Origin of the sequence: Flavobacterium sp. CFS9, from assembly GCF_041154745.1 — a bacterium.
GTDB lineage: Bacteria > Bacteroidota > Bacteroidia > Flavobacteriales > Flavobacteriaceae > Flavobacterium.
This window is the reverse complement of record NZ_AP031573.1, coordinates 2,016,503-2,131,845: the sequence shown is the minus strand read 5'-3', so window position 1 is coordinate 2,131,845 and position 115,343 is coordinate 2,016,503. Positions and strand designations below refer to the sequence as shown.

At 35.9% G+C, this 115,343-nt stretch carries 90 protein-coding genes, 3 tRNA genes and 1 pseudogene (2 of these 94 running past the window's edge); 61 read left to right on the top strand and 33 right to left on the bottom strand.

The window, feature by feature from the left end; all coding sequences use genetic code 11:
- Positions 1-3,893: the 3' portion of a T9SS type A sorting domain-containing protein gene (locus ACAM30_RS09365; protein ID WP_369618245.1), read on the top strand. Its footprint begins 1,303 nt before the window's first position; 3,893 of the gene's 5,196 nt are visible here — the last part of the coding sequence; its start codon lies off the left edge, out of view; its stop codon occupies positions 3,891-3,893.
- A 91-nt stretch (positions 3,894-3,984) separates the two neighbouring features.
- Here ACAM30_RS09365 and ACAM30_RS09360 read toward each other — a convergent pair whose 3' ends face one another.
- On the bottom strand, positions 3,985-4,953 hold the full coding sequence (locus tag ACAM30_RS09360; protein ID WP_369618244.1) for a C1 family peptidase: 969 nt from the start codon (positions 4,951-4,953) through the stop codon (positions 3,985-3,987).
- A 199-nt stretch (positions 4,954-5,152) separates the two neighbouring features.
- Here ACAM30_RS09360 and ACAM30_RS09355 point away from each other — a divergent pair, with 199 nt between their 5' ends.
- Positions 5,153-5,989, top strand: coding sequence for a hypothetical protein (locus ACAM30_RS09355; RefSeq protein WP_369618243.1), 837 nt, complete (start codon positions 5,153-5,155; stop codon positions 5,987-5,989).
- Between the two features lie 349 nt (positions 5,990-6,338).
- Here ACAM30_RS09355 and ACAM30_RS09350 read toward each other — a convergent pair whose 3' ends face one another.
- From ACAM30_RS09350 to ACAM30_RS09330, 5 genes are all read right to left on the bottom strand, one after another.
- Complete coding sequence (locus ACAM30_RS09350) at positions 6,339-9,515, bottom strand: efflux RND transporter permease subunit (protein ID WP_369618242.1); 3,177 nt, start codon at positions 9,513-9,515, stop codon at positions 6,339-6,341.
- 92 nt (positions 9,516-9,607) lie between these two features.
- The gene (locus ACAM30_RS09345) at positions 9,608-10,675 is read right to left on the bottom strand and encodes an efflux RND transporter periplasmic adaptor subunit (protein ID WP_369618241.1); all 1,068 of its coding nucleotides are present in this window, start codon (positions 10,673-10,675) and stop codon (positions 9,608-9,610) included.
- Positions 10,676-10,686: 11 nt separating this feature from the next.
- On the bottom strand, positions 10,687-12,021 hold the full coding sequence (locus ACAM30_RS09340) for a TolC family protein (RefSeq protein ID WP_369618240.1): 1,335 nt from the start codon (positions 12,019-12,021) through the stop codon (positions 10,687-10,689).
- Positions 12,022-12,082: 61 nt separating this feature from the next.
- Positions 12,083-12,682 (bottom strand): TetR/AcrR family transcriptional regulator, encoded by a 600-nt coding sequence (locus ACAM30_RS09335; protein WP_369618239.1) that lies wholly within the window; start codon positions 12,680-12,682, stop codon positions 12,083-12,085.
- Positions 12,683-12,790: 108 nt separating this feature from the next.
- Entirely contained in the window at positions 12,791-13,312 is a 522-nt protein-coding gene (locus ACAM30_RS09330; protein ID WP_017494629.1) for a YceI family protein, read from the bottom strand.
- 374 nt (positions 13,313-13,686) lie between these two features.
- Here ACAM30_RS09330 and ACAM30_RS09325 point away from each other — a divergent pair, with 374 nt between their 5' ends.
- Positions 13,687-14,661: a polyprenyl synthetase family protein gene (locus tag ACAM30_RS09325; protein WP_369618650.1), complete on the top strand. Its 975-nt coding sequence runs from the start codon at positions 13,687-13,689 to the stop codon at positions 14,659-14,661.
- A 226-nt stretch (positions 14,662-14,887) separates the two neighbouring features.
- Here ACAM30_RS09325 and ACAM30_RS09320 read toward each other — a convergent pair whose 3' ends face one another.
- From ACAM30_RS09320 to ACAM30_RS09310, 3 genes are all read right to left on the bottom strand, one after another.
- Positions 14,888-16,753 carry a trehalase family glycosidase gene (locus ACAM30_RS09320; protein WP_369618238.1) on the bottom strand — a complete coding sequence of 622 codons (1,866 nt, stop codon included), beginning with the start codon at positions 16,751-16,753 and terminating at the stop codon, positions 14,888-14,890.
- Positions 16,743-17,963, bottom strand: a complete 1,221-nt coding sequence (locus tag ACAM30_RS09315; protein ID WP_369618237.1) for a sugar MFS transporter — start codon at positions 17,961-17,963, stop codon at positions 16,743-16,745. The genes ACAM30_RS09320 and ACAM30_RS09315 overlap by 11 nt, the downstream gene beginning before the upstream one ends.
- A 74-nt stretch (positions 17,964-18,037) precedes the next feature.
- Positions 18,038-20,677: a TonB-dependent receptor gene (locus ACAM30_RS09310; RefSeq protein WP_369618236.1), complete on the bottom strand. Its 2,640-nt coding sequence runs from the start codon at positions 20,675-20,677 to the stop codon at positions 18,038-18,040.
- A 168-nt stretch (positions 20,678-20,845) separates the two neighbouring features.
- Here ACAM30_RS09310 and ACAM30_RS09305 point away from each other — a divergent pair, with 168 nt between their 5' ends.
- Together ACAM30_RS09305 and ACAM30_RS09300 are read left to right on the top strand one after the other, a co-directional pair.
- Positions 20,846-21,871 (top strand): LacI family DNA-binding transcriptional regulator, encoded by a 1,026-nt coding sequence (locus ACAM30_RS09305; RefSeq protein WP_369618235.1) that lies wholly within the window; start codon positions 20,846-20,848, stop codon positions 21,869-21,871.
- 41 nt (positions 21,872-21,912) lie between these two features.
- On the top strand, positions 21,913-22,266 hold the full coding sequence (locus ACAM30_RS09300) for a hypothetical protein (RefSeq protein ID WP_369618234.1): 354 nt from the start codon (positions 21,913-21,915) through the stop codon (positions 22,264-22,266).
- 45 nt (positions 22,267-22,311) lie between these two features.
- Here the strand turns inward: ACAM30_RS09300 and ACAM30_RS09295 are convergent, their stop codons facing one another.
- Positions 22,312-22,707 (bottom strand): hypothetical protein, encoded by a 396-nt coding sequence (locus ACAM30_RS09295; RefSeq protein ID WP_369618233.1) that lies wholly within the window; start codon positions 22,705-22,707, stop codon positions 22,312-22,314.
- A gap of 62 nt (positions 22,708-22,769) precedes the next feature.
- Positions 22,770-23,321, bottom strand: coding sequence for a hypothetical protein (locus tag ACAM30_RS09290; RefSeq protein ID WP_369618232.1), 552 nt, complete (start codon positions 23,319-23,321; stop codon positions 22,770-22,772).
- A 116-nt stretch (positions 23,322-23,437) separates the two neighbouring features.
- Between ACAM30_RS09290 and ACAM30_RS09285 the strand changes: the two genes are divergently transcribed.
- The 7 genes from ACAM30_RS09285 (at position 23,438) to ACAM30_RS09255 (ending at position 33,650) form a co-directional block, all read left to right on the top strand.
- Positions 23,438-26,212 (top strand): 2-oxoglutarate dehydrogenase E1 component, encoded by a 2,775-nt coding sequence (locus ACAM30_RS09285; protein ID WP_369618231.1) that lies wholly within the window; start codon positions 23,438-23,440, stop codon positions 26,210-26,212.
- Positions 26,213-26,294: 82 nt separating this feature from the next.
- On the top strand, positions 26,295-27,530 hold the full coding sequence (gene odhB, locus ACAM30_RS09280) for a 2-oxoglutarate dehydrogenase complex dihydrolipoyllysine-residue succinyltransferase (protein WP_369618230.1): 1,236 nt from the start codon (positions 26,295-26,297) through the stop codon (positions 27,528-27,530).
- A 216-nt stretch (positions 27,531-27,746) separates the two neighbouring features.
- Positions 27,747-30,212 (top strand): TonB-dependent receptor, encoded by a 2,466-nt coding sequence (locus ACAM30_RS09275; protein WP_369618229.1) that lies wholly within the window; start codon positions 27,747-27,749, stop codon positions 30,210-30,212.
- A gap of 59 nt (positions 30,213-30,271) precedes the next feature.
- Positions 30,272-30,604 (top strand): hypothetical protein, encoded by a 333-nt coding sequence (locus ACAM30_RS09270; RefSeq protein WP_369618228.1) that lies wholly within the window; start codon positions 30,272-30,274, stop codon positions 30,602-30,604.
- A gap of 18 nt (positions 30,605-30,622) precedes the next feature.
- Positions 30,623-30,925: a hypothetical protein gene (locus tag ACAM30_RS09265; protein ID WP_369618227.1), complete on the top strand. Its 303-nt coding sequence runs from the start codon at positions 30,623-30,625 to the stop codon at positions 30,923-30,925.
- Between the two features lie 3 nt (positions 30,926-30,928).
- Entirely contained in the window at positions 30,929-32,488 is a 1,560-nt protein-coding gene (locus ACAM30_RS09260; protein WP_369618226.1) for a PepSY-associated TM helix domain-containing protein, read from the top strand.
- Between the two features lie 10 nt (positions 32,489-32,498).
- Complete coding sequence (locus ACAM30_RS09255; protein ID WP_369618225.1) at positions 32,499-33,650, top strand: PepSY-associated TM helix domain-containing protein; 1,152 nt, start codon at positions 32,499-32,501, stop codon at positions 33,648-33,650.
- Between the two features lie 580 nt (positions 33,651-34,230).
- Here ACAM30_RS09255 and ACAM30_RS09250 read toward each other — a convergent pair.
- Both ACAM30_RS09250 and ACAM30_RS09245 read right to left on the bottom strand, forming a co-directional pair.
- Positions 34,231-34,578 (bottom strand): toxin-antitoxin system YwqK family antitoxin, encoded by a 348-nt coding sequence (locus tag ACAM30_RS09250; protein WP_369618224.1) that lies wholly within the window; start codon positions 34,576-34,578, stop codon positions 34,231-34,233.
- 210 nt (positions 34,579-34,788) lie between these two features.
- A complete protein-coding gene (locus ACAM30_RS09245) occupies positions 34,789-35,784 on the bottom strand; it encodes a TlpA family protein disulfide reductase (RefSeq protein ID WP_369618223.1) in 996 nt (331 codons plus the stop codon).
- 157 nt (positions 35,785-35,941) lie between these two features.
- On the opposite strand from ACAM30_RS09245, the gene aspS reads away from it, so the two are divergent.
- A complete protein-coding gene (gene aspS, locus ACAM30_RS09240) occupies positions 35,942-37,693 on the top strand; it encodes an aspartate--tRNA ligase (protein ID WP_369618222.1) in 1,752 nt (583 codons plus the stop codon).
- 50 nt (positions 37,694-37,743) lie between these two features.
- Here aspS and ACAM30_RS09235 read toward each other — a convergent pair whose 3' ends face one another.
- Positions 37,744-38,064, bottom strand: a complete 321-nt coding sequence (locus ACAM30_RS09235) for a helix-turn-helix domain-containing protein (protein ID WP_369618221.1) — start codon at positions 38,062-38,064, stop codon at positions 37,744-37,746.
- Between the two features lie 208 nt (positions 38,065-38,272).
- Between ACAM30_RS09235 and ACAM30_RS09230 the strand changes: the two genes are divergently transcribed.
- The 23 genes and pseudogenes from ACAM30_RS09230 to ACAM30_RS09120 all read left to right on the top strand — a co-directional run bounded on the left by ACAM30_RS09230 (position 38,273) and on the right by ACAM30_RS09120 (position 63,052).
- Entirely contained in the window at positions 38,273-38,440 is a 168-nt protein-coding gene (locus ACAM30_RS09230) for a hypothetical protein (protein ID WP_369618220.1), read from the top strand.
- Between the two features lie 73 nt (positions 38,441-38,513).
- Positions 38,514-39,629, top strand: a complete 1,116-nt coding sequence (locus ACAM30_RS09225) for a hypothetical protein (RefSeq protein ID WP_369618219.1) — start codon at positions 38,514-38,516, stop codon at positions 39,627-39,629.
- Between the two features lie 6 nt (positions 39,630-39,635).
- Positions 39,636-40,439, top strand: coding sequence for a tetratricopeptide repeat protein (locus ACAM30_RS09220; protein ID WP_369618218.1), 804 nt, complete (start codon positions 39,636-39,638; stop codon positions 40,437-40,439).
- Positions 40,436-42,628, top strand: a complete 2,193-nt coding sequence (locus ACAM30_RS09215; RefSeq protein WP_369618217.1) for a peptidase domain-containing ABC transporter — start codon at positions 40,436-40,438, stop codon at positions 42,626-42,628. The genes ACAM30_RS09220 and ACAM30_RS09215 overlap by 4 nt, the downstream gene beginning before the upstream one ends.
- Position 42,629: 1 nt before the next feature.
- Positions 42,630-43,916: an HlyD family secretion protein gene (locus tag ACAM30_RS09210; protein ID WP_369618216.1), complete on the top strand. Its 1,287-nt coding sequence runs from the start codon at positions 42,630-42,632 to the stop codon at positions 43,914-43,916.
- A 459-nt stretch (positions 43,917-44,375) separates the two neighbouring features.
- Complete coding sequence (locus ACAM30_RS09205; protein ID WP_007137066.1) at positions 44,376-44,570, top strand: cold-shock protein; 195 nt, start codon at positions 44,376-44,378, stop codon at positions 44,568-44,570.
- Between the two features lie 241 nt (positions 44,571-44,811).
- Entirely contained in the window at positions 44,812-45,177 is a 366-nt protein-coding gene (locus ACAM30_RS09200; RefSeq protein WP_026109777.1) for an NADH-quinone oxidoreductase subunit A, read from the top strand.
- Positions 45,178-45,337: 160 nt separating this feature from the next.
- Positions 45,338-45,886, top strand: coding sequence for an NADH-quinone oxidoreductase subunit B (locus tag ACAM30_RS09195; protein WP_369618215.1), 549 nt, complete (start codon positions 45,338-45,340; stop codon positions 45,884-45,886).
- Between the two features lies 1 nt (position 45,887).
- Positions 45,888-46,409, top strand: coding sequence for an NADH-quinone oxidoreductase subunit C (locus ACAM30_RS09190; RefSeq protein WP_017494607.1), 522 nt, complete (start codon positions 45,888-45,890; stop codon positions 46,407-46,409).
- A gap of 24 nt (positions 46,410-46,433) precedes the next feature.
- Positions 46,434-47,672, top strand: coding sequence for an NADH-quinone oxidoreductase subunit D (locus ACAM30_RS09185; RefSeq protein WP_369618214.1), 1,239 nt, complete (start codon positions 46,434-46,436; stop codon positions 47,670-47,672).
- Positions 47,673-47,808: 136 nt separating this feature from the next.
- Positions 47,809-48,339 (top strand): NAD(P)H-dependent oxidoreductase subunit E, encoded by a 531-nt coding sequence (locus tag ACAM30_RS09180; protein ID WP_369618213.1) that lies wholly within the window; start codon positions 47,809-47,811, stop codon positions 48,337-48,339.
- Position 48,340: 1 nt separating this feature from the next.
- Complete coding sequence (nuoF, locus tag ACAM30_RS09175; protein ID WP_369618212.1) at positions 48,341-49,708, top strand: NADH-quinone oxidoreductase subunit NuoF; 1,368 nt, start codon at positions 48,341-48,343, stop codon at positions 49,706-49,708.
- A gap of 86 nt (positions 49,709-49,794) precedes the next feature.
- Entirely contained in the window at positions 49,795-50,826 is a 1,032-nt protein-coding gene (locus ACAM30_RS09170; RefSeq protein WP_369618211.1) for a 2Fe-2S iron-sulfur cluster-binding protein, read from the top strand.
- Between the two features lie 3 nt (positions 50,827-50,829).
- A complete protein-coding gene (gene nuoH, locus ACAM30_RS09165; protein WP_369618210.1) occupies positions 50,830-51,882 on the top strand; it encodes an NADH-quinone oxidoreductase subunit NuoH in 1,053 nt (350 codons plus the stop codon).
- Positions 51,883-52,042: 160 nt separating this feature from the next.
- Positions 52,043-52,495 (top strand): annotated as a pseudogene (locus ACAM30_RS09160) (ORF6N domain-containing protein).
- Positions 52,496-52,498: 3 nt separating this feature from the next.
- Complete coding sequence (locus ACAM30_RS09155) at positions 52,499-53,044, top strand: NADH-quinone oxidoreductase subunit I (RefSeq protein ID WP_369618209.1); 546 nt, start codon at positions 52,499-52,501, stop codon at positions 53,042-53,044.
- A complete protein-coding gene (locus ACAM30_RS09150) occupies positions 53,045-53,584 on the top strand; it encodes an NADH-quinone oxidoreductase subunit J (RefSeq protein ID WP_369618208.1) in 540 nt (179 codons plus the stop codon). It abuts the gene before it with no gap.
- A complete protein-coding gene (gene nuoK / locus ACAM30_RS09145; protein WP_017494599.1) occupies positions 53,584-53,904 on the top strand; it encodes an NADH-quinone oxidoreductase subunit NuoK in 321 nt (106 codons plus the stop codon). The genes ACAM30_RS09150 and nuoK overlap by 1 nt, the downstream gene beginning before the upstream one ends.
- 6 nt (positions 53,905-53,910) lie before the next feature.
- Positions 53,911-55,794 (top strand): NADH-quinone oxidoreductase subunit L, encoded by a 1,884-nt coding sequence (nuoL, locus tag ACAM30_RS09140; protein ID WP_369618207.1) that lies wholly within the window; start codon positions 53,911-53,913, stop codon positions 55,792-55,794.
- Between the two features lie 10 nt (positions 55,795-55,804).
- Entirely contained in the window at positions 55,805-57,244 is a 1,440-nt protein-coding gene (locus tag ACAM30_RS09135; protein WP_369618206.1) for a NuoM family protein, read from the top strand.
- 68 nt (positions 57,245-57,312) lie between these two features.
- On the top strand, positions 57,313-58,704 hold the full coding sequence (locus ACAM30_RS09130; protein WP_369618205.1) for an NADH-quinone oxidoreductase subunit N: 1,392 nt from the start codon (positions 57,313-57,315) through the stop codon (positions 58,702-58,704).
- A 167-nt stretch (positions 58,705-58,871) separates the two neighbouring features.
- The gene (locus tag ACAM30_RS09125; RefSeq protein ID WP_089076711.1) at positions 58,872-59,645 is read left to right on the top strand and encodes a Bax inhibitor-1/YccA family protein; all 774 of its coding nucleotides are present in this window, start codon (positions 58,872-58,874) and stop codon (positions 59,643-59,645) included.
- Positions 59,646-60,205: 560 nt separating this feature from the next.
- Positions 60,206-63,052 (top strand): T9SS type A sorting domain-containing protein, encoded by a 2,847-nt coding sequence (locus ACAM30_RS09120; protein WP_369618204.1) that lies wholly within the window; start codon positions 60,206-60,208, stop codon positions 63,050-63,052.
- An 80-nt stretch (positions 63,053-63,132) separates the two neighbouring features.
- On the opposite strand, the gene ACAM30_RS09115 is transcribed toward ACAM30_RS09120, so the two are convergent.
- On the bottom strand, positions 63,133-64,686 hold the full coding sequence (locus ACAM30_RS09115; protein ID WP_369618203.1) for an aldehyde dehydrogenase family protein: 1,554 nt from the start codon (positions 64,684-64,686) through the stop codon (positions 63,133-63,135).
- A 181-nt stretch (positions 64,687-64,867) separates the two neighbouring features.
- Between ACAM30_RS09115 and ACAM30_RS09110 the strand changes: the two genes are divergently transcribed.
- Positions 64,868-65,827, top strand: coding sequence for an MBL fold metallo-hydrolase (locus ACAM30_RS09110; protein WP_369618202.1), 960 nt, complete (start codon positions 64,868-64,870; stop codon positions 65,825-65,827).
- 215 nt (positions 65,828-66,042) lie between these two features.
- Here ACAM30_RS09110 and ACAM30_RS09105 read toward each other — a convergent pair whose 3' ends face one another.
- Both ACAM30_RS09105 and ACAM30_RS09100 read right to left on the bottom strand, forming a co-directional pair.
- A complete protein-coding gene (locus ACAM30_RS09105; protein ID WP_369618201.1) occupies positions 66,043-66,582 on the bottom strand; it encodes a 3-hydroxyanthranilate 3,4-dioxygenase in 540 nt (179 codons plus the stop codon).
- A gap of 171 nt (positions 66,583-66,753) precedes the next feature.
- A complete protein-coding gene (locus ACAM30_RS09100) occupies positions 66,754-67,854 on the bottom strand; it encodes an endonuclease/exonuclease/phosphatase family protein (protein WP_369618200.1) in 1,101 nt (366 codons plus the stop codon).
- Positions 67,855-68,083: 229 nt separating this feature from the next.
- Here ACAM30_RS09100 and ACAM30_RS09095 point away from each other — a divergent pair, with 229 nt between their 5' ends.
- The 3 genes from ACAM30_RS09095 to ACAM30_RS09085 all read left to right on the top strand — a co-directional run bounded on the left by ACAM30_RS09095 (position 68,084) and on the right by ACAM30_RS09085 (position 70,290).
- Positions 68,084-68,983, top strand: coding sequence for an LD-carboxypeptidase (locus ACAM30_RS09095; RefSeq protein ID WP_369618199.1), 900 nt, complete (start codon positions 68,084-68,086; stop codon positions 68,981-68,983).
- Positions 68,984-69,155: 172 nt separating this feature from the next.
- Entirely contained in the window at positions 69,156-69,515 is a 360-nt protein-coding gene (locus tag ACAM30_RS09090) for a YraN family protein (protein ID WP_369618198.1), read from the top strand.
- Positions 69,516-69,633: 118 nt separating this feature from the next.
- A complete protein-coding gene (locus tag ACAM30_RS09085; RefSeq protein ID WP_369618197.1) occupies positions 69,634-70,290 on the top strand; it encodes an aspartate kinase in 657 nt (218 codons plus the stop codon).
- A 777-nt stretch (positions 70,291-71,067) separates the two neighbouring features.
- Here ACAM30_RS09085 and mfd read toward each other — a convergent pair.
- Positions 71,068-74,433, bottom strand: a complete 3,366-nt coding sequence (gene mfd, locus ACAM30_RS09080) for a transcription-repair coupling factor (RefSeq protein ID WP_369618196.1) — start codon at positions 74,431-74,433, stop codon at positions 71,068-71,070.
- Positions 74,426-75,052: a hypothetical protein gene (locus tag ACAM30_RS09075; RefSeq protein ID WP_369618195.1), complete on the bottom strand. Its 627-nt coding sequence runs from the start codon at positions 75,050-75,052 to the stop codon at positions 74,426-74,428. Before ACAM30_RS09075 ends, mfd begins: the two co-directional genes overlap by 8 nt.
- 309 nt (positions 75,053-75,361) lie before the next feature.
- On the opposite strand from ACAM30_RS09075, the gene ACAM30_RS09070 reads away from it, so the two are divergent.
- Positions 75,362-76,300 (top strand): L-threonine 3-dehydrogenase, encoded by a 939-nt coding sequence (locus ACAM30_RS09070; protein WP_369618194.1) that lies wholly within the window; start codon positions 75,362-75,364, stop codon positions 76,298-76,300.
- A 70-nt stretch (positions 76,301-76,370) separates the two neighbouring features.
- Here the strand turns inward: ACAM30_RS09070 and ACAM30_RS09065 are convergent, their stop codons facing one another.
- The 3 genes from ACAM30_RS09065 to ACAM30_RS09055 form a co-directional block, all read right to left on the bottom strand.
- Complete coding sequence (locus ACAM30_RS09065; RefSeq protein WP_369618193.1) at positions 76,371-76,718, bottom strand: helix-turn-helix domain-containing protein; 348 nt, start codon at positions 76,716-76,718, stop codon at positions 76,371-76,373.
- A gap of 195 nt (positions 76,719-76,913) precedes the next feature.
- Positions 76,914-78,794 carry a M1 family metallopeptidase gene (locus ACAM30_RS09060; RefSeq protein WP_369618192.1) on the bottom strand — a complete coding sequence of 627 codons (1,881 nt, stop codon included), beginning with the start codon at positions 78,792-78,794 and terminating at the stop codon, positions 76,914-76,916.
- Positions 78,795-78,856: 62 nt separating this feature from the next.
- The gene (locus tag ACAM30_RS09055) at positions 78,857-80,491 is read right to left on the bottom strand and encodes a S8 family peptidase (protein ID WP_369618191.1); all 1,635 of its coding nucleotides are present in this window, start codon (positions 80,489-80,491) and stop codon (positions 78,857-78,859) included.
- A 258-nt stretch (positions 80,492-80,749) separates the two neighbouring features.
- Between ACAM30_RS09055 and ACAM30_RS09050 the strand changes: the two genes are divergently transcribed.
- Together ACAM30_RS09050 and ACAM30_RS09045 are read left to right on the top strand one after the other, a co-directional pair.
- Positions 80,750-82,687: a T9SS type A sorting domain-containing protein gene (locus ACAM30_RS09050; protein WP_369618190.1), complete on the top strand. Its 1,938-nt coding sequence runs from the start codon at positions 80,750-80,752 to the stop codon at positions 82,685-82,687.
- 154 nt (positions 82,688-82,841) lie between these two features.
- Positions 82,842-86,636, top strand: coding sequence for a T9SS type A sorting domain-containing protein (locus ACAM30_RS09045; protein ID WP_369618189.1), 3,795 nt, complete (start codon positions 82,842-82,844; stop codon positions 86,634-86,636).
- 88 nt (positions 86,637-86,724) lie between these two features.
- On the opposite strand, the gene ACAM30_RS09040 is transcribed toward ACAM30_RS09045, so the two are convergent.
- On the bottom strand, positions 86,725-87,582 hold the full coding sequence (locus tag ACAM30_RS09040) for an MBL fold metallo-hydrolase (protein ID WP_369618188.1): 858 nt from the start codon (positions 87,580-87,582) through the stop codon (positions 86,725-86,727).
- 296 nt (positions 87,583-87,878) lie between these two features.
- Here ACAM30_RS09040 and ACAM30_RS09035 point away from each other — a divergent pair, with 296 nt between their 5' ends.
- The 5 genes from ACAM30_RS09035 (at position 87,879) to sufD (ending at position 92,388) form a co-directional block, all read left to right on the top strand.
- Positions 87,879-88,208: an iron-sulfur cluster assembly accessory protein gene (locus ACAM30_RS09035; RefSeq protein ID WP_017494570.1), complete on the top strand. Its 330-nt coding sequence runs from the start codon at positions 87,879-87,881 to the stop codon at positions 88,206-88,208.
- Between the two features lie 94 nt (positions 88,209-88,302).
- On the top strand, positions 88,303-89,751 hold the full coding sequence (gene sufB, locus ACAM30_RS09030; protein ID WP_369618187.1) for a Fe-S cluster assembly protein SufB: 1,449 nt from the start codon (positions 88,303-88,305) through the stop codon (positions 89,749-89,751).
- Positions 89,752-89,758: 7 nt separating this feature from the next.
- The gene (locus tag ACAM30_RS09025; protein WP_369618186.1) at positions 89,759-90,247 is read left to right on the top strand and encodes a flavodoxin family protein; all 489 of its coding nucleotides are present in this window, start codon (positions 89,759-89,761) and stop codon (positions 90,245-90,247) included.
- A 12-nt stretch (positions 90,248-90,259) separates the two neighbouring features.
- On the top strand, positions 90,260-91,006 hold the full coding sequence (gene sufC, locus ACAM30_RS09020) for a Fe-S cluster assembly ATPase SufC (RefSeq protein WP_369618185.1): 747 nt from the start codon (positions 90,260-90,262) through the stop codon (positions 91,004-91,006).
- Positions 91,007-91,071: 65 nt separating this feature from the next.
- On the top strand, positions 91,072-92,388 hold the full coding sequence (sufD, locus tag ACAM30_RS09015; protein WP_369618184.1) for a Fe-S cluster assembly protein SufD: 1,317 nt from the start codon (positions 91,072-91,074) through the stop codon (positions 92,386-92,388).
- A gap of 99 nt (positions 92,389-92,487) precedes the next feature.
- Here sufD and ACAM30_RS09010 read toward each other — a convergent pair whose 3' ends face one another.
- Positions 92,488-93,837 (bottom strand): serine hydrolase domain-containing protein, encoded by a 1,350-nt coding sequence (locus ACAM30_RS09010; protein ID WP_369618183.1) that lies wholly within the window; start codon positions 93,835-93,837, stop codon positions 92,488-92,490.
- A 219-nt stretch (positions 93,838-94,056) separates the two neighbouring features.
- Between ACAM30_RS09010 and ACAM30_RS09005 the strand changes: the two genes are divergently transcribed.
- The 8 genes from ACAM30_RS09005 (at position 94,057) to ACAM30_RS08970 (ending at position 100,124) form a co-directional block, all read left to right on the top strand.
- Complete coding sequence (locus ACAM30_RS09005) at positions 94,057-95,271, top strand: aminotransferase class V-fold PLP-dependent enzyme (RefSeq protein WP_369618182.1); 1,215 nt, start codon at positions 94,057-94,059, stop codon at positions 95,269-95,271.
- 82 nt (positions 95,272-95,353) lie between these two features.
- Positions 95,354-95,707, top strand: coding sequence for a hypothetical protein (locus tag ACAM30_RS09000; RefSeq protein WP_369618181.1), 354 nt, complete (start codon positions 95,354-95,356; stop codon positions 95,705-95,707).
- Between the two features lie 2 nt (positions 95,708-95,709).
- Complete coding sequence (locus ACAM30_RS08995) at positions 95,710-96,135, top strand: SufE family protein (RefSeq protein ID WP_369618180.1); 426 nt, start codon at positions 95,710-95,712, stop codon at positions 96,133-96,135.
- 74 nt (positions 96,136-96,209) lie between these two features.
- Positions 96,210-96,533: an SUF system Fe-S cluster assembly protein gene (locus ACAM30_RS08990; RefSeq protein ID WP_017494560.1), complete on the top strand. Its 324-nt coding sequence runs from the start codon at positions 96,210-96,212 to the stop codon at positions 96,531-96,533.
- 72 nt (positions 96,534-96,605) lie between these two features.
- Entirely contained in the window at positions 96,606-97,115 is a 510-nt protein-coding gene (locus ACAM30_RS08985) for a DUF2480 family protein (RefSeq protein ID WP_369618179.1), read from the top strand.
- Between the two features lie 81 nt (positions 97,116-97,196).
- Complete coding sequence (locus tag ACAM30_RS08980) at positions 97,197-98,147, top strand: DUF3078 domain-containing protein (protein WP_369618178.1); 951 nt, start codon at positions 97,197-97,199, stop codon at positions 98,145-98,147.
- A 470-nt stretch (positions 98,148-98,617) separates the two neighbouring features.
- Positions 98,618-99,730, top strand: coding sequence for a hypothetical protein (locus tag ACAM30_RS08975; protein ID WP_369618177.1), 1,113 nt, complete (start codon positions 98,618-98,620; stop codon positions 99,728-99,730).
- Positions 99,731-99,734: 4 nt separating this feature from the next.
- Entirely contained in the window at positions 99,735-100,124 is a 390-nt protein-coding gene (locus ACAM30_RS08970; protein ID WP_369618176.1) for a hypothetical protein, read from the top strand.
- A 207-nt stretch (positions 100,125-100,331) separates the two neighbouring features.
- Here the strand turns inward: ACAM30_RS08970 and hflX are convergent, their stop codons facing one another.
- The 7 genes from hflX to ACAM30_RS08935 all read right to left on the bottom strand — a co-directional run bounded on the left by hflX (position 100,332) and on the right by ACAM30_RS08935 (position 110,924).
- On the bottom strand, positions 100,332-101,561 hold the full coding sequence (gene hflX, locus ACAM30_RS08965) for a GTPase HflX (RefSeq protein ID WP_369618175.1): 1,230 nt from the start codon (positions 101,559-101,561) through the stop codon (positions 100,332-100,334).
- A gap of 187 nt (positions 101,562-101,748) precedes the next feature.
- A complete protein-coding gene (locus ACAM30_RS08960; protein ID WP_369618174.1) occupies positions 101,749-102,618 on the bottom strand; it encodes a hypothetical protein in 870 nt (289 codons plus the stop codon).
- Between the two features lie 138 nt (positions 102,619-102,756).
- Positions 102,757-104,106 carry a DUF5689 domain-containing protein gene (locus tag ACAM30_RS08955; RefSeq protein WP_369618173.1) on the bottom strand — a complete coding sequence of 450 codons (1,350 nt, stop codon included), beginning with the start codon at positions 104,104-104,106 and terminating at the stop codon, positions 102,757-102,759.
- A 20-nt stretch (positions 104,107-104,126) separates the two neighbouring features.
- On the bottom strand, positions 104,127-106,964 hold the full coding sequence (locus tag ACAM30_RS08950) for a carboxypeptidase-like regulatory domain-containing protein (RefSeq protein ID WP_369618172.1): 2,838 nt from the start codon (positions 106,962-106,964) through the stop codon (positions 104,127-104,129).
- A 238-nt stretch (positions 106,965-107,202) separates the two neighbouring features.
- Positions 107,203-108,420, bottom strand: a complete 1,218-nt coding sequence (locus ACAM30_RS08945) for an MFS transporter (RefSeq protein ID WP_369618171.1) — start codon at positions 108,418-108,420, stop codon at positions 107,203-107,205.
- Positions 108,421-108,686: 266 nt separating this feature from the next.
- Entirely contained in the window at positions 108,687-109,727 is a 1,041-nt protein-coding gene (locus tag ACAM30_RS08940) for a Gfo/Idh/MocA family oxidoreductase (protein ID WP_369618170.1), read from the bottom strand.
- Positions 109,728-109,853: 126 nt separating this feature from the next.
- Positions 109,854-110,924 carry an NADH:flavin oxidoreductase/NADH oxidase gene (locus ACAM30_RS08935; RefSeq protein WP_369618169.1) on the bottom strand — a complete coding sequence of 357 codons (1,071 nt, stop codon included), beginning with the start codon at positions 110,922-110,924 and terminating at the stop codon, positions 109,854-109,856.
- A gap of 199 nt (positions 110,925-111,123) precedes the next feature.
- Between ACAM30_RS08935 and rseP the strand changes: the two genes are divergently transcribed.
- From rseP to ACAM30_RS08920, 3 genes are all read left to right on the top strand, one after another.
- Positions 111,124-112,464: an RIP metalloprotease RseP gene (rseP, locus tag ACAM30_RS08930; RefSeq protein ID WP_369618168.1), complete on the top strand. Its 1,341-nt coding sequence runs from the start codon at positions 111,124-111,126 to the stop codon at positions 112,462-112,464.
- 86 nt (positions 112,465-112,550) lie between these two features.
- Positions 112,551-112,624, top strand: a tRNA-Asn gene (locus tag ACAM30_RS08925).
- A gap of 36 nt (positions 112,625-112,660) precedes the next feature.
- Positions 112,661-112,734 (top strand) — tRNA-Asn (locus ACAM30_RS08920).
- A gap of 73 nt (positions 112,735-112,807) precedes the next feature.
- Here ACAM30_RS08920 and ACAM30_RS08915 read toward each other — a convergent pair.
- Both ACAM30_RS08915 and ACAM30_RS08910 read right to left on the bottom strand, forming a co-directional pair.
- Positions 112,808-113,236 (bottom strand): SRPBCC domain-containing protein, encoded by a 429-nt coding sequence (locus tag ACAM30_RS08915; RefSeq protein WP_369618167.1) that lies wholly within the window; start codon positions 113,234-113,236, stop codon positions 112,808-112,810.
- 442 nt (positions 113,237-113,678) lie between these two features.
- Positions 113,679-113,758: transfer RNA gene (locus ACAM30_RS08910), tRNA-Leu, on the bottom strand.
- A 228-nt stretch (positions 113,759-113,986) separates the two neighbouring features.
- Between ACAM30_RS08910 and ACAM30_RS08905 the strand changes: the two genes are divergently transcribed.
- A complete protein-coding gene (locus tag ACAM30_RS08905) occupies positions 113,987-114,928 on the top strand; it encodes a ribose-phosphate pyrophosphokinase (protein WP_369618166.1) in 942 nt (313 codons plus the stop codon).
- Between the two features lie 123 nt (positions 114,929-115,051).
- A protein-coding gene (locus tag ACAM30_RS08900) for a 50S ribosomal protein L25/general stress protein Ctc (protein WP_369618165.1) crosses the window boundary here: on the top strand, positions 115,052-115,343 show its 5' portion. Its footprint extends 320 nt past the window's final position; the window shows 292 of its 612 coding nt (coding positions 1-292); it begins with the start codon at positions 115,052-115,054; its stop codon lies beyond the right edge, outside the window.

Here is a 115,343-nt window from a genome sequence, read left to right as displayed (position 1 = left end):
TCATTACTACCGGAACGATTACGATTACTCCAAATGGTGGAACTTTGCCTTATCAATACTCAATAGATAACGGAAATACGTATAGCAGTTCTAATGTATTCTCTAATTTAAATGCAGGAACTTACAATGTAAAAGTTCTTGATGCACAAAACGCTGTAGCTACGGCAACTGCAACTATAGATCCAATAAAAATACCCGTAATAAACACAACTTATAAAAGTATATTGTGTCACGGAGATTCTAATGGTTCCATATTAGTGGGAACCAATAACGGAAAATCGCCTATTCTTTTTTCAATAAACGGAGGGCCTTATACTTCTAATAACCTATTTGAAAATTTAGCTGCAGGGAATTACACTTTATCTGCCAAAGATGCTAACGGCTGTATTGTTTCAACAACAGTATTATTAGAGAATCCTGCTCCACTAACCGCCGATGTTAAGTATTTTGACAGATCTGTAACTATTACTGCAAGTGGGGGTTACGGAAAATATGAATATTCGCTTGATGGAGGTACTTACCGTGAATCAGGAATATATTCGAATGTAAGTTATGGCAACCACACGATTACCGTAAGAGATCCTAATAACTGTACTCTAACTGTACCTATAACAGTAGTACAGCCTACTCCGCTTGTTGCTTCTTATGTAGTCGACAAAGGTACCGTTACGATTACTACCAGTGGGGGTATCTCGCCTTACAGTTACGTCCTTGAGAAATCGACAGGGTTTCCAATAACTACAAGTCAGAGCAATATATTTACAAACCTAATCAATGGTTCGTACCAGATAATCGTAAGAGACGCAAAAGGCAGTCAGGTTTGGTTCTCTGATATCATTATTTCTGAATCGGCTCCATTTACTGCAACAGCTACTTCAACTCCTATCACCTGTACGGATCTAAAAAGTATCCTAACGGTAACAGCAACCGGAGGCTCCGCTCCTTATCAGTATTCTATGTCGAGTCCGGAGAATTTTGTAAATTCAAATGTCTTTTCTAATTTAAATGCCGGGAGTTATCTGGTAACCGTTCGGGATTCAAATAATTTTAAAACTACTGCTTCGATTACAATTTCAAACGCAAAACCGGTATTGGCTTCAGCACAGATTATCTCTGCAATAAGTTGTAATAGTTCCAGTGATGGTGTAGTAAAAGTAAATATAACTCAGGGACAGTCACCCTATACCTACGCTCTTGATAATGGTTCATTACAAACTGATGATACTTTTAGAAATGTTAGCCCGGGAACTCACACCATAAAAGTTTTAGATAAAAATGGCTGTCAAACTACTGTATCTGTCACATTATCAGAACCTGCTTTCATACAATCCACACTTGCTGTTAATGGCAACTCGATTACTGCATCTTCAACAGGCGGAACACCGCCTTACAAGTACTCTTTAGAAAGTAATAATGGAATAATTATGGACTGGCAAGATTCTAATAGATTTGATAATCTGCCTGTAGGGATTTATACTGTTCGAACGATAGATACAAAAGGATGTCTTTTTCAACCAAATTTTATAGAGATTGTTCAGCCTCCTGTTCTTCTCGTTTCAGCTGTAGTAACTCCAATTACCTGTGAGAATACTAAAGGGACCATTACGGTTACTGCAACTGGTGGAACTGCACCTTATGAGTATTCTATAGACAACGGTAATAATTATACTTCTTCAAATGTATTTCCTAACCTTGTTGCCGGAAGTTATCTGATAAAAGTTAAAGATTCACAAGCTGCTACAGCCAACACAACTGCTGTTATAATTGCTTTAAACTCTTTAACTGCTACAGCTACTGTTACCAAAACAATAGATTGCATTAGCAATGGTACTATACATGTTATTGCTTCAGGAGGTAACGGATCTTATCAATATTCAATAGACAATGGGGTTACCTATACTCCCAATCCTGTTTTTACCAATTTAATTGCAGGGACTTATTCTGTTCTGGTAAGAGATATTCTAAATTGTACTGCACTTGTACATGCTATAACGCTGGAACAGCCTGCTCTTTTAACAGCGACAGTCACTCATACCCCCATTACAAATTGCTCTTCTCCTGTGAGTGATGTCGTTATTAATGCCGTTGGTGGTACTGTTCCGTATCAGTATTCATTAAATGGTCTTCCTTTTCAATCTAGTTCTTTCTATACGGGTATAAATCCCGGAAATTATATTCTGGAAGTCAGAGATGCAAATGGATGCAGCTTCAGTACAGTATTTACTATAGAAACACCGGTTTCTTTCGTGGCAACTGTAGCCATTAATCAGGCTCAAAATTGTAACGATTTTGATGTCGCAACCATTACCGCAATCGGAGGACAGCCACCGTATACCTATTCTGTTAACGAATCTAATACATTTTCAGCAGCGAATACCTTCACTTTAGCTCCCGGAACCTATACCTTAAAGGCCAAAGACAACAATGGATGTATCACTGCCGTAATCGCTACGATAACCCCAAACACTGCACCCGAAAGTACATTGATCATTACCAATGCAACAACTGCAACCAGTAACGACGGAGCTATAATCGTAAGTGCAACCAGAGGAACAGCACCTTATACTTACACCCTTTTGAACAGCAATAACACAATTATAGTTCCGGCACAGAGCGCAAATAGCTTTTATAATCTGGCTCCCGGAACCTATGGTGTGATTGTTAAAGATGCCAGAGGCTGTTCTTCATTACAAAATCAGGTAACCATTTCGGCTCCTAATCCGCTTTTAGCAACAGCTGCTGTTGTTCAGCCAGATTGTAATAATCCAATGGGAATAATAACCGTAACGGCAATGGGAGGTATCTTTCCTTATCAATATTCAATCGATAATGGTGTAACTTATAGTCATTCCAATACTTTTACAGTTCCCCCTGGCAGCTATAGTATAAAAGTGCGTGATTTGAACAATGCCCTATATACTTTTGTTACAACGATTGTAGCTCCAAATCCGGTACATCTTACTGCGGTAGTTATTTCCTCAGTATCCTGCGTTTCAAACGGAGTAATCATGGCAAATGCTATAGGAGGACAGGCTCCGTATACTTATTCCATAAATGGAAGTCCTTATCAGGCAAGTAATACCTTCGCGAATTTAAATGCCGGTGTTTACACCATAACTGTAAGAGATACTAATAATTGTACAGAAACAACCAGTTTAATGTTGCAAGCGCCAATTCCTGTAGCTGTTTCAGCAACTGTTTACAATAAAAATATAACTGTTACAGCAACCGGTGGCACTGCTCCGTATCAATATTCATTAGATTTAAATACTTTTCAGTCAGGCAATACTTTTACAGTTTTCAACTATGGGATGTATCAGGTAGCTGCAAGAGACGCTATGGGATGTATTGCATTAACTCATGTTACTGTAGATCCTCCTGCACCTTTAATAGAAGGTAAAAATACAATAACAGTCGATTTTAAATCAGGCCAGACTTTAGGAGATCTTGTTATCGAAGGTCAGAACATAAAATGGTACAGCACTAAAGGTCTTTCAACAGGTAAAACGAGTAAAACTTCTGAAACTCCTTTGCCGTTGACCACTGTTTTAGTTGACGGAGTTACGTATTATGCCTCCCAAACAATAGACGGAATCGAAAGTACAGAACGTCTTGCCGTTACAGCAAAAGTAAACGGATCGCTGACTACACCGGATTTTGTACTGTCAAATTTCAGATTTTATCCAAATCCTGTTCAGCACAACTTATCCATACAGAACAGTTCGGCTATTGATGAGATTGAATTAATCTCGGTTTCCGGAAAGACTATTTTAACGAAGAGAATAAACCATACACAATCTGAAATTGATTTATCTAATGTTGCTACAGGGTTCTATTTCCTTAAAGTAAAAGCAGAAGGGCAAATCAAAACCATTAAAATAATCAAGAAATAGAGCCACAAAAAGCTCATAATTTTCTATAAACAAAAGGAGACTGTCTAAAAAATTAGACAGTCTCCTTTTTTTGATTGAGTTAATTGTGTGACTAAGAATTCGCTCCTGGATTTGGAATAATACATCCTGCCCAATTGAAGGCTCCGTTAGCAATATTGTTGTACGTTACATAAAAGAAACCGCTGCGTCCCCAACCTGCTCCCCAGGAATTTTGCACTTTAAAAAGCCCGGTCGCATCGTCATATCCTACGATACATACACAGTGACCTCCTTGTCTGCTGCCGTAAAGACTGGACCAAACATGGTTGTTATTACGAATATCATAAAAACTCTGATTAACATCAAAACACACTGCAACGGCATAATTTTGATTCAGATAATACTTGATATCAGCTGTACTTCTCGGATTCACATTAAACCATCCTCCCGTTTTTCTGGCGGCAGCCCATGTTTTTTGCTGTGCTGATGGTTGTGTAAAACAGCCTCCTGCAATATAAGGCATTTGAGCCTCTGAACATTCTCCCTGATTTTTGATCAGATTCATGGCATCATTCGGGTAAGAACCTGCTCCGCAATTCCCCAGTTTTATCTGATTGTAAATATACGCCGCACTTCTTGAAGCCCCGCTCCAATTACTTTGGTGTACTGAATTATTAAGATATCTGGCAATACTGTGTGCCGCGTAACCCACTCCCCAGCCTACGCAGGAACCCTCGCTTCCCTGATCTCCAACCGGTGGAGTCGGTAAGTTTTTTGCGGCCGCAACTTTAGCAGTCAATGACATTTTTTGAGTGCTTGTCACTAAATCTGGTCTTAACTCAGCAATTCTCGCACGATAATCAACGGGAGTTAAAAATTCAATACTCTTTAAATAGGCATCCGGCATCTGAGCAAGTCCGTATCTTCCTTTGTCTAAAAGATCGACATTACCGTCCATTAATTTTTCCTGGGCAACGGCTTCTGTCTGGTCATTTCCTTTTTCACAAGAGTACAAGGCAAGCAATACCAGCAGTACAAGTGCCATTTTTTTAATCGAAAATTTGGTAAATAGTTTTTTCATAATTCTTTTGGGTTTTGTTGTTAATTTTTAGTTTGTTAAATTATTTAACGAATTTATTATTAATTTTAGCAGAACATTAACACTAAAAAGATCACAACAATAACTTATCTTACACACAAATCTGTAATCGGGATTTAATTAACAGGAATTGTATTTTAATTATCGTCAAAACGAACGTCAATTATTAAAAAATTCGCCTATGGAAATCATAATAGAAAAATTAATAAAGGGCATACAATCACATCCAATCATACAAAACAGTACCCTCTCCGGTGTTACAGAATGGAAAAGAGCACACTACATTATCCTTTCGGAAATAATCTCTGATGTTTTAGAGAAATCGGAATTTATGCAGGGCTCCAAAAGAAATGAACTTGGCTGTTCTATCTCGAGCATGACCTTGCAAAGGATTTTCACCAATGACTCTACTAAAACCAAAAACTCTGATTTGCGGTTTTTAAAAAGTCTTGATAAGCTGGCTATTTTTATCGGCTATCCTTCTTTAAATCATTTTCTGAATGATGAAGCGACAGACACGTTAAAAACTTTAGAGTCTGAAAATAAAATGGAATCAGGTACCTTTTTTGAAAAACTGATTAGTGATTATTGCCGGGAAGAGTTTAATTCTTTACAAAAATTACCTGTCATTAGTATGGATGGATTATGCGATTTTGTATTCAAAGAAGGCCCTTTTGCCAAAAGGATTAAGGATCTCTTTGAGAATTACTCTACCTTAAAATATCATTTAAACTGCGAAGATAACCGGTCTAATTATGAACTTTATGATTTTAAGATTTCAAGTATCGAAGAAAATATCGCTATTCTTACGGTGAAGGAGTTTTGGAATCTGGAATGGAAAAACGAAAATGACGTCACTACGATTGTACTGAATAAGGTGAACAGACAAACTTATTTCATCAAAAAAAGAGACGATGTATGGAAAATCTGGGACAACTACAACCCCGATTATAACGAACTGTCTACTAAAATACACACGGCTATAGAAAACCAGCACATTAAAAAAGTTCTCATTTAACCCGTTGAGGGTAACTTTTTTTAAACACATAGAAACATAGTTTTTTCATTGAAAACTAGGCATTTCACTTCAAATAAAACTCATAGTTCTAGGTGAAGGAAATGTATTTCTTTTTAAATATTCTTTATCGTTTGTTAGAAATCTATGTTTCTATGTGTTGAATATTATTATTTTTTTTTACTTCCAAAAGAGTATTTATGAATGCTTTTACGAGTCAATTTCTTGTCAATAACTATCAAACTTTTAAACCACAAAAAATCCCAAATTCCAATTTAATAAAGGAATCTGGGATCTTTCGTTGAAATTCCAAGTTCGGGCTATAGAATTTCGTTATTAAAAATCAAAACTATTAATGGGTATGTTTAGGATTAAAACCATCTTCGCTTAATTCTGTTGGCGTATAATCGGCGAACATTTCTGCTTCGTAGTTGATTTTTTCTCCTTTAGAGAATTTATGAATGATTTTCTCCATGATATTATAGATAACCGGAACCACAATTAAGGTAAGGAATAAAGACGAAATCAATCCTCCGATAATTACCCATGCCAAACCGTTTTTCCACTCAGCTCCTGCTCCTGATGCTAATGCAATTGGGAACATACCGAATACCATCGCGATAGTGGTCATCAAAATTGGGCGCAAACGAGCGTGGTTGGCCTGAATTAAGGCTGTACGAATGGATTCACCTGCTGCTCTTCTCTGGTTGGTATAATCGACTAGCATGATCGCATTTTTACACACCAGACCGATCAACATGATGATCCCCAAAATCGTAAAGATATTCAATGAGTTGTTGGTCAAAGCCAAGGCTAACATCGCACCGATAAACGAAAGCGGGATAGCAAACAATACTACGAACGGGTGAACGAAACTGTCGTAAAGTCCCACCATTACCAGGTAAACCAGGATAATAGCGGCTAACAAAGCGATTCCTAAAGTACCAAATCCTTCTGATTGGTTCTCCTGGTCACCACCCCAGATGTAGTTTACACCAGCCGGTTTTTTCAGTTTGTCTAATTTGGCTTGCCATTGCTGAACGATTGTTCCAGATGGCACCCCAACGTTTTGTCCTTTTACCGTTACCGAAGCCGATTTATCTCTTCGCTCTAACTGGCTAGGCCCTGAACCTTCTGTAATGTCTGCAAACTGAGACAATTTAATTTGCTGACCTGCTGCGTTAATAAAAATCAGGTTACTAACGTCCGTAATACTTTTTCTGTCGAATGCATTGTATCTGATGTTGATATCGTATTCGTATTCACCGGCTCTGTATTTACCGTCTGTATTTCCACTAAAAGCAGTCTGCATGGTTAAACCAACGGTTTGAAGTGTTAATCCTAACGCTGCCATTTTATCACGATCTACTTTAACGTTGATCTCCGGGTTTCCGTCCTCAACCGTTAATTTGATCTCTGTCGTTCCCGGGATTGTACGTAATTCTGCTTCTGCTAATTTAGCAAATGCCATAGCACTTTCTGTTGACGGACCTGTTACGATCAATCCTAATGTAGCATCTTCGGCTGTTCCTAAGATACCAACCGGAACGGTTTTTACTTTAGCACCAACTAATACTTTTTCTAACTTACGCTTGATTTTTGCTGCGTAAACGTTAGCATCGTCAGTACGATCTTTTTGTTCGATCATTTTTACGTCGATCTCCGCCTTGTAAGCCGTTGCCTGCGATGCTCCAAAACCTTCACTGGTTTGTCCTACCGTTGTAATCTGACTGTGAACATATTCTTGTCCTTTCAAATAAGCTTCTGCTTTCTGGGTCATGAAGTTGGTTTGCTCTAACGAAGCATCTTTCGGCATTTCGATTTGAACTAAGAACTCCCCACTATCAGAAGAAGCAAAGAACTCTCCCCCAATGAAACCACCTGCCATCAAACCAATTGTTGAAGCAAAAAACAATACAATTACTACTGCAAATGTTTTGATATAATGATCCAGACACCAGGTTAATAAATGAGAAACCCAGTCTGTAAAACGTGTTAAATAACTTTCGAAACCAAGAATAATTCTCCCGAATAAATTCTTTCCTTCAATATGCTCTAATTTACCATAACGAGAAGACAACCAAGGAATAATGGTAAAAGAAGCTAAAAGCGACAACATCGTTGAAATAATTACCGTCACACAGAATTGTGTAATAATGTTAGATACTAATCCGGAGCTCATCGCAATCGGAAGGAATACCACCACAATTACTAAAGTAATCGATGTTACGGTACCTCCAATTTCTGCTGTTCCGTCATAAGAAGCACGAATTCGGCTTTTACCCATCTCCATGTGTCTGTAGATGTTTTCCAATACCACAATCGCATCATCCACCAGAATACCCACTACAAGAGATAATCCTAATAAACTCATCAAGTTCAGAGTATATCCCATTAAATAAATACCGATAAAAGTAGCAATCAAAGAGGCCGGAATCGACACCATTACAATCAGCGAGTTTCTGATACTATGAAGGAAGAACAACATTACGAAAGCTACCAGTACTACCGCAATTAATAAATCATGTACTACAGAGTCTGCCGCCTCTAAAGTAAAAACGGTACTATCCTTTGCTACTTCCAGTTTTAACTGGTTTGCTTTATAATCTTTTTCAAGAGTTGCAATTGTCTTTAATAAATGCTCACTTACCGCAACCGCATTTGCATCTGATTGCTTTACAATTTGCAAAACGATCGCACTTTTCTGATCAACACGTGATATTTTTTCAGCGATCTTTTGAGTATCCTGAACATCGGCAATATCTTTCAAACGAACCTGAATTCCGTTTTGAGAAGAAACCACTAAGTTTCTTAATTCTTCAACACTTTTATATTTACCTGCTAAACGAATCAATATCTTTTGATCACGTGTCTGGATATTACCTGTTGGGAAATCCAGATTCGAAGTCAGAATATTTTGCTGTACCTGCGGAATAGATAATCCGTAACCCTGCATTTTTAGTGCGTCAAGATTTACCTGAATTTCACGCTCTGAACCACCAATAATATTTACCTGAGCCACACCCTGCACACGGGATAAAATAGGAGCAATTTTTTTGTCGATTAAGTCATAAAATTCTGCCTCATCCATTTTTCCGTTGGCACCAAGCGTCATGATTGGTAAATCACTCAGCGAGAATTTGGTTAGTGCCGGGGTTTTTACGTCTTCCGGTAAATCACTAATAATCGCGTTTATTTTTCGCTGTGCATCATTCAGAGAGAAATCGACTTTTGCTTCAGATGTTAGTGTAATCGAAACAATAGATAAACTCTCGTACGATTTCGAGTCAATTTTCTTAACATTCTCTAAGGATGCGATCGCATCTTCAATTTTCTTGGTTACTGTATTTTCTACCTCACTTGGAGAAGCTCCCGGATATATGGTAGAAATGGTAATAACGTTTTGTTCAAATTTCGGGATCAGCTCATAACCTAACTGGCTGTAGCTGAACAGTCCACCTAATGTTAGAATTGTAAAGAGTACAATTACCAACGACGGACGTGTGATGGATATTTCGGCTAATTTCATATATGTTATTTTAGGCTGTAGGCTATACGCTGTAGGCTTTAGGCTCTTATTAAAGGCTTAAAGCTTACGGCGTAAGGCTTAAAGCGGTACAATTATTTAATAATTTCTACTGTGTTACCGTCTTGCAGGTTGATTTGCCCCGTTACAATTACAGTTTCTCCATCAGTTAATCCGTTGATGATTTCTACTTTATCACCCAAAATTCTTCCGGCAGTTACTTTTCTTAATTTTGCAATACCTTTTTCTACTACGAAAATCTGGTTACTGCTCACACTTCCTACGAATGCATTTCTAGGTACAACCATAAGATGTTGTTTTTGTTGTTTCGATGCAAAGTTTGCCGTTCCGTACATACCCGCTTTCAGGTCATTGTTTGTATTATTAGTAATTTCAATTTCAACCGGGAAATTCAAAGATTCATCTGCTTTTGCAGCAATGAAAGTAATTTTACCTGAAAAAGTCTTATCCGGATAAACACTTGCTGTTACGTTGATATGATCTCCTGTTTTTAAACTCGCTACCTGATTTTCGTTTACGGTAACTACTAATTTTAATTTAGAAACGTTTACGATATCAAACAAAGCTGTTGCAGGCATTCCGGTTAAGATAGATCCCGGCTCGATGTATTTTTTGTTGATAAAACCGCTGATTGGAGCTTTTACTCTGGTATCACCAACATTGATTTTTGCTTGTGTCAAATGCGACTGTGCATTGGTTAAAGCCAGTTTTGCCTGGTCTACCTGCTGCTTAGTAACCCCTCCGGTTTTATAAGCATTTTCATATCTCATGTAATCTGATTTTGCATTCTGATAAGCCGCTTCTGCAGTTTGAGCATCAACATTAATAACGTCTCCTCTCATTGTTAATAACGTTTGACCAACTCTTACATAGTCTCCTTCTTTAGCCAGAACACTGATTACTTTTCCTGATTTCTCAGCAGAAAATGTCAATTGCTGGGTTGGCTGGAAGTTTCCGTTTGCTACGAAATCAAGTGAAACTTCTTCTGTTTTAACCGGAGATACTTTTACGGAAACGGCAGCATTCTTTTCTGCTACGATATCTGTTTTTTCCTTGTTCTCTTTCTTATTTTTATTTAAGATATATCCAATCACGCCCAGAGATGCGATTATGATTACGATTGTTATAATAGTTTTCTTCATTGTACTTCTAGTTATTTAATAAGAGTTTTAAGTTCGCCTTTTGATTTGATTAATGCTACTTCAGCTATTTTATAATTTAAAATGGCTCTGGTATAATTATTTTGTGCTTCAAGTGATGCGTTTTCTGCATCTAATAAGTCTGTTAGAGAAGCTAACCCCTGAAGATAATTGTTTTTTGTATTGCTTAAGATTTCTGTCGCTAAGCGCATATTTTCTTTCTGATTAGTGATTGTCACAAGGTTGTTATCGATTTGTGCCATCGCATTTTTATAATCCAGATCAAGCGAAAGTTTGGTATCCTTGATATCTTCCTCAAGCGATCTTAACTCAACATCTGCCTGTCTTACTTTTGCACGAGTTCCGAATCCGGTAAAGATTGGTACGTGCAGGTTTAACGCAATTGCAGAGAAATCTGACCAGTATACTCCCTGAGAAGGTTTTGCAAACCAAGGCATCTGAGGTCCCTGACCAATGTAGTTATACCCTGCTGTTAAGGAAAGTGTTGGGTAATATCCTGCTTCAACTGCTTTTTTATTGAATACCAGAAGCTCTTGTTGTTTTTTCAAAAGCAGGTACTCTGTTCTGTTTTCCGTATTAGGCTGTTCCGTTAAGGAAGCAGGAACCACTTCAAATTCTTCTTTTGGCATGTCAATTTGAGTATCAATTGGCATTCCCATATAAAACTTCAACGCATTTTCCTGTAACGTAATCTGATTTTTAATTTGCTGACGTTCGGTATCAATGTTTGACATTTTTACGATGATACGATCTAAATCAATCTTCTTAGCCAAACCGTTATCAAACTGTCCTTTTACGATATCACGAACTTTAGTAGTATTAACATAATTACTGTCTAATAAAGTAAGCCTTTCTTTTTGTACGTAAACAGAATAGTAGTTATTAGCTACTCTTTCAATAACCTGCTCTTCTGTTAACTGATCGTTGATTTGATAGAATTCACGGGTAGATCTTGCTGCTCTTAATCCTGTAAAAACAGACTGATCAAAAATAGCCTGTGTTAAAGAAACTCCGGCAGTCGAAACCCATTTCTGACCAAATGCTGCCTGAATAGTTGTCCCCGGAGCACCAAATCCTGCACCATCAATTACCGTAGTCTGAATGATCGGATTGTGTGTTAAATTTCCGTTTGCCGAAATTTGAGGCAAAGCTCTTGAGCGTATTTCCTGTATTTTGTATTCACTGTTTTCAACCTGAAGTTTCGCCTTTTTAGCATCGGCTTTATTTTGAAGCGCATAAGTAAGCGCGTCTTTTAGGGTTAAACGTGTGACTTGTGCACTGGCCGACAGACCTATTGTACACAAAAAAATGAGAACTATTCGTTTCATATGCTGTTAGATATTTGTTTGTGTTGATGATTTAAAAAATCATACTATTATTAATTGATGATTATACTTTGATTTTCTTAAGCTGTTTTTCCAATTCTACTATTCCTTTTTCTGTCGCCATAGCTCTGGTGTGGTATTCCAGTGCCTCCAGTTCTATTTTTTGAGCTTCGCTTTCCGAAACGGTAGTTTCATTAATGTGAAAAATTAAGGTATAATAAAATTTCACATAAACGTCTACATTCAGATCTTCGCGATAAAGCCCTTCCCGAATTCCTTTTTCAATATTCTTTCTGAACCAGTGACTGCACAAATCAATTTCCTGACTCAATATGTTTTGATAAATCTCCGGATAATGTTTTTTTAGCTGATAAATGGGCGAAGTATCGGTATTGTTTTTAAACATGTCTCTGAACATTTCTCTGATTTCAAAATTTTCATGAATAGAATTGTAATTTTTCGCTACAATAGTGTCAATTATTTCGTGTACCTGTTTATGAACCAACGATGTACTTTCCTCAATCAGGACCTCTTTATTACAGAAATACTTGTAAATCGTTTTTTTCGAAATACACATTTCACCTGCAATATCATCCATTGTGACACTTTTAAATCCAAGTTTTAAAAACAGCTCACTTGCTTTTGCTATAATTTTCTCTTTCATTTTAATTTTCAAATTGCATCACAAATATACTGAGGAAACTAAACTCACGAAAATAGTTTCCGTAATATTTGTAATAATTTTACATTAATTTACTACAGTCCATAAGATTTATATGCTAAACTCTAAATTTGCAATAAGCTTAATGTCTTTCCCTAAAGCCAAACCTCCATTATGACTGAACGAGTTATAATCTAAACCAAAATCCTGACGCTTAATGTCACCTTTGATTTCAAAAGCAACTTTCTTCTCACCATTATAAGTATTAACCCCTATAAATTCAGCATCAAGTTCTACCACTTTGGTAACATCTTTAATCGTTAAGTCACCCTTGAAAAAATTAATATTGTTGTTTACTTTTTGAAACGAAGTCGATTTGAAACTAATAATCGGATGTTCGTTTACATCAAACAAATCCTGCAGTTGTAAATAAGTATCGATTTGCTGAAAATTATCAATCTTGTTGTTAATGTCAAGCGAAAACTCAACCGATGCGTCTTCTACTTCATTGTCTTCAATATTCACATAACCACCAAATTTATTTGTAGTTCCTCCCATGTAAGCAATAATCGAATGTCTCATTTTAATCAAAACATCTGATTGGCTAGAATCTAAGGTCCATGTTGTTTTCATAAATTACTGTTTTTACTGAGGTTATACATTTCTCAATTCTACAAGGAAACTATTTCAGTGTTTCAAGTTTCCTATTCAACGGTGCAAATATAGACAGGAAACTCTGAATACCAAAAAAGTTTCCAAGTTTTTTTTAAATATTTTTAAAACAAGTCCAAAACCGCCTTCGACTCCGCTCAGGCTGACAAACGCTATCATCACGTAAATGTCAGGTTGAGCAGAGTCGAAACCTTCCGCACTTACACCCAAAACCCATTATCAAATTATCAAATTACCTCTATTATCTAATTCCTCCACCATCTTTTAAAATTTTAAAAACGCAATAATTCATAATGAATCGTATCTTTGGGCCTCGCAAATCAGAATTTCATTTTATGCACGATATTAGTCAGTACCAGGATTTTTTTATTCATTACTTAAAAAACCAAAGCATACGAAAAGAACCCAAAAATCTTTACGCACCTATTGAATACATTCTGGGCCTCGGCGGAAAACGAATTCGTCCCGTACTTACTTTGATGGCCGCTGAAGTTTTTAACACTCCATATACAACAGCACTTCCGGCTGCAATGGCGGTAGAAGTTTTTCATAATTTCTCGCTTGTACATGACGATATTATGGATGATGCGCCTCTGAGAAGAGGGCAGGAAACCGTTCATGAAAAATGGGATCTCAACACCGGAATTTTGTCCGGTGATGCAATGCTTATCCTTGCGTATCAGTACTTTGAGCAATACGAACCGATTGTTTTCAGAAACCTGGCAAAACTATTCAGCAAAACAGCTCTTGAGGTTTGCGAAGGACAGCAATGGGACGTTGACTTTGAAAAAAGAAACGATGTTACAATTCCGGAATACCTGAAAATGATCGAATATAAAACAGCTGTTCTGGTTGCTGCTGCTATGAAAATGGGAGCCATCGTAGCCAAAACATCTGAAAAAGAAGGGGATTTAATCTATGATTTCGGATTGAATTTAGGTCTGGCTTTCCAGCTTCAGGATGATTATCTGGATGCTTTTGGAGATCCGGAAACTTTCGGAAAACAAGTTGGGGGAGACATTATCGAAAACAAAAAAACGTATTTATACCTCAAAGCAAGAGAATTTTCTTCTCCTGAAAAAACAGCTGAATTAGAAGAATTATTTGGTCAGCAATTAGAAGACAATACTCATAAAATTGAAACCGTTAAGGCTATTTTCAATGAATCCGGTGCTTCAAAAGCCACTCAGGACGCCATTGAAATGTATACTCTTAAAGCTTTTGAAACGCTTGACAGAATGGAGCTTACTTCCGAAAAAAGAAACATCCTGCGTACTTTCGGGGAGAATTTGATGGGAAGAAGAGTTTAGGCTTCGACTCCGCTCAGCCGGACATTCGACTCCGCTCAGTTTGACCATCGACTTTGATCAGTCTGACCATCGATTTTACTCGACTTGACAACAGACTTCGCTCAGCCTGACACAATAATTCACATGATAACATTGTGTCAGGCTGAGCGAAGTCGAAGCCCTATTAACCAAGAAATTTCATTCAAAAAACGCGACAGGTTTTAAAAACCTGTCGCGTTTGTCCGGATTAAAAAAGTTCATCCGGATCAACCAACTCTGATAATTTCTGTTTTAAATCTTCTTCTAAAATGGTTAAACCATATTGGTACGAAGCGTTCATCCATCCAAAACCTTCTTCGGGGATGAAATCAAATTCGGTTCCGACGTTTCCGTATTCTGCAAAGATTTTATGCGAACTGATCGATAAATCAAACTTTTCGGGAATGGTTCCGTTATAATCCACCGCATTTCTGGTAATCAGCCAAAGCCAGCGGTACACCATTTCCTGTGCTTCTTCATTAAAATTATAATGCAGCAGGCCTTCCCACAAAAGCATTTGATGCGGTGCCCATCCAAACGGATAATCCCATTGACGTACAGGTGCGTTTTCGTCTACCCCTGCAATCGATTCTTTGGTACTTCCTGCAATTCCGCCTTTCATTTTAAACTTCGGCAGGGTCTTTTTCACCAAAATATCTGCCTGTTCGGGTGTACTGATTTTGGCCCAAAGCGGATAAAAAGTAGTGGCAGCCTCAAAAAAATGCTGCTCTTCATTTACAAAATTATAATCCAGATAACATCCATACTCCGAATTCCAGCACAATTGATTGATTTTTTCTTTTCTCGAAGCTGCTTTCGCAAGCCAATATTCGCCTGAAAAAGACTGATCCTCAAAATATTGAAATTCGTTTTTAAAATACTTCCGAATCAAAAAAGCAATATCGGTTTCGTATTTATAAAGCAGACTATTGATCGCAACGGTATTTAAATTGGCACAAATTTCAACCAGCCTGTTGGTCGTATCATGACCGCTTTCTCGCATGCTTCGGTCGTGAATAAAATACTTATCCAGTTCAGCATCGACCACTTCTCTTTCCAGATATTTTTTTTCGAACTCGCGGGTCGACAAATTGTATTTTGGCGCATATTGTTCCAGAATATCATCAAAATGCCCTTCTTCTACTTCAAACGGAAGTCCAATTCCTTCTGCTTTATAACGATTCAATCCATTAGCGGTAAGTCTTTTGCCTTCTTCCATCCAAACCGTCTGATATTCTTTTATCGCAGTTTTTAAATGTCTTTCAATCCAAAAAATATCCGGATTCGATTTTTCCAGAACATCTCTGATCAGGGACGTATAAAGCGGAGGCTGCGTGCGGGTTAAATAATAACTCCGATTGGCATTTAGTATTTTTCCGTAATGATCTATCTGGTATTTAAAATTCTCTGCAATTCCCAAAGCCAGTTCTATTTTATCATCTATTAAAAGTCCTTTGGCAATAAAATAGCTGTCCCAGCCGTACATTTCATTAAATCTTCCGCCAGGAACCACAAAGGGAACTCCTGAAATTTCATTGTTTTTAATTTGAAGTGCCAAAGCCAGTATGCCCGGTTTTTGATTGAGCGACATGACATATTCAGGTGTAATGTGTCTTGGCATTTGTACCACTTTTAACTTTGGCGTTACGGCTTCCAGTTTTTTGAAATAATCAAAAACGATTTCATCTCCAAAAGGCACATACAAATACGAAATCGCATTTTCTATTTTATTATCTTCCAGTATTTTTTTCACCCCATTGGCATCGATCGTACGGGTCAGACCTTTCCAGTACAGGTTTTTTATTTTTCCGGAGATTCTTTTTACAGGATTCTCTACAATTTGATCGAGACTAATTTCAGCAAATTCCACATTTTCTTTTTTGGCCAAAGCCAATTCCTGCAACAAGTTTGAAAGCTGATAAGTACCTTCAATAACGGTTGAATTTCCTTCTTCGTCATTCAGTAAAAATCGCTTCGGACCATGATCATCAATCGTTATTTTTTTATCGCCGTCAGTATCTTCCTGAGCCAATAGTTTTTCGATAGTTTGGGATATATGTAGTTTAAATTTCATCTTTTGCAGTTATTTTTTTAAGAATAAAAAAGGACACTAATAATAAAGACATTGGAATTAATGTAAAATAAAATGCCTTTTCGGGCCCTTCATTTTTAAACAGCCAGCCTGTTATTCTGGAGCCTAAGGTGCCGCCAAGAGCCGAAAAAATCACAATTAATCCTGTCATCGAACTTTGCAGGTTTTTAGGCAGAGCACTTAATACAATGGAATTTAACAGCGGATAAATCGGCGCAATAAACAATCCGATTAGAGGAAATGCGAAACCAATTAAGGGTATATCTGCGAAGGTATTGATACTTTTTACTTCTAATCCGACGGTTTTTGGAAGTACAAAAACCACAATCAGCATGGCCGAAAGAATACAGAAACTCAGCACCCAGATCCAGCCCACTTTTTTAGTGACAATTCCCGCAATCATCCTTCCGGCTGCCAGTGAAATGGCCAAAATACTAGCCATCATGATGCTTATATTTTCCGGCAGATGAAGCACTTTGGTATTGAATGTAGGCAGCCACGAAAGTATTCCCTGCTCAATCATCACAAACAAAAAGACACTGATGACAAAAATAACCGTTAACAATTTCGCCATTAAACGGAACATCTGCATGAAATCGTCTCTGAGGTCTGCTCCTGCTGCTGCTTCTTTTTCTTCAAACTTCACAAACAATAAAAACATAAAGGACAAAAAAGATAATCCTGCCAATAACCAATATACATTTAACCATGAATTTGGATCGTTTTCATCATTAAAGGCAGGAAATAAAAAATAAGCCAGTGCAATTCCAACCATAAAAAAACCTTCGATACTGCTCATTAAAGCGTTGTGTTCTTTTTTGGTTTCGGTCACGGTACCAATTAAGGAGTAAACCGAAACTTTAATCAAGGCAAACGAAACTCCTACTGTTGCAAAGAGAATTTTAGCATTGTCGAATGAATTTCCAAAATACATAGAAATACAAGCCAGAGTAACCAGTCCCAAACCAATCAGCATGGATTTTCGATATCCGATTCTGGGCAAAAAAGAGGCTATAAAAAAGGAAACAATCGCAATAGGCATGTCCTTAAACGCTTCTAAAATACTCGCCTGAACTTCATCTACTCCATAATTTTTCTGCGATTTCAAAATCACAATGCCCACGCTATTCAGCAGAATAGCGAAGACAAAATAATTAAGGTAAAGTGAGATTTTGATTCCTATGTTTTTCATTTTTTTTGTTTGTCTTTTATTTGGGGAATGTTTCAAGTTTCGAACGTACTCTACATCTCACATCCCACATTCTCCTAAAAATTAATCGCCACCGAAAATCTAAAGGCACGTCCTAAAATTGGTCTAGCCATAAAAACATCACTGGCTGCAGAAGTAGTCTGTCTTGGATCACCTTCGGTTAAACCAATTTCATTGAACAGGTTAGAAGCATCAACTGCAAAACGAAGATTATTATAGGTATAATTTAATCCTGCCCCCACTTCTTTATAAGCCGGCAAAACCTGCTTGTTGTCCTGATTCGTGAATTTTTTATCGTAATAAGAGAACTGCACATAAGCATTAAGCGCTTTCGTAATATCAACTTCCGGTCTTAAGTTACAGAAAAACTTAGGAATTCTTCTGGCTGTATTTCCGTTAAAATTAAAAGTAGATCCGTCAGCATTGGTGCCAGTAAAATTATCGTACTCCGGTTTTTGAACGGTGAAAGTAAAGTTCATTTTTACCATTTTATATCTGGCATTGGTTTCTACCTCAAGACCAATATTGTTTACGTCGGCGAATTTATTCTCAGAGGATCCATCCGATAAAATATCAGTAAAGGCAACATTTTTCAAATTCATATGAAATAAGTTCGCATTCACATTGAAGAAAGAATTAGAATATTTATACCCCAGCTCAAACTGATTTACTTCTGTGTTTTCCAGCTTGCTCAAATCGGCTGCATTATCATAAAAAGACTCTTCAATAGGCGATCTGAAACCGTGGCTGTAACGCACATACGAAGCCATATTATCATTGAATTTGTAGTTTCCGGCAGCGGTATAGGACCATTCACTCACATCATATCTCCAGTAGGTGTATGGATTTCCTTTTACCGTTGTTACCTTATCATCGGCTGTATTGTTGTCTAAAACTCCTAAATTCTCTGCAAAAAATCTCGCATTGTCTCTGTAACCCGAATACTTGTCTTTGTTGTATCGTAAACCGGCATTGAAAGTCAGCTTGTCTGTCGCTTTAATTTCGGCATCAGCATAAACATCATTCAAAACTCCTTTAGTTTGCGCGTCTCTTTCCAGCCATGTAATTCTCTCTACTCCATTCCAGGTATGATTTACTCCCGTAGTATTGTCTTTTACATTTAAAAGTCTCGGATTGTCTGAAACTCCCACTAAATACGAATTCCAGTTCCAGTACTGATTCGATTTCCAGTTGGAATAATAGTAACCAGCAGTCAGTTTTACAGGGTCTAAATCAAACGCAAAAGAGAAATTATTCGCAAAATTGTTCATCTTTTTCTCGATGTGCCAAAGATCTGCTCTCATGATTAAAGCATTCGGATCAAGAGTTGCTCCGTTATCCACATAAGAATACGTCAGGTTACTGGCTGTTGTATTCTGAACTCCTGTTGCATAAGCATCTTGTGTCCACGGACCTCCATTTGGAAAAATAGCATTGTAATTCAAATTGATATTCGTCTGTTTAAAAGCATTCTTGAACGTCACCTTGTCCGATATCTTCTTCTTAAATTCAGCACCAATCGAGTTGATGATCGGATGAGATCCGTCTTCTAAATCTGCTGTAAAAGTTCCTCCTCCATATTGAGGCACATTCAAACGACTGAAATTTACTGAAGTCAATGTTCCATAATTTGGATTAAAGCCCGGAATTCCTTCGATTTTACCATTATTACTTTTTAACGGAATCGGTAAGTAGAACGCATTTCTGTCGTCCAGATGTTTGAAGTTAATTCTCAAATAATCGTTGTCATCAAATTTATAGGTAATATTTCCTTTGATCTGTCCTCCTTTATTAGCGGTAAAACCAGTATTTCTTACCCCATTATCAGCTCTGTAAAAACCTCCAACGTTAAAGAATAATTTATCCTGAATTAAAGCCCCTGATAAATTCAGATCAGTTCTGAACATTCCATAATCCGAAGTCGAGAGTTTAGCTCTTCCCTGAAAATCATTCTGCCCTGTTTTAGAAATAAAATTAATGATTCCTCCCGGAGCATTATTGGCAAAAATAGAGGCCGAACCTCCACGAACCGCTTCCATTTTACTCACCGTTTCGTCTAATCTGTAAAAAGTATCGGCATTTGCAAACTGTAAAGCTCCATCTTCAAAAACCGGCAATCCGTCTTCCTGAATCTGTACATACTCATAAGCTCCTGCAGACGGAATTCCTCTGGCAAAAAGGTTGTTCCCAATTTCCCCTCCCGAAGCTTCCACCACAAATCCCGGAATTGTCTGCAATAAAGCGGCTGTACTTGACGGCGCTCTGTCTTCAATTGCTTTAGCTCCCATTGTGGTAATGGCCACACTGGATTCTAATTTCGATCTCGGACTTGAAGACCCTGTTACTACCACTTCTTTTAAACTTTGCGATTCTCCTTCCAGAAGTAAATTAACCTCCAGAGATTCTCCTTCTTTTATGGTGATTGGCTTCCCGAAAGTTTTATATCCCACATTAGTGGCTACAATGGTATAATCTCCTGCAGGAATATCGGAAAATACAAATCTTCCGTTTTCATCTGTAATCGTATTTTTATCAGTTCCTTTAAGCGAAACATTGGCTCCCGGGATAGTTTGTCCGCTATCATCAAGCACCTTTCCGGAAACGGTATTTTTATTTTGTGCAAACAAATGGTTTGGAACAGAAATTAAGCACAATATCAGTAATAATATGCTTAAATAAGATTGTTGCTGTTTCATGTTTTTTTTGGTTTAGTTAGTAAATCTTTCATTTATGAAATGTAAACTTACTCAAGGAATTAACTCTAATTTAAGAATTCTAAATCGAAAACGTTTTCGAAATCCCCTAAAACGTTTTCGGAAGTTAATTTTTTATTAATACACTTTATTTTTTAGTACTTTTATTTCATGAATGACACCAAATTAATAGATATAGCCTCGGCATTGGGAATTTCGGTTACCACAGTTTCAAAGGCATTAAAAGGCTATACCGATATTAGTAAGTCTACACGTGCCCGCGTGATCGAAATGGCCGAGAGCATGAACTACATGCCTAACTCGGTTGCAGTAAACCTGAGAACCAACGAAACCAAAACAATAGGTGTCATCATTCCGGCTACCGTGCATCATTTTTTCTCCAGTGTTTTAAATGGTATTCTTGAAGAAGCCGAAAAAAGAGGCTATCTCGTCATTATATTACAGTCGAACGAAAAATACGAACTCGAGAAAAAACAGCTTGCTTTGCTGCTTCAAAAACGTGTTGACGGGGTTTTGATGTCGCTCTCTAACGAAACGGATGATTTTACTCATATTAATGATGCCATCCGCAAAAACACGCCGGTGGTTTTGTTTGATAAAATTGCCAAAAGAGTCGATTGTTCCAAAGTGGTTATCAATGATGCTAAAGCGGCGTTCGATGCCGTTTCCTATCTTATTAAGAAAGGATACAAAAAGATCGCACATTTTAGAGGTTCCTATGTTCCGCAAAACTCCATCGATCGGTTCTTAGGATACAAAAGGGCTTTGGAAGCGCACGGCATAGAATACGATTCAAAACTGGTTTATGTGTGTGACAACAATACCGATTTTGAAGACGGCTACGAAAATGCTCAAAAAATAATGACGGAACACCCGGACATAGACGCGATTTTTGCCATCACTGACTTAGTAGCCATCGGAATCATCAAATATTTTAATGAGGCAGGAATCAAAACACCGGAGCAGGTAGCGGTTTTTGGTTTTAGCAACTGGTTTATGAGTACGGTTATATCGCCTAAATTAACGACAATTGACCAGCCTGGCTTTGAAATGGGACATCAGGCCGTTTCGCTTTTAATCGATGAAATTGCCGATCTGAAAGAGCATCGACCGGTGACCCATCAAATTATTGAACTTCCTACAAGAATCATTGAAAGAGAATCGACTGTTAAATGATTTTTTAGTTTTAACTTTGCGCCAATTCTTAAAAAGCCTCAATGTTTCCAATTCCTGCAAATACCGATATTTTATTGGCTGATGCCGAAAGCGAAAATCTATATTTAAGTCTGATTGAGCAAATCAACAAAGACTTTAATTTAGCCAACGAAGGAATAGATTTTCCGATGAGTATTTCTCCCGAAGAACTAAAAATCCAGCTTCACGAGAAAATCTACAGAATGATTCAGTACAAATTTGCCGAATACCTCAATCTGCTTTACATTATTGATGTGCCTGAAAATGAAATCAAAAAACTCGACGGTTCTGATTTGGTAATCTTAGCCGAGCAGGTTTCTTTTTTGATTTTAAAAAGAGAATGGCAGAAGGTTTGGTTTCGGAAGCATTACAGGTAGAGTGGCTAAGGTGCTGAGCTACTAAGATTCTAAGGTTTTAAATTCTTATATCTCACCCCACACAAAAAGCTTTTTATTTTCTTTTACAGCTGACCTTTCATTTTTATCAAATGGAATATATTTATCATTTTCTAAAATAAAAACCTGTTCATTGCTTAAAATTTTATTCAGCTCTTTAGTCAATTCTTTTAATTCTTCATGCTGATTATTTCCTCCCGATGATCCTATATGGAAATGCCAATCACATTCTTTTTCAGAATTTTCAAAACCAATCGTTATTTCCAAATCATAAGTCGAGATCCACAAAAATCTGTTTCCACTCATACTTTTTACAGAACACTCAAAAGATTTATCTTCTTTAAAATCAACGTTTTCTGAAAATTCAATATGATTTTGTATCAAATATTTTAAAGTTACTTCAGAATATAAAGCTTGATCCATTTAAAAATTTTTTATTCTCAATCTAAAACTTAGTACCTCAGAATCTCAGAACCTTAGCCCCTCTAAAAATAAACTCTCACAAAAGGCATAAACCCTGATCCGTAAAGACTGGTGTTTTTATCATACAAAACATCGTAACGTGCTCCGATAGTAACACTTCCGGTTCGGTAACCCGCACCGAGGTATAAGGCGGTATTCCAATAATCATCAGAATAACTTGGTCGAGAGGCATTTGATTTATAGTCGGTATTTATACGAACCTGTTCCAATTCTGCTGACAACTGAATTTCAGGAATCGGATTCACCAGTCCAACAAGGCTTCCGCCATAAACAAAAGAGCTGTAATAATTTTTAGAAGACAAATAACCAAACTGTAATCCAACACCAACCGCCACAATTTCGTTTACATTATAAATGGCACTTGGTGCAACTGAAATGTCCGTATATCCGGAACCAATTCCTAAACCAAGACCTCCTCCAAACTGAACTTTCTCCCAAAAATGATTACTATTGTCTATGACATATTTTTGCTGTGCAAATGCAGAACCCGAAAATGAGACAGCCAAAATCACAAAAAAAGTTTTGAAAACGATTGAAATTTGATTTTTATCCATAGTTGAGTCTATTTTTAACAAATTTTTACGTAAAAGTACGTAAAAAAAAGATTTAAATAAATGTGATTGTTGTACTTTTGCGATTCTATTTAACAAAAAGTATATTCACTCATATTATGGATAGGTTTTCATTTTTAAATGCAGCGCATACAGAGTTTTTCGCACAATTATATGATCAGTATTTAGTAAACCCAGATAGCGTTGAGCCAAGCTGGAGAAGTTTTTTTCAAGGTTTCGATTTTGGACAAACGACTTATAATGACGAAAATCCGGTTCAACGAATCGTTGAATACGTAACAAACGACAACGTAGATTGTAGTTTAGTTTCTGATAAATTACAAAAAGAATTCAATGTCCTAAAATTAATCGATGCTTACCGTACTCGCGGACACTTGTTTACCAAAACAAACCCTGTTCGTGACCGCAGAACGTCGTCTCCAACTTTAGACATTGAAAATTTCGGATTAACAACTGCTGATCTTTCAACAGTTTTTGATGCTGCTCAGGCAATCGGAGTAGCTCCTTCTACACTACAGGATATTGTTACACGTCTTCAGACTATTTACTGCCAGCACATTGGTATCGAATACATGTACATCAGAAACCCTGGCGTTGTAAAATGGATTCAGGATAAACTGGCTGTAAATGTAAACCAGCCAAACTTCTCTTCTGAAGAAAAGAAAACCATCTTAAATAAATTAAACCAGGCCGTATCTTTCGAGAACTTCCTTCATACTAAATATGTAGGTCAAAAACGATTCTCATTAGAAGGTGGTGAATCTATCATCCCGGCTTTGGATGCTTTGATCGAGCAGGCTGCTGAAAAAGGAGTAGAACAATTCGTAATGGGAATGGCTCACCGTGGTCGTTTGAACGTTTTGGCTAACATCTTTGGAAAATCTACTCAGGATATTTTTGGTGAGTTTGACGGTAAAGATTACGATCAGGAGTATTTTGACGGTGACGTAAAATACCACTTAGGTCTTACTGCTGACAAAAAAACAAGAACAGGAAAAAACATCAATATCAATTTAGCACCAAACCCTTCTCACTTAGAAACGGTTGGAGCTGTAATTGAAGGAATCACAAGAGCAAAACAAGACAAATACTATCCGAACGATTTCTCTAAAGTATTACCTATTGCCGTTCACGGAGATGCTGCAATCGCAGGTCAGGGAATCTTGTACGAAATCATTCAAATGTCATTGCTTGACGGATACAAAACAGGCGGTACTATTCATATCGTAATCAACAATCAGGTTGGTTTTACTACTAACTACTTAGATGCACGTTCGTCTACTTACTGTACAGACGTTGCCAAAGTAACACTTTCACCGGTATTACACGTAAATGCTGACGATGCTGAAGCTGTTGTACACGCAGTATCTTTTGCCTTAGATTACAGAATGAAATTTGGACGTGACGTATTTATCGATTTATTAGGATACAGAAAGTACGGTCATAACGAAGGTGATGAGCCTCGTTTTACACAACCTGTTTTATACAAAATCATCGCAAAACATAAAAATCCAAGAGATATTTATGCTGAGAAATTATTGTCTGAAGGCATAATCGATGCCTCTTATGTAAATGCTTTAGAAAAAGAATACAAATCTGCTTTAGAGGAAAACTTAGAAGCTTCCCGTAAAAAAGATTTGACTATTATAACTCCATTCATGCAAAACGAATGGAACGGATTTGTTCAGGTAACAGATACGCAGATGTTAGGAAAAACAGATACTACTTTTGACAAGAAAGGACTGGATTCTATCATCAATACGATCTCAACGTTACCGGCTGACAAGAAGTTCATCAACAAAATCACTAAAATTGTTACCGACAGAAAAGTAGGATACGACAACAACACTCTTGATTGGGGAACTGCAGAGGCATTGGCTTACGGTTCGCTTTTAACAGAAGGATTTGACGTTCGTATTTCCGGTCAGGACGTAGAGCGTGGTACATTCTCTCACCGTCACGCGGTAGTTAAAGTAGAAGATTCTGAAGAAGAAGTAATTTTACTGGATGCTATTGAGAACAAAAAAGGAAAATTCGGTGTTTTCAACTCGCTTTTATCTGAATATGGTGTTCTTGGTTTTGATTACGGATATGCATTAGCCAATCCAAAAGCCTTAACCATTTGGGAAGCACAATTTGGAGACTTCTCTAACGGAGCACAAATCATGATTGACCAGTATATTTCTTGTGGAGAAGACAAATGGAACAACCAAAATGGTATTGTTTTATTATTGCCTCACGGATATGAAGGTCAGGGAGCTGAGCACTCTTCTGCAAGAATGGAACGTTACTTACAGCTTTGTGCAAGACACAATATGTATGTTGCCGATTGTACAACACCGGCTAACTTCTTCCACCTGATCAGAAGACAAATGAAAACAAACTTCCGTAAACCATTGGTAGTTTTCTCTCCAAAAAGTTTATTACGTGATCCAAGATGCGTATCGACTGTTGATGAATTAGCAAACGGAAGCTTCCAGGAAACAATCGACGATACTACAGTAAACAAAAAAGACGTAAAATCTTTAGTATTCTGTACCGGTAAATTCTACTATGACATCGTAGCTGAAAGAGAAAACAACGGAAGAAATGATGTTGCGGTTGTTCGTATCGAGCAATTATTCCCTTTCCCTGTAGAGCAAATCAAAGAAATCATCGCACAATATCCAAATGCCGACGATTACGTTTGGGCACAGGAAGAGCCTAAAAACATGGGAGCTTACAGCTTTATGTTGATGAACTTTGACCTTGTAAAATGGAGATTAGCTTCATTAAAAGCGTATTCTGCTCCGGCATCAGGAAGTTACACACGTTCAAAACGTCGTCACGCTGATGCAATCAGAATGGTATTCGATAAAAATTTATTCAGATAAAAAACAATGTTTCAGGTTTAAAGTTTCAGGTTTAGCATAAACAAGAAACTTTAAACCAATCAAACTTAAAACAAAAACAAAGATGATTTTAGAAATGAAAGTCCCTTCACCAGGGGAATCTATAAAAGAAGTTGAAATCGCAACTTGGTTAGTAAAAGACGGAGATTACGTAGAAAAAGATCAGGCTATTGCTGAAGTTGATTCAGACAAAGCTACTCTTGAACTTCCTGCTGAAATGAGCGGAGTTATTACGCTTAAAGCGGAAGAAGGCGATACTGTAGCAGTAGGTGCAGTAGTTTGTTTAATCGATACTGACGCAGCTAAACCATCAGGATCAGCTCCGGCTGCTGAAGCTCCAAAGGCAGAAGCACCAAAAGCGGAAGTAAAAGCTGAAGCACCAAAAGCTGCTCCGGTTCAGGCTCCGGCAGCTACAAGTTATGCAGCAGGAACTCCATCTCCGGCAGCAAGAAAAATATTAGACGAGAAAAACATCGCTCCGGCTTCAGTAACAGGAACTGGTAAAGGTGGAAGAATCACTAAAGATGACGCAGTAAACGCAGTACCTTCTATGGGAACTCCAACAGGAGGAAGCCGTGGAACTGAGCGTACAAAATTATCTATGTTACGTCGTAAAGTAGCAGAAAGATTAGTTTCGGCTAAAAACGAAACGGCTATGCTTACTACTTTCAACGAAGTAAACATGACGCCAATCAACCAAATTCGTAACGAATACAAAGATGCTTTCAAAGCAAAACACGGTGGTTTAAGTTTAGGATTCATGTCATTCTTTACAAAAGCCGTTACAAGAGCTTTAGAATTATACCCTGATGTTAACTCTATGATGGATGGTGATTACAAAATTGCTTACGATTTTGCTGACATCTCAATCGCAGTTTCAGGACCAAAAGGATTAATGGTACCGGTAGTTCGTAACGCTGAATTATTGACTTTCCGTGGAATCGAGGCTGAAATTAAAAGATTAGCACTTAGAGCACGTGACGGTCAAATCACTGTTGACGATATGACAGGAGGAACTTTCACTATTACTAACGGTGGAGTTTTCGGAAGTATGTTGAGTACTCCAATCATCAACCCTCCTCAGTCAGGAATTTTAGGAATGCACAACATCATCGAGCGTCCAATTGCTGTAAACGGTAAAGTGGAAATTCACCCAATGATGTACGTAGCACTTTCTTACGACCACAGAATCATCGACGGACGTGAGTCAGTTGGTTTCTTAGTGGCTGTAAAAGAAGCTTTAGAGAATCCGTTAGAGTTATTGATGAACGGAGATGCTAAACGCGCTTTAGAATTGTAATTGTAATACTTTTCAACAATCATACAAAACCTGCTCATTAACTTGAGCAGGTTTTTTTTCTTAATATTGACTTAAAATCGGCTTAAGATGTTAAAAAATTAAACAATAAAAAATTTTACCCTTTAAAAATTATTTTATTTAGAATAAATAAAAATAGTTTGTTTGGTTTGTGTTCTGCAATTAAATTTGCACTATTAAAATCAATTCTAAATAATAATGAAAACCAAATACACTAAAACATTTTTGGCTTTTCTCTTTGCACTGCTTGCAACTCCAACAATGTGGGCACAGCAAAGAGCAAGCATAAAAGGGCAAATTACACTAAGTAACAATCAGCCCGCTGATAATGTAACCATCCTACTAAAAGGAACAAAATTAGGAACCAATACAGACAGCAGAGGTTTTTACGAAATTAAAAACATCAAACCGGGAAACTATGTTATTAAAGTTTCTGCGGTTGGGCATTCTTCCAAAGAAAAAAGTGTTTCTCTTAATGGCGGAGACGAAATAATTGAAGATTTCACCATCAGTTCCAATTCTGAGCAACTGGACGAAATCGTGATCAACGGTCACGGAAAAAAGAATCCGTTAGCCCGCAAAGAAAACCAGCAGGTATCCAGATTACCTCTTAAAAATCTTGAAAACCCACAAGTTTATTCAACTATTACAGGAGAACTGCTAAAAGAACAAGTCGTAACCAATATCGACGACGCTCTTAAAAACGCACCGGGATTGACTACTCTTTGGGCTTCTACAGGACGCGGAGGAGATGGCGCAGGGTATTTCTCTCTAAGAGGTTTTGCAGTTCAGCCTACAATGATTAACGGATTACCGGGACTGACAAACGGAAGCCTTGATCCTGCCAACATCGACAGAATCGAAGTCATCAAAGGACCATCCGGAACCTTGTTTGGAAGCAGCCTTATTTCTTACGGAGGATTAATCAACATCACAACAAAAAGGCCTTACGATCATTTCGGAGGCGAGATAAGCTACACCACTGCAAGTTACGGATTAAACAGAATTACTGCCGATGTCAACACCCCATTAGACGACGAGCACAAAGTAAACCTACGTATCAATTCTGCTTATCACAATGAAAATAGTTTTCAGGATGCAGGATTTAAAAAATCATTCTTTTTTGCCCCTTCTCTTTCTTATGAAGTAAACGATAAACTTTCGTTCTTCATCAATACTGAATTCATGAACAATAAAGCGACCAATCCAACCATGTTATTTTTGGACAGAGGTGCTCCTTTAAGAGTTCACAATATGAAAGAACTAGGTTATGACAACAAACGTTCTTACACCAGCAACCAGCTTGCTATAGAAACACCATCTTACAATCTGCAAGGACAGATGATTTACAAATTTAATAGCGAATGGACTTCTCAGACTGTTATTTCAAGAGGATCATCAAGATCAGAAGGTTACTATTCTTATTTGTACGAAGGAACTAAAAGTTATCCAAAAGTCACCGAAGGCATTGTGTTAGGCCGTTTTATAAATTATCAAAATTCTACCACACTAACGACTGATATTCAACAAAATTTTATCGGTAATTTCAAAATTGGCAAACTAAGAAACCGAATTGTTGCCGGTTTCGATTACTTCAACAACTCTTCAACAGACAACGGAACAGGATATATCGCTAATGGAAGCATTTATATTGGTAACGCAAGTTTACAAATCGTAAACGAAAATATTTTCAAAATTACCGACCCTACTAAATACATCACAACCGGTGATAACGGGAATTTATCAAAAGCAGCAACTGATGATCTTTTGGCAAAAGCAAAGACCAACAATAACCAAACCAAACAGGAAGTTTACAGTGTTTATGTTTCTGACGTAATCAACTTTACGCCTGCATTGTCTGCCATGGCAAGTGTACGTGTAGACCGTTTTATGAATGCCGACAACGGAGGATACAATCAAACTGCTTTTTCTCCTAAATTCGGATTAGTGTATCAGCCAATCTTGGATAAGGTTTCTGTTTTTGCCAATTATATGGATGGATTTTCCAACGTTGCTCCTGGTGAAGACCTAAATGCCGGCGTAAGAACTCCAAGAATTTACAACCCGGAACATGCGAACCAATTTGAAGTGGGTACCAAACTGAACCTTTTCAAAGACAAACTTTACGCAACTTTCAGCTACTATGATATCAAAGTTACCGATCAGGTTTACAGCATCAGAACAGATGCTACAAACTCTACTTCTTACCAAAACGGAGGTCAGAGAAACAAAGGTTTCGAAGCTGAAATCGTTTCTAACCCGGTTGCCGGTTTAAACATTGTGTTTGGTTACAGCTATAATGATGCGGTACTTACAGCGGGTGATCCTGAATTTGTAAACTTCAGACCGGAAAGTGCAGGAGCAAGAAACCTGGCAAATCTTTGGGCCAGCTACAAATTCCCTGAAGGACCACTACAAGGTTTCGGATTAGGCTTTGGAGGAAATTATGTAGGCGATAACAAAATCATGAACAGAAAAACGACCGGAGCCTTTACGATTCCTGAGTATACCGTACTAAACTCTTCTATTTTCTATGCTGCGGAGAAATTCACTTTAACCTTAAAGATGGATAACATTGCAAATGCAGATACTTATGACGGATGGTCTACGATTCATCCCAGAAACATGAGAAGTGTAGCGGCAAGTTTCGCTTATAAATTCTAATAAAAATCAAAAAAAACACCTTTCCCGTAAAGAGAGGTGTTTTTTAAATTTCGTCAATCATGATCACAATTGCAAGCCTTATTGTCTTTTTAGCTTTTTATACATTGTACTATACCTCAAAAAGAGCCACATTATCGTATGATTTAGGCTTTGAGAAATGGATGAAAAGCAATCCTAAACCAACCAAACTTTTGGGGCTGGGACTTCTTTTACTGGCTTACGCACTTTGGCTGTTTACACAATCTTTGTGCTGCGGAACCCTAATGTTCTTTATTCAGCTCATGACCATTGGAAGTCTGATTATCATTCTAGCTCCTTTAAAAAAAATAAGCCGTTTTGCGATTCTCGGTATTTTTATCCTCGCAGCTCTCCTGGAATTTTATTACTACTAATTTATTTCTAATTAAAATATGCCGGCCAATCCAAAATATTTAACCCAATCCAAATGGCAAAGATTTGCCAAAATTACAGCTGCTATCTTAGGCGGCTATTTTGTTTCAGTCACCTTTCATTTGGCCTTAGCAGCCTGGTTCAGCCGTGCCGATATCTTGATGACCATGGCTTTTAGCGGATTCATCCTCTGGGTAGCCCTGATGGTTGTTGCTTTTCTGGCCAAAAGCGGATGGAAAATATGGGGAATCTACATTCTTCTTACTTTAGTTTTTTCGCTTATAATTTACCTTGGTCAAACCTACAATCCAATAGCAAAATAATCCATGAACAATCGTAACTACAACATCTATTTTCATACCCACACCGTTAGCGGAATTGTGATCAGCGTAGTGCTTTTTGTGATTTTTTTCGCAGGATCCTTTTCTTTCTTCAGAGATGAAATTATTAATTGGGAAAGAAATGAATCTACTGCTTTAACCAAAGAAATCCAGCTCAACTACAATTCAGCCTTACAAAAACTGGACAAAGAATATGTCTTACACGGAAGAAACATTACCATTTCGAAACCAAGTACAGAACGAAGAGTGGCTGTTTATATGGAAGGTACAAAAGATACTTTGGCGCCTAAAAAACAACAAGAAGGATCCTTCTTCTATCTCGATACCAAAACCTTCAAAACCTTTACCTACGAGGACTCTTATTCTTTAGGAGAATTTTTATACCGCTTGCATTTCCTCGCACAAATTCCGTATCCGGCCGGATATTACCTTTCGGGTTTCACCGCATTGTTCTTTTTATTTGCTATCGTAACCGGGCTTTTACTGCATTGGAAGAAAATCGTCTCTAACTTTTATATTTTCCGTCCAAAAGAAAAACTAAAAACCTTATGGACAGATGCCCATACCGCTTTAGGAATGATTGGTTTGCCTTTTCAATTTGTATATGCCGTAACCGGAACTTTTTTCATGATTAAACTTTTAATCGTGGCACCAGCTGTGATGGCTTTGTACAAAGGCGATCAGGACAAATTATACAAAGAACTGGAATACACGGATCCCGAATACAAATTCGACAACAAAAAATTAGCCGCTCCATTTAATATTGATCAGCTTGTTGCGAAAACAAAAAGCAGCTGGAAAGATTTTGAAATCACCCGCGTTTTCATTCAGAATTACGGAGATGCCAACATGCACGTTTTAGTGGAAGGTGAAATGCTGAGTCATAAAAAATTCACCGGAATCGGAAAGATCGTGTACAGAATTGCAGACGGAAAAGAAATCGCCCGAAAAAATCCGGTTACTCAAACCAGCTATCTCGACGTGGTAAAAAATGTACTCTATCGCATACATTTTGGCGATTATGGAGGTTATGCTCTCAAAATTGTAAGTTTCGTTTTAGGTATAATTACCTGTTTTGTCATCATTTCGGGAGTAATGATTTGGTTAGTCGCCAGACAAAAAAATAACTTACCTGAAAAGAAAAGACGCTTTAATGCCGGAGTCGTTCGTATTTATTTAGCCATCTGTCTAAGCATGTACCCTATCACGGCATTTGCTTTTATTGCTGCCAAAATATTCCACCCTCTGACTCAGGACCAGCTATACATGGTTTACTTTATAGGATGGCTCCTGCTTACCGTATTTTTCATTCTCAAAAAGAATGACGCTTTTACCAACAAATGTTGCTTAATTTCAGGTAGTATCCTCGGATTTTTAATCCCGATTACAAACGGAATGGTATCCGGAAACTGGTTTTGGACATCTTTCATGCAAAATAAAATTCAGGTCTTCTTTGTAGATGTTTTTTGGATATTCCTAGCCTCTATAAGCCTTTATGTCGCGTATTCGTTAAAACTTAAAAACGAAACTGTTTCTAAAAAATAAATAAAATTACTTGCTCCCCATTGATTTTGCGTATAATTTTGCGTTTTACGACAAAATGGGATTCAAAACACAAATACGATTTCTACACAAATGGCTCGGATTAATTTCCGGGCTTATTGTTTTTATTATCAGCATTACAGGCTGTATTTTTTGTTTCCATGATGAAATAAAAGACATCACACGCAAAGAATGGCGCATCGTTGAACCTCAGAACAAACCTTTTGTTCTGCCTTCCGTATTAAAGGAAAAAGCCAAAGAAATTCTTCCAGATTACAACTCGAGTATGGTTTCGTACTACGGAAAAAATCGTTCGGCAATCGTTTTCACCTATGCTGATACCGAAAATCGATACCTCTACTTCAATCCCTACACAGGAAAATACCTGAAAACCGAAGATCCTGATACCGACTTTTTCATCATTGTCGAACGCATTCATTTGTATTTACTTTTACCGGATTATATCGGGAAACATATCATTGGAAGCGCAACCATCATCTTCATTCTATTAGTAATCTCAGGAATCATTCAATGGTGGCCCAAACGAAAAAGTGATCTCAAACGAAGCTTTACTGTAAAATGGTCGGCCAAGTGGAGACGCGTCAATTACGACTGGCACAATACTTCCGGGTTTTATATTTCGATAATAGCCGTAATTATAGCCATAACCGGTTTAACTTTTACTTACGAATGGGTGGGTGACGGAATTTATAGTGCGTTCAATTTTGGAGGAGATAAAACGCAGGAAATAAAAGTACCAGTCATCGATACGACCCAATTCAACAACAACTCCGTTACCGCTGTTGATCGTGCTTTTACAACAACCGCACAGCTTCAACCCGATGCCGAAATGTTTTTTGCAACATTTCCACAAAAAAAAGGTAATATTATCGACACAGGAGCTTATCCGCATGCTTTGCGATACGACCATCAAAGCAACTATTATTTCCACCCCAACACCGGAAAACTGATTCAAAGCGAACCGTTCCAAAAGAAAACTCTGGGCTTACAGGTTGTCGAAATGAATTACGGAATTCATACCGGACAAATCTTAAACCTGCCCGGAAAAATTATTGCCTTTATCGTAAGCTTAATTGCAGCCGCACTTCCTGTAACCGGTTTTATAATTTGGTACGGACGAAACAAAAAATCTAAAAAAAAATAAAGTCTAAAAAAGAACTTACCTCTTTTTAGTGACTTACTTGTTCACAAGGTTTTTTTAAAAGCTCCCGCAGATTTAACAGATCCATTCAAATTGTTTTACCGTATACAAATCAAAAAAATCAGCACAATCTGCTAACCCGAGCGAAAGCGAATTGGCGAAGCAATCTGCGTAAAAAAAGGATCAAGAACAAAAGTCGAAAAAAAAGGCTGAAAGCCTGAAAAGCAACAACATCGTGCGCAGCACTATAAATTAGACTAAGGTGTAGAATTGCCCTGAAAGGGCAAAAGCAAACTTTTACCTTACAATTTTCAATAAAGACCAAACCGCTCTTTTATAAAATAGAATTCAAAATAGTATAAAATCAACTTTTTGCGTGTAAGCTTCTGCCCTTTCAGGGCGTAACCGATATTCGCTATCATTACTCATAGTGCTGCGCACCATTCTATTGCTTAAGCTCTTTCAGAGCAATACTCCCAACTTTTGCACCTGATCCGAAAAAACTAAAATACCGAAATACAAAGACATAAAAAAACCGTCTCGTTTTTTAACAAGACGGTTCTTTTGTATTTAAAATCTCTTTTTAATTTCTATTTGCTAAAGCATTTTTCTGTAGATTCTTAACAGATGTTACTTTGCTGTTTTCATACGCCACTTCGCAAAGATTTTTATCATTGAAGAAAATCCATTTTCCGGTTTTTACTCCTTCTGTATACTCTCCAACAGCCATCTTGTTTCCTTTTGTATCATACGATACCCAAACTCCGTCTAACTTACCGTCTTTAAAGAAACCTTCTTGTTGAATAGTACCATTTTCATAATAATATGTAGCTTTTACTCTATTTCCAACAGCTTCCAATTCCGGTTTTATCTCTTGTGCAACTAAAATTCCAGAGAACAATATTGCAACTAAAATTACACACTTTTTCATATCTTTAGGTATTAATGTTATCAAATCTTTATCAAATATAGTCAATTGTTTACATTAAAAAAACTTTCACTTAACAATTTGGTAACATTGAATAAAAACTTAACATTGGAAATTTCCCAAAAACAAAAAAAGCAAAGCTCAGGCCTTGGTTTTACTGCTATTTCCTAAAAAATATAAAATTTCTATAAACTTGTAATTTTAAATTACAAATTACTTCAATAACGCATCTAATTTCGTCTGAAGCTCTGGAGATGAAGGTCTTTCAGCATCGCTGCTTACTACTTTACCATTTGGATCCACAATAATAAATCTCGGAATTCCGGTAACCCCGTAACTAACTACAAACTCAGATTCCCAGTCTTTATCCGCAAACAATTGAATTCCGCCCAATTTCTTATCCGTTACAAACTTCTTCCATTTTTCGTTATCCTTTGCTTTATCAACGGACACACTCACAAACTCAATATTTTTTCCATGATACTTTTCTTCCAGTTTTTGCAAATAAGGAATCTCAGCTCTACAAGGTGCGCACCAGGTCGCCCAAAGATCAATATAAACGTACTTCCCTTTTAAATCAGAAAGCTTAGTCTTTCCTCCTTTATGATTTTCATAATCAAAATCAGGCGATAAGGTTCCTATCATCTTATTAGTTTGAACAGCTCTTTCATATTCCTCTTTAGCATAATGATTAAAGCTTTCAAAATTCTTTTTCAAAGCCGTTTTAAATTCAGCATCGAAATTACCTTTCTCTAAATTAGCCAAATCAGTATTCAGTTTTGCCTCCAATAGCGACGCAAACTCTACTGCTTCCTTACTAAAAGCTTCTCCTTGGAACTTTTCATCTTTTAAAGCCTGCTGAGCCAGAAAGTTGCTTTCGTCAATCCCTTTACCTTTATACACAATGGTTTCATCAAACTCTTTAGCATCCATCGTCAGATTAATATCCGAATTAGGTTTTAAGTATAAATTAGAACCTTCAGTACCATCCGAAAACATATAAAAACCCTTTGGAGCATCAAAAGAAGCTACAAAAGTTCCTTTTTTATCAATTGGAATCACCTTTCTAAAATTATTTTTTCCCTTAATTACTAAAGTGTCACTGTTTCTGTTCGTAATCTTAGCGGTGAATTTAACAGGACTCTTGGTCTGACCGATCACACCCAGGGTACTGCAGATCAACAAACCGGTTATTAAAAATTTGTTCATATAAATTGGAATTTAGATTTTGTAATCCAAATCTAACGAAATTAGACTCTCGAAATTTAAGAATTAACAAAATATTTCAAATTTCTAAGCATCAAGTCATCACTTTACTATATTAATTTGAATTTTGTGTTTACTTTTGCAGTCTAAAATTTTGATCATGTATAGAAGTCATAATTGTGGCGAGTTAAACGCCTCAAATATTAACACGGAAGTTACACTAGCGGGTTGGGTTCAAAAATCACGCGATAAAGGATTTATGAATTGGGTTGATTTACGTGACCGTTACGGAATTACACAACTTATTTTTGACGAAAGCCGTACAGATAAAGCGGTTTTCGAACTTGCCAAAACACTGGGAAGAGAATTTGTAATTCAGGTAAAAGGAACCGTAATTGAGCGTGAAGCCAAAAACAAAAATATCCCAACCGGTGAAATCGAAATTTTAGTATCCGAACTAACCATTCTAAATGCAGCCTTAACACCTCCGTTTACGATTGAAGACGAAACTGATGGTGGTGAAGACATCCGAATGAAATACCGTTACTTAGACATTAGAAGAAATCCTGTAAAAAACAGTTTATTATTCCGTCATAAAGTAGCCATGGAAGTTCGTAAATATTTATCGGACTTAGATTTCTGTGAAGTAGAAACTCCTTACTTAATCAAATCAACTCCGGAAGGAGCTAGAGATTTCGTTGTACCAAGCCGTATGAACGAAGGACAATTCTATGCTTTGCCACAATCGCCGCAAACCTTCAAACAATTATTGATGGTGGGTGGAATGGATAAATATTTTCAAATCGTAAAATGTTTCCGTGACGAGGATTTACGTGCTGACCGTCAGCCTGAGTTTACTCAAATTGACTGCGAAATGGCCTTTGTGGAACAAGAAGATATCTTAAATGTTTTCGAAGGACTAACCAGACATTTATTAAAAGAAATTAAAGGTATTGAAGTAGATAAATTCCCAAGAATTACCTACGACTATGCTATGAAAACATACGGAAACGACAAACCGGACATTCGTTTCGGAATGGAATTTGGTGAATTGAACGAATTTGCACAGCACAAAGAATTTCCGGTATTTAATGCTGCGGAATTAGTAGTTGGTATTGCCGTTCCCGGAGCAGGAAACTATACCCGTAAGGAAATCGACGCTTTAATTGACTGGGTAAAACGCCCTCAGGTTGGAGCATCAGGGATGGTGTATGCAAAATGTAACGACGACGGAACTTACAAATCTTCTGTAGATAAATTCTACGATCAGGAAGATTTAGGACAATGGGCAAAAATTACAGGAGCAAAACCGGGAGATATGATTTTTGTACTTTCAGGACCTGCAAATAAAACCCGTGCACAGCTTTCAGCACTTCGTATGGAACTTGCGACCCGTTTAGGCTTGCGTAATCCGGAAGTATTTGCACCGTTATGGGTAATTGACTTCCCGTTATTGGAATTAGACGAAGAATCAGGGCGTTACCATGCCATGCACCACCCGTTTACCTCTCCAAAACCGGAAGACATGCAATTGCTGGAAACCGAACCTGGAAAAGTTCGCGCAAACGCTTACGATATGGTATTAAACGGAAATGAAATTGGTGGAGGTTCTATCCGTATTCACGATAAAACAACACAGCAATTAATGTTCAAATATTTAGGCTTTACCGAAGAGGAAGCTAAAGCACAGTTTGGTTTCTTAATGGACGCTTTCCAGTTTGGAGCACCGCCACACGGAGGTTTAGCTTTTGGATTAGACCGTTTGGTAGCCATTTTAGGAGGTCAGGAAACCATCAGAGACTTCATCGCATTCCCAAAAAACAATACGGGGCGTGATGTGATGATCGATGCTCCTGCTGCTATTGATGAAGCACAATTGAAAGAATTGCATATCAAAATTGATTCAATCTAAATCTTTAAATAAATTGATTAAACAAGGCAGCTGAGATTTCAGCTGCTTTTTTATTTTCTACTTTTAAGTACTATATTTTCTTGCTTTAATATGTGATTTTGTTCTTTCAATAGCTCTATCTGATTTTCCAGAGATTTTATTAATTTATCCGAATCCTCAAATTTTGTATTTCTCACCTCGTTTCCCATTAGTTGTGTAACATCAACTTCAAGAACAGCCGCTATATTCTTCAAAATTTCAACATCAATTTTACACCTGTTATTCTCAATTTTTGAATAAGTAGACTGACTAATTCCTATTTTCTCGGAAACCTCTTCTGCCTTAAGATCTTTTTCTCTTCGATACTTTCTTATATTTTCTCCTACGCCCATAATTCAAAAGTTAAGCAATTATAAATATAAAAGAAAATTCTTATAAAAATATTTCAAATTCGAATATTTTATTCTGAATGCAATAAGTATAATCAAGAGATTTATACATACTTTTAAAAAGTAAATATATTCCTACTTTGAATTGTATCTAATAGGAGTAAATTAAAAATAAATAGTATTAGTATTAATCAATTTAAAAACTAACACAATGAGTAAATTAACATTAGATGCTCTAAAAGAAAGAGCAGAAGCTATGGCTTCAGACGAGTTATTAAATGCAATTAATGGGGGAACAAATGGAGACTGTCACTTAACTGGAATCTTAGATATTGATGCCAAACAACCGCCTAAAAAAGAGGATTGTACAATTTGTTAATTTAAAAAACCCCTCCAAATTAATCAATGGAGGGGATTAATCAAAAACACGAGTCGTGTAACAAACTCGAATAATGAATCTTATTAATCAAGACAAAATAAAAGAAACAATTAAACTTCTACTATTAAAAGAAGCCCCTTTACTATTAAAAGAAATAGATTTTAACCATAAAGATGCATTCTTAGAGCCTTTGCTATTTACTTTTTTTAACTACAAAACCGAAGAAAAATGGTCGTCTGAATTATTAACTGAATTTATGCAGGGTTATTTCTTAAAAAATCAAAATCTTCAAATTAATTCTTCACATTATCTAAATAACATTGCTTATCTCCCATACTTAGGATATTTTACAGAAGATAATCCTGAACTATTTGAACAAATACATATAATAGAAAATACAAGTATTGAAATTCTGAAATATCCAATCTATTTTCACAACAATATATTCAGAAATAAACAAAATCAAATTATTAACAGAAAAGAAATAATCGTTACTAATTCTTTGTTTCAAAAAAACATTTCGTATTTAACCAATGCTATTAACTTAATAAAAGAAAATTCTCCCAAATACTTTGGCCTAATAAATCAATGTTGTAAAAAAATTGTTCTTTTTAAAACAAATCCAGCCAATACAAATTCATTTGCTACAATAAAAGCACATGGAATTGCTTTTATAAATGTTTATCAAGATGATTATGACGAAGTCTTTTTTGTAGATGATATAGCCCATCAAGCGGGTCATATTATCTTAACAACATTATTTTTTGATAAGAAAAAAATCTTCAAAATAAATGAAGAACATAAGGTAGAGGAAATTACAAACCAAAAAGATCACAGAACCATAAACACTCTTCTACATGCATTATATACTTACTATACTACTATACTGTGTTTAGATAATTGCCTAAAAAACAAAGTATTCAACAATAAACAAAAGAAGGAATCGATTGCTCGGATTGGTTTTTACTTAAATAAATGTAATATTGACCTAGAAAGATTTGAACAAATAAATGTCTTTTTTAAAGGAATTGAAAATGTCCTAAATTCAGATGGCATAAAGTTTTATTTGTTTATTAAAGAAAATCTTTTGATTTTTTCTGAAAACTGGCTTCCTACAATAAGTACTTTTAATTATAGTAATCAACCTTATAATTTTACATTTGAGCATTTTAACAAACTAAATCATTAGATAATTTTGAAGAAAACTATACTCTTACTGATTATATTTCCATTCACACAATTGTTTTACTCACAAACAAATACAGAATCAAAAAAAAAACAAGATGAAATTATTACAGAATATGTAAATAATTGTGCTGAAAAATATAATTTTTTATATGAAATGGCTGAATGGCAGAACTGCTTAGATGACGGATTAAAAAAAGATAGTACCATTGCTTATTTATGGCAACAAAAAGCAATGCCTTATTTTAAGGTAAAAAAATATGAAATCGGAATGCAATACTTGAACAAAGCCGTCCAATATAATCCTCACGAATGGCTACCATATCGCGCCTTTATTAAATGCATTTTTGCCAAAACATACAAAGAGGCAATTATAGATTTTGAAGATTGTATAAAAAAATACGGAAATGGATATAGAATGGATCATACATACAATTTTTATATTGGTTTATGCTATTTGCAGTTAAATGAATTTAAAAAAGCTGAGGGAATTTTCAAAGAATACATTGACGATATTTATAAAAACAGGCAAGGTTTAGAACACCCTACAGCACTATTCTACTATGGAATCTCAAAATATGAGCAAAAAAAATGGAACGAGGCAATTATCGAATTTAACAAAGCTTTAAAAATATACCCAGCTTTTTCAGATGCAAAGTATTATAAAGCGATTTGTTTATTGAAGACCGGAATAAAATTAGAAGACGTCAAATTATTGGTGGAAGAAGCTAAAATAGATGCAAAAAATGGAAACACCATAACTGAAGACAACACTATTTATGAGATATATCCATATCAAAAAAAATGGAAATGATTAGAAAAAGCTTTCCATTTTTCAGGCAGCTGGACAATAAAGATTGCGGACCAACCTGTCTCAGAATGATCGCTAAATATTATGGAAAAAATTTCTCAAGAGAATTTCTAAGAGATAAAGCCAACATCACAAGAATTGGCGTAACCATGGCAGGAATTGCCGAGGCAGCCGAAGCTATAGAAATGCGAACTCTGGGTATGAGGATTTCTTTCGAAAGTTTGCTTAATGAGGCTCCACCTCCTTTTATTGTTCCCTGGCGACAGAAACACTTTGTAGTTGTTTACAAAACGTCAAAAACAAAAATTTATATAGCCGATCCGGCGCAAGGCATTCTTACATACGATCATAATGATTTTAAAACAGCCTGGACAAACACAACAGATGAAACAGGTTTTGTCCTAATTCTGGAACCAAATGCTAAATTTCAGAAACAACAACAAGCCAAAGATCAAAACACAGGCTTTTCATTCTTATACCCTTATTTCAAACCTTACAAAAAACTAATTAATCAAATACTTATTGGCTTACTGGTTGCGACTGTTATTCAACTGATTCTGCCATTTTTAATGCAATCTGTAGTTGATGTGGGTGTAAACAATCAAGACATACCTTTTATTTACTTAATTCTAATCTCACAATTTGTTCTAATACTTTCACAAACACTGGTTAGCGTTTTCCGGGAGTGGATTCTAATTCATATAACGAGTAGGTTTAATATTAAAATGATTTCAGATTTTTTATATAAAATGCTTAAGCTGCCTGTTAATTATTTTGAAACCAGAAATTCAGGAGAACACCTGCAACGAATTACAGATCATACACGTATTCAAAACTTCATTTCTTCTTCCAGCTTAAACATGCTGTTTTCAATCATAACATTCATCTTGTTCAATGGCATACTAGCGTATTATAATTTAACAATATTCTTAGTCTTTATATCTTCTGCAATTTTATATGTATGCTGGACTTTTTTCTTCTTAAAAAAAAGAGCTGAATTAGATTTCAAAAGGTTTGATCAACTATCGCAGAGCCAAACTTCTTTAATTCAAATAATAAACGGAGTCAAAGAAATTAAAGTAAATAATTCTCAACGAAAAAACAGATGGAAATGGGAATTCAATCAAATTAGTCTTTTTAAAACTTCATTAAGCACATTGAAACTATCCCAATATCAAACCATTGGAGCCAACTTTATAAATGAATTGAAGAATATCATTATCACCTTCCTCTCTGCCAAAGCTGTAGTTGATGGCACTTTAACATTAGGAATGATGACTTCTATACAGTTTATTGTAGGGCAGCTCAACATGCCATTAGGAAATTTCGTCTTATTTATACAATCCTGGCAAGATGCTAAAATAAGCTTAGAACGATTGTCTCAAGTGCACCTGCGAGAGGATGAAGACGATATTTCGGTTAATAAAAGCAAAGAACTACCTAAAGACAAATCTATTATTATCAAAGACCTTTCTTATCGTTATGGCGGAAAATCATCTCCTTTCATTTTAAAAAATATCACTTGTACGATTCCTGAAAGCAAAACAACAGCTATTGTTGGCGCCAGTGGAAGCGGCAAGACAACTTTAATGAAATTACTTTTAAAATTCTATGAACCCACAAAAGGCAGCATTAATTTGGGATCTGCAAACCTAAATGATATAAATACTGAATCCTGGCGACTGAATTGCGGAGCAGTCATGCAGGATACCTTTATTTTTAATGATACAATTGGCGGCAACATTTCTGAATCGGAACAAAATGAAATAATAAACAGAGAAAAGTTGAACAATGCGGCATTGATCGCTAACATCGAAGATTTCATTGAAAGATTACCTAACAAATACAACACTGAATTAGGGACTTCAGGAATACGCCTCAGTGGCGGACAAGAACAAAGAATCATGATTGCAAGAGCAGTTTATAAAAATCCTTTATATCTATTTTTTGACGAAGCAACAAGTGCACTTGATGCAAATAATGAAAAAAGCATCATGGAGAACCTTAATAAATTTATACATGGCAAAACTGCAATAATTGTAGCTCATCGATTAAGCACCGTAAAAAATGCCGACAATATTATTGTTTTAGAAAATGGCGAAATTGTAGAGCAGGGAAATCATAAAGACCTAACTAGATTAAAAGGTACATACTACGAACTGATTAAAAATCAATTAGAACTTGGCAACTAACATGGAAGAGATAAAAGATGGACTAAAAATCTATAGTGAAGAAGTACATGATATATTATCAGACCCTCCTAAAAGTATACAAAAATGGGGAAACAGTATCTTATTTATATTTATTATTATTTTATTGCTAATCTCGTGGTTCATTAAATATCCCGATATTATAACTTCACAGATCATAATAACAACAAATATTCCTCCACAAAAGATACAAGCAAAACTATCCGGTAAAATTGAAGCAATATTAGTAAAAGATAGATCAGAGGTAAAATTAAATACTCCAATTGCTGTTTTTGAAAATTCAGCCAATTATAAAGATGTCTTTGCTTTAAAAAATATCCTGAACACTATAAACATAAAAAAGACTGAATTTCCTTTTGAAAAACTGAAATATTCACAGTTAGGAGATATTGAAAGTGCTTTTACAAATTTTCAAAAAGAAAACACAGCAGATCAACTCAATACAGAACTCCGTCCCTATAAAGTAGAAGGAGATGCACAAAACTATGAAAGCATTCAACTAAAAGAACGTTTACATTTACTGGAATCTCAAAAAGAAATTAATGAAAGTGAACTCACCATACAAACGAATGATTTAAACCGCTACGAACTTTTATTTAAAAAGGGAATCTATTCGACGCAAGAAGTAGAGAAACAGCGATTGCTTTATTTACAGGCCCAAAAAGGCTATAAAACTTTGCTAAGTACCATTTCGCAATTAAAATCCTCATTAAACGAATTAAACAAAAATAACAAAACAACGCAAATCAATGAACGTAAAGAAGATAGTAATGTTAATCGAAATAAAATACAAGCTTTCTATCAACTAAAAAATGCCGTTAAAGAATGGGAATTAAAATATCTTTTAAGTTCCGCAACTAACGGCATCATTAATTTTCTACAACTATGGTCCAGAAATCAACCTGTTGAAGCCGGACAAATCCTGTTTTCAATTATTCCAAAAGATCAAAACGGTTACATTGGAAAACTAAAAGCACCTGTTTTAAACTCAGGAAAGATAAAACCAGGTCAAAAAGTAAACATAAAACTACTAAACTATCCTCAAAAAGAATTCGGTATTATTAAAGGAATCATCATAAAAAAATCTTTAACTCCTGACAAAGAAGGAAATATCTTAATAGATGTTAATTTACCTAGAGGACTAGAAACTTCATACAAGAAAAACATCCCTTTTCAGCAGGAAATGCAGGGAACTGCAGATATCATAACGGAAGATTTGCGGCTTATAGAAAGATTACTGTATCAATTTAAATCTGTATTCGTAAAGTAAATCAACAATCTGTCTTATAAAAGCCGATAAAAGAAATTATTAATTAAAATTGACGCAATTTAAATTCTGGTGATTTCTTAACAAAGAGATACAAACAGTTTCAGTTGTCGTTTTTTTTTATGCATTTTGTCACCATTTTACCCTTTTTTCGTGTTAATAAAATCTTAAAACACAAAAGAAACCCCTAGTAAATACAGGCTTTTTCCCACAAAAATAAGCTTTAAAAAAGCAGACCCCGCTTAATATACAAATTTTTTGTAAAACATAAGCTACTTTTTTAACATTTAATTATAATAATTAATGATTCTCAAATAAAGTACAGTCCTACCAAATTTGATGCAATATAAATAGCGAAAAGACTGTTAATCAATAATTTTTACAAAAATTTAACAGGTATATGTCTTTTGTATGAATTTATATGTTACATTTGCTTTATTATAAATTATTATTACAATTACAATGCGTACAGGTACAGTAAAATTTTTCAATGAGTCTAAAGGTTATGGATTCATTACAGACGAAGAAACAGGAAAAGACATCTTCGTTCACGCTTCAGGAATTAACGCGGAAGAATTACGCGAAGGAGACCGTGTAAGCTACGAAGAAGAAGAAGGAAGAAAAGGGAAAGTTGCTGCTAAAGTAGCAGTAATCTAAGAAAAATATAGCAATTTATTTTTTTTGCCTCTGAATGGTTTTCAAAACGTCCCGAAGTATCGGGACGTTTTTTTTTGCTCAAATCTTAAAAAAATACTAAAATTCTTGGCTGTTATTTATAATCAATAAAAATTAGCCATTAACCCCGTTTCAGAGTACACTTAAATCATTTTTTAGCTTGTGATTTACACAGTTGAAAGTTATCTTTGTGGCTTATTCTTTAAGTAAAAAAGCTAAGTTTATGCAATCTGATCAATACAGTTACATTCCTATTTTAATGCAGTTCATTTTGGCTGTGGGTTTTGTCGCAGGAACCATCGTTATTTCCGGAAAATTAGGTCCAAAAAGAAGTTCTGAAGTAAAAGATAAAAACTTCGAATGTGGTATCGAATCTGTTGGAAACGCACGCATTCCTTTTTCTGTAAAATATTTCCTTGTAGCCATTTTATTTGTACTGTTTGACGTAGAGGTAATCTTCCTTTACCCTTGGGCAGTAAACTTTAAAGAATTAGGCGTAGAAGGAATGCTTAAAATGATTGTTTTCATGTCGCTTCTTTTAGTGGGTTTCTTTTACATCATCAAAAAGAAAGCTTTAGACTGGGAGTAATGAAATTTTAGATTTCAGATCTCAGATTTTAGATTGTTGATCTGGAATTTTAGATTTGAAAGATAAATTTCTCCAAATATAATATTGATTTTTAAAATACTGATTTCGATTGTCCTGATTGCAAAATCTAAAATCTGAGATCTAAAATCTAAAATAAAAAATGAGCGATTCAAATGTAAAAATGGTTGCGCCGCCGGAAGGAGTTACTGGTGAAGGTTTCTTCGCTACAAAACTAAATGATGTTGTTGGTTTGGCAAGAGCTAATTCACTATGGCCATTACCTTTTGCAACCTCATGCTGTGGTATCGAATTCATGGCAACAATGGCTTCACATTACGATTTAGCGCGATTTGGTTCTGAGCGTGTGAGTTTCTCTCCTCGTCAGGCAGATATGCTTTTGGTAATGGGAACTATTTCAAAAAAAATGGCGCCTATTTTAAGACAGGTTTACGAACAAATGTCTGAACCTCGTTGGGTAATTGCTGTTGGAGCCTGTGCTTCATCAGGTGGAATCTTCGATACCTATTCTGTTCTACAAGGAATTGACAAAGTAATTCCGGTTGACGTTTACGTACCGGGATGCCCTCCAAGACCGGAACAAATTGTTGACGGAGTAATGAAACTTCAGGAATTAGTAAAAAGCGAATCTGTAAGACGCAGAAGTTCTCCTGAATACCAAGAATTACTAGCTTCATATAATATTACTTAAGATGGCTTTAGAAAATACCCTGATCCAAGATAAACTTACAGAAACATTTGACACAAGTGTTTTTAACTTTCAACAGGAAAGAGATATTTTTTCATTGGAAACTACCGCTGATAAAATCACTGCCCTGATTCTTTTTTTAAAAAACGATTCCGATTTACGCTTCCACTTTCTAACTGATTTATGCGGTGTTCATTATCCGGACAACGAAACGGATCGCCAGTATGCCATTGTTTATCATTTACACAACTGGTACGAAAACAAACGTATTCGAATCAAAGTATATTTAAACGGTGAAAAACCGGAAATCAAAACCATCTCCAATATTTTCCTAAGTTCCAACTGGATGGAAAGAGAAACATACGATTTCTTCGGAGTCAATTTTATTGGACACCCGCAATTGAAACGTATTTTGAATATGGACGAAATGGTGTCTTTCCCAATGCGAAAAGAATTCCCAATGGAAGACAGCGGAAGAACTGATAAAGACGACAGATTCTTTGGAAGAACAACAACAAATTGCTAAAAATAAATAATTCAACATTATAAAATGTCAGAACTATTATTATCACCAGAGCATCGATATGCTAAAATAATTAAGGACAGACTAAACGAAGACGGAAGTGAGCTTTCGGTACTAAATTTAGGTCCTACGCACCCGGCGACTCACGGTATTTTTCAAAATATCCTGTTGATGGATGGTGAAAGAATTCTTGAGGCTGAACCAACGATCGGTTACATCCACAGAGCTTTCGAAAAAATTGCCGAAAACCGCCCTTTTTACCAGATTACTCCTCTTACAGACCGTATGAACTATTGCTCCTCTCCTATTAACAATATGGGATGGTGGATGACTATAGAAAAACTTTTAGGCATTGAAGTTCCAAAAAGAGCTCAATACCTTAGAGTAATTGTAATGGAGCTGGCTCGTATTACAGATCACTTAATCTGTAACTCGATTCTGGGTGTAGATACTGGTGCTTATACTGGTTTCTTGTACGTTTTCCAATTTAGAGAAAAAGTTTATGAGATTTACGAAGAAATTTGTGGAGCTCGTTTAACAACCAATATGGGAAGAATCGGTGGTTTCGAAAGAGACTGGTCACCAGAAGCTTTCCGCAAACTAGACGTCTTTTTAGAAGAATTCCCTGTGGCCTGGCAAGAGTTTGTGAATTTATTCGAAAGAAACAGAATTTTCCTTGACAGAACCGTAAACGTTGGTGCTATCTCAGCAGAAAAAGCAATGGCTTACGGATTTACAGGTCCAAACTTACGTGCTGCCGGAGTTGACTATGACGTTCGTGTAGCACATCCTTACTCCTCTTACGAAGATTTCGAATTTACTGTTCCTGTTGGAAAATCAGGTGATACTTATGATCGTTTCTGCGTTCGTAATGCTGAAGTTTGGGAGAGTTTAAGCATCATTCGTCAGGCTTTGGCAAAAATGCCGGCAGGAAACGAATACCATGCTGAAGTTCCGGATTACTACCTGCCTCCAAAAGAAGATGTTTACACTTCAATGGAGTCTCTAATCTACCACTTTAAGATCGTAATGGGAGAAGTTCCTGTACCGGTTGCAGAAATTTACCACCCGGTTGAAGGAGGTAACGGAGAAGTAGGATTCTATTTAGTTACAGACGGAAGCAGAACACCATACAGATTACATTTCAGAAGACCTTGTTTTATTTATTACCAAGCCTTCCCTGAAATGATAAAAGGTGCCTTACTTTCTGATGCGATTGTTATTCTATCAAGTTTAAACGTAATTGCAGGAGAATTAGACGCCTAGAAGATTGCAGATTTTAGATTTCGGATTAAAAAGATCTAAAATTTAAAATCAGAAATCTAAAATTAAAAAGATTGCAGAATATAGATTATAGACTACAGAATAACACTGAAATCTAAAATCTAAAATCTAAAATAAAATGGAAAGAAAACATTATAAACAAGAAATAAACATGACTGAAGCATTGATGTCCCGCATCAATGAATTGATCAGTCATTATCCTGAGGACAAAAGAAAATCAGCTTTGTTGCCCGTTTTGCATGAAGTGCAGGACGCTCACGACAACTGGTTGAGCATAGAGTTGCAGGATAAAGTTGCCGAAATTTTGCACATCAAACCAATTGAGGTTTACGAAGTGGTTACTTTTTATACCATGTACAACCAAAAACCAATTGGAAAATACATGTTCGAATTTTGTCAGACTTCTTGTTGTTGTTTAAACGGTGCCGAGAATTTAATGGATTATACTTCTGAAAAATTAGGCATTAAAATGGGAGAAACCACTCCGGACGGAATGTTTACCATTGCCGGTGTAGAATGTTTAGGCGCTTGCGGATACGCTCCGATGATGCAGTTGGGAGACTTCTACAAAGAAAAACTGACAGAAGAAAAAATCGATCAGTTAATCGCTGATTGCAGAGAGAATAAAATAATATTACACGATAAATAAGATGTCACAGAAAATATTATTAGATAAAATCAACATTCCGGGTATTAAAACCTATGAAGTATACCGTCAAAACGGTGGTTATGCTTCTGTAGAAAAAGCTTTAAAAACACTTACTCCGGATGAAGTTACAGAAGAAGTAAAAAAATCAGGACTACGTGGCCGTGGTGGTGCAGGTTTCCCTGCCGGAATGAAGTGGAGTTTTATTGATAAAAAATCAGGAAGACCAAGACATTTAGTTTGTAATGCTGACGAGTCTGAACCGGGAACTTTCAAAGATCGTTATTTGATGGAATTTATTCCTCACTTATTGATCGAAGGAATGATTACTTCAAGTTACGCTCTGGGCGCTAACCTGTCTTATATCTACATTCGTGGAGAATATATGTGGGTTTTCAAAATATTAGAAAGAGCTATCGCCGAAGCTAAAGCTGCCGGTTGGTTAGGAAAAAATATATTAGGTACAGGTTATGATTTAGAGTTACACGTTCACTGTGGAGCCGGAGCTTATATTTGCGGAGAAGAAACTGCACTTATCGAATCGCTGGAAGGTAAAAGAGGAAATCCTCGTATTAAACCACCTTTCCCTGCGGTTTCAGGACTTTGGGCAAATCCAACTGTGGTAAACAACGTTGAAACTATTTCTGCCGTGCCATGGATCGTCAACAACTCAGGTGACGATTATGCAAAAATTGGTGTTGGTCGTTCGACAGGAACTAAATTAATCTCCGCTTCAGGACACATTAAGAACCCGGGAGTTTACGAAATTGAATTAGGATTAAGTGTTGACGAATTCATGAATTCTGACGAATACCTAGGCGGAATGTCTTCGAGCAGACCTTTGAAAGCGTTTGTTCCGGGAGGATCCTCAGTGCCAATTTTACCTGCTGAATTAATTTTTAAAACAGCAAACGGTGAAGACCGATTAATGACTTATGAATCTTTAAGTGATGGTGGTTTTGCTACCGGATCGATGTTAGGTTCAGGAGGATTTATTGTGTATAACGACACTGCTTGTGTAGTTCGAAACACCTGGAACTTTGCCCGTTTTTACCACCATGAATCTTGTGGGCAATGTACGCCTTGCCGTGAAGGAACAGGATGGTTAGAAAAAATATTGTGGAGAATCGAGAACGGCCAGGGCCGCGAAGAGGATATCGAACTATTGTGGAGTATTCAAAGTAAAATCGAAGGAAATACGATTTGCCCGCTTGGTGACGCAGCCTCATGGCCGGTAGCCGCAGCGATTCGTCACTTTAGAGATGAATTTGAATATCACGTTCGTTTCCCGGAGAAAATTAAAAATAGAGATCACTTTGTTGCTGAACCTTTCTCACAAGTAAAGCATTTAGTAGGCAAACAAACAGTTTAAAAATATAGTTTAAAGTTTCCAGTTTTTTTAGTTTCAAGTGAAAGCCTGAAACCTGAAACCTGAAACTAAAAAAACAAAAGTAAGAGATGAAAGTAACCATAGACGGTCAAAGTATAGACGTAGAGCCAGGAACAACAATCCTGCAGGCTGCACGTATGATTGGTGGAGATTTAGTTCCGCCAGCCATGTGTTATTACTCAAAATTAAAAGGCAGCGGCGGAAAATGTCGTTGTTGTTTAGTTGAAGTATCCAAAGGTAGTGAGGCTGACCCAAGACCAATGCCAAAATTAATGGCGTCTTGCGTAACAGGATGTATGGACGGAATGGAAGTGAACAGTAAATCTTCTGATCGTGTAACAGAAGCCCGTAAATCGGTAACGGAATTTTTATTGATCAACCACCCACTGGATTGCCCTATTTGTGATCAGGCAGGAGAATGTGATCTTCAGAACTTAAGTTTTGAACACGGAAATCCAAAATCACGTTTTATTGAAGAAAAAAGAACGTTCGAACCGGAAGATATCGGTCCGAATATTCAACTGCATATGAACCGTTGCATCTTATGTCAAAGATGTGTACAGGTTGCTGATCAGTTGACAGACAACAGAGTTCACGGGGTACTGGATCGTGGTGATCACGCTAATATTTCGACCGGAATTTCTAAAGCAATCGACAATGAATTCTCAGGAAACATGATCGACGTTTGTCCGGTTGGAGCTTTAACTGATAAGACTTTCCGTTTCAAATCAAGAGTATGGTTCAACAAACCTTTTAATGCTCACAGAGAGTGTACGACTCCGGGATGCTGCGGAAAAACAACTGTATGGATGTTTGGAGGAGAAATTCAACGTGTTACCGGTCGTAAAGACGAGTACCATGAAGTAGAAGAATTCATTTGCAACAGCTGTCGTTTTGACCATAAAAATGTAAGTGACTGGGTAATTGAAGGACCAAGAGAATTTGAAAAAGATTCTGTAATCAACCAAAACAACTACACTCAGAAATTAGAGAAAGTTGAAATCGATACAGAGAAAAATATCCTTTTAGGTAGAGATGTTGATCGTAAAAAAATTAGTATGGCTGCAATTCCATTAACTACTAATGATAAAAAATCTTAAGAAATGGAAAGTGCATTTATTATAGAAAAAAGTGTCGTTATTGTTGTCGTTTTTGCGATTACTATGATTATGGCGATGTATTCTACCTGGGCTGAGCGTAAAGTTGCTGCTTTTTTACAGGACCGTGTAGGACCAAACCGTGCCGGATGGGGAGGATTATTACAACCTCTTGCCGATGGTATGAAATTATTCTCGAAAGAAGAGTTTTTCCCAAATACGCCAAATAGATTTTTATTTATCGTAGGACCCGGAATCGCAATGAGTACGGCTTTAATGACAAGTGCCGTTATTCCTTGGGGAGACAGACTGCATATTTTTGGAAAAGACATTATCCTTCAGGCTACTGATATCAATATTGCTTTATTATATATTTTTGGTGTTCTTTCTGTTGGAGTTTATGGTATCATGATTGGTGGATGGGCTTCTAACAATAAATTCTCTTTGATGGGAGCTGTTCGTGCCGCTTCACAAATGGTTTCTTATGAAGTTGCCATGGGATTATCGATGATTGCTTTGTTAATGATGACCGGAACTTTAAGCCTAAAAGAAATTTCCTTACAACAACAAGGAATGAACTGGAATGTTTTTTACCAGCCGCTATCTTTTCTAATTTTCTTAATTTGTTCTTTCGCTGAAACCAACAGAACTCCTTTTGACTTAGCAGAATGTGAAAACGAATTAATTGGAGGTTACCATACTGAATATTCATCGATGAAAATGGGATTCTATTTATTTGCTGAATACGCGAGTATGTTCATCTCTGCCACTATTATTTCAGTATTATTCTTTGGTGGATACAATTATCCTGGAATGCAATGGATGGTTGATAATGTTGGAGTAAATGCCGGAAATATTTTAGGTATTGTTGTATTGTTTGCTAAAATATGTTTCTTCATCTTTTTCTATATGTGGGTACGCTGGACGATTCCAAGATTTAGATACGACCAATTAATGAATTTAGGATGGAGAATTTTAATTCCGCTTTCAATCATTAACATTATGATTACGGGTGCTGTAATATTAAGACACGATATCGCAGCAGCTTTAGGATTCTGATTTTAAAAAACACTTGAGAAGCCAAGTTGCTCCCTCAAGAAAATATAAGGTGTCACATTTTGCGACACCCGGTACAAAACAAAAGGCAATGAGCGATGAATTAATGATTAGCGAAGAACTGGTAATGAGTAAGATTTTAGTCATTAGAGATTAGAAAGTAATAATTGATTCTGAGTTGGCACAACTTTACGGAGTAGAAACCAAACAGCTCAAAAGGCAAGTTCGTAGAAATATAGAGCGTTTCCCTTAAGATTTCATGTTTGAACTGACTGAAATTGAAAGTGAAATTCTAAGGAGCCAATTTGGCACCTTAAAACAGGGAGGCTATTCCAAATACAATTCAATGGTATTTACAGAACAAGGTGTTGCCATGTTGTCGAGTGTCTTAAATAGTGCTACCGCAATTAAAGTCAATATTCAGATTATTCGTGTTTTTACAAAAATACGCCAGTCAATTTCGGATACTTTAGAGATGAAGTTAGAAATTGAAGAAATAAAAAAGAAGTTATCAAATCAGAATAAAAATATCGAATTGGTATTTACTTATTTAGATCAGCTGATGGACAAACAGGAAAACAAAATTGAACGAACAAAAATTGGTTATAAAAAATAAAAAATGTCAATAGAAACTATATCATTATCGGGTAGAAAAAAGTTGGTCTCTAACAAGGAGATGACTTTTATAGAACGATTGTATCTTGTGGCGATTGTAAAAGGATTGTTTATCACGCTTAAACACTTATTCAGAAAAAAAGTGACCATTCACTACCCTGAACAAGTCCGTGAAATGAGTCCGGTTTATCGTGGTCAGCACCAATTGAAACGTGATGAACAAGGTCGTGAAAACTGTACTGCCTGCGGATTATGTGCTTTATCATGCCCTGCAGAAGCCATCACAATGAAAGCCGCTGAGCGTAAAGCAGATGAAAAACATTTGTACAGAGAAGAGAAATACGCCGAAATTTATGAAATTAACATGCTTCGTTGCATTTTCTGTGGTTTATGTGAAGAAGCCTGTCCAAAGGATGCTATTTACCTGACGACTTCAAAAGTTTTGGTACCTTCAAGCTATGAAAGAGAAGATTTCATTTTTGGAAAAGACAGATTAGTGATGCCTCTTGACGTGGCTATCAAAAATGCTCAACTTAATAATGCTAACTAAATGATACATATTCCCGATTTTGCACACGCAACAACTGTACAAATTATATTTTGTTTCTTAGCGTTTATTACGGTGATTACCGCTTTCCTGACTATTTTTAGCAGAAACCCAATTCATAGTGCTATTTATTTAGTGATTTGTTTTTTCTCTATTGCCGGTCATTATTTACTATTAAACTCTCAGTTTTTGGCTATCGTACACATCATAGTCTACTCGGGAGCGATTATGATTCTGTTCCTGTTTACGATCATGTTGATGAACCTGAACGAACAAAAAGAAGTACACCGTCCCAGAATTACTCGTTTAGGTGCAATTGTTTCTTTCTGTTTGATTTGCATAGTATTAATCACAATTTTTATCAACTCTAAACCAATTGTTGGCGAATACGATTCAACGGGTGAAGATTTCCAATCGATCAAAGTATTGGGTAAATACTTGCTGAACGAATATATGGTTCCGTTTGAATTTGCTTCAATCCTGCTTTTAGTAGCGATGATTGGAACTGTATTATTGTCTAAAAAAGAAAAATTAAATAAATAATGGGTAATATATTAAATCAAATAGGTATTGAAAATTACATCTTTTTGAGTGTTGTACTTTTCTGTATTGGTATTTTTGGTGTATTGTACAGACGAAACGCTATTATCGTTTTCATGTCTATCGAAATCATGTTGAATGCTGTTAACCTTTTATTTGTTGCTTTTTCAACTTACCATCAGGATGCTCAGGGGCAAGTCTTTGTATTCTTCTCGATGGCGGTTGCTGCGGCAGAAGTTGCAGTTGGATTGGCTATTTTAGTTTCGATCTTTAGAAATTTAGGTTCGATTAGTATCGATAATTTAAAAAATTTAAAAGGATAAATAAAAATGGATACCAATTTAGCTTTACTTTTAGTTTTATCTCCTTTTTTAGGATTTTTAATCAATGTTTTCTTTGGCAAAAGCTTAGGAAAAACCGTTTCAGGAATCATCGGAACTGCTGCTGTAGTGGTTTCTTTTGCTGTTACACTTTTCTTTTTCAATCAGGTGAGCCAAACCAAACAAGCGCTTCAGGTTACTTTATTTGACTGGATTCAAATTAGTAATTTAAAGATCAATCTTGGATTTTTATTAGATCAGTTGTCTTTACTTTGGTTGCTTTTTGTAACCGGTATCGGATCATTGATTCACTTATACTCTATCAGCTACATGCACGACGATGAGAATATGCACAAGTTTTTTGCTTATTTGAATCTGTTTGTTTTCTTCATGATTACTCTTGTAATGGGAAGTAACTTATTAGTGTTATTCATCGGTTGGGAAGGTGTTGGACTTTGTTCGTACTTATTAATTGGATTCTGGCACAAAAATCAGGATTACAATGATGCTGCGAAAAAAGCATTCATCATGAACAGAATTGGAGATTTAGGTTTATTAATCGGAATGTTTATTCTGGGCTCCATGTTCTCTACTTTAGATTATGCTACACTAAAAACTGCAATCGCAGGAGCAGCGAACTTAAACATCGCATTGCTTTCATTAGCTGCTTTATGTTTGTTTATTGGAGCTTGTGGTAAATCAGCACAAATTCCATTATACACCTGGTTGCCTGATGCGATGGCGGGACCAACTCCGGTTTCTGCATTAATTCACGCGGCAACAATGGTAACTGCCGGTATCTTCATGATCACCCGATTAAACTTTATTTTTGACCTTGCACCGGACGTTCAGACTATAATTGCTGTGATTGGAGCTGTAACTTCATTAGTTGCTGCAACTATTGGTTTGGTTCAGACCGATATCAAAAAAGTATTGGCCTACTCTACCGTTTCTCAATTAGGTTTAATGTTTCTAGCCTTAGGATTTGGTGCCTATGAAGTAGCCGTTTTTCATGTAATTACGCACGCTTTCTTCAAAGCTTGTTTATTCTTAGGATCAGGTTCTGTAATTCATGGTTTACACGGAGAGCAGGATATGCGTAAAATGGGTGGTTTGCGTAAAGCGATGCCAATCACTTTTTGGACCATGTTAATTTCATCATTAGCCATTTCAGGTGTTCCGTTTTTCTCCGGTTTCTTCTCTAAAGACGAAATTTTATTAACTGCTTTCCACCATAGCATCCCGCTTTATGTTGTAGGATCTGTTGCTTCGATCATGACAGCATTTTATATGTTCCGATTGATGTTCCTTACTTTCTTTAAAGATTTCAGAGGAACCGAAGAGCAAAAACACCACTTACATGAAAGTGACGGATTGATTACTTTTCCTTTAGTAATTTTAGCTATTCTGGCTACTTTTGGAGGATTGATCAGTTTACCTGGTAACAGCTGGTTAAATGAATACTTAGCTCCTCTTTTCACAAAAGTAGCGGGTGAAGAACACCATTTAGGTACAACAGAATATACACTGATGGGAGTTGCTGTACTAGGCGGATTATTAGGTATTTTAATTGCTTATGTGAAATACTTCAAACAAGACAATGTTCCGGAAGCGGATGAAAACATTAGCGGTTTGACAAAAGTATTGTACAACAAATATTATGTAGACGAAGCTTACGATGCAATATTCGTTGGTCCTGTTAACGCATTATCAAAATTTTTCAGAGACTATATCGAAACGGGTCTGTCTGCCCTTGTTTTTGGATTAGGAAAAGTAGCCAACGAATTGGCTTTTCAAGGTAAAAAATTACAAAACGGAAGTATCGGATTATATCTTTTTGTGTTTGTTTTAGGGCTTTGTGCCATTGTTTCCTATATATTTTTAGCTAAATAATTTTACAACTATGAACGTTTCTCTTATATTAATTATTCTTCTAATTGGTGCATTTGCCACTTACTTTGCCGGTGACAAACTAGCATCAAAAGTAGCTTTGTTCTTTAGTTTGGCGGCTTTAGGTTGTTCAATTGTTTTATTAAATCATTTTTCAGCTGGTGAGAATATCAGCCTGATCAATACCTGGATTACTCAGCCTAAAATTTCATTTGCTTTAAATGCTGATGGTTTAGGTATGGCGATGCTTTTGCTTACAGTAGCTCTAACGCCAATTATTATATTCTCTTCTTTTGGTAACGAATACAAAAATGCCAAAGGTTTTTATGCTCTAATTTTATTCATGGCTTTTGCGATGACAGGAACGTTCCTTGCAGCAGATGGTCTTTTATATTATATTTTCTGGGAGTTAGCGCTTATTCCAATTTACTTTATTGCCCTTATCTGGGGGAATGGTGATACCGAAGAACGCAGAAAAGCAGTAGTTAAATTCTTTATCTACACACTGGCAGGTTCCTTATTCATGTTAGTTGCTTTTATCTACCTGTATCAAAAAGCCGGAAGCTTCTTAATCGAAGATTTATATAAATTAAATTTATCGGCTTGCGAGCAATTATGGATTTTCTTAGCCTTCTTCTTAGCCTATGCAATCAAAATTCCGATTATTCCTTTCCATACCTGGCAGGCAAACGTATACCAAAAAGCACCAACTGTTGGAACAATGCTTTTATCAGGTATCATGCTAAAAATGGGATTGTACAGTGTTATTCGTTGGCAATTGCCACTTGCACCATTGGCTGCAAAAGAATACATGAACATCTTTATCGCTCTTGGAATTGCAGGTGTTATCTACGGATCAATTGTGGCTTTAAGACAAAAAGATCTGAAGAAATTGTTAGCTTATTCATCCCTTGCGCACGTTGGTTTAATTGCGGCAGGAACTTACACGCTGACTATTGATGGTTTACGCGGAGCTGTATTGCAAATGATTGCTCACGGTTTCGTAGTAGTAGGCTTGTTCTATGCAGCCGAAATTATCTTCAGAAGATATGAAACCAGAGAAATTTCACAATTAGGTGGTATTCGTACGCAATCTCCAAAATTCACTTCAATGTTTTTAATTTTGGTATTGGCTTCTGTAGCTTTGCCAAGTACTTTTAACTTTGTTGGAGAATTTACTGTTTTGTATAGTCTTTCTCAAATTAATATCTGGTTTGCTGTTTTAGGTGGAACTACTATTATTTTAGGAGCTTATTATATGCTTAAAATGTTTCAAAATGTAATGTTGGGAGAAACCAATTCAAAAACTTTTGCTGACGTCTCTGTTAATGAAGGAATCTCATTAGTAGCGATTATTGCAGTATTAATTTTCTTCGGATTCTATCCAAAACCTATTACAGATTTGATTACACCAAGTTTAGAAACGATTCTGAACGTTATCAATAAAAATTAAAAAATATTTTAAATAAAAATAAATTAGGGCGTCATTAGTTTTAGATTTCCTAAATCAAAAAAACAAAAATGAATACATTAATAGCTATAACAGGATTGGGTATTTTCTGCCTATTGTTTGAAATTCTTAATTTAAGAAAAGCCATTATTCCAATTACCATCGCTGGTTTATTGGGTGTTTTGGCTCTTAACTTTTACGAATTCGGATCAACAGCAAGTTACTATAACAATATGATTACAGTGAGTAAGTTCTCTGTCACATTTTCATCGTTGTTTATTGTGTTGACCATTTTCCTGGTAGCATTAAGTCATAATTTTTACGAAAATCATCCAACCAAAATCTCCGATTTCGTTGCGATCAAAGTATTTTTATTAGCCGGTGGAGTAGCTATGGTTTCTTTTGGGAACTTAGCGATGTTTTTCTTAGGAATCGAAATCCTATCTATTGCCCTTTACGTTTTGGCAGCAAGTGATCGTTTGAACTTAAAGAGTAACGAGGCTGGTATGAAATATTTCCTAATGGGATCTTTTGCCTCAGGAATTATCTTATTCGGAATCTGTTTGATTTACGGAGCGATGGGAACTTTTGATGTAGCTGAAATTCATGAAATCTCTTTATCTGCTGAATTGCCAATCTGGTTTCCAATCGGGATGATTTTAATGATTATTGGTATGTTGTTCAAAGTAGCAGCAGTTCCATTTCATTTCTGGGCACCGGATGTTTATGAAGGTTCTCCTGCATTAACAACAGCTTTAATGAGTACTTTGGCAAAAGTTGTGGCAATCGCTACGCTTTATAAATTGGTTTCTGCCTTGAATTTTATTCCATCTCTGGACAATCAGGATCTTCTAGGAACTTTTGAAACTATTGTTGTAATCGTTTCGATCGCTTCTATGACTGTTGGAAATATAATGGCATTGCGTCAGGTAAATGTAAAACGTATGCTGGCATTCTCAGGAATCTCGCATGCCGGTTTTATGTTGATGACTTTATTGACAATCGCAACATCAGCAGGTGTTTTATTGTACTATACTGCAGCTTATGCTTTGGCCGGAATCGCTGCATTTAGTGTTGTTTTATATGTGTGTAAAAATCAGGATAACGAAGATATTACCAACTTCCATGGTTTAGGAAAAACAAATCCTCTATTGGCAGCAATCCTTACAGGTTCGTTGTTGTCTATGGCCGGTATTCCGATTTTCTCTGGTTTTTTCGCCAAATTATTCTTATTCAACCAAACGATTCAGTCCGGATATATTGCTCTGGTAATTGTAGCCGTTATCAACTCAATCATTAGTGTTGGATACTATTTCAAACTAATCTTAGCGATGTACTCTAAAGAACCTAATCAGGAACGTACCGGAAAACCTTTCCTTATTTATGCCGTTGCGGTTATTTCAATTGCCTTGAACATTGCTTTAGGTTTATTCCCTTCTTTGGTTTTAGATCTTTTAAAATAAGAATTTCAATATCAAAATACGAGCCGTCAATTAAGTGTTGACGGCTTTTTTATTTAGAAGAATAACGCTTCAAAACAAATGCTCCGAATTGTTAAAAATTCTATAGGAATCAAGGCACATCAAAAAATATCGATTATATTTGATAAGTTTTTAAAACCAATTACATTATGAACTTTAATTCAAAAAATCCATTTTTAAGCAACAAGCGTTTCTCCTCTAATGCTGTTTCAAAAGCTGAAGAAGTACATCAGGCACAAATTATCGACTACAATCAGGAGATGACTTTGTCCGGTACAATCAACAAAACGGCCATCTTGTTTTTAATTTTATGCGGATCGGCTATGGTAACGTGGTGGATGGCATTTAATGGTATGAATGTGATGCTGCCTGCTATTGGTGGTGCCATCATTGGACTAATTTTAGTTATAATTTCAGCCTTCAAACCACAAGCTTCTCCTTATTTAGCTCCTGGTTATGCTTTATTTGAGGGATTATTTATTGGAGGAATTTCAGCCATTTTTGAAGCCAAATATCCCGGAATTGTAATTAATGCCGTTGGAGCAACTTTGGTAACTTTCTTAGTATGCCTTGGTTTATATAAATTTAGAATTGTAAAAGTAACCGAGCAATTTAAGTCAGTTGTTGTTGCGGCAACATTGGCCATCGCTACTTATTATTTAATTTCGTGGTTGGTTTCTTTATTCACAAGCTGGACTCCAGTTCACTATGGAAATTCAATGATGAGTATCGGAATTAGCGTTTTTGTGATTATTATTGCTGCATTAAACTTATTCTTAGACTTTGATCAGATCGAAAAAGGAGTTCAGCAAAGAATGCCAAAATTCATGGAATGGTATGGCGCAATGGGACTAATTATTACATTAGTTTGGTTGTACATTGAATTCTTACGACTATTATCAAAATTATCAAGCAAAGATTAATTCTTTCTTTTTCTCATAACCAAAGCCTTTTGAATATCTCAAAAGGCTTTTTTTTATATTCTTACCCCTTGAATGACTACTCCAAGTTAACCGCTTTTAGCATGCTTTAAAACTTCATCTGATCAATACTCCGGAATTTACAAACATCTTTCTCTAATACTTCTTTTTTTCATCTCAAAAGGTATCAGCAGCTGTAGAAAAGGTGGCTTTTAAATCAAAAAATGGAGCCTTTTTATCTCTATAACATAAATTACTCAAAATGTTATAAATCTGTATTTTCGTTTTATTGCCTTTATTTTTTCCTCTCAGTAACGCTCACAAATGCAATAAAAATGCTACTTCACAAAACCCATCTCATTTATGCAATAAATTACAATTAATGCAATTTATTACATTATCAATATTCAAAAGCATAATTTTTTATTGTTTTTACTTTTTTATAACAAATATTTTACACATATCGAAAAATACCATATTTTTGTGTAATCGATTACAAATTTGTTTATTGAAGCAATACCCAAAAAATCACAAGAAACTTTATTAACCAAAAAACCACAATTATGAAAAAAAACCTACTCATTCTCCTGCTTTTACTGCTTACAATACCCCTTTGGGCACAACAAGTTCAAATTACCGAATCCTCGGGCTGGCTCGAATCGGCTTTTGTTAAATGGCAACCTGTGAGCAATGCACAAACCTACAATGTGTATTACTCCGGCAACGGAATCACCGATCAAAAAATTGACGATCAATTGATCCGAAGTTACGGAAGCTATTTTCGCGCAGACATACCGGGTCTAAAAGCGGGATCTTATATGGTTAAAATCAAACCGGTCATTTCGGGTGCAGAAGGTACTGGTTCAACAACAGGTTCGTTAACCGTTGCTGCCCAAGACCGTAATGGATTTGCTTTTGAAGGCGGACGAGTTCCGGGAGGTTACAAAGCTGACGGAACTCCGAAAGACAACGCCGTTATTTTATACATCACACAAAATACCAAAAACACTATTTCGATGAATATTACGGGAGCTAGTGCAAACCCATGCGTTGGTTTACAAAACATATTGTACGCCATCAAAAAAGGAAAAGATACACGTCCGTTTATCATTCGTTTAATTGGAAATATTACTGACCTATCTGTGATGGAAGGCGGAGATGTTGTTATTGAAAATGCTAACAATGCGGCCAGTTACCTAACGATTGAAGGAATAGGAAATGATGCTGTTGCCAATGGCTGGGGTGTGCGTTTGAAATCGGCATCGAACATAGAGGTAAGTAATCTTGGTTTTATGAACTGTAACAGTACCGCGGGTGATAATGTGGGCATGCAGCAAGACAATGACCACGTTTGGGTACACAACTGTGATTTATTCTATGGAAACGCAGGAAGCGATGCTGATCAAATAAAAGGAGACGGAGCTTTAGACAATAAGACCTCAACTTACATTACCCTGTCTTACAATCACTTTTGGGACAATGGAAAAGCAAGTCTTTTGGGTCTAAGCGAAGGTACTACGACAGGGCTTTACATTACGTATCATCACAACTGGTTCGATCACTCAGACTCTCGTCATCCTCGTGTTCGTTATTATTCTGCCCACATTTACAACAACTATTTTGATGGTGTTGCCAAATACGGTTCGGGTTCTACATTAGGATCTTCTTTATTCGTAGAAGGAAATTATTTCCGCAACAGTAAACATCCGATGTTAACTTCTTTACAGGGAACGGATATCTGGGACGAAACCAATCAGGTAAATAATGCCGGAACTATGGGGACATTCTCAGGTGAAGCGGGAGGATCAATTAAAGCCTTCAACAATACCTTTGATGCTTCAAACGGAACAAACAGCATGCGTTTTGTAGCCTACAATGATCCTAATCCAGTATACAATATTTCAGGAAAAATTAGCTCTACAACCGATTTCGATGCCTATGTTGCTACGACAAGGGGCGAAACAGTAAGCAGTTCTGTTAAATCTAAATCCGGAGCCAATACCTATAATAATTTTGATACCGATGCTGCTCTGTACGTAAAAAATTTAACAATCGAACAACCGGCAACCGCTAAAACAAAGGTAACTCAATATGCCGGACGTGTTTCCGGAGGTGACTTAAAATGGACGTTTGATAATAGTATTGATGATACGTCGTCATTAGTAATCACAGCACTTAAATCGGCACTTACCAATTATACAGGAACTTTGGTTGCTGTACAGGGTGAAGGCAATCCGCCTGCAAGTTCTCAAACCCTAACTTCAACTGCCAATAACAATCAAACTGTGACAAGCGGTACTGCTATTGGAACAATTGTTTTCACTTGGGGAGGAAATGCAACAGATGCTACAGTTACAGGATTGCCAGCTTCAGGAATTAGTTTTGTAAAAAATACCAGTGCCAAAACGATCACCATTACCGGAACACCTACCGCAACAGTTTCTTACTCTATCGCAACTACCGGAACGGGAACTCCGGCAACGGGCTCAGGAACCATTACGGTAACAGCAGCGGGATCGCAAACACTTACATCCACAAACAATAACAGTCAAACGGTTGCCAGTGGAAACGCAATTGCAACGATTGTTTTCACCTGGGGAGGAAATGCAACAGATGCTACAGTTACAGGATTGCCAGCTTCAGGAATTAGTTTTGTAAAAAATACCAGTGCCAAAACGATCACGATTACAGGAACTCCAACCGCCAATGTTTCTTACTCTATCGCAACTACCGGAACCGGAACACCTGCAACGGGTTCAGGAACTATTACCATTACTACCGGAACACCTGCCGGAGACGAGATTCATAATTTTACAACATCCGGAAAAACGAGTTCATTTTACACCATTACTGGAAATATGAATTCAACTAACGGATCTGTGACCTATGCGGGATTAACTCTCACCGCACGTCTAAAAATTGAATCTAGTACTTCCATTACCTATACTACTACGAGTCCTTCTACTCTGACATTGGTTTTCGACTCTAACTTTACAGGAACGATCAAAGTTAATAATGTTTCGTATACTGCATCGGCCGGAATTGTAACGGCTTCCATTCCCGCAGGTTCAAATACGATCACAAAAGGATCTGTTGCTAATTTATTCTACATCAGTACAGAATACAATAATGGAAGCACGTTACGAAAAGCTCAAACAGCTGAAATTGCTGCAGAATCAAAAACTTCAAAAGTGATTTTATATCCGAATCCTGTTTCTAATGTTTTATACTTCTCCGAATCAGCCCAAACTATAGAAAAAGTTCAGGTATACAATATGTCAGGAACTTTAGTAAAAAGCGTTGGCAAAAATGTGGAAAGCATTGATGTAAGTAATTTAATTTCGGGTACCTATTTAGTAAAAGTTTATACGAATGAAGGCTCGTTTAGTCAAACTGTTCTAAAAAAATAAAGTACTGCAATGCTCCATAACTTAAAAAAGGCTTCCAAATTTGGAAGCCTTTTATACTTTATAACTTTATTAAACAGCTGCTACAAATCAAATTTAATTCCTTGTGCCAAAGGCAGACTTGTTGTATAATTGATTGTATTGGTCTGACGGCGCATGTAAATTTTCCAGGCATCAGATCCTGACTCACGACCTCCTCCGGTTTCTTTTTCTCCACCAAAAGCACCTCCAATTTCAGCACCTGAAGTTCCGATATTTACATTCGCAATTCCGCAATCAGAACCCACTACTGATAAAAATCTTTCGGCTTCACGCAAATTATTGGTCATAATAGCCGATGATAATCCCTGAGCAACTCCGTTTTGAAGTTCGATCGCGTTATCAACATCACCTGAATATTTAATTAAGTACAGAACAGGAGCAAATGTCTCGTGCTGTACAATTTCAAATGAATTCTGAGCCTCTGCAATTGCAGGTTTTACATAACAGCCGCTTTCGTAACCTTCTCCGGAAAGAACTCCTCCTTCTACTAATATATTTCCTCCTTCGGCAACCACTTTGTTCAAAGCAAGCGCATACATTTCTACTGCATGTGTATCAATAAGCGGTCCAACGTGATTGTTTTCGTCTAATGGGTTACCAATTCTTAGTTGTTTATAAGCCGCAACCAAAGCCTCTTTTACTTTATCGTAAATACTTTCGTGAATGATTAATCGGCGAGTTGATGTGCAACGTTGTCCGGCTGTACCTACGGCTCCGAAAACAGCACCAATAACGGTCATTTTAATATCGGCATCCGGAGTAACGATGATCGCATTATTTCCTCCTAATTCTAACAATGACTTTCCTAAACGTCCTGCTACAGCCTGCGCTACAATTTTCCCCATTCGGGTTGAACCTGTAGCCGAAACTAACGGTACTCTGGTATCCGCAGTCATTAATTCTCCTATTTTGTAATCTCCGTTTATCAAACAAGAGATTCCTTCCGGTAAATTGTTTTCTTTGATCACCTGAGCGATAATGTTCTGACAGGCAATTCCGCAAAGAGGTGTTTTTTCAGAAGGTTTCCAAACGCAAACATCTCCCGAAATCCAAGCCAAAGCTGTGTTCCATGACCAAACCGCTACCGGAAAGTTAAATGCAGAAATGATTCCGACAACTCCTAATGAATGGTATTGCTCGTACATACGATGTCCCGGTCTTTCTGAATGCATTGTTAATCCGTGAAGCTGACGTGATAAACCAACGGCAAAATCACAAATGTCAATCATTTCCTGTACTTCACCGTAACCTTCCTGCAATGATTTACCCATTTCATAAGAAACCAACTTACCAAGCGCTTCTTTATTCTCACGAAGCTTTTGTCCAAACTGACGCACAATCTCTCCACGTTGTGGTGCAGGAATTAAACGAAAACTTTTAAAAGCCTCTGTAGCTGCCTGCATTACTTTTTCATAATCCTGAGGCGTTGACATTTTTACTGATGCTATTAATTTTCCATCAACCGGTGAAAAACTGTCTAAAACTTCTCCTGAAGAAAAATTCTCCAGCCCTGTTGATGTCCCTTCGTTTATCGATTTGATGCCCAATTTTTCCAGAGCCTCATTCATTCCAAACTGTGATGCTATTGTTGTCATTGTAACTTTTTTTGTTAAAATTGTTATATTTTTATGTAAAGATATTATTTCGGACCGAAAATAGACCAAACTAATTTGTTAAAATCAGGTAAATTTAGCTTTAATTAAAATGAATTACAGCTTTCTGTCATGATTTATTCGTTTGAATTGATGAAATTTGTGGCACTAAAATTACTGCAATATGTCTATTTTCAACCGGTTTTTAATCTGTTTTCTTTTAATTTCAATTCCTGTCTTTTCTCAAAAAGAACCAAAATCTTCCTTTCAGGTAGTGCCGTTAGGTATAAAAGGAGGAATAGACGAAAAGAATCTTTCAGCCTATTTAGTTGCCCCAACACATACCAATGATTTTATCTGCTTAGATGCCGGAACTGTGAATGCCGGAATTGAAAAAGCAATTGAAAACAAAACTTTTAAAGTTTCTACCAGCGAAGTATTGCGAAAATATATTAAAGGTTATTTTATTTCTCATGCACATTTAGATCATGTTTCGGGTTTGATAATAAACTCTCCGGCGGATTCTTCCAAGACAGTTTATGCTACTGAGAAATGTATGGAAATGATGGAGAATCATTATTTCAACGATCAGACCTGGGCTAACTTTGGAGATAAAGGTCCCGGAGCTCCATTAAAAAAGTATCATTTCCAGACTTTAAATATCGGAGAAGAAATTCCGGTTACCAATACAACGATGACGGCAAAAGCATTTCCGTTAAGTCATGTGAATCCGTTTGAAAGCACTGCCTTCTTAATTAAAAATGGAGAATCGTATATACTCTATTTGGGCGATACCGGCCCTGATGCAGTAGAGAAAAGCGATAAATTAAAATCTCTTTGGACGGCAGTTGCACCTCTCATCAAAAGCAAACAATTAAAAGGTATTTTTATTGAGGTTTCCTTTCCAAATGAACAGCCGGATCAGTTTTTATTTGGACATTTGACTCCAAATTACCTCATAAAAGAGCTTCATGTTTTGGAAGAATTAGCCGGAAAAGGTACTTTGAATGGTTTTCCTATTATTGTGACGCACCTGAAACCACCTGTTAAGAATATTGTGAAACTTAAAGAACAGCTGCAAAAACAAAACGATCTAAAGGTTAAGATTATCTATCCTGAACAAGGAAAAAGATTTGAATTGTAGTATTTAAACTTATTCAACCCGACAGGTTTTTGAAACCGGATTTTCTTTTAACACATAGAAACATAGGTTCTGTAGCCATGTAAAGAGTCGTTTCACTTCATTTAAATACACATATCCGGGACTAAAGCTTATTATCCTAAACAAAGGAAGTTTTTTGTAACATTTATTTAAACCCGACAGGTTTTTAAAACCTGTCGGGTTGAATAAGTATACGTTCATTTCTTTGCCACAAATCTGGGATCCGATTCCATTACAGTTCCACAGTTATTGCAGGTTCTAAGTTCTAATGAATTATAGAAATGTTCGAAATGCGGCAGAAAGTCTTTTTCGATATTGTGCAATTCAAAAAACACTTCATACAATTTATGATTGCAATGATCACAATGCCAAAGCAGTCCGTCTGTATATCCTTTTCCTGCACGCTTACGTTCGATTACCAATCCGATTGAACCTTCGGAACGAACGGGTGAATGAGGAACTTTAGCCGGATGAAGATACATATCACCTGCATGTAAATCCATTTCCTTTCGTTCTCCATCTTCCTGAATAATAACTTTTATACTGCCTTCCAGCTGATAAAAAAGCTCTTCGGTTTCGTTATAATGATAATCTTTTCGGGCATTCGGACCTGCAACAATCATAACGATATAATCACCGGAGTCAACATAAAGATTTTTATTCCCAACGGGTGGTTTCAGTAAATGACGGTTCTCATCGATCCACGTTGCCAGATTGAAAGGTTTTGCTATTGCCATTTCTTTAAAGGTATATTTTTAAGTAGCTAATTTAAGAAAAAGTTTTCAGTTCGCAGTCGCAGTGAGCAATTGAGACTCATTTCGGTACGCAGTCTCAGTCTCACTACACAGTGATCAATTGAGACTGAAAACTGAGACTGAAAACTGAGACTGGAAACTGCCACTGAAAACTCATCTCACCTCTCGAATCAAATAAATATAAACCGGAAAATGATCACTAAATCCAACTTCTGTCAAACTATGCCGCAATGGATAACCTTTATACGATCCTGAGCTCTGAACCAGAAAAGTTTTATTGAAAATTCCAGCTTTCCAAAAGTTAAAAGTTGAAAAATCAGATTGTATGAGTGATTTTGTAATTATGATCTGATCGAAAATATCCCAGGAATCTCTAAATGCAATTGTGCCCAAACCTTTATCGAGCATTGCTGCAAAGGGATTAAAAAGACCTAAATCTTCCACTTCTGACTTCTTTGTCTTTGCACCCAAAACTGTTTTTATACTTTTATTATAAGGCCCATCATTCAAATCGCCCATCGTAATCACTTTAGCATTGGGATTTATTTGCTGTAGTGAATCGATAATTCTTCTGTTTAAACTTCCTGCAGCTTCCCGAAATATACTGCTCGCTTTCTCCCCTCCTGATCTGGACGGCCAGTGATTGACAATAATATGGATTTCCTCTCCCTCTAAAAATCCTGAAATCAAAAGCTGATCTCTGGTAAAAACACGGTTCTTACTGTCGGTTTTAATTTCGACATCATCTTCTTGCTGTTCGACTTCCACTTCTTTATCAGAACTCTTTTTTTGATAAATCTGCAGCGGAACATTAGAGTATGTCGTGGGTCTGAAATATTTTCTCTGATACAACAAGGCAACATCTATTCCGCGTTTATCGGGTGAATCAAAATGAATAATTCCATAGTCAAAAGGGAGTAAATTTGGTTGTTTCACCAGATCTTCGAGAACCACACGATTTTCAATCTCAGCACCACCTATTAACACTGGAGCATTTGCATTTTCAGGTCTTCCAACTTCAGATAGGACTCTGGACAGGTTTTTTAATTTCTGTTCGTACTTTTCCATCGTCCAGTGCTGAGTTCCATTGGGTGTCCATTCATCATCGTTAGTATTGACATCATCATTAATATCGAAGAGGTTCTCAAAATTATAAAATGCAATAGTATGAATAGCATATTTTTTGGGCTGTGCCTGTAGAATTGTAAAACACAAAAAGGCAATACTACAGAATCGAAAAGATATTCCTCTCATAAACTTAACTCTTTAAAAAGTTCAATTTAAACAAATTAAAACAATTTGTAAGAATTTTCTAATAATTTTATTTTTTAAAATATTTATATTTGTTTTATCTTTACGAATGAACCAGCAGAAAAACATGAAAGCGAGCACCCGTCAATACCACAGAAACTACTTTTCTATTTATAAACTCGTATTTCTTATTTTTGCTTTACAATCCATCCACTGTCAATCACAACAAAACATGATAACACCACCTTATTTACAAAAAGGAGATACAGTTGCCATTTTAGCAACAGCAAGAAAAAATATAGATGATAATCTAAAACCAACTATCGATTTATTGCACAGCTGGGGGCTTGAAGCCGTAGTTGGAAGTACTATTGGTTTAGATTTTAATCAACTGGCCGGTACAGATGAACAGCGTGCTGCTGATTTTCAAAAACAATTAGACAATCCAAACATCAAAGCAATCTGGTGTGTTCGTGGTGGCTATGGAACAGTAAGGATGATCGATTTACTTGATTTTACCAAATTCAAACAACACCCTAAATGGATTGTTGGTTTTAGCGATGTTACCGTTCTGCACAATCATTTGAACACGATGGGCTATAAGTCCATTCACGGGATCATGCCGGTAACAGTTCCAAGAGCTACTCCTGCGGCGGTAAGTTCGATGAAATCTGCCTTATTTGGTGAACCTATTTCTTATGCCATTGGACCGGATAAAATGAACCGCTTTGGAAACGCAACTGGGGAATTAGTGGGAGGAAATCTATCTATTTTATACAGTTTGTTAGGTTCTCCTTCGGCAATTGACTGTAAAGATAAAATTTTGTTTATTGAAGACCTTGACGAGTATCTCTATCATATTGATCGTATGATGATGAATTTAAGACGCAATGGATGCATCGAAAATCTAAAAGGAATCATTGTTGGCGGTATGACCAAAATGAAGGATAACGAAGTTCCATGGGGGAAAAATGCGGTAGAAATTGTAGACGATGTTACCAAAAAGTACAATATTCCTGTAATTTTTAATTTCCCGGCCGGACACATTCAGGACAACAGGGCTTTAATTATGGGAAGTACCATTACAATTGATGTCAATGCGTCCGGAAGTACTGTTTCTTTTCAAAAATAATAATCCCTGAGAATTTCTTTTCTCTAAAGAATTTTAAATACCACATATCATATTCTCGCAAAGACGCGAAATCGCAGAGTTTTACCTGATTCTTTGTGACTTCGCGTCTTTGCGTACAAATTACCCTTTACAGCATAAAAACATCATAACTCATAATTCACAATTTAAAGAAATGGCTGAACATAATGAACTTGGAAAAAAAGGTGAAGATCTCGCTGTGGAATATCTGGAGCAAAACGGCTATAAAATTCTCGATCGAAACTGGACTTTCCAAAAGGCCGAAATTGATATTATCGCCAAAAAAGAATCTATTTTGGCTATCATCGAAGTAAAAACAAGATCGACTTTGGATTTTGGTTTACCGCAGGATTTTGTAAAACCTAAAAAGATTCAACTGCTGGTAAAGGCCGTAAATGCCTATATAAACGATAGGGAAATGGATATTGAAATCCGTTTTGACATCATCGCGATACATAAAAACAGGGAATCATTTGCAATTGAACATATTACAGACGCTTTTTTCCATTTTTAACATAATTTTACATTGTTATATTTGTAACAAATTGTTTTTTTATTTATATTCGCAGGATTTTATAACACAAAATTAACTACACTGAACCAATTAAGTTACAAAAAAAAAGAAAAAAACTATGAAAACCGTTTCTTCAATCGTCGAGAATTACATTAAAACAAAACCCTTTTTATTGAATGCGTTATCGCTTGGAATTATCAACCTTACTTCTCTTTCACGGAACATTATGACCGAATTGGAAAGTGAATTTGGTAAAGAAGTAAAACAAGGCGCTGTAGTAATGTCATTAAAAAGACTAACAGAAGAACTGGATTTTAAACTGAATCATAAAATCAATAAAGTAATTAAAAATATAGGCGAAATCACGGTTCGATCTGAATTGACGGATTACACTTTTGCCGCTTCCGAAACTGTTTTGAACAAGCAGGCGGATTTAATCTCTGATATCAATACATTATCTGACATATTTTATACCTCATCACGCGGAGTAAACGAAACCAATATTGTGGTAAGCAGCAGCGTAAATCATTTAGTTGAAAAACACTTTATGAGAGAGAAGCTTATTCAGAAGTTAGACAACCTGGCCTCCATAACCGTAAAATTGCCAAAAGAAAACATTGTGGTTCCCGGGATTTACTATTTCATTTTCCAACGTTTGGCATGGGAAGGAATTATCATCAATGAGGTAATTTCGACTTCTAATGAATTTACCATTTTAGTTGGCGAAGATCAGGTTGACGTTGCTTTTAAAGTAATTAAAGACTTGAAGAACTAGATTCAAAATTAACTTCAAAAGAACCTTACAAAGGTTCGTCCGATATATAATCCTCTTGTCTTCTAAAAAGATAAGAGGATTTTTTTATGATTAAAATTGGTATCTATGAATCTATTGCAAAAGCGAGCGAGTAATTGAGGAAAATCAAGATTCTTAAAATTCATTGCTCTGAAAGAGCTTCAGCAACAGCATGGTGCAACGCACTATGAATAATAAGAATGATCATTTAAGCCCTGAAAGGGCGAAAGCCTGATCTCAAAGAAAAGCAATGATATAATTTTATATGTTTTTTGAAATGGAATTCTATTTTATTAGTATCTATTTCTGCTTGTGCCCTTTCAGGGCGTTACTCATCATCAATTTAGTGCATAGTGCGCTGCACTATTCTATTGCTTTTAGGCTTTCAGCCCTTTTTTAATCATCTCGAATGCTTATGTTAAAGAGGAAACATAATAAATAAATTTACTCAATGTATGAACTGTTGTCCTGATCTGTGAATATTTGAACACGGCTTCCAGCAATCTCCTTTAAAACTGACAAATAGAATTTTCTAACGTAAAATGCGTTAGGGATGGCAGCGATATCCTTTTGCGGCACATGGAATTTTTTGCAACTTCCTAAAATCTCTTGTCGCAAAAGATTTAGCGTACAGCCCGGCCCGGAGGGAAACGCCCAGACTTTTATACTAATTCTACTCCTCCTTATACATATTAAAAAACAAATCCGACAGGTTTCAAAAACCTGCCGGATTTAGAGTATTATATCTTTTAATAGTGTTTACTCTCCTAACATTTCCATTAACTCCAGTGCTCGTCTGGTTGATTTCACATTATCAAAAGTCAGTAAAAGTCTTAAACCGTTAGGAGTTTGTTTCTCTTTCATTTGGCAAAGATTACTATGGGTCTGTACAAATTTGATTACTTTATGAAAACGCTTCGACTGGTAATAATCAGATTGCTGGTCTGAAACGAAATAACCTATCATCTTGCCTTTTTTCATCACTAATTTCTCAATACCTACACTTGTCGCAATCCATTTGATTCGAATACTATTCATCAAGGCATTGGCACGCGGAGGCATTGGCCCGAAACGGTCAATTAGTTTATTTTGAAAGATCACCAGTTCTTCTTCATTTTTCACACTGCCCAACTCGTTGTATAAACTCAAACGTTCGGTAACATTATTGATGTATTCATCAGAAAACAATAACTCAAAATCAGTATCAATTTGGAGATCTTTTACATATTCCTTAGTTTCAATATCGTTCTCTTCCGGATATAAGTCCTTGAATTCATTCTCCTTCAATTCTTCGATAGCCTCATTCATAATTTTTTGGTAGGTATCAAATCCAATTTCATTAATGAAACCACTTTGTTCTCCTCCCAATAAATCTCCTGCTCCACGAATTTCAAGATCTTTCATCGCAATGTTGAAACCACTTCCTAATTCGCTAAACTGCTCTAAAGCCTGAATACGTTTTCTGGCATCATCCGTCATAGAAGAATAAGGCGGACAGATGAAATAACAAAATGCTTTTTTATTGCTTCGACCTACTCTGCCTCGCATTTGATGCAAATCGGAGAGTCCAAAATTATTGGCATTGTTAATAAAAATCGTATTGGCATTTGGTACGTCCAGACCACTTTCGATAATTGTTGTGGCCACCAGAACGTCAAAATCACCGTTCATGAAGCCCAACATCAATTCTTCGAGTTTCGCACCGTCCATTTGTCCATGACCGATTCCTACTCTGGCATTTGGCACCAGACGCTGAATCATTCCGGCAACTTCTTTTATATTTTCGATTCGGTTATTGATGAAGAAAACCTGACCGTTACGCTGAATTTCATACGAAATAGCATCACGGATTATTTCTTCATTAAACCCAACCACACTGGTTTCGATAGGGTATCGGTTTGGCGGAGGAGTTGTAATTACAGACAGATCCCTAGCTGCCATTAACGAGAACTGAAGTGTTCTCGGGATTGGCGTTGCCGTTAAGGTTAACGTGTCGACATTCGCAGCAATCGTTTTAAGTTTATCTTTTACGTTTACTCCAAACTTCTGCTCTTCGTCGACAATCAATAAACCAAGATCTTTAAAAACTACATTTTTATTGACTAACTGGTGTGTTCCAATCACAATGTCCAGTTTTCCTTCTGCTAAATCTTTTAAAGTCTGTGCTTTCTGTTTGGCAGTTCTAAATCGGTTCATGTAACCAATAGTCACCGGCATATCTTTCAAACGTTCTGAAAATGTACGGTAATGTTGGTAAGCCAAAATGGTCGTCGGAACCAAAACAGCTACTTGTTTGCTATTGTCTACTGCCTTAAACGCCGCACGAATGGCCACCTCTGTTTTTCCAAAACCTACATCACCACAAACTAAACGGTCCATCGGACGATCGCTTTCCATGTCGGCTTTGACTTCCTGTGTCGATTTAGTTTGATCCGGTGTATCTTCGTATATGAACGAACTTTCTAATTCGTTCTGCAAATAACTGTCCGGTGCAAACTGAAAACCTTTTTCCAATCGTCGTTTTGCATACAACTGAATCAAATTGAAGGCAATATGTTTAACCCTCGCTTTGGTTTTTTGTTTTAAAACTTTCCAGGCGTTCGAGCCCAGTTTATATATTTTAGGAGGAGTTCCGTCTTTTCCGTTGTATTTTGAAATCTTATGGAGCGAGTGAATGCTCACATACACAATATCATTATCGGCATAAACCAGTTTTATGGCTTCCTGAGTTTTTCCTTCGACCTGAATTTTCTGTAAACCTCCAAATTTCCCAATACCGTGATCGATATGGGTTACGTAATCACCAACCGAAAGCGCTGTTAATTCCTTTAGCGTAATATTCTGCTTTTTCGAATAACCGTTTTTGATATTAAATTTATGATAGCGCTCAAAAATCTGGTGATCGGTATAGGCTGTAATCTGGCTTTCTTCGTCGATAAATCCCTGATACAAAGGCAGAACAACGGTATGATATTGTTTTCGAATGTTCTCTGAATTAGCTTCGTCTAAAGTTTCGAAAATATCATGAAAACGTTTCGCCTGAGTTTCATTCGAACAGAACAGATAATTTTTATATCCGTTGAAATGATTGTCACTCAGATTATTCAGCAGCAAATCAAATTGTTTATTAAAAGAAGGCTGCGGATGAATATGAAAATCGAATGTTTTTGTGGTTTTAAAAACAGGTTTTGAAGCCAATTCTACTATTGAAAAATCCAAAGCACGTTTGATAAACGAGGTTTGATTTAAAAATAGCTTTTCAGGTTCTGCGTGTTTTATTTCTTTTGAAAGTTTCTCGAAAGCTTCTTCGGCTCTGGCGAATTGTTTGTCTAACTGAGTGAAAAGTCCTTCTGTATTTTGAATAAACAAGACGGTCCTCTCGGCAATATAGTCTAAGAAACTCTCTCTATTTTCCTGAAAAAGTTTGTTCTCGACATTTGGGATGATTGTGATCTTTTTATGAGTTTCTATTGATAATTGTGTTTCTACATCAAAACTTCTGATGCTGTCTACTTCGTTACCAAAAAACTCTATTCTGTACGGATGATCGTTAGAAAATGAGAACACATCGACAATTCCGCCTCGAACAGAAAACTCTCCGGGTTCAGTGATAAAATCGACTCTTTTAAATTCGTATTCAAACAAGACTTCATTGATAAAATCGATCGAAATTTTATCGTTCAAAGCGACTTTTAAAGTGTTTTTATCAAGTTCCCTGCGTGTCACTACTTTTTCGAAAAGTGCTTCGGGATAGGTAACAATTACAGCTGGTTTTTTACGGGAATTAATTCGGTTTAAAACCTCAGCACGAAGCAAAACATTGGCGTTATCTGTTTCATCAATTTGATACGGACGGCGAAATGAAGCTGGATAAAACAGTACATCCTGTTCTCCGATCATTTGTTCGAGATCGTTCAGATAATAAGCTGCCTCTTCTTTGTTGTCTAAAATGACTAAAAAAGGCAATTCGGATTTTTTGAAAACAGCACGCAAAACAAATGAAACTGCTGATCCTAACAATCCGTTAAGATGCATTTTTATTTGTTTCTGTTCCAGTAATTGTGTGGCAATCTGCTGATTTTTTGGCAGATCATCATACAGGGTATATAAGGCGTTTTTACTCAACTTTTGGTGTGTTTGGATCTACATTTTTCCCCGGAATCGGAGCTGTCGTCTCGTTTGGAATGGCACGAGCGGTATCTAACATTCTTAAAAAATCTTCCTCTCCTTCTTCTTTCGGAATTTTACTTTTTACAATAACTACATCCATTTGTCTTTCTAATGAAACCAATTCTTTATTGATTTCGCCAATTAAAAATGTCACTTTCTCTGAAGGAATTTGGTTCAGATGAATGAATAAATCCATCATTCTTACTTTTGTAATCAAAATAGAAATTCGGCTTTTGATCTGTGGAATATTAAATTCTGCAGGAATGTTATTGTTTAAAGCCATTGCTTTCTTTGAAATAGCTGCTGACTTTTTTTGGAATGCTCCAATTGTTTTTCTGGGTTTATCTCTAAGTTCGTTCAGAAAGTCACGCCATTCCCCCCACGAATTCACTTTTTGCTCCGAGATTTCGTTGATCGGCTCATCTATAAAAGACCAGCTTTTATTGATTTTATTAAAAATAACTTCGTTTTTTTTGGCTTCCTTTTCGTTTTCAGCACGGCGTTTTTCATCTTCATTCTGACATGAATTCAATACAAAAACAAAAAGCAAAAAAAGAGATATCTTATATTTCATTTGGTAAAACATTAAGCTACAAAGTTACAAAGTAATTTTACAATTACGAATTCTGATTTTGGGTACAAATTACATTATTTAGCTGCTATTAGACCAAAACAGATTGGCTAATTCTTCTTTGTAGGACTTATAGGCAAATTTAAAATTCCTGATCGAAAATACTTATAATTTACAATTTGCATCCAGTATTCAACAGCGAATAATCTAAAAAAGAATCTTTATCATTGTTAAATTTACAATTTGTTCTCCTTAAAAGCGAAAACATTTGCGAAAACGTTATATTTGTCTCTCAAAAAAACTATTCGAAAAATGAATCCAAAAATATTAATCATTGGTGCCTGCGGTCAAATTGGGACGGAACTGACTCAAAAACTGCGCAAACTATACGGAACAGAAAATGTTATTGCTTCTGATATTAGAAAATTAAATACTGACGTTGTTAATTCCGGTCCGTTTGAAGTAGTCAATGCTTTAGATTTCAACCAAATTGAGCATCTTGTTGAAGTACATCAAATTACTGATGTTTATCTGATGGCGGCACTTTTATCGGCTACAGCCGAGAAAAACCCTGCATTTGCCTGGGATCTGAATATGAATTCATTATTTCACGTTTTAAATTTAGCAAAAGCCCAAAAAATAAAGAAGATATTCTGGCCTTCCAGTATTGCGGTTTTCGGACCTACTACTCCTAAGGAAAATACACCTCAATATACCGTAATGGAACCTTCTACAGTTTACGGAATTAGTAAACAAGCTGGAGAAAGATGGTGTGAATACTACCATAATATTTACGGAGTTGATGTTCGAAGCATCCGTTATCCCGGCCTAATCAGTTGGTCGACACCTCCTGGTGGCGGAACTACAGATTATGCTGTTGATATTTTTTACAAAGCTATTGCTGATAAAAAATACGAGTGCTTTTTATCTTCGGAAACCAAAATGCCAATGATGTATATGGATGATGCCATTGATGCAACCATTAATATTATGAAGGCACCGGCAGAGAAGATCAAAATACATTCTTCATATAATTTAGCTGCAATGAGTTTTACTCCTACTGAAATTGCCGCAGAAATTAAAAAACACATTCCTGAATTCGAAATAACGTATAACCCTGATTTCCGTCAGAAAATTGCGGACAGCTGGCCGGCTAGTATCGACGATTCTCAGGCAAGAGAAGACTGGGACTGGAAACATACTTTTGATCTTGAAACTATGACAAAAGACATGTTAGAGCATTTGGGATAACATCTGCTTACAATATAAAAAAGTCCCGTTTAAAATTTATTTCTAAAATTTAACGGGACTCTTTATTTTTTCATTCTCCTTCTTTCTCCGGGATCGCGGTTTGCTTTTCAATTAATAAAACGGTCTTTTCTATTCTTTTTAGGAGTTTAAATATGGTAATAAAAGATACCGGATCAGCGGTCAGATTCTCCGAAATTAAAATCTTACCCGCTTTTCTATGGTCTTTAACATCTACCAACGCATCTATAGTAATATTGTAAAAAACAGCTATTTTCTTTAAGTTTTTATAGGTTGGATAAAAGATATCGCTTTCCCATTTTCCATAAATCGTTTGTGAAACTTTCAAAATGGTCGAAATCTCCTTTTGCGACATTCTTTTTTCACTTCTTAATTTTTGTAATCTCGTTCCAAAAGTCATTTTTAATTATTTTTGAAGCGAATATACTACAAATATGTTTTGCTTTTCCTATTTAGCCAATCTAAGTTATAAGAAAATTCTTAAATTTATTTTCTCCTATATTTTATGCCTTAATAAAAATTATAACCGTAAAAACAAAAAAGCCAAAGCTAGCAGAAAACTAACTTTGGCTTTTTTATATTTCAAAAACGAAGATTATTTCACTTCATAAACATTATTTGCTGCTTTTACATCGGCCATTAATCCGCTTGGATCAATCGTGATTTTCTTAATGGCAGTTTTGTTTTTATCTATTGTAAAACTGTAGTTCGATTGTGCCCAGGCCCAGTCGTCTAAAACAGTTCTTTTTTCATTCGGATTTGGATTTGGTTTGATGAAATTCATCATTCGTAACGGAATGTAGAAACTTTCAGAAGTTCCGTCTGTGTACTCTACTGTTAGATCAATTGGCATTGGCATTCTTCCAATTCTTTCTAAAGTAACATTCGTTTTTCCTGCGTTATCCGCCACTTCTTTAATACCATAATCGATTGTATTGGTAGTTCCTGTCCAATCCACTAAATACCAATCTAATTCTGCTCCTGAAACTCTCTCTGCTGATCTTTTGATATCATTTGGAGTAGGGTGTTTGAATTTGAAATCATTGTAATATCTTTTTAAAGTAGCATCTACATTCTCTTTTCCAATTACATATTCTAATTGAGATAAGAATAGACTTCCTTTTACATAAGAAGAAATACTATAAGGTCTGTTTTCATCGTAACGGTCTCCATGAGTCGTTTGCGGCTGCTCTTTTCCTGAATTAACTAAGCTGTAATAAGCAGCATAATTTCCTTTAAACGGATTCACTTCTTTTTTATCGCCTTTCAATTCGTTCAAAGCACTGTCTTCGATGTAAGTGGTAAAACCTTCATCCATCCAAGGGTGTTTAGATTCGTTTGAAGCCAAAATATGCTGAAACCAGGAATGTCCTAATTCATGAGTTGCTGTTCCTAAAATTCCTTCAAGAGTTCCGTTTCCAAGCATTAGGGTACACATTGCATACTCCATTCCACCATCTCCACCCTGGATAAAAGAGTATTGTTTGTACGGATATGCCCCCACTCTGTGGTTGTAATAATCCATTACTTTCACCATTAAAGGCTCTAATTGTTTCCAGTTTGCAGTTGTTTTTGGATTGTTTTTGTAGAAGAAATGCAAGTCAACATCATTAGGTCCTTTTACAATATCATGTGTGTATTCTTTATCTGCTGCCCAGGTAAAATCATGAACATTTGGTGCAATAAAATGCCAGGTCAATGTTTTTGTTTTCTTTGGATAAGTAACGGTTACACCAGCATCTTCATAACCGTGTCCGATTTGATTCTTATCTTGTAAATATCCTGAACCTCCGATAGTATACTCTTTATCGATTGTAATTTTCACATCAAAATTCCCCCACACACCATGAAATTCTCTTGCAATGTATGGATCTGCGTGCCAGCCTTCAAAATCAAATTCGGCTAATTTTGGGTACCATTGTGACATTGACAACTCAACTCCTTCAGAATTATTACGTCCCGTACGACGAACCTGAACCGGAACTTGTCCGTCAAAATCTAAAGTAAAGGTTGTTTTAGAATTTGGCAAAATTGGTTTCACCAAAGTCACTTCTAAAATAGTTCCTGAAACTCTTGTTTGTGCTGCAACTCCGTCTTGTTTAAAGTCTGAAACTTTTAAATATCCAATTTCATTTGGTTTTAAAGTTTCTATTCGGCTTTGTTTCGTTTCTTTACCATCTGCGCCTTTTACTTTATTAACCATTCTTCCGTCCGGATCTTTTATCGAATGCAGACGTGCATCCATTTCACTTCCCGGCTGAAACGCATTTAAGAACAAATGATAATAAACCTTCTTTAAAGTATCAGGAGAGTTGTTCGTGTACACTAACTCTTGTTTTCCTTTGTACTGATAGTTTTTTACATCCATAGACACCTCCATTTTGTAATCGACATGCTGTTGCCAATAAGGAGCGCTTTGTGCAAATGCTGAGTTTAAACTCAAACTCAAAAAAGATAGTAGTAAAATTTTTCGCATGGTTATTTCAATCAAAATGGAAGAGCGCGAACTCTTCCATTACATTAGTATTCTGTTTTTGTTTATTTTTTAGATATTTTTTCGGCCATCAATAAAGCATTGTAAGCGTTGACCATTTTAGCTGTTCTTGAAGATTCTGCCGAAGAAACTGCTACCGGTTTTGCTTCAGGGTTATGGTTTTCACCCAAAACAACCATTGAAGGAAGTGCAACCCCTGAGTCCATTAAAATTTGTTTGACCTGAGCTGCTTTTAATTTTGGATAGTAAGAGCGTATCAGTGCTGCAACTCCTGCTGCATTTGGAGCTGCCATTGAAGTTCCCTGCAGGTATTTGTACTTATTGTTGGGTACTGTTGCATAAATTTCTTCACCCGGAGCAAAAACATCTACATTTATTTTTCCGAAGTTCGAAAATCCTGCTACAACAGTTTCTCCATATTCTTTATTAAGTGCTCCAATTGTGATTACGTTATTAGCAAATTCTTTAACGTTATCTTCTGAGTCGTTTGGATAATTAATATTTTTGGTCTCGTCAATATTGTATCCGTCATTTCCAGCTGCATGCACTATTAGAACATCTTTTTTCTCAGCATATTTTATCGCATCATACACCCATTTTTTATGAGGTGAGAAACTTTTTCCGAAACTTCCGTTGATTATTTTTGCTCCGTTGTCGACTGCATAACGAATCCCTAAAGCAATATCTTTATCGTACTCATCACCATCCGGAACGGCTCTTACAGTCAGGATTTCTACATTAGTACTAACTCCGTCTCCTCCTAAGTTATTCCCACGAACCTGCGCAATAATTCCGGCTACGTGTGTTCCGTGAAGGGCTTCTTCTTTATCAGGACCAAAAACAATATTATTTCCATAACGTGTGTTTTTAATATCCTCCGGATTATCACCTACTGCTTTTCTTCCGTCGAATTCTTTATTTAGGTTATAATTTAACTGACCATAAACCTGCTTACTGTACTCTTTTAACTCAGAGTCAGGATCAAAAGTTGGCCCTGCATTCGTTAAAATTTGAGTCATGATCTCTTTACTCTGAGCCACTTTTGGATCTGTAGAAGTTATCGTATTTAGATCCTCAATTTTATAGGTTGTTTTGTTCAGTTCTTTTTGTATTGTTTTATGAACTTCTAATAAAAAATCAGATTGTTGTTTGTCCCTTAAAGCTTCTTCATACTTTTTCGTATACTGTGCCAAAGCCTCTTTATATTCGGGAGATCCGTCATCACCTTTTTTAACGACACGTGTTAATTCAAGATTTTCATGAACCGCATCTCCTAAAAAATTCCATCCGTGGACGTCATCAATAAATCCGTTTTTATCATCGTCGATTCCATTACCCGGAATTTCTTTTGAATTCGTCCAGATCATCCCCTTAAGATCTTCATGCTCGATATCGACACCAGAATCTACAATTCCCACGATCACCTTCTTTCCGGTTTTCCCCTGCAATAATTCAGCATAAGCTCTGTCAACACTCATTCCCGGAATAGAATCCCTGATTAGGTCAAGGTGACTCCATCTTTTTAATTCATTTTCTGAAACAGGAGCTTTTTTAACAACAGCCAAAGGAGCTTTGATAAATTCTTTTGTTGCTGAATTTTGCGCTTGCAAAGTAGTACTGCAACCTGCCAAAACAAGTAATGCAAAAGCAGATAATTTGATGTGTTTCATATGACTCATGTATCTAATAAGTATTCTAAAGTTAAATATGGGTCTAAATTATGATTTTTTGTTACATAAAACTAACGATTAACACTGTCTTATGATTTTTGTCTTAACATTTAAGAAACCTTAAGAACGTTGTAAAAGTCTTCTTAATTTAAAAAAACGTTTTGTTTTAGACTCTTCCAAAAACAATCAACAGATCATTACGTCTTCCCGTAAGGAAAGCTCAATTGAATTTTGTACAATTGCGCGACCTATTTTTAAATCCAATCTATGAAAACAAAACTACTCTTATTGCTGTTACTGGCAAACTTTTCTATTTATGCACAACAATATACAATGATTCCCGATCCTGGTTTTGAACAGCGATTAATTGATTATAATCTTGATACGGCTATCGACGGAAAAATTCTTACATCTAAAATTTCTGGTTTAACCAATATAAATCTTTCAAACGCAGGAATTAGTAATCTGACAGGAATTGAAGACTTTAAAGATTTAGAAGTTATAGACCTAACCAATAATAATTTAACCACTTTAAATTTCTCTAAAAACCTATATCTTACTGACATTAAATGCAGTAACAATTTAATTACCAGTATTAATACCTCTTTAAACACTGATTTAAAATACTTGATTTGTTCTAATAACAAACTGACAGGTTTATCTTTAAACAATAATAGTAAACTAAGGCAATTACAAGCCAACAACAATCTTCTGACAACTTTATCCCTATCGAACAATCCTTTATTAGAAGATTTAAATTGCGATAAAAACAACTTGACTGCTTTAAATATCAATTCAAGTACAGCTTTAAAAACACTATCATTTACTCAGAATCAAATCTCCACTATTGTTCTTACTCAAAATACATTATTGACCAGTTTAACTTGTTGGGAAAACAAACTTACTGCTTTGGATGTTTCTGCGAATACAGCTTTGGTTTCTTTGTATTGTGATTCTAATAAAATAAGTAAATTAAATCTCTCCGGAAATATTAACTTAGTAAACTTTTCTTGTGTTTCGAATAGTTTAACGGAACTGAACCTGAAAAATGGTGCTAATAATAAAATCAATAAAAATCAACTTAATTTACAAAACAATGCAGACTTGACTTGTATTCAGGTAGACAATGTTGCTTATTCAACCAATAACTGGCTCTCTGTTTCGAAAGATGCGACTGCCAATTACAATGTTGATTGTACTGTCTATACTTTGATTCCGGATATAAATTTCGAAAATAAACTAATCGCCCTTAATTACGATACCGCTCCGGCTGATGGAAAAGTGGCTACTTCAAAAATTTCAGGATTGACCTCTTTGAATGTTGAAAACAGCACAATCTCAAATCTTACTGGTATCCAAGACTTTAAAAACTTAAAAAGATTAGATTGCAGGCAAAACAATTTAACAACTATTGATCTTTCACAAAACGTACAGCTTGAATATCTAAATTGTACGTTTAATAAAATCACAAGCCTGGATATTACAAAAAACATTAATTTAATTGATTTGTATTGTTCTAATAATAAATTGACTACTTTAAATACCTCCAGCAACACTGCATTAAAATCGCTTGTTTGCTTTGTTAATGAAATTACGGCTTTAGATGTAAAAAATAATTCTGCTCTGAGAACTTTATCCATTAGTACAAACAGCATTAAAGCCATAGATGTTTCTAATAATCCTAAACTAGGAATGTTTTCTGCCCGTCTTAATGAAATATCAAAATTAGATCTCTCAAAATGCCCCGAGTTATACGAGGTAGATTGTCGCGCTAACAGTCTGACGGAAGTAAATCTAAAAAATGGAACTAACAGTTTAATAAAAACATCAAATTTTGATCTTGGAGCTAATTCTAACCTAAAATGTATTCAGGTTGACGATGTTAGTTATGCAAATACAAATTGGGGAACCAAGAAAGATGCTGCAGCTTCATTTTCAACAAATTGCACACTAGGTATCGAAGATTCGTTTTTTGACAAAGTAACTCTATATCCAAACCCAACGAAAGGTGAGGTAACCATTCAAAATGTTACTTTAGAAAAAGCAACGGTTTACAACTCATTAGGGCAATTGGTAAAAATATTTACTTTAAATTCTAGCAATACAAACAATACAATAAGCTTATCTGGTTTACCAAAAGGAGTTTATTATGTATACTTAATCAATGGGGATGCTGCTTCGGCTAAAAAAGTAATTGTAGAATAATTATAATTTATTAATCCAAAAAGTCCCATCCGCAGAGGCGAATGGGACTTTTTTTATATCTTAAGTACCAAAAGATTAAATCCTGTTCATTACGCCTTCCCGTAAGGAAATTCAAGAGAGACTTCGTAGACTTGTAGCAACTAATCACTTATCTATGAAATCAAAACTACTCTTATTCCTTTTATTCGCAAATTTTTCTATTTATGCCCAAACTAATTTAGTCCCCAACGGTGACTTTGAAATCTGGCCTTCATCATCCCAACCTAGTAACTGGTATCGTTCTTTTAATGGATTTGTCTCACAAAGCACTACTGCTCAAAACGGCACCTCGAGTACCAATATGAAGATTTCCAGTGGCACTCTCAACTCTATCAACAGCGATTTTTTTTCAGTAACAGCAAATAAAACATACCGAATAACAATGTACCACAAATTAGTTTCTGGTACATTTTCGAAACTTGATTTTAGTTTATATCACAAACCCGGAACTTTTAAGGAAGAAATCATAAAAAAAACAGAAACCATTTTTTCAGCTTCTGAATGGAAAAAAATTGAATTTGAATATACTCCAACTGTAAGCGAAAATATAGAGATCGATATCTGGACCACAGGAACACTAAACTCTGAAATTTTAGTCGATAACGTTTCCGTTGTAGATATTGCTGATGTCCCTTCTCCATACACCTTAATACCTGACGTGAATTTTGAAAACAAGCTAATAGCATTAGGAATTGATTCCGGAACTGCTGATGGGAAAGTACTAACAGCCAATATTACAAAAATTAAAACTTTAGACCTTGACGTCACAATAATTTCTGACTTAACGGGACTTGAAGATTTTTATAGCTTAGAAACCTTGTATTGCTCGGGAACTTCCGACCCTAATGGAGGAGGAACAGGTAAATTGACAAAATTAAACGTTTCTAAAAACACAAAGCTAACCACATTATACTGCTCTGGAAATCAACTAACAGACTTAGACGTATCCCAAAATTTAGCCTTAAAATTACTCTATTGTCCTTATAATAAACTGACAACCATTGATATTACTAAAAACTTATCATTACAGCAATTCCTGATTGCAGGAAATAATCTAACCACTATAGATGTTTCTAAAAACCTTTCATTAATTCAATTGAATGTGAGTTCAAATCAAATTTCAAATATTGATTTAACTGCTAATACAGCCCTGGAAGCACTTACTATTAATCAAACTAAAATAACAGATCTTGATGTATCTCACAATTTAAAACTTGCTCGTTTGTATGCCTCCGGAAACAATCTATCAAAAAGTCCTGATCTAACCAAAAACAAAGCTCTTGAGTCTTTCACTGCAGCAAACAGTCAATTAACAACGATAGATCTGTCTCAAAATAAAGCTTTGCGTAGTCTGGACCTTCGTCAAAATAAGTTCGAAACATTAGACATTTCCAATAATCCGAGCCTAACTACTTTATATTTACAAGAGAATCTATTGACAAGCTTAAACCTCACTAACAATACATCCTTACTTACCAATCAAATCTCTTTTACATCAAATCCAAAATTAACTTGTATTCAGGTTAGTGATGTTGCAGCTGCAAATACAAATTGGTCTGCCAAAAAAGACCCAACGACATCTTTTTCCTCAACCCCTTGTATCGCTCCTGAATCTTACACCTTAATACCTGACGTAAATTTTGAAAACAAGTTAATAGCATTAGGAATTGATTCCGGAACTGCTGATGGAAAGGTATTAACCTCAAAAATTTCCGACATTACAAAACTGGAACTTAATAATAGTAATATTACAGACTTGGCCGGAATTCAGGATTTTAAAGCCTTAACTTATCTAAATTGTATGTCTAACAAGATAACGAATCTTGACATCTCTAAAAACCAGGCCTTATACTTTTTACTTGCAGGTTACAACAATTTAATCACGCTAGACACTTCAAAAAACCTTGCCTTAGAATACCTGTCACTTGATCATAATCAAATAACAAGTCTTGATCTTTCTCTAAATGTCAATTTACGTCTCCTAAGCTGTGGTTCTAACCAATTAAACAATATTGATTTTACAAACAATAAGCTTTTATCTTCATTATGGTGCTCTTCAAACCTGTTAACTAGCCTAGATCTTTCTAAAAATCAATCTCTATCATCTTTAAATTGCTCTGAAAATAAATTATTGACTACGATAAATATAAGAAATGGAAACAACCGCCATATGCAAATTACTTACAATGCTACTAATTTTACAAGAACACCATTACTAACTTGTATCATAGTCGATGATGCACTTTATTCTAATAAAATTTGGGAAAATTTCAAAGATACGTCAGCAACATATACAACTATAGATTGCGATAAAGCCACAGCAATCCCAGATCCGACTTTTGAAGATAAATTAATAGCACTAAACATAGATACCGATGGTAAAAACGGATCTGTTTTAAACAGCGATATCGAAAATATAACTTCTCTGGATGTTGCTTCAAGTGGGATAAAAGACTTAACCGGAATTAAAGGTTTTAAAAAATTAAACTCTCTAAATTGTTCCGGGAATCTATTGTCTCTTTTAGATGTTTCTCAAAATAAAGCTTTAACCCTTCTTAATTGCACCAATAATTCTTTAGAAAGTTTAAATCTAAAGAACGGGAATAATATAAATTTTGATGTAAATTCTAATTTTAAGAACAATCCTAATTTAAACTGCATTCAGGTTGACGACGATGTTTATGCCAATACGAATTGGGCGGCTCTCAAAGATTCGACTGCAAATTACAATTTAGACTGCACCATATACACCCTAATTCCAGACTCTAATTTTGAAGATAAATTAATTGCTCTGGAAATTGACAAAGACGGTAAAAATGGTAAGGTTGCAACCGCAAGTATCAATAAAGTAACCTTCTTAGACCTTTCTAATTCTAATATTAGTGATATTAAAGGTATAGAAGATTTCACTTCATTAACCTACCTAGATCTTAACTTTAACAATATACAGTCGATTAATTTAAGCCAGAACAAATCACTTATAAAATTATCACTGCACGACAATAAACTAAAAGCTCTGGATCTCACTGCTAACAAAGAACTATTTAATTTAATGTTTAGTATGAATCAAATTTCAACCATTGATTTATCGCAAAATAAAAAAGTTCATTACGTAACGGCGGATCGAAATCAGTTAACTAGCATTGATTTATCAGCAAATCCTGAACTAGAATCACTTTATTGTGGTCACAATGATCTAACAACATTAGATGTATCAAATCAACCTAATCTTTTACAGTTAAACTGCGTCTATACGAAAATTTCAAAACTAGATGTTTCTTCTAATCCAAAATTAGAAGACTTATATTTTGATAATGCTCAATTAACCACCTTAGACCTTAGCAATAATCCTCGTTTAAAAAGATTAAATCTTGCCTGGAATCAGTTGACATCACTAGATTTATCACATAATCCCCTTTTAGAATTTGTTTTCCTTGAATTTAACCCGTTAACTTCACTGAATATTCAAAATGGTAACAATAAAAATTTTGTATTACCGTCTAAAACCGGAAAAAATGCTGCTACGTCCATATACACCAGCTTTCTAGGAAACAAAATTTTAAATTGCATACAGGTAGATGATGCCGATTATTCAAATGCTAACTGGTCAAATATTAAGGAAAAAAATGCTACTTATTCTAACTCCTGTAAAACATTAGGTATTGATACCAACAATTTTGAAAAAGTAGCAATCTATCCAAACCCAACCAAAGGCGAAGTAAACATTCAAAATGCAAGTTTAGAAAAAGCAAGTGTTTATAATAGCTTAGGCCAGCTTGTAAAATCATTTATCTTAAATTCAAGTATCACCCATAATACGATCGATTTATTCGGTCTGCCAAAAGGCGTTTATTATGTGTACTTAATTAATGGGGATGCTGCCTCAGCTAAAAAAGTTATTGTAGAATAATTATAATTTGTTGAATTAAATTTGTTAATAAAAAGTCCCACTTTCGACATCATGAAAATGGGACTTTTTTGCATTTATAGCTTTAATTTTAAAGAATTTCTTCGCAAGTAAATACTTCTTTTAAGCGGACACCTTTTTCGGTCTGTTCTACTGTTATAATTTGGTTATGTGCATCATGCTCTAAAAACAAATAATAATTTTGGTCTGCTGCTGCGTTCAAAAATTTAGATTTCTCCGGCATTGTCAATAAAGGTCGTGTATCATAACCCATCACGTAGGGTAACGGAATATGCCCAGCAGTGGCTAACAAATCGGCACAAAAAACGATCGTTTTATCCTGATATTGGATATGTGGAATCATTTGCTTTTCGGTATGGCCGTCCACATAATAAATTCCAAAATTCATTTCTTCAGAAAAACCAAAATCACTCTCGGGACGCTTTATAAAGTTTAACTGTCCGCTTTCCTGCATGGGTAAAATATTCTCAGAAAGAAAAGAAGCCTTTTCACGCGCATTGGGTTTTGTTGCCCACTCCCAATGATTTTCATTCGTCCAAAACTTTGCATTTTTAAAAGCAGGCTCGTAAAAAGTCCGGTCTGAATTCCATTGTACACTTCCTCCACAATGGTCAAAATGCAAATGCGTCATAAAAACGTCTGTAATATCGTCTCTCTGAAAACCATATTTAGCCAGCGATTTGTCTATCGAATGCGATCCCCACAACGAATAATAGCCAAAAAACTTCTCCGATTGTTTGTCTCCCATTCCGGTATCAATCAAAATCAGACGATTTCCGTCTTCAATAAGCAGACAGCGTGCAGCAATATCAATTAAATTATTAGCATCGGCCGGATTGGTTTTGTTCCAGATCGTTTTAGGAACAACACCAAACATGGCGCCTCCATCTAACTTAAAATTTCCGGATTCTATAGGGTAAAGTTTCATGAGAATAGATTTTTAATAGGAAAACAAAGCTAGGAAATACTATTTCATTTTTACAACAAACCGTCATAAAGTCTTTAAAAAACGATAATAGAGTCTCATTCTTTTATTAATATAACATATATCTATTTTAACATTTGTTATAATAATGTGAACCGTTATGGAAAAAGGTTTTTAAGTCGTATCTTTGCCGATAATTTCATTTCAACATTGAAAAACAGCACTTTAAAATCGTACTCTTCGGATTATTATTTTTGAGAGCAAAATTGAGATGAAAACAAAAATAAACACGATAAACAATGATAAAAGTTTCTGATACTGCCAAAAATAAAATCATCGATTTGATGAGAGAAGATGGTTTTGATGCTGCTAGCGACTACGTAAGAGTAGGCGTAAAAAGCGGTGGATGCTCTGGTTTGTCTTATGATTTAAAATTCGACAAAACCAAAGGCGACGACGATAAAATATTTGTAGACAACGACATAACAATTGCAGTTGAAAAGAAATCATTTCTATATCTGGCCGGAACAATTCTTGAATTTTCAGGTGGATTAAACGGAAAAGGTTTTGTATTCAATAATCCGAATGCAAGCAGAACTTGTGGTTGCGGAGAGTCATTCTCCCTTTAAAATAATTAAACGATTGCAAAATTTAAAGATTTAAAAATTACAGAAGTGATCTTATTTAAATCCTTCAATTTTTGAGTCTTTCAATAAAAAAACAATGAGCAAATACACAGAAGACGATTTAAAAATCGAACTCGAAACTAAAGAATACGAATACGGGTTTTATACTGATATTGAATCGGAGACCTTTCCTATTGGCTTAAACGAAGACATCGTAAGAGCTATTTCTCTTAAAAAAGAAGAACCACAATGGATGACCGACTGGCGCATTGAAGCTTTTCGTGCCTGGAAAGAAATGATCGAACCGGAATGGGCAAATGTACATTATGAAAAACCTGACTTTCAGGCTATTTCTTATTATTCAGCTCCAAAACAGGTAGATCCGAACAAAACTTTGGACGATGTAGATCCTGAGCTTTTAGAGATGTACAAAAAACTGGGGATCTCTATCGACGAACAAAAGAAGATGAACAATATCGCTATGGATATTGTAGTCGATTCTGTTTCTGTTGCCACCACTTTTAAAAAGACACTGGCTGAAAAAGGAATTATTTTTTGCCCGATTTCAGAAGCTATAAAAGAACATCCGGAACTGGTAAAAAAATACTTAGGAACTGTTGTACCTCAAAAAGATAACTTCTATGCTGCCTTAAACTCGGCGGTTTTCTCTGACGGAAGTTTCTGTTATATTCCAAAAGGTGTAAAATGCCCTATGGAACTTTCCACTTATTTCAGAATCAATCAGGCAGGAACTGGTCAGTTTGAGAGAACACTTGTTATCGCTGATGAAGGAAGTTATGTTTCTTATTTGGAAGGATGTACTGCCCCAAGCCGTGACGAAAATCAATTGCACGCTGCTGTAGTTGAATTAATCGCTTTAGACGATGCTGAAATTAAATATTCTACCGTTCAGAACTGGTTTCCTGGAAACAAAGAAGGAAAAGGTGGAGTTTACAACTTCGTTACCAAAAGAGGTTTATGCGAAACAAACGCTAAAATTTCATGGACACAGGTAGAAACTGGTTCTGCTGTAACCTGGAAATATCCTTCTTGTGTACTTAAAGGAGACAACTCAGTTGGAGAATTTTATTCAATTGCCGTTACCAATAACTACCAACAAGCTGATACGGGAACTAAAATGATCCATTTAGGAAAAAACACTAAATCGACTATTATTTCTAAAGGTATCTCTGCCGGTAAATCTCAAAACAGCTACCGTGGATTAGTTCAGATTAGTCCAAGAGCAGAAAATGCCAGAAACTTTTCGCAATGTGATTCTCTTCTAATGGGGAACAACTGTGGTGCACACACTTTCCCATATATCGAAAGTAAAAATCCATCAGCCAAAATAGAGCACGAAGCAACGACAAGTAAAATTGGAGAAGATCAGGTTTTTTACTGCAACCAGAGAGGTATCCCAACTGAAAAGGCGATTGCCCTAATTGTAAACGGTTTCAGTAAAGATGTCTTGAACAAATTACCAATGGAATTTGCTGTTGAAGCTCAAAAATTATTAGAAATTTCTTTAGAAGGTTCTGTAGGTTAATCGCGAAATGGAAGATAAAAAAGTAATCATTTTAGGTTCATCCAGAAAAAACGGAAATACAACCAGAATCGCGGATGAAATTTCTAAAGAAACCGGAATAGATGTGATTAATCTTAGTGATTATAATATTTCCTATTATGATTACGAAAGTAAGAACAGAGAAGATGATTTTTTTCCTTTAATAAAAGGTATCATCGAAAAGTATGACACTTTAATTTTTGCAACGCCTATATATTGGTATAATATGAGTGGAATCATGAAGGTTTTCTTTGACCGCTTTTCGGATTTAATCCGAATTGAAAAAGAAACCGGAAGAAAACTCAGAGGGAAGAAAATTGGTGTGATCTCCAATTCACACGATAATGAAATTGAAGAGAGTTTTTACATTCCGTTCAAAAAATCAGCCGATTATCTAGGCATGGAATATTTAGGACACGCGCATTTTAATGCCAACATCCTAAACGAAACAACAAAAATAGAATTGACATTTATATAAAATAAAAAGACAATGTTATCAATAAAAAACCTTCACGCCTCAATTGGTGATAAAGAAATCCTTAAAGGAATTAATATAGAAGTAAAAGCTGGCGAAGTACACGCTATCATGGGACCAAACGGTTCAGGAAAAAGTACACTTTCGGCTGTAATTGCCGGAAACGAAAACTATGAAGTTACTGACGGAGAAGTTTTCCTAGACGGAGAAGATCTTGCTGATCTTGCTCCTGAAGAAAGAGCACATAAAGGAGTTTTCCTTTCTTTTCAATATCCTGTAGAAATTCCGGGAGTTAGCGTAACTAACTTCATGAAAACTGCAATCAACGAAACCCGTAAAGCAAACGGTCAGGACGAAATGCCAGCAAACGAAATGCTGAAAGTAATTCGTGATAAATCTGAATTATTAGAAATCGACCGTAAATTTTTATCTCGTTCGCTTAACGAAGGATTTTCCGGAGGAGAGAAAAAAAGAAATGAGATTTTTCAAATGGCAATGTTAGAGCCAAAATTAGCCATCCTTGACGAAACAGATTCTGGTCTTGATATCGACGCCCTTAGAATTGTTGCAAATGGTGTTAACAAATTGAAAAGCGAGAAAAACGCTATCATCGTAATCACACACTACCAACGTTTATTAGATTATATCGTTCCGGATTTCGTTCACGTTCTTTACAACGGAAGAATCGTAAAATCTGGCGGAAAAGAACTAGCTTACGAATTGGAAGAAAAAGGATACGACTGGATTAAAGCAGAAAATTAGTTTACAGTTACAGTTTACAGTTTACAAAACTTATAACTCATAACTCATAACTCATAACCACAGAAATGGATTTAAAAGAAAAATTAGTATCGTCTTTTATGGCTTTTGAAGAGCGTGTCGATGTACATTCAGATTTGCATGACATTCGCACCAAAGCACTAAAAAACTTTGAAAATAAAGGTTTCCCAACCAAAAAGGAAGAAGCTTGGAAATACACATCGTTAAACGCCATCTTAAAAAATGACTTTACGGTTTTTCCTAAGCAGGAAAGTGCAATCGAATTTAATCAGGTAAAGAAATATTTTTTACATGAAATAGACACTTATAAATTAGTGTTTATCGATGGTGTTTTTAGCTCGCATTTGTCTTCAACTACACATGACGGAATCGATGTTTGCTTAATGTCTTCAGCATTGACCAAACCAAAATATAAAATGATCATTGATACCTACTTCAATCAGATTGCAAGTAAAGACGATAGTTTGACTTCGTTGAATACAGCCTTTGCAAGTGAAGGAGCTTTCATCAATATCCCAAAAAAGAAAGTAGCCGACAAATCTATCGAAATTATGTATTTCTCGACAGGTAACGAAGCTGCATTAATGGTTCAGCCAAGAAACCTGATTATTGTGGGTGAAAATTCACATGTTCAGATTATCGAGCGTCACCAGAGTTTAAATGAGAATCCTGTTCTGACCAATTCGGTTACAGAGATTTTCGCTCAAAAACGTGCCATCATCGATTATTACAAAATTCAAAACGACGCTAGCGAAGCGAATTTAGTAGACAATACTTATGTTTCACAACAACAGGAAAGTCATGCTTCTGTGCATACGTTTTCTTTTGGAGGAAATCTGACTCGTAACAACTTAAACTTTTTCCATTTTGGCGAAAGATTAACCAGTACGCTTAACGGAATCTCGATTCTAAACGACAAACAGCACGTTGATCATTATACTTTGGTGAATCACGCAACGCCAAATTGTGAAAGTTTCCAGGATTATAAAGGAATTTTCTCTGATCGCTCTACTGGAGTTTTCAACGGAAAAGTTTTAGTAGAAAAAGAAGCTCAAAAAACAAATGCTTTCCAAAAAAGCAACAACATTTTGTTGAGTGACAAAGCTACGATCAATGCCAAGCCGCAATTGGAAATTTTTGCCGATGACGTAAAATGTTCTCACGGTTGTACGGTTGGACAATTAGATGAAACCGCAATGTTCTACATGCAGTCACGCGGAATCCCTAAAAAAGAGGCTAAAGCTTTATTGATGTACGCCTTCTCGAATGCCGTAATCGAAAGCATCAAAATACCGGAACTAAAACAACGAATTACTAAAATCATCGCCACAAAACTAGGCGTGAATTTAGGATTTGATTTGTAAAATGATTTAACCACAAGGTTCGCAAAGAGTTACGCAAAGTTCGCAGGGTTTTATTTTATCAAACCCGACAGGTTTTAAAAACCTGTCGGGTTTTGTGTTTTATTTTTTTATTGAAGAAATGATCTCCTTCAAAAATTCATTAAAATCAAAATAATGATCTCCTTCATTCACCCCCATCCTAACGATTACCATATCCAGAGACGGAATAATCGCTACCATTTGTCCCTGATAGCCGTTACAATAAAACATGTCACGTGGAGCATCAGGAAATTTCCCTCCGGCATTTAACCAAAACTGAGCCCCATAACCCCCATTTGAAGTATTGGTTGGAGTTGCCGTATACTTTACCCAGCTTTCTTCTAAAACCTGCTCTCCGTTCCAATTTCCCTTATGCAAATATAGTAGTCCAAATTTTGACCAGTCTCTCGCTGTTGCCCATGCATAAGAAGATCCCACAAAAATTCCCGACATATCCTGCTCCACAATCATCGAATTCATCCCAATTTTATCAATCACAGCACTGTACCAAAAATCGAGATATTCCTGTTGTGTCTTAAACTGACTTCTTAAAATTCGGGACAATAAGTTCGTAGTTCCAGAAGAATAGTACCAATGTGTATTAGGTTTAAATTTAGCCGGTTTATCCATTTGCATTTTCCCCATATCTTCTGCCTGAAAAAGCATTTCAGTCGCATCACAAATTTTTGTATAATCTTCCTCCCATTCTAAACCAGAGTTCATATGAAGCAAATCATTAACGGTAATCTTTTTACGATCGTCATTTCGCCATTCCGCAATCGGAGCTGGTTTATAAATATCAAATTTTCGTTGTTTCGCTAAAACACCAAAAGCTGAACTAGTGATACTTTTAGTCATCGACCATCCTAGAATTTTACTGTCTTTATTAAAACCTGTATCGTATTTTTCAGCAATCAGTTTATCTTTATATACCACTACTACGGCACGCGAACGCTTATTCTTTTGACCTTTTAAATCAAATGAGCCGTCCACTGCTTTTTTCAGTTTGGCATAATCAATATTTGAAAAAGCAGTATCCTTTGGTTCTTTATTCCCATAAGGAAAAGAAAGATTATTAACCAATTTTGTTCTTTTTGGAAGCAGGTATGGTTTCGAAATATCATAATCATCATCAATCAAAGTAGCGCCCAGTCCTTCTCTGTAAATTGCTTTTCTTTCTTTCAAACCATAAACTGTAGAAACAGCAAACTTACCGGTATCATCAATAGTATTCTCCGCTAAATCAATCATGTGGATATCATTATCCGTTTTTTCGATTAATTCCTTCGAACGATTGTCAATAAAATGACCCGATGCTACACTTTTGGCCGAAAAGCCTGAAATCAAATCCAGTTTGGGATAAGTAGTAAATCCAAAATATAAAAAGGCAAGAATTAAAACAAGTACAAGTAATTTAAGAACTCTTTTCATCTGGTTATGGTATTTTTAATGCAATATAAACATTTTACAATCAACATCATACAACTCAATTTAGATTTAAAATTCATAAAACACAAAAAAAGGAATCAATTTTTAAAGAATCCATAAGCAAACGTTCAATTGATAGCATCATAAAAGGAAATTATAGTTTTAATGAATAAACCAATTTTGTTTTAGTACTTTTGTAGGTAGAATTTTTCTAAATAAGACATGTTAGACATCCAAAAAATAAGAGCTGATTTTCCGATACTTTCAGAAAAAGTAAACGGAAAACCTTTAGTATATTTCGACAACGGTGCAACTTCACAAAAACCACAAGTTGTGATTGATGCAATTGCAAAGTATTATCAGGAAATAAATGCCAACATTCATCGTGGTGTGCATACTTTAAGCCAATTGGCGACTGATGCTTACGAAATTTCGAGAGTAAAAATCCAACATCATATCAATGCGAAATTCTCGCACGAAGTACTTTTTACTTCCGGAACCACTCACGGAATTAACTTAGTAACCAACGGTTTTGCTTCAATCTTAAAGCCCGGAGACGAAGTTATTGTTTCTTCATTAGAGCATCATAGTAACATTGTGCCCTGGCAAATGTTATGTGAGAAAACAGGAGCAACTCTTAAAGTGATTCCTATGAATGAGGATGGTGAGCTAATAATAGAAGCTTATGATGCCTTATTGTCAGAAAAGACAAAAGTGGTAACGGTAAACCATATTTCGAACGCATTGGGAATTATCAATCCGATCAAATACATGATTGAAAAGGCTCATGCTGTTGGCGCTGCTGTTTTGATTGACGGTGCGCAGGCTGTGCCACATTTAAAACCTGATGTTCAGGATTTAGATTGTGATTTTTATGCTTTTTCAGGACATAAAATGTGCGGACCAACGGGAACGGGAATTCTTTATGGAAAAGAAGAATGGCTGAACAAATTACCTCCGTACCAGGGGGGCGGTGAAATGATCAAAGAGGTTACTTTCGAGAAAACGACTTATGCCGATTTACCTCATAAATTTGAAGCAGGAACTCCAAATATTGCCGGTGGAATTGTTTTAGGAACGGCTGTTGATTATTTGAACCATATTGGTTTTCATAACATTCATCAGCATGAAACGCATTTGTTACAGCATGCAACTAAACGTTTGTTAGAAATCGAAGGATTGAAAATTTACGGAACCGGAAAAAATAAAGCTTCAGTGATTTCGTTTAATATTGATGGAATTCATCCGTATGATATTGGTTCGATTATTGACAAACTTGGAATCGCGGTGAGAACCGGACATCATTGTGCGCAGCCAATCATGAATTTTTTCTGTATTCCGGGAACGATTCGTGCTTCCTTTTCTTTTTACAATACCAAAGAAGAAATTGACATAATGGTTGAGGCCATTAAAAAAGCGAAAACTATGTTAAGCTAAAAAATCTTTTATGAGGATATTATCTTTGTTGCTCTTAACATTTTTTATTGGAACAAGCTGTTCCAGTCAAAAAAAAGCCGACATGAAAGCTACTGAAATTGAATATTCTGCAATTTCCCGAGGCACTTACAAAGTAATCGTGGTACAGAATAAAACGGTTTCGGTAACCAATGGCCGTAATGCTCAGCCTGTGGAGAGCAAAATAGAGGATCTAAAATGGAAGCAGATTGTAGCTGAATTTTCGAAAATCAACCTCAAAACGATTCCGGAATTAAAAGGTCCAACACAAAAACGCTTTCATGATGGTGCTGCTTTGGGAAATTTAAAAGTTACTCAGAATCAGAAAATATATGAAACTCAGGGTTTCGACGATGGATACCCTCCAAAAGAGATAGAAAATTTGGTAAATTTGCTGCTGGATTTTACGAAAAAATAATTATGACGATAAAAGAAATACAAAACGAAATAATAGACGAATTTTCGATGTTTGATGACTGGATGCAACGTTACGAGTACATCATCGAATTAGGAAAAAGTCTTCCGTTAATCAAAGAAGAATATAAAACCGACGACAATTTAATTAAAGGTTGTCAGTCTAAAGTTTGGCTGCAAGGCGAACAAAAAGAAGACAACATTGTTTTTACTGCCGACAGTGATGCGATTTTGACTAAAGGAATTATCGCGATTTTAATTCGTGCATTCTCCAATCAAAAAGCATCAGATATTTTAAACGCCGATGTTGATTTTATTGACGAGATTGGTCTAAAAGAACATTTATCTGCAACACGTGCGAATGGTTTGGTATCGATGATTAAAAACATCAAAATGTACGCATTGGCTTTTGACGCAAAAAACAAAAATTAAAAAAATCAAACCATAAAAAGATTAAGTTTCATAAAGGCCTAAACTTACTATCTTAATGGTAAAAAATAAAAACAATGGAACAAGAAATAGACACAAACGAATTAGGAGAATCTATCGTAAAAGTTTTAAAAGGCATTTATGATCCGGAGATTCCTGTAGACATATACGAGTTAGGATTGATTTACGATGTAATGGTCAACACCGATTACGAAGTAAAAATCTTAATGACTTTAACTTCTCCAAACTGCCCTGTTGCAGAAAGTTTACCAAGAGAAGTGGAAGAAAAAGTAAAAACAATTGAAAACATAAAAGATGTTGATGTTGAAATTACTTTCGACCCGCCATGGAGCAAAGACTTAATGAGCGAAGAAGCAAAATTAGAATTAGGAATGCTTTAATAAAATTTGTTTCAGGTTTCAAGTTTCAAGTTCACACAACCTGAAACTTGAAACCTGAAACTAACTTTTCATATGGAAGAAATCATCAATAAAGTTGCCAATAGTGCCCTGGAGGTTTTTGATCTTGAAGATTATTACCCAAAAGGAGCACGTGTGCAAATCGATATATCTCAATGGCTTTTAGAAGGTTTTTTATTAAAGGAAAAAGACTTTAGAGAGCATTTAAAAAATCACGACTGGTCACAATATCAGGATCAGTATGTGGCTATAAACTGCAGTACAGATGCCATTGTTCCTGCCTGGTCTTCAATTCTGGTTGCGATACATTTGGCTCCGTACGCTAAAAAAGTGGTGAACGGAACTATAGAAGATCTGGAAACAAGCTTATACGAAGAAATTCTGAGCAAACTTGACTATACTCCTTATAAAGGCAAGCCTGTTATCGTGAAAGGCTGTTCCCGCAAACCTGTTCCTACTCAGGCATACATTTTGGCAGCAACCTATCTGCAGCCATTTGCAAGAAGTATCATGTATGGCGAGGCCTGTTCGGCAGTACCCTTATACAAAGAACCAAAGAAATAACACTCCTTATCAGCTGCATCCCATAAGGCTTTTTAACGATTATTTAGTATATTTGTTCTTACCACATTTAAACCAGATATCATGAAAAAGCTAGCGTTATTACTCCTTATTTTAGCGAATTTTACTTTTGTTCATGCGCAAAATTCAGAAAAGGAACTAATCCAAAATACTGAAAAAGCAGTAAAAAAAATAAATGATACCATAGAAGACGAAGGATGGAAGGCAAAAGGTACCGTGTCTCTCTTACTGAATCAATCGAGTTTTAACAATTGGGTTGCCGGAGGTGAAGACAGCTTCTCTGGAACTTTAGGAATCAATTACGACTTTAACTATAAAAAAGACGATCTCACCTGGGACAATAAGATTCTGGCTTCGTATGGTCTTTTGCAAACTAAAAATGCAGATTTCGAAAAAAAGACCGATGACCGTTTAGAATTCAATTCAATTGTAGGGAAGAAAGCTTTTGGAGACTGGTATTATTCTTTCTTTTTAAATTTCAGAACCCAATTTACAACGGGTTATCTGTATGGTAAGGATGCAAACGGGAAGGAAATCAGAACTGAAAACACCAAGTTTATGTCTCCGGGATATCTCACTACGGGACCTGGTATTTACTGGTCTAAAACGGAGGATTTAAAAATAAACTTTGCTCCTCTAACTTCAAAATTTACTTTTGTAGACCGCGCTTATACTTCTGGAATTGATCAGGCAACAGGATTGCCTTATGTAGACGGGGCTTATTTTGGAGTAGATGCTAATAAAAGTATGTTATACGAACTTGGGTTTTATGCTTCGGTTTATTACAAACTGGCCATCATGACCAACGTAACTGCCGAGAATACTCTGAATTTGTATTCTAACTATTTAAGAGATCCGCAAAATGTAGATATCAACTACTCGTTGAATGTCATCATGAAAGTCAACAAATTTCTATCGGCAAACTTATCCTTCCAGGCCATCTATGACGATAATGCTTTCAGTGGATTCCAAACCAGGCAAGTATTTGGTGTAGGAATAAATTTTGGGTTTTAAGAATCACAATACAAAATAAATCTACAAACAATAAACTCTGTCCTATATCTTCATAATATGTGAATTATAAGAAGGTCTAAAACCTAAAAAACTATAGAAGCTAAATTTTCTATTTTTCTTATACACCCCTTTTTTCTTAATTGAAATAGTGGGTGTTTTTTTTGGGTTGTAACGAAGCACCTAAAACACATAAATATTGCACCAAATTGTACTTATTGATTAGTTCTACATATTAGAGTATAATACCATATCGTATGAAAATAATGTAATTCTCCCCAGACTACTGAGTTCATAATCAAGACAGAACACATCAACTGAAACTACTGACTTTTAAAGTCTATTCTTTTTTTTAAGAAGCTGTTTCAGAGTACTTTTATCTCCTTTTAAAAACTAGTTATCCTTAAGAAATGTGGTTATTAAAATTGCAAAACCATAGTGATCAAGTACCATTCATTAACACAAAAAATATTATGTTTATTAAAAACCACAAAATTGTATTAAAAGACACCAGTCCCGGTGAAATGGCACGTTTTAGACATTTTTTTCTTAACATCTGGTATCAGAAGATTGAAGGTGATAAAAATGCTGCTGAAATGGCAAGATTTGCTAAAGAATCTTATAAAACCGATGAATTTAATACAAACAACACTGCCAGACTTGGAGAGATCACAATAAAAAACGACCTTTATGGAACGAAATATGTAAATGATACTAATAATATTGATAAAATCAGTTTAAAAAATGATTTCAACAAATACAATGAAAAAGAGCTCCAAGACGAGCTGGAACTTAACATGTATGACTATAGTTCGAGACTTTATACCCCTGCGAGAGCTAATTGGAGCAATATTGCCTCATTAGAGGAGAAGTTTCCAGATATGTCCTCGTCTGCATTTTGCGTCAACAATCCAGACTTTTTTGTTGATCCTGACGGGATAGCACCAAAACCTCCAAAACTTAGTGGTATTACAACAGTGACTAACGTAATGAGCGGTCAAAAATGGATAAATTATAATAATAACATCGTGAGAACAACTTCCTTTTTAGGTATTGAAATTAATAGGACTTCAAAACACGAACAATGTGCAGATTATAGTAGATTGCAAGTTGAGCAAGGTTCAAACGGAAACTATACTGCTGGAGGTTCAAAAAATAGAATTGATATGTTTGTGGAAAAAGGCGGAGATAAATCTAAACTGGATTTACAAAAAGGTATCAATACCATAATAAATAATCTTAAAGATGGTAAAGCAGTTATGGCAGGTGTTATGTATAATCCTGACAAAGAAACAGGAAATCCTAATGGAGCAACAAATCATTATATTACAATAGTAGGAATGGGAACTGATTATAATGGTGCTTATTTTTCTTACTATGATAACTATAGCGATGGCAAAGGAGAAAAAGTAGGTACTGATTTAGAAAAAAATAAATTTAGATTGGTAAAAGGAAGCGATGGTACTTATTATTTTGGAGATGTTGACAACAATATCCCCTTAAATGGAAATGAAAATAGACCCATTGACAATAAAGAAGGCAGACCAGCAAGATATATATTAACTGAAGTAAGAGATACAAATTAGAACTATGAAAAATTTATATAGATTTATTTTATTGTCAATTTTTACCCTTTATTTAAGTTGTTCTTCAAAAATAGATGAAAAACAAATCATTGGTAAATATGAAATTGATAAATTTGTCACAAGGGATACATTAGTTAAAGCAGAAGAGTATCGATTATTATTGATCAATGCAGATAAGACTTTTGAATTAAAAAACAATAATACAAAGACAAATTCCGTTGGAACTTGGAAATCTAATAAGTCTGAAAATAATAATGAGATCATTATTGAATTTAGCTTTTCAAACAGAAAAGTAAAAGGAATATTAAATGGCACTATAATTAGTTTTAGCTACCCAAATGACTTATATAAAGGCAGATACTCTAATTTACTATATGTAAAATTAAGAAAATAAAAACACCTCTTCATTATGGAGTAGCTCTTGAAAATAAGAGAAAAGATTATTTAAAGAAATCTTTTTTAATCCCTTAATCTGTGGCGAAAAAAACGAGGAAAATTAGTGGCCGAGAATTCTTCACAGATTCGGCAGATTTAGCCGATTATAAAAAAACCTCTCTTTTGAAAAGTCAAAAGGGAGGTTTGTATAACTAAATCAAAGACTTTATTCCTCTTCTTTCTCAATTGCATCTTTATAATCCGGATACAAAAACTTGTTATAAGGGAATCTCGTGATATGAATCTGGCGGACTGCCTCGTAAACCATTTCTCTGAATTCTTCAAAATTCTGTTTTTGTGTTGCCGAGATAAACAGTGCTTTATCTTCTCCAACATTACTCATCCAGGTCTGTTTCCATTCCTCAAGCGTATAATGTCTTCTTGTTCTTTCGGTAATTAAATCATCTTCATCAATTGTCAAATGTTTGTAGGCATCAATTTTATTAAAAACCATAATCGTTGGTTTGTCATTACTCTTAATCTCTAACAAAGTTTGATTTACCGATTCGATATGATCTTCAAAATCAGGGTGCGAAATATCTACAACATGCAATAGTAAATCGGCTTCACGTACCTCATCGAGCGTACTTTTAAACGAATCTACCAGCTGTGTTGGCAATTTTCTAATAAAACCTACGGTATCCGATAATAAAAACGGTAAGTTTTTAATTACTACTTTTCGAACAGTGGTATCTAAAGTTGCAAATAATTTATTTTCAACAAAAACATCACTTTTACCAATCGCATTCATCAGAGTCGATTTTCCAACATTGGTATATCCTACAAGCGCCACACGAACCATCGCACCGCGATTACTGCGCTGAATGCTCATTTGTTTGTCGATGGTCTTGATTTTATCCTTTAGTAGCGAAATTCGGTCACGTACGATACGTCTGTCTGTTTCGATCTCGGTTTCTCCCGGACCACGCATACCAATACCCCCTTTTTGACGCTCAAGGTGTGTCCATAAACCAGAAAGTCTAGGCAGTAAATATTGACATTGTGCCAGCTCAACCTGTGTTCTTGCATAAGAGGTCTCAGCTCTTTGCGCAAAAATATCCAGAATTAAATTCGTTCGGTCTAAAATTTTACAATCGATAATTCTGGAAATATTCTTTTGTTGTGATGGTGATAATTCATCATCAAAAATCAACGTCGATATATTGTTTTCTTTTACAAAAAGATTGATTTCATCTATTTTTCCTGTCCCTACAAAAGTCTTCGGATTTGGACGTTCCATTTTTTGCGAAAAGCGTTTAATCACTTCACCTCCTGCGGTAAAAGTCAAAAACTCTAATTCATCCAGATATTCGTTAAGTTTTTCTTCACTTTGATTTTGAGTTATAATACCTACAATGGCTGTTCTCTCAAAATTTATAACTTCTTTTTCTAACATAGCTTTGAATAAGGTGCAAATTTAATGATTTGTAAGGTACTAACCCTTATAGAACTCGTTTTTTAAACCGTATTTGAAAAATTACACTATTCTTTAAAAATCCAAATCCCAAATTCCAAATCGCAATTGTTAATTGAGGTTTGGAATTTGGGATTTCAGATTTGAATTTTCGGATTTAAAATTTATGTTACTCGTAAATAAAAGTTTTTTCTGTTTTTACAATTCCGTTTTCCTCTATCTGAGAGCAAGAGATTGGAAAGTTCAGTTTGTTGTATTTGTATTTTCTGCTCACTCCAACCAAAACAGTAGAGGAGGGACTAAATACGATTTCGTTATTAGGAGAAATGGATTCAAAACTGAATTCTTCTTCATGATACGAAATCATTGGTACAATCACTTTATAATTATCTCCAAATAAGCTTTTAACAATCAGAAGATCAACAGAATTCTTATCATCAAAAATAAAACTTTTCGAAATTTTATCTCCTACCAAACCTTTATGCTTTATGACATTATCGTTGAAATAAACATATTCGATTTTACCAATGATGGCTTTGTTTCTGTCTCGGGAAGTACGTCTTACGATAGCACCGTTTTCAACAATATATTCGATATCATCCACTAAATTCTGATGATTGGTACTCTTTTTTGTAATTACCTTTACTCTTGCGCCTTCGTAAGTAAAAGTCACTACTTTGGTAATGTAGTCATTTCCTTCCTGATATTTTTTTACAAACTTTGTGATGTTGTTGTCGGCATCATAACTATAATTCACAACTTCTTTCCAGTCACTTCCTACCTTATCTTTAACTGTCATATCCAATAGTCCTTTGGTATTGTAAAAGAAATGCTGAATGACATCTGAAGTCGTAATGGTTTGTATTTTCCCGTCTTTAAAAACAACCGTTTTGTTTACAATTTCACCATCTTTAGAGTTCTGGTAATTTGTTTTGACAATATTAATTTGTTTCAATCTGACAGGTGTAGTGTTCTGACTCTGACTGTGCAGCAAACATGGAAAAACCATCATGATGATGGCAAGAAAATAGATTTTCATAGTGGTATTTGTATTGATTTGGGGTGACCAAAATACAAAATTCTACTAAAATTTAACAGTTTAAATCTCAAAAACAATACTGTATTAAATTACTATCTAAAAATCAAGACCTTAACTAAGTATCTATTAAAAATAGCCTTATTTTTCAGCAAAAATTCTAACATCATCAACCATAAAAGCACCATTCAAAGTTTTATCCTTGCCCGAACCCATATATTTAAATGCAATATTAATATTCCCTGAATAGGAAGATAAATCAATTGCTCCGGAACTGATAAAAACCCGGGATGGTGTCAACAATGAAGGGAATTTTGCCGTTAGCTTTGTCCATTTTGCTTTGGTTACACTAGAACCATCGAAATTAGTCGAAACATAAACCTCGAGCATATTTAATGGCGAATCAATCTTTAAGTCGTGCTGTGCGCTTCTAAAGGATAATACTGCATTTTTATAACCGCTCAAATTGATTTTTGGAGTAACCAGCCAGGCAGCATTTTCGGCTGCAGTAGTACTTGTGGTATTAAACTCTGCATAACCGTTTCCGGCATACATCATACTCTCCCATAATTTTGAAGCTTTTTCAACAATGTTACTCCAACCCGGCAAAATAAAATTCACATTATTTTTTACAGATTGAAAATCTTCCGTAAAAATTGGTATATCTCTTTTTCCGTTCATTTCCAGATCTTTTTCTGATCTGCTCATTAATTGATAATCTGATCCGTATTTGGTCAAAACTCCTCTCACTTTTCCACTCCCTTCCGGTACCAATTTATTTGCAAAACCCGCATAACTGCTTGTTCTGAAAATAATCTGATTCCCGCTTTTATCCTGAAGGTTCCAGTTTGTCGAACCGCCTACATTATTGGATTCTTCAAAATAATGACGGCCAATCGCTTCCTCTGCAAACTGAACTCCGTTCAACTCCACTAATGTATTAAGCTTATCGTCATTGAGCGCTTCTTCTACAGAAATTGTTTTCACCAATTTACTTTCATCCATTATGGTACAGGATGCATTGAGGATATTTTTATAATCGGTCTGCGAAATTCTGCCTATTACTGGATCTCCCGAATTGCTTACGGACAAACTTCCGATACGCAAACCACCAAAATATAAATCTGTAAACTGATTCTTTAATTTGATATACACTTTGTTCCCCATCCGAAAATCGATATAAGTGTTGGTAACATCAACCGCAACACTAAATCCTGTTGCCGGTGTTTCATCAGTTGCGATAGTTTGCAGGAAAAGTATCTTAAAGAAATTTCCTCCCTCATCGCTTGACACTACGTAAGCCTCAATAGTATCATCGTAGCCATATTGTTTCGGAACGGGTCCTGAAAAATCTTTAACTTTCTGAACCTTCTGATTAATAACTAAACTCGGTTGTGTACATTCCAATTTTGGAATTTCAATTTCATTATTACAGCTATAAATCATCGGCAACAAGAATGCATAACCGAAAAGTAAGAATCTATTTTTCATTTCAAATTGGTTTTAAAATTTTACAAACTCATGGTAAGGTTCACAAAATAAGTTCTTCCATATCCATAATAATATTTAGAACCAAATGAGGGTGTTCCGCTGGAAACATCCTGATTGAGAGCTCTAAAATTGGCATTTCGGGCTTGTTCGAAACCACCAGTTTTGTACATAACATTCAGAACATTATTAACACTCCAGAAAGCACCTATATACTTGTGAGCGATACGCCAGGACTTCCCTCCTGCAATATTTAATAATGAAATGGGATCAAATTTTTCCTGTTTGAGCAAAGCAGCTGTCCGTTCTTCAGTCGCTTCCGGGAAGACGTGACCATTCACAGCGTTTACATAAAACCGATTGGTTCTAGCAATTGGCGAAACATCAATATAAGTGTCAGACAAATAATTAATATTCGCTCCCAGCCACCAAAATTTAGGATCTCTGTATTCTAATCCAATGGAATATGCTTGTTGAGGCATACCCGGCTGTTTGTAGTTTTTAAGATATGATTTTCCAAAATCAAAAGTGGTCTGAGTACCGCCTTCTGCCACATTTGCATCGTTAGTTATTGATACATTAGGATTACTGCTGTAGACATAATTACCATACGCCACAGATGAAGTTGCTTTTAACGTAGACGAAATTTGCCATTCAAGACTAAATTCCATACCCCAATTTTTCTTATCCAGATGAGTCAAAGTCTGACTAACAAATGCATCTGTATTGTTGTAAGCGGCACCCTGATCAAAAATTCCTTCAGCGAAGAAAAAGGAAGTTCGGGTTGTATTTTTAATCAATAAATAATAAAATGTAGAGCGAATTTTAAAATTAGGAGAACGAAAAACATAGTTTCCTTCTGCGCTGCTTATACTTTCATTTTCAATTCCGTCGACTATCGAATTATTCAGTCTGGAATTTAAAAATGTATTTCGTATGGATGGTGCTCTGCTTAGATGCATTCCGTTAAGAAACATCCATTGTTTTCCTGAAATTTTATAGGTCAGGCCACCTTTAAAACCAAAATTTTCAAAATTTACATCTTTGCTTTTTCCTAGTGATGATGTTGGATAAATTCCGTTCTGATACAATCCTTCTCTCTGGTAATTGGAAACCGAATAATACTGACCTAAATAAAAATCTATTTTTTTATAACTGAATTTAAACTGTGTGAAAGCATCAATTGTAGTTGCTAGAAGATTGTAATTGTAACCATAAACATCTCCTTCTTTTACCTGACGATTCGGGTTTTGTAAATCAGACTGTGCGGGATTACCTTGATAAAACTCATCAATGTCTTCAAAATATTGCCCTCCCAGCAAATCTAAAAGATATTGAAACTGATGTGATTTTAATTTTCTAAAAGCAATTCCTCCATCAAAAGCAGTATTCTCTGTTACCTGTACATTTAAGTTTGAATTTGCACCAAAAGTTTTATCATCTGTCCGGTCTTCATATAAAACATAGTGACTTTGTGCAGGCTCAAATCCATTAATTGTTCCATCAGAATTTAAAATTGGTTTCTGATTGGCACGATATAATTCAGCCCAATTGATCTGACGGTTTTCGAGAAAATTTGTTTTTGCTTTTTCAGCACTTATATAATCGGGGGTGAAATCTCCTGAAAACTCCCCTTTGTCTTTTCCATAGATTGAGGTATAATAACTGGGCAGTTTTTGATAATACACCGGATCGGGACTCGCAGCATTTTGATAGTCAATAGTACTGTTTCCTACCTGACCGAATTGATACATTAGACCGGAATTCAGATTTGTTTTCTCATTTATTTTGTAATAATGATTTAGCATCAATACCGGTTCTTCGACTCTTTTTACTCTCGCATTTCTCTTTTTCCCATTTTGAAATCCCCAATAAGAATTGTATTTCTCACTGGTTAATTGGATAACTTCATTTGTATTTGCTGAATTTTTTCCTCTTGAATTTGGCGTATAAAATCCTGTAAAGTTCAATGAATGCTTATCGTTCAGTTTCTTTTCTACACTAATAAAAAAAGATTCTGCATCGAAATTTGTTCCTTCAAAATAACCTTCATCCGACCAGCGTTTTCCTGCTGAAAGTACATAAGCCCAACCGGAAGCATTCATTCCGGAGGCATAAGTCGCAATAGCCCGCCAATTGTAGATCGTATTGCTTCCTGAAAAAGAAAGCTGACTGTTTTTTCTGTACAATGAAGCACGTGTATTTATTTGCTGGGTTCCTAAAACTCCTCCGAAAGTATAATTTGAAGCGGCAGCCCCAACTGAAAATTCCTGATTTCGCAATACATTGTTCAAGCCTCCCCAATTGCTCCATTGTGGTCTTCCGTCGTAAATTTTATTCATGACCATACCGTTAAGCATCATTACGCCATTTTCACTGTCCAGACCCCGAACCCTAAATCGGGCCTGCCCCCAATTGAAAGCTGAAGCCTGCATAAAAGCATCTCTTGAAGATTGCAAAAGACCCGAAGTCATTTCCGATGAACTGTTATCATCTGAAAAATCGCTGTCTAACAAAGTGATTAGTGCTGCCGGTGTCTCTTCTGAATAATTATATTCTAACGGTAAAATACCCAGTTCAACCTTTTGCCCCGGGTTTGATTGTATTTTTAAGAGAAGATCTTTATAGCCCTGACTGTGTATCCATAATAATTGGTCTCCCTTTATAGCAGAGTGTAATTCAAACTTTCCCTTTGCATCAGTTAATTGTGTTATGGAAGAATTTTGAATGTTTAACACAATATTTTCCAATGGATTTAGAGTCTTTGAGTCAACTATAGTTCCTGAAAAAGTGGTGTGTTCTTGTGCAAACAGAAGACTAATAGGCAATAAAACAAATAATAACGTTCCTTTTTTTGTCATGAAAACCCCAATTTACTTTTATAATTTTAGTTTTAGGATTGAATGTTTTAAAAACAAAAACATCCAATCTCTTACATCAAAAGATAAAATTGGTTTTTGGGAGAGATAAAAAATAATAAGCTAATACTCATTATTTAGTTTCAGGATTCAAATATAAACAAAAAACAATGATGAAGTATTTTCTTACTAAATGAAACTTGGCACAAAAATAACCCTTCGTCTTTTTTTAACGTACAAACTAAGAGGCTATTCTAATTTTGGAGACCATAAAAGCAATCAGGACTCCGAAAATTCCAATAAAAGCGAATGAAAACTGAAGCCCGAAAGTTTCAGCTATATGTCCGATAACCGGTGGTCCCATTAAAAACCCCAGAAAACTTACACTCGAAACAATAGTTAAAGCTTCTCCGGGTGGCACTGTCGGATTTTTCCCTGCCAGACTATAAACGGTAGGAACGATAGTGGCAACTCCTAAACCAACTGCCATAAAAGCGATAGTACAAGGTATCAGATAAGGAAGAAAAACGGCTGTAAAAAGTCCGGCAGAAATCATCACTCCGCTAATTTGCATGACGCGTTCACGTCCAAATTTATTGATCAGACCATCTCCCAGAAAACGTCCGCTTGCCATCATAATCATAAAGGAGGTGTATCCTAAAATCACCAACGGGCCAGGTGCTTTTACGATATCTTTAAAGTATACTCCGCTCCAGTCAAACATTACGCCTTCGCTTGCCATGCTGCAAAATCCAATCACTCCAAGCCAGATTAAAGTGCTGTCCGGTTTTACAAATAGTTTCTTTTTCTCGCTCTTAGCTTTGATTTTTTCTTTGGCTTTAATTAAAAACTTAAAGTTAAAAGCAATCATTATTAATACAATTCCTGCCACGATCAGGAAGTGATGAAGAGGACTTAACTTTAAAGCCAGCATTCCCAACCCTACTAAAGCTCCGGTAAATCCGGCAAAACTCCACATGCCGTGAAAAGACGACATGATTGTTTTTTTAAAAAGAACTTCCGTATAAACACCTTGTGTATTGACTGCAATATTAGCCAGATTTCCAAACAATCCGAACAAAAATAATCCTAATGACAATTGTAAGGCTGAAGTAGCCAAACCTAAATTAGTCAGACACAAAACATACATGATTAAAGAAAGAATCAAAATTCGATGACTGCCAAATTTTGTAACCATCTTACCTGAAAATGGCATAATTAATAATTGCCCCATCGGCAAAGCAAAAAGAATAGAACCAAGATCACCTTCGGTTAAATGCAATGCTGTTTTAATGTCAGGAATCCTGCTTGCCCAGGTCGCAAAACTTAAACCCATTCCAAAATAAAACATCCCAACTGCAAAACGAATTCGGTTCAAATAGGAGATTTTAGCTTCTCTGTAAGCTTTCTTAATTTTTCCTTTGGTTTGGAATAATGCTAATGGATTGAAGTCGATCAAAATAATGCGTTTTGAATTTAACTCTATAAAAGTACTAAAAAGCTGCTTTATGGCCTATAAAACCTAACTGTTACTCCATTTACAACGTTGTATGTTTATAAATTTTTGAGAAGCAAAGGTACTGAGGGGCAAAGGGGCAAAGGTTTTTTGTCGTTTACTAATTCTAATTGTTTTACTTTATAGGTTATGATTCTTTTTTTTCAAAGTTTAAAAAATAAAAAATCTGTGACAGTCTGTTTTATTCGTCAAATCTGTGGGCAGCTTCACTACAAGTTAATTACTTTTTTCTGTGCATTGCTTGCGATTGCTGCTTCGATAATCTGCATTACTTTTACTCCGTCCTGTGCTGTAACCGGTTCTTTTTCATCCTTTACAATAGCCTCATAAACTCCATCAAAAAAGGAAAAATAATTCCCCTGAAGCGTTGGGATTTTTTCCCTGATTACTTCTCCCTTAATTTCAGTGTGTAAAAGCCCTTGTAAGGTTTCTGATTCTGTTCCCCAGAATTCCAGATTTGGTTTTTTACCTAATTTTAAATCATCTTCCTGAACGTCTCCACGAGGTTTTAAAAATGATCCTTTTTTACCGTGAATCGCATAAGCGGGATTGGCTTCTCTCACAAAAAAACCGGCTTTTAAACGGACTCTGAAATTTTCGTAAATCAGCAGTAAATCGATCCAGTCATCCACCAAAGTAGCTGCTCTGGTATAACGAATATCTCCAAAAACTGCATTTGGAGAACCGAACAAACAAACGGCCTGATCGATTAAATGCGGCCCCAAATCTTTCAGGATTCCTGCACCATCATTTAAAGTTTCTTTATGTGCTTTAGGACTTAATAACGGATTGTATCTGTCAAAATGAAACTCGGCTTCAACCAGATCGCCTAAAACTCCGTCATTAATTATTTTTTGAACTGTTTTGAAATCACTGTCCCATCTTCTGTTTTGAAAAACGGCTAATTTTAATCCTTTTTCTTTTGCTATTGCAGCCAGTTCCTGAGCTTCGGCTACTGTCGTGGTAAACGCTTTTTCGACTACGGCATGTTTACCACTTAAAAGCACTTGTTTCGCATATTCATAATGCGTTCCCACTGGCGTATTTACGATCACCAAATCGACATCATCAGCCAATAAATCCTCGAGCGAAGCATAACTTTTTACCGCCGGATAATCTTCCTGAATGAGTTTTTTACTTCTTTCCCAGGCCCCTAATAACTCAAACCCCGGGTGTATATTTAAAAATGGAGCATGGAACACCTTCCCCGACATTCCGTATGATAGTAGTGCTGTTTTTATTTTTTGCATTGGTTTTGTTTTAATTTATTAGTCACGACCCGAGCAATAGCGAACGGACGAAGTAATTCACGAATTATGTTAAGTTTTTAAACACAAACGATTTGTATAAATTCGTGAATTTGTGGCAATAAAATATTAAAGTTTCGCTCTTTCGTATTGTTTTGGCCACTGAATATCGTCATTTAATTCTTTAGCAAAATCTAAAGGCAAATTCGGATTTCTGAGCGATTCTCTGGCGAATAAAATCACATCGGCCTGACCGTTCTTCAAAATTTCTTCGGCTTGTTTAGCTTCTGTTATTAAACCGACCGCCCCCGTTAAAATAGAAGCTTCTTTTTTAATTTTGGCAGCGAAAGGAACCTGATAGTTGGGCTGCAAAGGAATTTGCTGATGCGAAACTAATCCGCCTGACGAAGTATCAATTAAATCCACCCCTTTCTCTTTTAAGATTATGGAAAGTTTTACGGATTCTTCCGGATCCCATCCTCCTTCTGCCCAATCAGTAGCCGAAATTCGAACGAACAAAGGCAAATCAGACGGCCACTCTGATTGTACGGCTTCAACAATTTCTAAGGTAAGGCGAATTCTGTTTTCGAAACTTCCACCATATTCATCATTTCTGACGTTTGTTAAAGGCGATAAAAACTGATGCAGCAAATAGCCGTGTGCTCCATGAATTTCCATAACCTGAAAACCTGCTTTAACAGCTCTTTTTGTTGCGGCTTTAAAATCTGAAATTACTTTTTGAATGCCTTTTTTATCTAATGCTTCCGGAAGAAAAGGCTCAGCATCATGATACGGAATCGCACTTGCCGAAACAGTCTGCCATCCACCTTGTCCAATATCTAATTTTTTATTACCCTCCCAAGGAACAGAGACACTTGCTTTTCGTCCGGCATGTGCCAATTGAATCCCGGGTATAGCATTTTGAGAAACAATAAATTGGTTGATTGTTTTTAATTTTTCAATATGTTCGTCTTTCCACAAACCTAAATCGGAAGGAGAAATTCTTGCCTCAGGAGAAACTGCTGTGGCTTCCTGAATGATTAAACCTACCCCGCCACTGGCACGACTGCCCAGATGAACCAAATGCCAATCGTTTGCAAATCCATCAACGGCCGAATACTGACACATAGGCGAGATAACAATTCTGTTTTTTAAAGTGATCTTTTTTATGGTTAAGGGAGTAAATAATAATGAGGTCATATCGTAACTTTTAATTGTTCTGAACCGCCTGTTGGCTATGACGGTACTCTAAAAAAGTAAAGTTACGGTATCTGCTTAAAAGTAAAAATCCAAATGTTTATTAATTAACAAACATTTAAAACCTTATGTATTATATTGCACTATCAAATTAAAATAGAAACGTTACTTTTGTGCGTTAAATACGAACTAAAAATACAAAATGGATATAGTTATCAAACTCTCTCAATTTCTATTGAGTTTATCTTTACTTATTATTCTTCATGAATTAGGGCATTTTATTCCCGCTAAATTATTTAAAACCAGAGTCGAAAAATTCTACTTATTTTTTGATGTTAAATATTCTCTATTAAAAAAGAAAATTGGCGAAACTGAATACGGAATCGGTTGGTTACCACTTGGAGGTTATGTAAAGATCTCGGGAATGATCGACGAAAGCATGGACAAAGAACAAATGGCTTTGCCTCCGCAACCTTGGGAATTCCGTTCTAAACCGGCATGGCAGCGTTTAATTATTATGCTGGGCGGTGTTACGGTAAACTTTATCCTGGCCTTTATTATTTATATTGGAATGGCATTTGCTTATGGTGATACCTATGTAGCCAATGCAGATCTGAAAGATGGTGTTTTGGTTGAACATCCTGTAATGCTAAAAGCAGGGTTTAAAACCGGAGATAAATTCCTGGCTGTTGACGGACAAAAAATCGAAAATTTCGATAATGATATCAACATGAAAATTATCATGGCTAAAGAAGTCCTAATCGAAAGAAATGGACAGCAACAAACGATCAAAATGCCAACTGACTTTGTAGATCAGTTGTCAAAGCAGGAAAAAGCTCCACTTGTAGATATGAGAATTCCTTTTGCCGTAGCAAGCATTACAGAAGAATCCGGAAATACAGCCTTAAAACCAAAAGATTTAATTGTTAGTCTTAATGGTCAGGATGCAAGATATTACGATCAGGTAAAATCTATTTTAGTAGAAAACAAAGGCAAAACGATTCCTGCAGTTGTTTTACGTGATCTGAAAAAAGTACCCGTTACCGTTAAAGTATCGGCAGCCGGAAAATTGGGTGTTGGCGTTGGTGGTTTAAATATCGAATCCTTAGAAAAATTAGGATACTATAAAGTGAGTACCAAAAACTACACTTTCTTAGAATCAATTCCGGTTGGACTTACAAAAGGTAAAGATCAATTAGTAGGTTACGGAAAACAGCTTAAAATGATTTTCAATCCTGAAACGAAAGCTTACAAACAAGTGGGTGGTTTTGCGGCTATTTTCAACATTTTTCCAAGTAGCTGGAGCTGGGAAACCTTCTGGTCGATCACTGCTTTATTATCAATTATGCTTGGAGTAATGAATTTATTGCCAATTCCTGCTCTTGATGGTGGTCATGTAATGTTTTTATTATACGAAATAATCAGTGGCAGAAAACCGAGCGATAAATTCCTTGAAAATGCCCAAATGGTTGGTTTCGTTTTACTTATAGCACTGCTTTTATTTGCTAATGGGAACGACATTTATAAGGCAATTGTGAAATAGAAAAAAAAATCAATAAAAAGTGCAAAAATATTTTTGAGAAACTAAAAAACGTCTTATATTTGCACTCGCTAAAAAGAACAGCAACTTCCTCCTTAGCTCAGTTGGTTAGAGCATCTGACTGTTAATCAGAGGGTCCTTGGTTCGAGCCCAAGAGGGGGAGCAACTTTTTAGCAAACATATTTACCTTTAAGGTGATTCCTCCTTAGCTCAGTTGGTTAGAGCATCTGACTGTTAATCAGAGGGTCCTTGGTTCGAGCCCAAGAGGGGGAGCTTACTAAAAACCACTTACAAACGTAAGTGGTTTTTTTTATTCTTTTATTTCATTCAATATCCGAATCACAATCTAAAACTTTCGCTTTTGATAAGGCGTACCCTCACCCTCTTCACAATAACTTTTAAGACTCAAAAGAAACATCGCCCAGTTGTAATTACACCAACGATAAAACTCCGTCAGCTCTCGCCAGTCAAAATGCTTCAGAACAACTGCCGTCACACTATTCTTCTCCGTCAAATCAAACGAAATACCCGTTCCTATCCATTCCGGATCTGAACCCACACACTCCCACAATATCCTTTTATCAGGAGACAGTTCTATCACCTTCATTTTTGTCACATCCTCATCCCCGAAACCAAACTCATTTACAAAACCTACTTCCGGCTCGACAACTAACTCTTCTGTCCAGACAGCAGCCAGACCTTCCTGCGTCGTCAACACCTTATAAACTTCCGCAACAGGCGCTTTAATATAATTGATATGTTCTATTTTTTCCATTTTTATAACCCGATTATTGTTTACCGCATAAAGTTAGTAAGTTTTATATTACCCCCTAAACAAAATACACACCCTTCCCTGGACAGCTTTAAATCCCGACAAACCCGACACCTCAAAAAAGCACCAACTTATCTTTTCATTAGACCAACATTAAAACCAGAGAAAAATTTCTTTTCACAGAAAACAAATCCAACTTTAGAAATTTGAAATTTAAGAAGAAAACCAGTAGTCACATAAACTTTACTGTTCGCGATTTTTTTTTGCAGATTACACGATTTTTTTGTCAATCTGATTTCACCACCAAACCAAAACACTTTACATCAGCCCCTGTACCCCGCATGATTAAAAAACACCATACACCCACACCATTTACAACCAACCCAAGAAAGCATTACATTTGGACACAAAAAAAAAGCCCCTTCTAAACAGAAGAGGCTTTAAGTACCCGGAGCCGGAGTCGAACCGGCACGGTTTCCCACAGGTGTTTGAGACCAGCGCGTCTACCAATTCCGCCATCCGGGCTTAGCAGACGAAAAAACAATCAAAATTTGATTATTTCAACGCAATAGAATAAGTTCATTATGATGTCATAACTGTGCTTATTCCTTTAACACGGTGCAAATGTAAAAAATAAATTTAAAAATTCTAATAAAAATACTTAATTTTTTCCTTTCAGTGTCCAATAAATTTTCTAAATTTGCACCTCGTTAAAACGAAGCACACACAACTAACTACAAAACAACAAATTAAATGTCGCACCTAGAACCAGAAGCTAAAATTTTTGCTTGTTCACAAAGTGTCTATCTTGCAGAAAAAATTGCAGAACAGTACGGAATTCCGTTAGGGAAAGTAACGATGTCGAAGTATAGTGATGGAGAATTTCAGCCATCGTATGAAGAATCAATAAGAGGATTACGTGTTTTTATCGTGTGTTCAACTTTTCCAACTGCTGATAATTTGATGGAATTGTTACTCATGATTGATGCAGCAAAACGTGCATCAGCAAGACACATTACAGCTGTCATGCCTTATTTTGGTTGGGCAAGACAAGACAGAAAAGACAAACCAAGAGTTCCGATTGGAGCAAAATTAGTAGCTAATTTATTAGATGCTGCCGGAGCGACAAGAGTAATGACAATGGATTTGCACGCAGATCAGATCCAGGGGTTTTTCGAAAAACCGGTAGATCATTTATTTGCATCTACAATCTTTTTACCGTACGTAGAAAGTTTAAAGTTAGAAAATCTAACTATTGCATCTCCGGATATGGGAGGTTCAAAAAGAGCATATGCTTACTCTAAGTTTTTAGAATCAGATGTAGTAATCTGTTACAAACAAAGAAAAGCAGCCAACGTTATCGACACTATGGAACTAATTGGTGAAGTAAAAGGCCGTAACGTAATATTAGTAGACGACATGATCGATACTGGCGGAACATTAGCTAAAGCTGCAGATTTAATGATCGAAAAAGGAGCATTAAGCGTTAGAGCAATTTGTACACACGCCATTTTATCAGGTGAGGCCTACGAAAAAATTGAAAACTCTAAATTAAGTGAGTTAATCGTTACCGATTCTATTCCTTTAAAGAGAGAATCAAAGAAAATAAAAGTCGTGAGTTGTGCACCTCTTTTTGCTGAAGTTATGCACATGGTGCACCACAACAATTCCATCAGTGGAAAATTCATCATGTAAAAAGCAATACGCTTTAGGCTTTAAGCCGTAAGCTATCTGACAATTACAAAAAAAGCCTAAGGCCTACAGCCTAAAGCTTACAGCAAATGAAGAATATTTATTAATAACTATATTTTTTTTACAATGAAATCGATTACAATTAAAGGATCAGAAAGAGAAAGCGTGGGCAAAGTGTCAACTAAAGCCTTACGTAATGCTGGAGCGGTTCCTTGCGTGTTATACGGAGGAAATCAGGCAGTACACTTCTCAGCAGACGCTGCAGCGTTCAAAAACTTGGTTTACACTCCAAACGCACACACAGTTGTGATTGAGCTTGGAAAAGGAAAATCATTTACAGCAATTCTACAAGACATCCAGGTTCACCCTGTGACTGACAGAATTTTACACATTGATTTCTTCCAATTATTTGATGATA

Excerpts from the sequence above, each read along its gene's own strand:
- ACAM30_RS09360 (WP_369618244.1), bottom strand. The coding sequence starts at position 4,953 with ATGAAAAAACTATTTACCAAATTTTCGATTAAAAAAATGGCACTTGTA.
- ACAM30_RS09355 (WP_369618243.1), top strand. The coding sequence starts at position 5,153 with ATGGAAATCATAATAGAAAAATTAATAAAGGGCATACAATCACATCCA.
- ACAM30_RS09350 (WP_369618242.1), bottom strand. The coding sequence starts at position 9,515 with ATGAAATTAGCCGAAATATCCATCACACGTCCGTCGTTGGTAATTGTA.
- ACAM30_RS09345 (WP_369618241.1), bottom strand. The coding sequence starts at position 10,675 with ATGAAGAAAACTATTATAACAATCGTAATCATAATCGCATCTCTGGGC.
- ACAM30_RS09340 (WP_369618240.1), bottom strand. The coding sequence starts at position 12,021 with ATGAAACGAATAGTTCTCATTTTTTTGTGTACAATAGGTCTGTCGGCC.
- ACAM30_RS09335 (WP_369618239.1), bottom strand. The coding sequence starts at position 12,682 with ATGAAAGAGAAAATTATAGCAAAAGCAAGTGAGCTGTTTTTAAAACTT.
- ACAM30_RS09330 (WP_017494629.1), bottom strand. The coding sequence starts at position 13,312 with ATGAAAACAACATGGACCTTAGATTCTAGCCAATCAGATGTTTTGATT.
- ACAM30_RS09325 (WP_369618650.1), top strand. The coding sequence starts at position 13,687 with ATGCACGATATTAGTCAGTACCAGGATTTTTTTATTCATTACTTAAAA.
- ACAM30_RS09320 (WP_369618238.1), bottom strand. The coding sequence starts at position 16,753 with ATGAAATTTAAACTACATATATCCCAAACTATCGAAAAACTATTGGCT.
- ACAM30_RS09315 (WP_369618237.1), bottom strand. The coding sequence starts at position 17,963 with ATGAAAAACATAGGAATCAAAATCTCACTTTACCTTAATTATTTTGTC.
- ACAM30_RS09310 (WP_369618236.1), bottom strand. The coding sequence starts at position 20,677 with ATGAAACAGCAACAATCTTATTTAAGCATATTATTACTGATATTGTGC.
- ACAM30_RS09305 (WP_369618235.1), top strand. The coding sequence starts at position 20,846 with ATGAATGACACCAAATTAATAGATATAGCCTCGGCATTGGGAATTTCG.
- ACAM30_RS09300 (WP_369618234.1), top strand. The coding sequence starts at position 21,913 with ATGTTTCCAATTCCTGCAAATACCGATATTTTATTGGCTGATGCCGAA.
- ACAM30_RS09295 (WP_369618233.1), bottom strand. The coding sequence starts at position 22,707 with ATGGATCAAGCTTTATATTCTGAAGTAACTTTAAAATATTTGATACAA.
- ACAM30_RS09290 (WP_369618232.1), bottom strand. The coding sequence starts at position 23,321 with ATGGATAAAAATCAAATTTCAATCGTTTTCAAAACTTTTTTTGTGATT.
- ACAM30_RS09285 (WP_369618231.1), top strand. The coding sequence starts at position 23,438 with ATGGATAGGTTTTCATTTTTAAATGCAGCGCATACAGAGTTTTTCGCA.
- odhB (WP_369618230.1), top strand. The coding sequence starts at position 26,295 with ATGATTTTAGAAATGAAAGTCCCTTCACCAGGGGAATCTATAAAAGAA.
- ACAM30_RS09275 (WP_369618229.1), top strand. The coding sequence starts at position 27,747 with ATGAAAACCAAATACACTAAAACATTTTTGGCTTTTCTCTTTGCACTG.
- ACAM30_RS09270 (WP_369618228.1), top strand. The coding sequence starts at position 30,272 with ATGATCACAATTGCAAGCCTTATTGTCTTTTTAGCTTTTTATACATTG.
- ACAM30_RS09265 (WP_369618227.1), top strand. The coding sequence starts at position 30,623 with ATGCCGGCCAATCCAAAATATTTAACCCAATCCAAATGGCAAAGATTT.
- ACAM30_RS09260 (WP_369618226.1), top strand. The coding sequence starts at position 30,929 with ATGAACAATCGTAACTACAACATCTATTTTCATACCCACACCGTTAGC.
- ACAM30_RS09250 (WP_369618224.1), bottom strand. The coding sequence starts at position 34,578 with ATGAAAAAGTGTGTAATTTTAGTTGCAATATTGTTCTCTGGAATTTTA.
- ACAM30_RS09245 (WP_369618223.1), bottom strand. The coding sequence starts at position 35,784 with ATGAACAAATTTTTAATAACCGGTTTGTTGATCTGCAGTACCCTGGGT.
- aspS (WP_369618222.1), top strand. The coding sequence starts at position 35,942 with ATGTATAGAAGTCATAATTGTGGCGAGTTAAACGCCTCAAATATTAAC.
- ACAM30_RS09235 (WP_369618221.1), bottom strand. The coding sequence starts at position 38,064 with ATGGGCGTAGGAGAAAATATAAGAAAGTATCGAAGAGAAAAAGATCTT.
- ACAM30_RS09230 (WP_369618220.1), top strand. The coding sequence starts at position 38,273 with ATGAGTAAATTAACATTAGATGCTCTAAAAGAAAGAGCAGAAGCTATG.
- ACAM30_RS09225 (WP_369618219.1), top strand. The coding sequence starts at position 38,514 with ATGAATCTTATTAATCAAGACAAAATAAAAGAAACAATTAAACTTCTA.
- ACAM30_RS09215 (WP_369618217.1), top strand. The coding sequence starts at position 40,436 with ATGATTAGAAAAAGCTTTCCATTTTTCAGGCAGCTGGACAATAAAGAT.
- ACAM30_RS09210 (WP_369618216.1), top strand. The coding sequence starts at position 42,630 with ATGGAAGAGATAAAAGATGGACTAAAAATCTATAGTGAAGAAGTACAT.
- ACAM30_RS09205 (WP_007137066.1), top strand. The coding sequence starts at position 44,376 with ATGCGTACAGGTACAGTAAAATTTTTCAATGAGTCTAAAGGTTATGGA.
- ACAM30_RS09200 (WP_026109777.1), top strand. The coding sequence starts at position 44,812 with ATGCAATCTGATCAATACAGTTACATTCCTATTTTAATGCAGTTCATT.
- ACAM30_RS09195 (WP_369618215.1), top strand. The coding sequence starts at position 45,338 with ATGAGCGATTCAAATGTAAAAATGGTTGCGCCGCCGGAAGGAGTTACT.
- ACAM30_RS09190 (WP_017494607.1), top strand. The coding sequence starts at position 45,888 with ATGGCTTTAGAAAATACCCTGATCCAAGATAAACTTACAGAAACATTT.
- ACAM30_RS09185 (WP_369618214.1), top strand. The coding sequence starts at position 46,434 with ATGTCAGAACTATTATTATCACCAGAGCATCGATATGCTAAAATAATT.
- ACAM30_RS09180 (WP_369618213.1), top strand. The coding sequence starts at position 47,809 with ATGGAAAGAAAACATTATAAACAAGAAATAAACATGACTGAAGCATTG.
- nuoF (WP_369618212.1), top strand. The coding sequence starts at position 48,341 with ATGTCACAGAAAATATTATTAGATAAAATCAACATTCCGGGTATTAAA.
- ACAM30_RS09170 (WP_369618211.1), top strand. The coding sequence starts at position 49,795 with ATGAAAGTAACCATAGACGGTCAAAGTATAGACGTAGAGCCAGGAACA.
- nuoH (WP_369618210.1), top strand. The coding sequence starts at position 50,830 with ATGGAAAGTGCATTTATTATAGAAAAAAGTGTCGTTATTGTTGTCGTT.
- ACAM30_RS09155 (WP_369618209.1), top strand. The coding sequence starts at position 52,499 with ATGTCAATAGAAACTATATCATTATCGGGTAGAAAAAAGTTGGTCTCT.
- ACAM30_RS09150 (WP_369618208.1), top strand. The coding sequence starts at position 53,045 with ATGATACATATTCCCGATTTTGCACACGCAACAACTGTACAAATTATA.
- nuoK (WP_017494599.1), top strand. The coding sequence starts at position 53,584 with ATGGGTAATATATTAAATCAAATAGGTATTGAAAATTACATCTTTTTG.
- nuoL (WP_369618207.1), top strand. The coding sequence starts at position 53,911 with ATGGATACCAATTTAGCTTTACTTTTAGTTTTATCTCCTTTTTTAGGA.
- ACAM30_RS09135 (WP_369618206.1), top strand. The coding sequence starts at position 55,805 with ATGAACGTTTCTCTTATATTAATTATTCTTCTAATTGGTGCATTTGCC.
- ACAM30_RS09130 (WP_369618205.1), top strand. The coding sequence starts at position 57,313 with ATGAATACATTAATAGCTATAACAGGATTGGGTATTTTCTGCCTATTG.
- ACAM30_RS09125 (WP_089076711.1), top strand. The coding sequence starts at position 58,872 with ATGAACTTTAATTCAAAAAATCCATTTTTAAGCAACAAGCGTTTCTCC.
- ACAM30_RS09120 (WP_369618204.1), top strand. The coding sequence starts at position 60,206 with ATGAAAAAAAACCTACTCATTCTCCTGCTTTTACTGCTTACAATACCC.
- ACAM30_RS09115 (WP_369618203.1), bottom strand. The coding sequence starts at position 64,686 with ATGACAACAATAGCATCACAGTTTGGAATGAATGAGGCTCTGGAAAAA.
- ACAM30_RS09110 (WP_369618202.1), top strand. The coding sequence starts at position 64,868 with ATGTCTATTTTCAACCGGTTTTTAATCTGTTTTCTTTTAATTTCAATT.
- ACAM30_RS09105 (WP_369618201.1), bottom strand. The coding sequence starts at position 66,582 with ATGGCAATAGCAAAACCTTTCAATCTGGCAACGTGGATCGATGAGAAC.
- ACAM30_RS09100 (WP_369618200.1), bottom strand. The coding sequence starts at position 67,854 with ATGAGAGGAATATCTTTTCGATTCTGTAGTATTGCCTTTTTGTGTTTT.
- ACAM30_RS09095 (WP_369618199.1), top strand. The coding sequence starts at position 68,084 with ATGATAACACCACCTTATTTACAAAAAGGAGATACAGTTGCCATTTTA.
- ACAM30_RS09090 (WP_369618198.1), top strand. The coding sequence starts at position 69,156 with ATGGCTGAACATAATGAACTTGGAAAAAAAGGTGAAGATCTCGCTGTG.
- ACAM30_RS09085 (WP_369618197.1), top strand. The coding sequence starts at position 69,634 with ATGAAAACCGTTTCTTCAATCGTCGAGAATTACATTAAAACAAAACCC.
- ACAM30_RS09075 (WP_369618195.1), bottom strand. The coding sequence starts at position 75,052 with ATGAAATATAAGATATCTCTTTTTTTGCTTTTTGTTTTTGTATTGAAT.
- ACAM30_RS09070 (WP_369618194.1), top strand. The coding sequence starts at position 75,362 with ATGAATCCAAAAATATTAATCATTGGTGCCTGCGGTCAAATTGGGACG.
- ACAM30_RS09065 (WP_369618193.1), bottom strand. The coding sequence starts at position 76,718 with ATGACTTTTGGAACGAGATTACAAAAATTAAGAAGTGAAAAAAGAATG.
- ACAM30_RS09060 (WP_369618192.1), bottom strand. The coding sequence starts at position 78,794 with ATGCGAAAAATTTTACTACTATCTTTTTTGAGTTTGAGTTTAAACTCA.
- ACAM30_RS09055 (WP_369618191.1), bottom strand. The coding sequence starts at position 80,491 with ATGAGTCATATGAAACACATCAAATTATCTGCTTTTGCATTACTTGTT.
- ACAM30_RS09050 (WP_369618190.1), top strand. The coding sequence starts at position 80,750 with ATGAAAACAAAACTACTCTTATTGCTGTTACTGGCAAACTTTTCTATT.
- ACAM30_RS09045 (WP_369618189.1), top strand. The coding sequence starts at position 82,842 with ATGAAATCAAAACTACTCTTATTCCTTTTATTCGCAAATTTTTCTATT.
- ACAM30_RS09040 (WP_369618188.1), bottom strand. The coding sequence starts at position 87,582 with ATGAAACTTTACCCTATAGAATCCGGAAATTTTAAGTTAGATGGAGGC.
- ACAM30_RS09035 (WP_017494570.1), top strand. The coding sequence starts at position 87,879 with ATGATAAAAGTTTCTGATACTGCCAAAAATAAAATCATCGATTTGATG.
- sufB (WP_369618187.1), top strand. The coding sequence starts at position 88,303 with ATGAGCAAATACACAGAAGACGATTTAAAAATCGAACTCGAAACTAAA.
- ACAM30_RS09025 (WP_369618186.1), top strand. The coding sequence starts at position 89,759 with ATGGAAGATAAAAAAGTAATCATTTTAGGTTCATCCAGAAAAAACGGA.
- sufC (WP_369618185.1), top strand. The coding sequence starts at position 90,260 with ATGTTATCAATAAAAAACCTTCACGCCTCAATTGGTGATAAAGAAATC.
- sufD (WP_369618184.1), top strand. The coding sequence starts at position 91,072 with ATGGATTTAAAAGAAAAATTAGTATCGTCTTTTATGGCTTTTGAAGAG.
- ACAM30_RS09010 (WP_369618183.1), bottom strand. The coding sequence starts at position 93,837 with ATGAAAAGAGTTCTTAAATTACTTGTACTTGTTTTAATTCTTGCCTTT.
- ACAM30_RS09005 (WP_369618182.1), top strand. The coding sequence starts at position 94,057 with ATGTTAGACATCCAAAAAATAAGAGCTGATTTTCCGATACTTTCAGAA.
- ACAM30_RS09000 (WP_369618181.1), top strand. The coding sequence starts at position 95,354 with ATGAAAGCTACTGAAATTGAATATTCTGCAATTTCCCGAGGCACTTAC.
- ACAM30_RS08995 (WP_369618180.1), top strand. The coding sequence starts at position 95,710 with ATGACGATAAAAGAAATACAAAACGAAATAATAGACGAATTTTCGATG.
- ACAM30_RS08990 (WP_017494560.1), top strand. The coding sequence starts at position 96,210 with ATGGAACAAGAAATAGACACAAACGAATTAGGAGAATCTATCGTAAAA.
- ACAM30_RS08985 (WP_369618179.1), top strand. The coding sequence starts at position 96,606 with ATGGAAGAAATCATCAATAAAGTTGCCAATAGTGCCCTGGAGGTTTTT.
- ACAM30_RS08980 (WP_369618178.1), top strand. The coding sequence starts at position 97,197 with ATGAAAAAGCTAGCGTTATTACTCCTTATTTTAGCGAATTTTACTTTT.
- ACAM30_RS08975 (WP_369618177.1), top strand. The coding sequence starts at position 98,618 with ATGTTTATTAAAAACCACAAAATTGTATTAAAAGACACCAGTCCCGGT.
- ACAM30_RS08970 (WP_369618176.1), top strand. The coding sequence starts at position 99,735 with ATGAAAAATTTATATAGATTTATTTTATTGTCAATTTTTACCCTTTAT.
- hflX (WP_369618175.1), bottom strand. The coding sequence starts at position 101,561 with ATGTTAGAAAAAGAAGTTATAAATTTTGAGAGAACAGCCATTGTAGGT.
- ACAM30_RS08960 (WP_369618174.1), bottom strand. The coding sequence starts at position 102,618 with ATGAAAATCTATTTTCTTGCCATCATCATGATGGTTTTTCCATGTTTG.
- ACAM30_RS08955 (WP_369618173.1), bottom strand. The coding sequence starts at position 104,106 with ATGAAAAATAGATTCTTACTTTTCGGTTATGCATTCTTGTTGCCGATG.
- ACAM30_RS08950 (WP_369618172.1), bottom strand. The coding sequence starts at position 106,964 with ATGACAAAAAAAGGAACGTTATTATTTGTTTTATTGCCTATTAGTCTT.
- ACAM30_RS08940 (WP_369618170.1), bottom strand. The coding sequence starts at position 109,727 with ATGCAAAAAATAAAAACAGCACTACTATCATACGGAATGTCGGGGAAG.
- ACAM30_RS08935 (WP_369618169.1), bottom strand. The coding sequence starts at position 110,924 with ATGACCTCATTATTATTTACTCCCTTAACCATAAAAAAGATCACTTTA.
- rseP (WP_369618168.1), top strand. The coding sequence starts at position 111,124 with ATGGATATAGTTATCAAACTCTCTCAATTTCTATTGAGTTTATCTTTA.
- ACAM30_RS08915 (WP_369618167.1), bottom strand. The coding sequence starts at position 113,236 with ATGGAAAAAATAGAACATATCAATTATATTAAAGCGCCTGTTGCGGAA.
- ACAM30_RS08905 (WP_369618166.1), top strand. The coding sequence starts at position 113,987 with ATGTCGCACCTAGAACCAGAAGCTAAAATTTTTGCTTGTTCACAAAGT.